Consider the following 115343-nt stretch of genomic DNA (forward strand, 5'->3'; position numbering starts at 1 on the left):
CGTGGGGATTCGCTTCAAGTTGTCTGATTTGATCTGGATTAAAGGTACGTCTGTTCATAAATAGTCCTCCCGTATGAATTGAATAGATACAGTATATCGATATCTCTGAACACAAAAAACCCCGAATGGGGTCTTTTATCAAGTGTCCACCATTTAGGGTTCAGTTCAGTTTCATCCGGAGTCATCGGCGTTTTCATGTCTATTCTTTTCATTCATAACGGCAGGAAGCGAAAGCTACCGTTACGCATATTTTTTTTCGGCGACCGGTTTGACGACCGATAATGTTTCCGATGGACGCTTTTTAATGAAGAACGAAAGGATTAAGGCGAACAAGGCGAGCAATGTCGCGATGAAGAACGTATCGTTAATCCCTTCGACCATTGCTTGTGTCATGATCGTTTTCGGTGCTGTCGTCGGTGTTGCGTTCGCAGCAAGATCCGTTGCGTAACTCGCTGTTCGTGATGTCATGACGGAAATGAGTAAGCCGGAACCGATTGCTCCTGATACTTGCGATAACGTATTGTTGAGTGCCGTACCATGTGGTGTCAAATGTTGTGGAATATGATTGAGACCGTTCGTCATGACGGGCATCATCACCATTGAGATTCCGAGGAAACGTAATGTGTACATGATGACGAGGAACGAATACGCTGTATCTGCCGTCAAACGACTGAAGAAGAACGTTGTTAAGACTGTCAACGACAATCCGATGATGGCAAGCACCCGGGCACCGAACCGGTCAAACAAACGACCTGTGATCGGAGACATAAACGCCATGACGAGTGCACCGGGTAACATCAAGAGTCCAGAGTGGAACGGGGAAATCCCGCGAATCGTTTGAACATAAATCGGCATCAAGATCATCGCCGAGAACATCGACATGTTAAGGACCATCGAAATCCCTTGTGATAAAGCAAACATCGGATATTTAAAAATCCGGAATTCAAGCATCGGTTCGTCGAGACGTAATTGTCGTATAATGAATGAGACGAGACTGATGACGCCGACTGTTAAGGAGCCGATGACAGCGAATGATCCCCAACCGGCTGAACCGGCTGAACTGAACCCATACAACAACCCACCGAATCCAAAACTGGACAACACGAGTGACAGGCGATCGATGCGTAAACTGCTTGTGACGACTTCTTTTTTTAGTAAGAAGAAACCAAGAACAAGAACAAGTGCAGCAATCGGTGTCACGATGTGGAACAGCATCGGCCATTCGTAATGCTCAAGGACCCAACCGGACAGAGTCGGACCGATTGCCGGTGCAAATGTGATGACGAGTCCGAAAATCCCCATCGCTTGTCCGCGTTTCTCGATTGGGAAGCCGGTGATCAAGACGTTCATTAATAAAGGCATCATGATAGCAGAACCAGATGCTTGTAACATCCGTGCACCGAGTAAGACGGGGAAGAGCTCCGTTTGACCCGCGACGATGGTTCCAATCGTAAATAAGCTCATCGCCGTTAGAAACAGCTGGCGGGTTGAGAACTTTTGGACGAGAAAGGCAGACGTCGGAATCATGATGCCGTTGACGAGCATATAGCCCGTTGTCAGCCACTGGGCCGTACTGGTTTGAATATCGAGCGAAACCATAATGGAAGGTAAGGCGATATTTAATAGCGTCGAGTTGAGGACGGCAACGAACGCGCCTGCCATGAGGACAGCTAAAATAAGATAAAGTCGAGATGATTGCTTGGTTGATTGCATTTCGTTATGCTCCTTTTATACTACGTGTCTAATTTGTTATACTTCAATTCTACAACTTAGCTATCTTACCGCCTGAAGCAAAACATTACAAATTATTTGCTTTATACACTAAAATAAAAAAGATTGAGGTAAAATCGAATGTACTCAAAAAGATCTTTTACTAGAAGAGGGATTAGAAAATGAACCCAAAAAAGAAACAACTCCTGGATGCTGCATATCGTCTGTTCGTCGAAAAGGGATACCAGTCCACATCGATTCAAGATATTCTCGAGCATAGTAATGTCTCGAAAGGGACGTTCTATAACTACTTTTCATCGAAAAACGAATTGTTCATCGACGTATTTAACGTCGTCTTTGAAAAAATGCGTAATGTTCGAAAAGACATTTTGGTCGGACGCGACGTGTCGGATTATGAGACATTCATCCAACAAGGTAACTGTTACCTTGAACTGATGCAAAAATATAAGCTCTATACCTTGTTTGAAGAAGCTGTCGCTTCGAACGAAAAAGAACTGAAGGCGTTCATGGAAAAGAACCGATTACTTGAAATCGAATGGACCTATCACCGGATGCGTGATTTGTTTGGCGAGGAAAAAGCACCATACTTGCTTGACTTCGCCGTCCTTTATACAGGGATGCTCCAATACGCGATGTATTTTTTCCGTCAATCGGAAAAAAATACACAACCGGAGCGGGTCGTCCGTTACGTCTTTAATCGGTTGACACATTTCGTCGACGACGTCAGTCGAACGGAAGAACAATTGATTCCACCACGTTTCCTCTCCGTTTGGCTCGATCGTCCGCAAGATGAGGTCGTCATCCGGAAAGAACTGTTCGTAAAAACAAATGAACACATGAAACGGTTGATTGGCTTGTCGGCGATTTCAGACGCTTCAAGGGAAGCACATAACGAAGTGCTTGATTTTGTCTATGAAGAACTGCTCGAACGAAAAAAACCAAAAATTCATCTCCTCCGTCGTGCCCTCGATACGCTCGACGAGGATCCAATCTTCTGTGGACAGGACATCATGGCGACGTATAAAGAAATGGTCGATGAAATCGTGATGATCCGGACAAAATCACAATGAGTCTTGTTTGCGTCCCAAAAAGGTACTATGATAGGAAATAGACAAAAAAAGAAATGAGGAATTATATGTTTTCACAATGGAGAAAGGAATGGCTGCTGCAACCTAAAACAGACATTCTATCTGGAATCGTCGTCGCCTTGGCACTCGTTCCGGAAGCGATCGCCTTTTCCTTGATTGCTGGCGTTAACCCGATGGTCGGGCTGTATGCTTCCGTCATTATTGCGATCATCATCTCAATCGCCGGTGGTCGACCGGGAATGATTTCAGCTGCGACAGGTGCGATGGCACTCGTCGTCGTCCAACTCGTCAAAGATCATGGCGTCGACTATTTACTCGCTGCCGGGATTCTCGCCGGGGTCATTCAAATCGTGCTCGGTTTTTTAGGCGTTGCGAAATTACTTCGCTTCATTCCGCGTTCCGTCATGGTTGGTTTCGTTAACGCGTTAGCAATTTTAATTTTTTCGGCACAACTGCCGCAGTTCGAAGGACAAAACTGGATCATGTACGCAATGGTCGCAGCGTCGCTCGCCATCATCTTAATTTTCCCGCGCTTTACAAAAGTACTGCCGGCACCACTCGTCGCGATCACGATTATGACGATTTTGACGGTCGTCTTTTCACTTGATACGCGCGTCATCGGTGATATGGGACAAATTTCTGCGTCACTACCGAGCTTTTTCTTACCGAACGTTCCGTTTTCACTCGAGACGTTACAAATCATTTTCCCGTATGCCTTATCACTCGCTTTCGTTGGTTTGATCGAGTCACTCTTGACGGCACGAATCGTTGATGAGATGACGGATACGACATCAAACAAGGCGACGGAATCACGTGGACAAGGAATCGCAAACATCGTTGCTGGATTCTTTGGCGGGATGCCGGGCTGTGCGATGATCGGTCAATCGGTCATCAATGTCACATCAGGTGGACGTGGTCGTCTATCGACCTTTACAGCAGGAGCATTCTTGATGCTGCTGATGGTCACGATGAATGACTTATTAATGACGATTCCGATGGGGGCACTCGTCGGTGTCATGTTCTTTGTATCGTATGCGACCTTTGATTGGGGTTCATTCAAAATGTTGAAGAATTCACCGAAAAGTGACTCTGCTGTCATGCTCGCGACAGTCATCGTGACGGTCTTGACGGATGATTTATCGATGGGGGTACTCGTCGGAATCTTGCTTGCAGCGATTCTCTTTGCGTCAAAAATTTCGCGCATCAACATGACACGTCGTGTTGAAAACGATCAAGTCACGTATCAAATCAATGGACCGATTTTCTTTGCCTCGACGACGACATTTACTGAACAGTTTGATATCGTAGCCGATGCACAAATGAAACAAGTCGTCATTGACTTTACGAACGCCCATTTATTTGATGATTCCGCGACGGAAGCAATTGAAACGGTTGTCTTGAAATATCAGGCAGCAGGGACGAAAGTAGAACTCGTTGCATTAAATGAAGAATCACAAGCATTAATCGATCGGTTAGCGCACCGGATTGCATAATGAAGGACCGTCAGGATGAAAATCTTGACGGTTTTTTTGTATACATGACCGGGTGAACGGTATACTAAGAAAAAAGGGGGAGTTTTCATGAAATGGTTTCGATTTGAACAAGAAGGACGGGAACGGATTGGTGTGGAGTCGGACGGACACCGGTATGACGTGACGACACAAGCCTATACGGATTCATTGCTCGAAGTCATCACACGGGGGTTTGAGATGGATGTTGATTTAGACATCGCACCATTGATTACAGAAGATGTCCGCTTGCTCGCGCCGTACGTTCCGATGCGTAACGTCATTTGTGTCGGTAAAAATTATGCCGACCATATTAAAGAAATGGATACGGCAGGGGCAGGGAAATTTGTATTGTTCACGAAGGCGCCGAGTGCAATCGTCGGGCCGTTCGATTCCATTGAACGCCATGCTGATTTAACGGATCAGCTGGACTATGAAGGCGAACTCGCCATCATCATCGGGACGACGGGGCGTGATTTGACACCTGAAAATGCACTGGACCACGTTTTTGGCTACAGCATCGTCAATGATGTGACGGCGCGTGACCTTCAAAAAGAACACGTCCAGTTTTTCCGCGGGAAGTCGCTTGATGGTTTTTGTCCATTCGGTCCCGTTATCGTCACGAAGGATACGTTTGATCCGACTGACGTCCTGGTCGAGACGCGTGTCAACGGGCAAGTGCGTCAATCCGGTTCGACGAAGTTGATGATTCGTGACATCGTGACGATTTTGACGGAAGTCTCGCGCGGGATGACACTCGAAGCAGGAGATATCATTGCGACAGGGACACCAGCTGGCGTCGGTCATGGGATGAAACCACCAGTATACTTACAGACAGGGGATATCGTCGATGTTTCGATTGAAGGAATCGGTCACCTTCGCAATGAAGTAAAGGCATAAAGCACAAACCTAACTGAAGTTGAAAGGCTGATTTACCTGTCTTTATAAACCGTTCACTCGTTGAACGGTTTTTTTTTATAAACCGTCATATTGTGACCGTTTTTGATGTATAATTAGTATGAAATCGACATTACTGTCGAATAAAGTCGTAAAATGAATGTTTTTTAGAGAAATAAATAAAAAAATGAACGTTTTTGGTTGATTTTTAAATGTAAACGCTTTATATTAAAGATGCGGAGGGAAACCAATGTTAACGAAAAAACGTCATCAGCTGATTCTTGAGCTACTCGCTCGAGAAGAAGTCGTCAAAATGCAGACGATTGTCGAACGGACGGGAGCTAGTGAATCGACCATCCGTCGCGATTTATCACAACTGGAAACTGCTGGTCACTTACGCCGTGTTCACGGGGGAGCGACGGCAAACCATCTGCAGATTGATGAGCCGAGTTATGTCGAGAAAACAGATCGTTTCGTCGATGAGAAAAATCAAATTGCCCGAGCGGCGGCTGATTTAATCGAAGACGGCATGTATGTCTATCTCGATGCTGGAACGACGACGCTTGCCATCGTTCCTTATCTCGAACAGAAGGCGATTACGGTCGTGACGAACAGTCTTCCTCTTGCGAATACGTTACTCTACCACCGTATCCCGACGTTCGTCGTCGGAGGGCAACTCAAGCATTCGACGCAAGCACTGGTCGGCTACAATGCACGTGAAGGAATGTTGATTTACCACTTTGATGTCGCATTTCTTGGGATGAACGGCGTTCATCCGACGCAAGGGTTTACGACACCAGATCCGGAAGAGGCACTCGTAAAGAAGACAGCGATTGAGTTAGCGAAAAAATCGTATGTGTTGGTCGACGAAACCAAGTTGGATGAAATCAGTTTTAGTCGCGTTGCACCACTTCGTGCGGCGACGATTATCACGATGGCATCGAACGAACAAACAGCGAAATACAGTCAATATACAGAGGTGGTGAACGCGAAATGATTTATACACTGACACTCAACCCATCAATCGATTATTACGTATCGTTACCGGTATTTGAGGCAGGACAAGTCAATCGTGTCGAACAAGCAGAAAAAGTAGCAGGTGGAAAAGGAATCAACGTTTCACTCGTCTTAAAAAATTATGACGTCGAGACAGAAGCACTCGGTTTTTTAGGCGGAAGTACGGGACAATTCATTCGAAGTGAACTTGAAAAACAAGGCGTACTGACAGCTTTCACACCAATTGCTGACGAAACCCGGATTAACGTTAAAATTCGTGCCGATCAAGAATCGGAACTAAATGCAGCAGGTCCAGTTATTCAGGATGCAGAACTAGAGACGCTGCTCGCAACATTCGAAACAATGCAGTCAGGTGACATCGTCGTCTTCGCCGGAAGTATCCCAAGCAGTCTTCCACATGATTTATACAAAAAAATTGCACTCTTATTAAATGAACGCGGTGTTAAATTTGCCGTCGATACAACTAAAGAAGCAATGCTCGAAGTGCTGCCGCTCGGTCCATTCATGATTAAACCGAATCATCACGAACTCGGGGAAATCTTTGATGTCGATATCACATCAAAAGAAATGGCCGTCCCGTACGCCCAACAGCTTGTCGAACGAGGAGCGGAAAACGTCATTATTTCCTTTGCAGGTGACGGGGCATTGCTCGTCAACAAGCAAGGGGCTTACACGGCGAATACGCCAAAAGGAAAACTCGTCAACTCGGTCGGAGCAGGGGATTCACTCGTCGCAGGGTTCGTTGCGAGTCATGCACTCGGACGTCCGCCGGAAGAAGCATTCCGGTACGCCGTGACGACAGGAAGTGCTTCCGCGTATTCGTTCGGATTATGTACAAAAGCAGACATCGAACGGTTATTGACCGATGTCGAAGTCGTTGAACTCATTCAATCATAATAAAGGAGTGTGACTACTCATGAAAATTACAGATCTGTTAACACGCGATACGATTAAACTGGATTTACGTTCTGATACAAAAGCAAGCGTCATCGATGAGCTTGTTGAAGTACTTGATCGTGCTGGTAAACTAAACGACCGGGATGCTTACCGTGAGGCGATTTTAGCACGTGAAGCACAAAGTACGACAGGGCTTGGTGAAGGGATTGCGATTCCTCACGCAAAAACGGCTGCCGTTAAATCACCGGCAATCGCGTTCGGTCGTTCGACAGGACTTGATTATGAAGCACTGGACGGACAACCAAGTCGCTTGTTCTTCATGATTGCAGCTGGAGAAAATGCGGACAATGCCCACCTTGAAACACTCTCGAAACTATCAGTCTACTTGATGGACAACAACTTCCGTGACACGATTCTCTCGGCTCGTTCGGAAGATGAAGTCATCGCGGCCATTGAAGCGAAGGAACGGGAAGAAGAAGGTCCTGTTGATGTGACACCGGAAACGGTCGATCAAAACGCACCTTACATCCTCGCTGTAACCGCTTGTCCGACAGGAATCGCCCACACGTATATGGCAGCAGATGCTCTCCGTCAAAAAGCGGAAGAGATGGGTGTCCGGATTAAAGTGGAAACGAACGGTTCGACAGGTGTTAAAAACGGTCTGACGGATGCTGACATCCAAGAAGCGACAGCAATCATCGTCGCTGCAGATAAAGCAGTCGAAATGGACCGCTTCAATGGCAAGCACGTCGTTGAAGTACCAGTCGCACAAGGAATCCGTAAACCAAAGGAACTGATTGATCGCGCCGTCAAACAGGACGCTCCTGTCTATAAAGGCAGCGGGTCAGGAAACAGCGGTACACCAGCACGTGGTGGATTCTACAAACACTTAATGAGTGGGGTTTCAGCGATGTTACCGCTCGTCGTCGCAGGTGGACTCTTAATCGCAATCAGCTTCTTCTGGGGAATCAACTCGTCAAACCCGGATGACCCGACGTATAACCAATTTGCAGGTCAATTGATGTCGATTGGTCAAGCCGCATTCGGTCTTTTAATTCCTGTCCTTGCTGGATTCATCGCGATGTCAATCGCTGATAAACCAGGTCTCGCACCAGGTTTGATTGCCGGTTTCCTCGCAAGCCAAGGGAATGCAGGTTTCCTCGGTGGTCTGATTGCCGGTTTCCTTGCAGGTTACGTAGTTCTAGTTCTTGTTAAAGCTTTGAAAGGTCTTCCGAAAGCTCTTGAAGGAATTAAACCAGTCCTGCTTTATCCATTGTTCGGTTCATTCATTACCGGTATGATCATGTTGCTCGTCATCAACGAACCGGTTGCAGCCTTCATGACATGGTTGACAGATTCACTTAACGGACTTAGTGGCGGTAACGCAATCCTCCTCGGTATGCTCGTCGCAGCGATGATGGCAATCGATATGGGTGGTCCAATCAACAAAACAGCATACGTCTTCGGTACGGCAGCACTTACAGCAGGGAACACGGAAGTCATGGCTGCGGTCATGGCAGGCGGTATGGTACCACCACTTCTCGTCGCGTTCTCATCAACATTGTTTGCACGTAAGAAATTTACACCGCAGGAACGTGAAGCGGGTATCGCAGCTTACGCAATGGGTGCATCATTCGTTACGGAAGGTGCGATTCCATTCGCGGCAGCAGATCCACTTCGTGTCATCCCGTCAAGTGTCATCGGTTCAGCAATCGCTGGTGCACTTACAATCGTCTTCGGCGTCTTACTTCCGGCACCACACGGCGGCGTATTCGTCTTCCCGTTACTCGACGGCCCTTCAGGCACATTGATGGCAGCACTCAGCTACGCAGGTGCTATCTTAATCGGTGCACTTGTCGGAGCGGCAATTCTCTCACTTTGGAAGAAACCGCTCGTCGATCAAGAACTCGCGAAAAAAGAAATGACATCTGGAACAGCTACAAAAGCATCGTAATCAAAACGAAATCACCCTCAGTCCGCTGGGGGTGATTTTTTTATTGCGTTTTCATGATATTAAAGGAAGAATAGAGGGCATACTTACATTATGAAGGAGGGATCAACTATGGGGGGTCAATCCTTACAAATTGGACCACGTACCATCAAAACAGGACTAGCCGTTATTTTGGCATTAGTTATTAGCAATCTCTTTAACTTAAGCCCGATTTTACCAGGGATTTCGGCAGCAACGACATTGTTGCCTTCTGTTTATCAAACATGGAAACAATTTTTAGAAGAGGCGGAGGCCAACTTGATCGGTGCCTTTTTAACGTTACTCGCCTTATGGATTCTCGGAGCGAATCCTGCGAACCCACTTGCGATCGGCATTGTCATCATGGCAGCCATTTCCATCCTGCTGGCGTTCGGATTCGGTCGGACGATTCCTCACGTCGTCTTGATGATCATCGTTATCTTGGAGAGTGTCGAAGGGGCGACAGAGCCGTTATGGCAAATCGTTTTGATACGGTATTTACTCGTGATGCTCGGGATTGCGTGTGCCCTCGGTGTCAATGCATTGATTTTCCCGCCACGGTACGGGAACGTTTATTATCAAAAAGCCTCAAAACTATTTGAGAAGCTGCTCGTCGTCACGCGGGCAATCGCTTTTGAAGGGAAGGTCGCTCCGTATCGCCCGGCAATCGATAAAATGAGTAAATCCCTACGCGAGACACAACAATTATTTAACTTGCACCGGGAGGAAGTACGAGGGACACGCCAAAAACATGTCCCGTTGCTTCGTAACATCATCATCTTACAACACATGCAGTCGTGCTTGGAACGGAGTGTCGCGACAGCGGAACGTTTCCGTGAGCGGGAACAGGCCCTGTCGAACATCGCCGATGACTTACGCAGTGAATTGTTCTACCACGTCATGCATATCGCCCAGCGGCAGGAGAAAGTCCTGTTGACGTATGATTTATTGTTGACGGAAGAACCGCTCGCGATGGAAGACTTAGTGAAAGAAAATATCGCCTTCGTTAAACATTCTTTTCTCGATCGTGATGAGCTCGAAGAAGAAGAAATCATGGAAATTTTACCGATTGTCGTCGCGATGAATGAATGGATTCAAGAACTTGAAGCTTTTGAAAAACGCCTTCATGGCGCGTTAAAACGGCATGCGACGTCATTATCGATTGAACAGAAATCAGTCCGGGACAAAACATTTAATCGGTTTAAACGTAAAAAAGCGATTGACGAAAGCCAAAAGTAAGCGTATAGTCCTTCTTAACAGCACTTTAGTTGCTAAAAGCGTAACAGCATAACAGAACGAAAGACGTAGACGAGGACGAAACCGAAGTAGAAACAATCTCCCTGTTTCAGAGAGCACGTGGCGCTGCGAACGTGTACACAGATTGAATCGAATTACAGTTTCTGAGTCTCTTGCGAAGCAAGCGGAGAAAACCGTTATCCCGTAATGAAGTGATTCGTGCGAAGCATGGATTATCAGGGTGGTACCGCGGCTTTCGTCGTCCCTGTCGGACTTGATGTCCGACAGGGACTTTTTGTTGTTTAATTTAATCCAAGGGGGAACTTCATATGTCTACACCAATCATTCCAAGTCACTTACAACCACACGTCGCACCACAGCATTACGAAGATTACACACCAACGGATCATGCGGTCTGGCGCTACGTCATGCGCTTGAATTTAAATACATTGCAACATACGGCACACCCGGCGTACCTCGAAGGGCTTGCTGCTTCAGGAATCAGCCCGGAACGTATTCCTGATGTCCGCGAAATGACGGCGAACCTCAGTCGCGGTGGTTGGGGAACGGTCGCCGTCGACGGTTTGATTCCGGGTGTCGCCTTTTTCGACTTCCAAGGACACGGTCTCCTGCCGATCGCAACCGACATTCGGAAGGTCGATAACATTCTTTACACGCCGGCACCGGACATTCTGCATGAAGCGGCAGGACACGCACCAATTTTGATGAATCCGACGTACGCTGAATTTGTCCGCCGGTTCGGTGAAATCGGAGCACATGCCTTCAATCATAAAGCAGAACATGATGTCTTTAAGGCGCTGAAAAAATTAACGATTGTCAAAGAAAGTCCATTTTCAACACCGGAAGACATCGAGCAAGCTGAAATCGCACTCGCGGAAACACGGACCCATGTCACAGGGATTTCGGAAGCCAATGAAATTTCACGCCTTTTTTGGTGGACGGTCGAGTTTGGTTTAATCGGTGATCTTAACGACCCGCAAATTTACGGGGCAGGTCTTCTGTCCTCAGTCGGGGAAAGCCGCCACTGCTTGACGGATGCCGTCAAGAAACATCCGTTTTCACTCGAAAAGGCACTCGCAACAAAACATGACGTCACGAGCATGCAAAAAGAATTGTTCGTCTGTGAGTCCTTTGAACAACTGCGTGACGCGTTAGAAGAGTTTGCACAGACGATGTCTTACGTCCGTGGTGGACGCCACGGTCTCATCAAGGCGGTCGAGTCCGGTAACCTGTCGACGCTCGTCTTTGCATCCGGTCTTTCGCTCGTCGGTGTTCCGGCAGCACAAGAAACATTCGAAACACTTGATCTCGTTCGATTTACTGGGCCGACGGCACTCGCTGCGAATGGCGAAGTGTTAGACGGCCAATCCCAGACGGAGCACCCGAACGGATTTACACTCTTGCATGGAGAAGAATTGAACGCGGTTCTCGAGCAAGTCGAAGTCGGCGAGCAACTCGAGTGGATGGAAGGGACGTTACAATTGACGGGGCATATCGCAGCAATCGAGCAAGTGAATGGAAAACGTGCCATCGCTGTCCTGAAAGACGTTCGACTAACGAAAGACGGTGTGACGGAGCAATTCGATCAACTGGATCTCGTGATCGGTGCGATTACGTCAACCTTCCCGGGAACAGAAGTCGAAGCCTTGAAACCGATTCCGGAAACCGTTGAATTTGAACGGATCGAACGTCCATTGACGGCAGCTGATCCGATTTTCGAAGCCGTCCGGTCCATTCGTGAAGGTCAGGCGAGTCAGTCGCGCCTGTCACAGCTGATTGATCAGACACTTGTCCAGTTACCGGATGCCTGGTTACTCCGGCTTGAACTGCTTGAACTGGCAGATGAAGTCGACCAACCGCGTCTCCTTGACGATCTCGAGCGCCTGAAGCAGACGTCACCGGAACGCGACGAGTTGATCACGCGTGGCATCAAGATGCTTGATCTCGTTCATGCATGAAGCGGACGTTCGAGAAATCTGTCCAAACCTGTTAAAATGAATACGGTTCATGGATGAAACGTAAACATAGGGGAGTGGACAGTGTGAAACAACCAAATTATTTTCAAGACGTGAAACAGTTCCATCAAACATTTAATCACCCGGGAGCGGAACGACCAACCCCGCTCGAACTTGAGCGTGGCATCAAACGGGCAACTTGGACGACAGAAGAAGCAGCAGTCGAGTTTCTGCATCAATCGTCTCGGGATGAAGCGGAATTTTTAGCAGCAATCGATTCCCTCAAAGCAGGGATTGACCGGGCTGTTGAAAAATCATTAAAAGAAACCTATCCGACGACTTCCGTCGAACGCCTCGTAGGTCAAGGTGATGCATTGACGGACGCACTTTACTTCATCATGGGTAGCTTTGTCGAAGCAGGGCTCGAACCGGGACCTCTCTTTGAAATCGTTCAACGCGCGAACATGGCGAAACTCGGGCCAGACGGTCAACCGATCTTCCGAGAATCCGATCAAAAAGTCATGAAACCGGACGGTTGGTTGCCACCGGAACCGCAACTCGAGGCCGAAGTGTTACGGCAGATGGATGAAAAAGCATAAGGATGGACTACGATCGAACAAAAAGAACCACTTCCGCTTAGTTAGGGAAGTGGTTCTAGTGTATAGACGAAGTGATAGCGGGAGATAAACGCGTCTTTTTTCGTTGCTTTCCTCGGGCGAGGCGCAAGCCGTTGCTCCTTGCTCCTAGCGGACAACGAGCAGGGTCTTGCATGCCTCTGACAGCGCAAGGACCTTGCACTTTTTCCCGTAGGAGTCAACGAAACGTGACGCTTTTTAGCGGGATCGTGAGAATGCAGACAGTGTAGCGCGCGTTCCGTCTTGAATCGTTTTAAACTTCATAAGTGTAACTTCAGACTGAAACCACTTCCGCTTAGTCAGGGAAGTGGTTCTTTTTTTGAAAGTGAGTAAATATCCGTCCTCTACAATCAGCTTACATTTGATAATCCGGCAGCACGAGCTTGCCGTCCGATTGAAAGACGATTCCTTCCGCTTCGAGGGCCAATTGCTGTTCAATCCCTTGCGAAATTTCACCTTTGGCGTTGACGACGCGATGCCATGGTAAACGTTCCGCCTGACTCATACTATGCAGAATCCGGACGACTTGGCGAGCGGCCCGTGGGTTTCCAGCGAGGCGGGCGATTTGACCGTATGTTGCGACACGTCCTGCAGGAATCGCACGGATGATCGTCACGACGTCCTGCGTGAAGGGGGTCATCGTTCTTCGTTTGTCGAGACGATGTATTGCTGGACTTGATCGTCCTCATCGAAGCCGATCGTGACGTCGGTGATGTCTTGTTGGATCCGGAGTTGCAGTTCGAGTCGGTCTTTAATATCGTCCGCTTGCGCTACGGTCATCGCCGGATCGATTTCAATCTCGACTTCGACGTGGAAGTGGTCACCTTCTTTGATGACTTCAAGTTTACTGATATCACGGACGTCCGGATCTTGCATGATTAAACCACCGAGCCGTGCCGCCATCGTTTCATCGGCTTCACCGAGCGCTCCGGCAGCGTTTTGCAAGAAGACGTTACCGACGACATAAAACATCATCAGACCGATGAGGACAGAGGCGATTCCTTCCGCTTGATGATAAGGTGTCACATGTGAGATGACGACGGCGATCATCGCGACGATGCCACCAGCCGTCGCGACTAAATCTTCTAAGAAGACGAGTCGTGTCGCAGGCTTCGCTTGTTTTAATGATCGAAAACTTTCGAGAATGAGACGTGGTCCTTTTGCTGTCAGTTTTGCATCGTGGGCAATTTCTTTCATCGCCTTAAAGAAGACAGCACTTTCAAGGACGACACCGGCAAATAAGACAGATAGGGTGATCCAGAATCCCGTTGACTCCGTTGGGTCGATAATATGTCCAATCCCTTCATGAATCGTTTCGTAAGCCATGATGCCGACGAATAAAATTGCGCCGAGCAGAACGAGGTTGACGAGTCGACCAAAGCCATTCGGAAAGCGTTTTGTCGGTGCTTTTTTACTGAGCGCTGAACCGATGAAGACAAAGAACTGGTTCGCGGCGTCGCCAAGTGAGTGCATCATTTCGGCGAACATCGCAACGTTTCCGGTTAAGGTGTAGGCAATGGTCTTGATGATGGCAATGATGGAGTTGACGATTCCGGCTGTTAATGCCGAACGATTTCCTCGTCGTAATAACGTAATGAATTCTCCCATGAGTGTGCTCCTTTTGTTAACAAACTATAGTAATAGTAGTAGTCTACACTAAATTGATAGGAGAGACTAGAAAAAAACCGCTCCGCACAAGGCGGAACGGCTGGATATCGAGCTATTACGTCAAATCAACGGTTTTGTTGATTTCGTTCGAGTCGTCATTTCCTGTGACTTTCTTCAGGACTTGTTTGACAGACTTAGTCGTGTTTCCCGTTTCCCAGTACTCGGCAGCTTCCGTATCAATCTTGATTAAGACGACTTTCGGATCTTCGTAGCTTGTCCCGAGATACGCTTCGTAACGGGGGCTCCATAGTTCTTTTTTGCGGGCGACATCTTCGACGATTTCTGCTTTTCCGCGAATCGAGACGTATGATTTGTCGACATAGGCGACGTTGACGCTCGGATTTTTTAAGATTTCATTGTATTTCCCGGTTTCTTTAGAAGTGAGGAACCAGAGATCGCCATCGAACTCGATATCCTGTGTTTGCATCGGACGCGAGACAAGACCTTCATCTGACACTGTCGTCAGCATCGCCGTTTCGATTTTATCGACTAATTTTTTGACCGTTTCGACTGCTTCTTGATTCGTTGACATGTACAACACCCCATCTGTTCATTTTTTTTGCTCACTTTAAGAATGTTCCCTGAATTTAAAATTGAAAACGTCATCAATGAATCAAGAAGCAGTTTTATTGCATTCCGTCGTTTCCGAGGCGTACAGTCTAAGTATGAATTTCACTTCAAAGGAGCGTTTTACACGATGAAATTAAGTATATTGGATCAATCTCCTGTCTCAAAAGGGCAAACCCCATCCGAAGCATTACAAGAAACAGTCGATCTTGCGAAAACAGCAGATGAACTTGGCTACACACGCCTGTGGGTTTCGGAACACCACTTCGCGAAGACACTGGCCGGGTCGAGTCCGGAAGTCTTGATTGCCTACATGGCAGCGGTGACGAAACAAATCCGTCTTGGTTCAGGCGGCGTCATGTTACCTCATTATAGTCCTTACAAAGTTGCGGAAAACTTCCGTGTCCTCGAAGGGCTTGCACCGAACCGGATTGACCTTGGGCTTGGCCGGGCACCGGGCGGCATGCCGCTAGCGACACGTGCCTTACAAGAAGGTTCGTCGCCACGCTTCGGCGGCGCGGACTATGGCGCACAGCTTGACGATCTCGTCGATTACCTAAAAGACGGCGCACCGGCCGATCACCGTTTCGCAGGACTCGTCGCAACACCGGAAGTCGACACGACACCGGAAGCGTGGTTGCTCGGATCAAGTGGCGGTAGTGCGTTAAATGCAGCACAACGCGGATTCGGTTTTGCATTCGCCCACTTCATCAACGGACAGGGCGGACAAGACGTGATGGATTATTACCGTCATAACTTCATGGCGACATCATTCAACGCGACACCGCAGACACTCGTCTCGATTTTTGTGACGTGTGCCGAAACGACGGAAGAAGCAGAACGGTTGGCATCCAGTCTTGATCTGTCATTGCTCTTACTCGAAAAAGGGGTTTCATCAACAGGCACACCGACACCGGAAGAAGCAGCGGCATACCAGTATTCGTTCCAGGATCAATTCCGGATTGCCGAAAACCGGAAACGGATGATCGTCGGAAATCCGGAAGACGTCGCCCGTCAATTGCAAGACCTCGCCGATTCATATGGAACGGACGAAGTCATGATTGCTTCGATGATTGCCGATAAAGAAGCGAAACAACAATCACTCCGTCTCATTATGGACGCGGTCAAAGCAACGGTTTAAATCAATCCGGACGTTCATCTCAGCTTGCTGAGGTGGACGTTTTTTCAGTTTCGGGAATCTGATCTTTTGCAAGACGTTCTGCCCGGACGTCATGCCGTAAGTGGAAAAATCCGATTCCGACCGTCACGAGTAAGCCGGATGAACTGATTGCGAGGATCAGATTGAGCGAGACGTAATCACTTAACAGGCCGAATAACAGCATCCCGATTGGTGTAATGCCCATTGCGAGTGATTCGAGGACACCGATGACACGCCCTAAGTAAGCCGGATCGGTTTGCCGTTGGACGAGCAGTTGAATCGGAATGTTTGACCGGAGAATAATGAACCCTACCGTGAAGGAGAAGATGAGAAAATAAGCAAATGTCCAGTTCGGCGGAACGATACCGAGTAACGGTAATAAAGGGGAAAGGAATAGAAACCCGACCAAAGCAACCGACTGGAACAACGTCATCAATGGACGCTTAATCGTAAAGCGGGGGAGCGCAAGCAACAGCGAACTAAGCAAAAGACCCACACCTAAAGCGGCTTCAATCGTTCCGAACTGAAATGATGTAACGTTGAGACGATCGAGCAAAATGATGGGATAGATGACTTCTAAGGCGATGAAAAAGAAATTCAACACAAGTGCCATCAAGATGAGTGTCGTCAGGACCCGTTGTTTGAATAAATAACGGTAGCCGGATTGAAAGTCTGCCCACATCGAAGGCGGGCTTTCTTCATGAACAGCGGGGATGACGCGGAACGTCAGGCGCATGTTCCACAGCGCAGCGAGAGAAAACAAGCTGAGCGGTAAGAGGGTGAAAAGGTGGATTGGTGCAAAGGCTAACAGGAAACCGGCCAGCATCGGAGCAACGATCGACGAAAGGGAACTGATACTTGAAATCAGGGAATTACCACGCTGTAATTCCGTATCGTCAAGCAAGCGGGGCAGGGAACTCATCAAGGTAACGGAGAGGAATGTCGAAAGAGCCGTTAAAAGGGCACTGACGATCATGTAATGAATCGTATGGACCGGGAAAAAGGTAGCGAAACCTGCAAATATGGCGAGTATGACGGCACTCGTCGCCTCGGTCGTGACGATGATTTTTTTTCGGTTCCAGCGGTCGGACAGCACTCCGGCAATGGGCGACAACAGAATCCGTGGCAGTGTCCCGGCGAGTAAGACGAGCGCGAATTGCAGCCCGGATGACGTTTCCCGTAATACGGTCAAACCCGCGACGAACGTAAAGAGACTCGCTGCGAACAACGAACAAAACTTACCGAACAGGAGCCGTTGTAAATTTTTCGACATCATGATTCCTCCTTTTTGTTCAATTAAATTGAACTTTCCTTTATACTAGAGGAACAGGAGATATTTGTAAATATAAAAGTTAAATTTAATTTAACTTAATCAGTAGAATGAGGTGCCGGCCATGCTTGGACAACGAATTAAAAGTTTACGGAAAGCGAAAAAAATGACGCAGTCGGATGTCGCAGACGGCATCATGACGAAATCGATGCTCAGTATGATTGAGAACGATAAGGCGACGCCGTCCTTACCGGCGTTACAAGCAATTGCGCGTCGTCTGCATGTCTCGATCGATGAGTTGTTGATTGATCCCCGGGCGATCGAAATGAAGCAGCTGATTGAAAAAATCAATGCACGAACAAACGACTATTATGCGGAAGAACAGATCGCCGACATGCTTGCACCCTATTTAGAACCGGCGATTGATTCTTACTGGCAAGGTCGAATCTATGAGATGCATGGAAACGCATTACGTTTTTCGAACACGGAACAGGGCTTACATTATTTCGATTTAGCGGAGGAAATTTACAAGCGGCTTGAATTACGGGATGAACAGATGAATGTACAAATCTCGAAAGTCTATTTCTTATTTTTCCTGCGCCGTTATGAAGAGGCGTACCGAAAGGTGGATGCGATGATGATTCATCAGGACGTCCCACTTGCACATGAAACGTTTCTTGACTATCAAATGTTACAGGCTCTCCGCGTCAGTGTGAACGAAGACAACTGGAGCCAGTCGATTGACTTTTTACGGGAAGGCATCCGTTATATGCGGGAAAAAGGCGTCTACAGTGACGTCAGTAACTATCACCGGTTGCTGGCGTTATTCTTAAGTCTAGACGGAGACTTTGAGGCAGCCGACCATGAACTGGAATTACTGGAACATTTCTTTTTATTCACGGAAGCAACAGCATTCGAGCGGATTCTTGTCGAGTTGACGAAGGGGACGATTGCCGTCCACCGAGAGGACTATGAAGGCGTCCGGTATGCGCGGGAACGACTTGTTGAAGTCAACATTGAAGCGTGTATTCATTACATCGGATACTTCGAGATCTATCTGTGTTTATGGAATGACTCAAAAGAGACACTCCCGTTTGATCTCCAAAGTGGAGTCGCTAACATTTGGCGTGGTGCACATTTATGGCAAGTTGGCGGTGAATACGATCACGCGATGATGTTATATGCGCTCGCATTAGCGATGCGCGCCGGGGTAGGGGTGGACCGTCAGGCAGAAGTGGAAGAAATGACGAAACAACTGTCACCGGGACGATTCAAACAAGAAATCGAGCAAATCTTAGCGGAATTATCGTAAAAAACAGGGCTGACGCAAAAGTCGCTCCAGACGATTTTTGAGTCCGCGCTTTCCATGGGCGGAAGACCCGGCAGGAAGCGAGGATTGCGCTTCCTTTTCCCATAGGAGTCGAGGATGAACACTCGGCACATCTAAGATACCTATCGAAAAGAAAAAAAGGAGGCGCTTGCTTCACGCGACGCCTGCAGAAAAAAACGCAAAACTTACGCTGTCAGAGACAAAGAGACCCGACCTCCTGTCCACTAAGGGCAGGAAATCGGATCTTATGTCTCGACTGAAAAAAGGGGGAAAGTGCACTTTTTTAGTCAATCCTGTTGCATCAGAGGGCTTTAAAGCCCAGTAATTTTTGAGTCCAGTACTTTTCCGACAGGCGACTGATGCCGAGTGACGGTGTATTGGCATGGATGAATTGGTCATTGTTCAACATGATTCCGATGTGGGTCGGACCTGCGGCATACGTATTCTCGAAGAAGATGATATCTCCCCGGACCGGCTGACGTAATTTCGACAGCTTCTGACCGAGGTACAGGTCGTTGTTCCAGTAGCCATTGACGTTCGTCCGCCCGACTTTGTAACCGGCCGTATTCAACGTGTAGTTGATAAAACCCGAGCAATCGAATCCGCCGTTGATCGGGCTACTCGACCCCCAGACGTACGGTGTCCCGAGATACTGTTGACCGATTGAAATCGCCCGTTCCATGACACCGGAAGTAGGGACAGTCGAGACAGGAGGCGGTGTTACGGGCGGAGTCGTCGCAACAGTCCCGGTCGTAATGTAGCTTTTCGCGACATAATAGTAACCTGTCCCGATTTTGATTTGGTACCATCCGGCAGCGGAACCCGTCGTTTCACCCATCACCTGAACGCTCGAACCGTGGGCAACTTGGGTGAAGACTTGTGAGGAGGTTGTTGGTGCCGTCCGGACATTCAAACCTGACGGCGCATTGACGGTATACGTTTTGGCTTGGTCGACCGGATTGATCGAGACGCCATTCGTTGCAGGCGGTGTTTCTTTTGCTGATGCAGCAACATAACTCGCGGCGACGTAGAGGACTTTTCCGTCGAGCTTAATTTGATACCAGGCGTCAATCGTACCCGTGACCGTCAAGAGCGTTTTATTCGGAATCGTTTTGTAGATTTGTGCCGACGCCGATGCTGCTAAGCGGGCATTCAGTCCGCCACTTGCGTTGACTGTATATTGTTTGGTCGTATCGACGGCTTTAACGGCTGTTGCGACAGGTGTCGTCACTGGTGGTTTCGATGTCGTTTTGACGGTTGATTTTTTCGCAGTGATGAGACTGGCATGGACGTATGCCGTCTTTTTCTTGTAGACGATTTGGTACCAAGAACCGGTTTTCTTTTTGACGGACACGGCTGCATTTTTAGTAAGTTGTCCGACTTTTTTGGAAGCCGTACTCGCTTTCTCACGAACATTGACACCAGCTGTATTCGTTATGTAAGTCGTTGTTGTCGTCGTTTTAGCTGTCGTCGTTTTTGCAGCAGTAGCTGCTTTCACATAACTCGAAGTGATGAATGCTTTTTTCGATTGATAACGAATTTCGTACCAAGAACCTGACTTTTTAACAGCGGTTACCGTTGTACCCTTTTTTAAGGTCGTAATGATGGGTGCGGAAGTAGTGGCAGCAGTTCGGATGTTGACATTTTCGGTTAACGTTAACTGTGTGGAGGCGGCTTCGGCCGCGGTCGCTGAACTGACCAACGCGAGCGTCGTCAAAGCGAGAAGTGTCTTTTTCAAGTTGCGTAACTCCCTTCCAAAATGGTTCGAATAGAATCGTTGTTACCATTTTGTCATATGAGATGTTAATTCCCCTGTTTTTAAAATATATTTTTTATGAAAAAACTTACTTTGATTTTCAAAAATAATGATCTGTGTTTTGAGGCGCGATTAATCTAGAGTCTTCTTGTACACTAGTATTAGCTAGGAGGGGAGTTTACAAATGTTAAAACGATTTTATCAATACTACATACCGCATAAACGCTTGTTTTGGCTCGATTTTTCGTCAGCCTTATTCGTCGGTATACTCGAGCTCGCGTTTCCGCTTGCCGTCCAGTGGTTCATCGATTCTTTGTTGCCAGAAGGCGAGCTGAACTGGATCATCTTAGTCAGTGTCGGTCTACTGTTGCTTTATGTCATCAGTACGATGATGCAGTTCGTCGTCAATTACTTCGGACATAAGCTCGGTATCAACATCGAGACCGACATGCGGCGCCAATTATTCGGACACGTTCAAAAACAGTCGTTCCGCTTTTTTGATAACACGAAAACAGGGCACATCATGAGCCGGATCACAAATGACTTGTTCGATATCGGGGAACTGGCTCACCACGGACCGGAAGATGCCTTCATTGCCGTGATGACGTTACTCGGTGCCTTCTCAATCATGCTGACGATTAATGCGCCGCTTGCACTCGTTACCGTCATTGCTGTTCCGTTCCTGATTTGGTTGATTAGTTTCGCCAACGTCCGGATGAATCGTTCGTGGGACAAGATGTACGGCAATATCGCCGAAGTCAACTCCCGTGTCGAAGATAGCGTCTCAGGCATTCGTGTCGTCCAGTCGTTTACGAACGAAGCCCATGAAGTTGCACGGTTCGAGCAAGACAATGCAACGTTCCGTCAATCGAAGATTAATGCCTATAAAGTTATGAGTACGAGTCTGTCCGGTATTTACTTGACGACGCGGCTGATGACGCTCGCCGTTCTTGTGTACGGTGCCTATTTAAGTTACAACGGCCGCCTTAGTTACGGCGAACTTGTCGGGTTCATTCTCTACATGAACATTTTGCTGAAACCGATTGACAAAATCACGGCACTTCTCGAACTTTATCCGAAAGGGATGGCAGGTTTTAAGCGATTCGCTGAAATGATTGATCAGGATGATGAGCTGAAGGATGCGCCAGACGCAATCACGGTCGATCGTCTGCATGGTGCAATCGAGTTCGATGATGTTAGTTTCGGCTACGAAGCCGATCGATTGATTTTAAAAAATATCAACCTGTCCGTTGAACCCGGTCAGACAATTGCCTTCGTCGGAACGTCGGGTGCCGGGAAAACGACGATTTGTTCCTTAATCCCTCGCTTTTACGATGTTTTAGAAGGTGCGATTACGATTGACGGCATCGATGTCCGGCAGATGACAAAAGCTTCGCTCCGCCAACAAATCGGTATCGTTCAACAAGATGTCTTTCTCTTTTCGGGGACGGTTGCCGAAAACATTGCCTATGGCGATTTGACAGCGACGCGGGCAGACATCATCGTAGCTGCCGAGCGCGCCCATCTCGGACAGATGATCGCTGATTTACCGGAGGGGTATGATACGCAGATTGGGGAGCGGGGCTTGAAATTATCCGGGGGACAAAAGCAACGGCTGGCGATTGCCCGGATGTTCTTGAAGAATCCGCCGCTATTGATTCTAGATGAAGCGACATCTGCTCTTGATACGGAGACGGAAGCGATCATTCAAGAATCGCTCGCGGAACTCTCGAAAAACCGGACGACTTTAATCATTGCCCATCGTCTCGGAACGATTCGAAATGCGGACCGGATTCTTGTCGTCACGAAAGAGGGCATCATTGAAGACGGTACACATGACGAATTGATTAAAAATGGTGGTTATTTCTCCCGGTTACTTGAAAAACAACGGGTCTGACATGCCTTTAAAAACCGGGTACCGGCTGTCTTTTCATTTGAAAGACGAGGTGAACCCGGTTTTTTCTTTTGAGGAACTTCGACGCGCATAGTCAGATTCGGGAATGATTTGTCAGGAAAAGGGGAAAACAGAACCGAAGGGAGGGCGCTTTGATGTACGGATTATTTTGTGAAAACTACAATAAGACCTATGCCATTCTCCGCGAGGAAACGTCCCACGACTTCCGCCGTTTTTTTGCCTTATCGTATACGATTCAAGACGTCGTGTTCGACCGGGCGGCCTACGATCGCTTAGCGCATGCCATTAAACGGAAGACAACACGCTTTTCAGCACTTCAAAGTCGTTATACGCCACTGCTGATTTCGCAACTTCAACTTTATAGCGACCGACCGGAACAGTTAGTCGAGCAAGTGATTGAAGCTGAAAAGCATATTAAACGGCGCTTCATCAAAGACAAAGCCGTCCGCCCGTTTTTTGCCCTTGGAGAGCTCTTGAATCGACAGCGCGGTACGGACGCTTTGCCGGTCGTCGAACACTTTCGAGCAGAACGCCCGGGGTTGAATGTGACGAAACAATACGTCGTCACGGCAGCATTGATGGACCAAAAACAATTGCTCGCATCCTTCGTCGAGGATGTCAAGACGAGTGAAGAATGGCTCAGTAAATGGATGGGACCGTCAAGCGAACGATTGATTGCCGCTCAAATCCTTGCTACGTCAAACAATCAAGCAGAACAAAAACAACGGATTGAAAATTGGGTGGACATGCTTGAAAAACGGGAAGTTCGCATGTTTGAACGCCTATTCCCGCTACTCGCCCTGTTACGTTCGACTGATCGTGTCGACTTGATATACGTGACACGGGTCGTCGACCGGGAACGGTCGCGGAATCGGTTTTCCGAAGAAGTCAACTGGTTGCTTGCGTTTCATCTATTACTCGCTAAAGCGGGGCATAGCCGGTTGCAGTCAACCTTACTTGTACTCGAAACGCTTGAATTGACGAAAAAACGCTAAAAAGTAGCTCGCCATATATTTGGCGAGCTACTTTTTTGTCAGTCGAACGTCGTAAACGTTGCATGCTGTTCGACAGGATACAACTCTTTCCCGGCGACATCATTTAAAATCAATTGATTTCGCGAGACCGACATACCTAGATTGTCGGCGGCAGGACCGTGCGAAAGCTCTAAGTTCGTCGTCGCGTACAACTGATGATTTGTTGCGATGGAACGAACGACCCGGTAATTCGCATCGACTTTCCAAGCCTGTTCACCTTCGAACTCGATGTTCAATCGGTCAATGAAGCGCGGTAATGCCGGGACGAAACCGGTTGCTGCGACAACGGCATCCGTGTTCGATGTCCGGACTTGGTTGAGTTCTGTATGACGCATTTTGATTGCAAATGACGTATCGTGCGTAATTTGTTCGACCTCAAGATTTGCGCGAATCTGGACGCGGTCTTTTTGATCCGTCGTCAAATCATAGAGGTGTTCGTAAATGGCCTGTAAGGTTTCCGGACTGATCCCGTTTTGCGACCGCGTGAATTTCGAAACGGCCTCTTGCCGGGTTTCAAGTGGTAATTGATTAAAATACGTGACATAACTCGGTGAAAAGATTTCTTCGCCGAGTTTTCCGGTCTCAAGTGTTTCAAAAATCGTCGAACGTGAAATCCACTCGAGTTCGAGATCCGGCGAGCGGTCGCTCGTCAATAGATCAAGGAAAATTTCTGCTGCACTTTGACCCGATCCGACGATGGAAATTTTATTTTTCGACAGGAGCTGTTCTTTTTCCATGACATATTGCGTGTTGTGAATGACGTTTGAATCAAACGTATCGGGAATTGAAGGTTTAGACCCTGTTCCGATGACGACGTTACGTGTTTCATATGTCTTCCGTTCACCCGTCTTGACGTCTTCGACAAGCACCTCATAGCTATCACCCGTGTCCTGAACATCGATGACGCGGGTCGAAAAACATAAGTCATCGAGTTGGGTCGCGACCCATTTCAAATACGAATTGTATTCTTGGCGCGAAATCAATAATTTTTCATAAAAATAAAACGTATGCAAACGATTGATGGAACGCAAGTAGTTTAAATAAGTAAAAGAAGACGTCGGATCAGCAAGTGTAACTAAGTCAGAGATGAAACTCGTTTGCATCATCGAGTCCTTAATCATCATCCCGGGATGCCATGAAAATTGTTCGCTTTCATCAAAAAAAAGTGTCCGTAATGGTGTTGGATGAGCGAGTGCGCTCAACCCTAAATTCATCGGTCCAATCCCGATGCCGATCAAATCATACATAAAGAGAGCCCCCCAAAGATATTGTTCTAAAACAATACCCGATATGGGAGGCAATTGAAACGTCTTGATGTGGAAGATTATAACTGATCGGTTGTCGTCGTCGTTGTTTTAACGGTTGATGTTTTACCATCGCGGATAATCGTCAACGTGATGTCACCGTCCGATTTAATCAGCGCCGTCTTGATGTCGACAAAACTCTCAATCGCCGATCCGTTGATTTTCGTGATGACGTCACCTGTTTTCAGCTTCGCGGAGGCAGCCGGACTGTTCGGTTCAACTGACATGATGACGACACCGGTTTTTTGGGATTCAGGCAACTTGACTTGATCAAGCAAATAACCGGCCGGGAAGGCGGAAACGTCCTGCAAGGCGACACCAAGCGTCGGATGTTTGACTTCACCGGTCGTTTCAAGCTGTTTTAGGATGGGCAGCGCATCGTCGATCGGAATGCTGAAACCAACGCCTTCGACGCCCGTTTCAGCAATCTTCATCGAGTTGATTCCGACGAGCTGACCTTGTTCGTTGATTAAGGCACCACCAGAGTTACCGGGGTTGATGGCTGCATCGGTCTGAATGACGGTCGTATTGAAGTCATCTTGCCCATCGCTGTTCGTATCGACAGGGACCGTCCGGTCATTTGAACTGACGATTCCACGTGTGACGGAGTTTTGGAATTCACCGAGCGGGTTTCCGATGGCGAGCACGGTTTGACCGGCTTTTAAGTCAGCCGATTTTCCGACCGTGATGACAGCGGGAACGTCTTTTGCGTCGACCTCGAGGACGGCAAGATCGTATGTTGCGTCGCTACCGAGTAACTTTGCACTCAAAGTGTTACCGTCGTTTAATGTCACTTCGAGTTTCGAGGCACCGTCGACGACGTGGTGGTTCGTAATGATGTAGGCCTTTCCGTCTGCTTTTTTATAGATGACACCGGAACCAGATCCGCTCGCCGCTTCTTCTTGCGTCATGCTGTTACCGGTTTGGTAGTTCGTGACGGTAACGACCGATTTTTGGGCGGATGCGACGGCGTTCGTCACAGGGTCATTTGACGTCGTTGAAACTTGTTTCGGCATCCCGTTTGAAAGAGGTGTGTCGGCAACTTGTTGTTCTTGATCCATCAAAAGTGGAAAGGCGATCGTTGCCGTCAAAACGGCACCGATGATGCCTCCTGTCAGTCCGGGTAAAAGTTGTTTTGTTTTTCCTGCCATATCGACCATTCCTTCCGTATCAATTTCTATTTTTACTGTATCAGATATCCAAACTGAAAATGAAATTGCGGACGTTTTTCCAAAATGACTCATCATTCCCCACAATTGATCGACAGTTTCTTATAGTTGAGCGAAAAGGGTTCGTCCGTTACACTGAGTTTGGTTCTTACTTATATCAACGGGGAGATGGAAGTCATGAAGTATGTTTTACGTTTGTTGTACGGTGGAGGATTATTATTTGCTGGGGTCGGTCATTTTCGAAACGAAAGAGGATTTGTCAGCATCATGCCGTCCTTTATTCCGTTTAAGCGGTTTTTCGTTCAAGTGACGGGTATCATCGAAGTTTTGTACGGCTTCATGTTGTTGACAGGTAAAGGTGTCGATATCGTTCGCAAGACACTACCTGGCTTTTTATATGCCGTCTTACCGGCGAACGTCAACATGGCCGTCAATCCACAACCCATCAACGGTAAAAAATTGCCGGCCTGGGCGTTATGGACACGGTTGCCGCTGCAATGGGTCTTAATCGCCTTAGCCAAACGTCTGAAATGAAATGAAGCCGCCGAGTCGATGTGATTCGGCGGCTTTCTTTGAATTAAAAACGTTTATTTACAGCGAGCAGGGAAGCTTTCGCAATTTGTTCGTACGTTGAATCATTCGGGTGGAACTGATCACTTGAGAGATCGCGTTTGACGTCACGGACTAGGTTGAAAGTATCGATGACTTCAATATCATATTCGAGTCCGAGTTGACGCGACTCGGCATTCCAATTTTGGACGATTGCGTCAAATGCCTCCCCATTTTCACTGGCACGGAAAGGATTATACAGTCCGACGTAGAAGATGACGGCATCCGGATTTTCATCTCGGAGGATTTTAAAGGTCTTCTCCAAGTTGGTTTGAGCTGATTTAATCGTATCAGCAGTCTTTTTTGCATCAAAGTTTGCGACACCTTCACCACGGTTGAACAAATCATTCCCGCCAATCGTCACCGAAATGACTTTTGCCTGGCTAAGGGAGCGAAGGACTTCTTTTTGTTCAAGTTGCTTCAGTAGATCTTCCGTCCGGGCTCCGCTGACGGCGAGATTTTGGAAACGTTCGACGGTGTTGTCTTTTGTAAGTTCTTGACCGACGATTGCTGCATAACTGTTTCCGTTCGAAGCACCGACGCCGCGTGTCAACGAGTCACCTAAAGCGACGTAAGTCCCGCCATTTGCAACGGGTTCTTCTTTCGTTGGTGTCAAGACCGCCCGTTTTGGTGGATTAACGACGTCGTTATAGGCGCTTGCAAATCCGTACCCGAAAAGTGCGGTCAAGATGAGCGAAACGCTTAAAAATAAAGGCCAAGCATATCGTTTCATGAATCGTTCCTCCTTTTACTGTTACGATGATTGTAGCAAAACTTTAGAAAATGTGCGGTTTTGAAGTGCTTAGACGAGTCAAATCATTCATTATTCCGCTAGAATAGACCATAAGAGGTGAGAAACGTGAATCCAACTGTAAAATTAGAATCGGTCACGAAGGTGATTGGAAAGAAAACGATTATCGATAACATTTCGTTTGAAATCTTCCCAGGTGAAGTCTTTGGATTTCTCGGTCCGAACGGGGCAGGGAAAACAACGACGATCCGGATGCTCGTCGGATTGATTAAACCGACGTCGGGTAAAATCACGGTCTGTGATTTTGACGTCCGCAAACAATTTGTTCAAGCGATGGAGCGGATTGGCTCGATCGTTGAAAACCCAGAGCTTTACAAATATTTGAGTGGGCGCGAAAACTTGCGTGTCTTCGCCCGGATGTTACCGAATGTCGATGAAGCTCGGATTCAAGAAGTAATTGACTTGGTCGACTTGACGGCGCGGGTCGACGATCAAGTCCGGACGTATTCCCTCGGGATGCGTCAACGCCTTGGAATCGCCCAAGCCTTGCTCGGTCGTCCAAGTGTTTTGATACTCGATGAACCAACAAACGGACTCGATCCGATGGGGATTCGTGATTTACGGCAATTCATTCGGAAGCTCGTTGATGAGACAGGATTATCAGTTTTAGTCTCGAGCCACATCCTGGCTGAGATTGAGATGCTCGCTGACCGGGTCGCCATCATGAGTTACGGCAAAATCGTTCAAGTCGGGACGGTCAAGGAGCTCGTCGAGTCGCTTGCTCCAGGTGTCGACTGGCGGGTCGATGATGCCTTCAAAGCAAATGAAATTTTATCCGCGTCTGAAGACGTCCAGGTCTCTGAAGTCGTTGACGCGAATACCGTCCATACATTGATGGATTCAAGTAAGACACCGGCACTCAATAAACAGCTGTTTGAAGCCGGCGTCGAAGTCTGGACGATTGAACGAAAAGTCCAAACGCTCGAAGATCTCTTCATCACCTTGACGGGGGGAGATCATATTGCGTAATCCGAACATGCTTGGTCTCGTCCGCAATGAAGTGACGAAAATTGCTTCGAAAAAGCGCTTCGCCGTCGTCGCGATCATTTTAGTCGTTCTTGTGTCGATGTTTACGTATGCACAGTATCGTGACATCCAAGAACAAATTAAGAAACAAGGTACGCTCGATTGGCGTGTCGAACTGCAACAAGACATCGTCGATACACAGAATCGCCTGGCCTCGAGCAGTATTCAAGACGAGTTCCGCCAGTTTTTAGAATTTGATTTAAAACAGAATCAATACTACCTCGATAATGATATCAATCCGAACTATCCGGGTGCGCCGACGTTCATCCGCATTTTCTTCTCACAAGGATTAACGTTAATCTTACCGCTCTTCATCATCGTCATCATGGCGGACATCGTCAGCGGGGAGCAAAACGACGGAACGATCAAGACGCTTCTGTCGCGACCGGTCCGGCGCTGGAAAATTTTGATGGCGAAATGGATCACGGTTTTACTCTATACCTCGATGCTGATGGCATTGACCGCGTTCGTCTGTTACGCGATTTCCGGCATCGTCCTCGGGTATGACGGCTGGACCGCCCCGATTTTGACCGGGTTCCAAGCATCGCCGAGCGGGACGTTCTCGACCGAATTCGTGCATACGATTCCGATGTGGGAATACCTCCTGATGGCAATCGGTCTCGCCTGGATCGTCACAGCCGTCGTCGGAACGATTGCGTTGATGGTCTCTGTCCTCGTCAAGAATACGGCGACCGGGATTGGCATCATGATGGCAGTCTTGATTTCCGGAACATTGTTGACGACACTCGGTTCGAGCTGGACAAGTTCGAAATACCTCGTTAACGTCAACTTTGGACTAATCAATTATCTGGATGGTCAAGCACCACCGATTGAAGGCATGACGTTGCCATTCTCGCTTGCCGTCCTTGGCTGTTGGACAGTCGCGACACTTGGAATCGCCTTTTGGAACTTTACGCAAAAAGATATGTATTAATAAAAAACCCCCTGTCCCGAACTCGGAACAGGGGGTTTTCGCAACGGGCAAGCCCGTCACTTGGAATCGAGAGGCAGAGCCTCTAATGGAAAGCCGATGCAGGTCAACTTCCGCGCTACGTACCAATCGTATCTTAATCATAGCGATTCCATTAATTGGTGTCAAACATGCTCGAATGGGTTTACAGTTGTCGCAAATTGTAAAAAGGTAGATAACAGATAAAAGAGGAGGGGCTATGATGGCAGATTGGGGTATTATGTTGACAGGGTTAGTGATTTGCGGATGGTGTGTATTCAGCGCAATTTATGACGACTTCATTCGTCGTGTCTAATATTTTTTTCGTAACAAATAGGGTACATGTCCTTTTTCTTCAGGATAGGTGCTCTTTTTTTGTCTTAAAACGGCTACGGCAGAATTGTGAATTATGGTACACTGACATCAAAAATGATCAGTGTAGGAATGGTGATGCATAGTGAAACAACCAGTCATCGTCATCGTCGGTCCGACTGCGGTCGGAAAAACGAAGACAGGTATAGAATTAGCGAAGCGCTTGAATGGTGAAATCATCTCCGGTGACTCCGTTCAGGTCTATCAAGGAATGGACATCGGTTCAGCGAAAGTGACAGAAGAAGAAATGGACGGTGTAGCGCATCATATGCTCGACCTTGTCAATCCGGATGATGAGATGAGTGTTGCTCGTTTTCAGACGCTGGCACGTCAGGCGATTGCGGACATTGCAGGTCGAGGGAAATTGCCAATCATCGTCGGCGGGACCGGGTTATACATCCGGGCGATTTTGTATGACTATCAATTTACAGCACAAGCGGAAAATAAAGAATTGCGGCAGGAGCTGGAACAATTTGCAGCGGAGCAAGGCGTAGTCGCACTCCATGAACGCTTGCGTCAACTCGATCCGAATCGGGCAGAGGAAATTCATCCGAACAATGTGCAACGGGTCGTCCGGGCGATTGAAGTCGCCGAGAGTGGACAGACACAAACGTCCGGTAGTGAACCGAGCTTATATGAGAGCTTGCTGTTCGTCTTACATATGGACGACCGGGATCGCTTATATGACCGAATCAATGAGCGGGTCGATTTGATGGTGGGGCAGGGACTCGTCGAGGAAGTCCGGCAGCTTGTTGACGCCGGCTTCGCCGATACGAAAGCGATGCAAGCAATCGGCTACAAGGAAATCGTCCCTGTTTTGAGTGGCGCGCCACTTGAACCGGCGGTCGAACAGCTCAAACGTAACACGCGACGCTTCGCAAAACGGCAGTTAACCTGGTTCCGTCATCAATTTGATGGCGTTTGGGTAGAAATGGGAACGATTTCATTTGAACAAAACTTCAAAATTATCTATGATAGAACAGTAGGGTTTCTGAAAGCGGTTAACTCGGACTGGCCTGAAGACAGAAACAGATAAAATAGAGGGGGCACGGGGTCTTATGAAAGCGACATACAACATTCAAGACTATTTTTTAAATCAATTACGAAAAGATGCGGTTCCAACAACCGTCTTCTTAATCAGTGGGTATCAATTACGGGGATTAATCAAATCATTCGATAACTTCACGGTAATCCTAGAATCAGAAGGAAAACAACAACTGATTTATAAGCATGCCATTTCGACGTTCGCGCCGGCACGTAACGTGACGTTGTACGAACAAGAGGAAACGGAAGAAGTATCGCGTTAAACAAGACGGCCGCGGGGGCCATCTTGTAAGAAATGCAATCCATTTAGATGAAAGGTCACTGCGAAGTGACTCTTCATCTTTTTTTGTGGAGGATGACGAATGGTACAAGAAAAAGATGCCGGCGTCTTGTACCATTTGCCTTTACAGCACATTCATCATAATAACTCTTTTAATTCTTCAAATGCTTCCGCGTATCGTCTTAACGAGACGTCTTTATAGAGACATGTCTTCGTCAGGCGGTCTTCTGTCGTCATCTCGTCGACATACGTTTTCAAGATGAAGCTGTTACGGAGCATCGACGGGGTGATCAATCGTTTGTTATCCGACCGTTCATTGAGTTGCCGCATCATTTTCGTGATCATGACGATCGAGAGCTGCTTCGGCGCATTTTTACTATAGAGCCAGCGGAACGTCATCCGGGCGAAGTCGAAGGCGACGAAAAACGGGTCCGTTGTATGATAACGTGGACGGACGGGTTCCGGAACGGTCTTCAAGTAACGGAGCATGACGTCCTGATCCTCACGCTCGATATGCAATTTGTACGTGTTCCCGAGCCGGTCGTGGACGAGCATCTCTTGCTGGGCAAAATTGAGGTCTTGCATCTTCAGCCCGATGATGTGGTGAACGCGTAGTCCGTACCGGTAGAACAACCGTAAAATCAATTCATTGCGGTCGATCAAGTACGGGCGGGCGACGAGCTGATGATCGGTCAAACCGCGGTCGGACTGATTCGTCCGGATCAACTGGTCATATTCTTTCTGCGACGCGACATGGTGTGGACCGAGCTCATGGGTCGGCTGGGCATACTCAATTAGTTTTGCTTTTGATTGTCGGATTTGATAGTTCAATTGATTGATGACGGTGACGATCCGGGCGACCGTCGCTTGTTTATAGAGTTTTTCTTCGATCAAGTATTCGTTGATGAATGTCTTCCAGGCATCGAGCGAAATTGCTTTGAAATCATCAATCGTCTCGAGCGGTTGGTCGACTTCCGTCATGTACCGGTGAACCTCGATTAAATCATAACGGTAGCGTCGGACGGTCGAGTCCTGTCGACCGCTGACCGTTAAATAGAGGAGATACCGTTCGATGAACTCGGGCAACGTATAATCCAGTCGTTCGCGTGCCATGTTCCGCCTCCTTCAACCTTGTTATTCTTATCATAAACCGAACGAATGTTTCCTGTCCAAAAAAGTTCAGACGGATAGCGGCGTGTGGTATGATTAGGGACGCAGAATGTCTTTATCTTGAAAGGAATGATTTTATGTCAGAACGCGTTATTGTCGTCGGTTGTCAGCTCCCCGATGTGGCAGACCATATTTATGCAGAATCGGTCGCGGAGCTTGAAGCACTCGTCACGACTGCGCACGGGGTCGTCGTTGGACGACTCGATCAAAAACGGCAGGCAGTCGATCGGCGTACATTTATCGGAAAAGGGAAGGTCGAGGAACTGGTCGCGCTAGCGGAAGAACTCGAACCGGATTTAATTATTTTTAATGCAGAAGTCACACCCGGTCAGATGAAGAACATCCGGATTGCACTTGAAGACCCGGAATCGATCAAATTGATTGACCGGACCCAATTGATTCTCGATATCTTCGCCGGGCGTGCTCAGTCACGGGAAGGGAAACTTCAAGTCGAGCTCGCGCAAATGAGTTATTTGTTACCGCGTCTCAGTGGACAAGGAACGCAACTATCACGTCTTGGTGGCGGAATCGGGACACGTGGTCCGGGTGAATCGAAACTTGAGACGGACCGTCGACACATCCGTCGCCGTGTCGATGAAATCAAGAAACAGCTCGAAACATCGGTCGCACACCGAGCGCGTTACCGGGAACGCCGTAAAGAAAATCAGACGTTCCAAATCGCGCTCGTCGGGTATACGAATGCCGGGAAGTCGACGATTTTCAATCGCTTGACGCATGCTGACACGTATGAAAAAAATGAATTGTTCGCGACGCTCGATCCATTGACACGTCAGTTCGATTTACCGGAAGGCGGACAAATCCTGTTGACGGATACGGTTGGTTTCATCCAGGACCTTCCGACGAAACTGATTGCTGCCTTCCGTTCGACGCTGGAAGAAGTGCTTGAAGCCGATTTAATCCTCCATGTCATTGATGCTTCGAGTGAACATTATCTCAACCAAATGCAGACGACGAACGATGTCCTCGATGAGCTCGGAGCGGGTGATATTCCGCAACTCGAAGTCTTCAATAAAAAAGACCAGTTGACAGACTTGTTCGCCGGCGGAAAATTGCTGATTTCAGCACTCAATCCGACTGATATCGAACGGTTAACGCTCGAAATCGAAAAGTCGATCAGTGAGATTTTGGAATATCTCGAAATCCGGATTCCGGTCGAGGCGTTTGCCCACTACAACCCGGCAAAAGAAGTCATGATGAATTTAAAAGAACAATATGAAGAGGATGGATCGGTCACGCTCAAAGGGTACTTGCGTAAAGACACGCGTCTCTACTCGACATTGAAACAATACGAGGTGTAAGCATGTTTACAGAATTAACGCATTATGAAACGATTCGTCCCTTCATCGAGACGGCGGAGACGCGAATCGCTCCCGGGATCAAACGGACGCAAGAAATCGCGGAATACAATCAGTTTCGCGTCTTGAACGCGTTCCGGAAACACAAAGTCAGCGATTTTCACTTCATGCCGTCGACAGGTTACGGCTATAACGATGAAGGGCGCGATACGCTCGAACGGATTTATGCCGACGTCTTCGGTGCAGAAGCCGGACTTTGCCGTGCGCAAATTATCAGTGGGACCCATGCGATCGGGATTGCGTTGTTCGGGTTACTCTTGCCGGGAGACGAATTACTGTATATCACAGGCAAACCGTACGACACGCTCGAAGAAATCGTCGGCATCCGGGGTGACGGGCGGGGCTCGCTAAAAGAACTCGGTGTCACCTATGATGTCGTCGAGATGAAACAGGCGGAGACGATTGATATCGATGCCGTTCTCGCCCGGATCACAAGCAAGACGAAAGTCGTCGGGATTCAACGGTCGAAAGGTTATGCGACACGGCGCAGCTTACCGGTCGAAGAAATCGGTCACGCGATTGCGACGATTAAAGCCGTCCATCCGGACGTCATCGTCTTTGTTGACAACTGTTACGGCGAGTTCGTCGAGACGATGGAACCGACCCACGTCGGGGCTGACTTGATGGCAGGCTCACTGATTAAAAATCCGGGTGGGGGTCTCGCGAAAACTGGCGGCTACCTCGTCGGACGGACGGACTTGATCGAACGGGCATCGTTCCGAATGACGACTCCGGGCATCGGCGCGGAAGCGGGACCGTCGCTCTACTCGCTCCAAGACATGTATCAAGGCTTCTATATGGCGCCGCACACGGTCAGCCAGGCATTGATGGGGGCAATGTTCACGTCGAGCATGATGGAGCAGTTCGGTTTCGATACGGCACCGCATTACGCAGCAGAGCGGACGGATTTGATTCAATCGGTCTCGTTCCATGCCCCGGAACCGATGATTGCCTTTTGTCAGGCGATTCAAGCGGCGTCACCGGTCAATGCTCATGCTTTACCGATTCCGGACTATATGCCCGGATATGCGGATGATGTCATCATGGCAGCAGGGACATTCATCCAAGGGTCGTCGATCGAATTGTCGGCAGACGGACCGATTCGTGCGCCCTATACGGCTTACGTCCAAGGCGGGTTGACATTTAGTCACGTCAAAATCGCCATCATTTCTGCCGTCGACCATTTGATGGAAAAACAATTGCTTCCGCAAACGCGGGTTTAAAATAATTACAAACTGTGAAAAGACCTTTGATGACAGGTTGTCTGACTTGTGGGAAAGTTGTGTTAACTTTCCTGACATAGCTTGACAACTTGCCTCACAGAGGTTTATTCTCATGGAGTAAGGAAAAAGGAGGAACGACATGGCAGACGTAACACGACAGTCCAAGCCACTGTTTCCGATCGGAGTCGTTCAAGAGTTGACCGCGTTATCTGCCCGGCAGATCCGTTACTATGAAGAACAGGGACTGATCAAACCGGAACGGACAGAGACGAAACGCCGCCTCTACTCGTTCAACGATGTGGATCGTTTACTGTCGATCAAGGAATATTTGGATCAGGGACTGAATATCGCAGGGATTAAAATGATTTTTGACAATGATCTCATCAAACGAGAACGCGTTGCGGAGACGGTCGTCAAGACACGTCCGGAACTATCCGATGGAGAGTTGTATAAACTCCTGAAAAATCAACTGAAGGAAGCAGGTCAACCTGGAAAAACGTCGCTCATCCAAGGTGAGCTCGGGCGTTTCTTCAAGTAAGTACCTGTTACCATATATGAAAAACAGAATCGGAGAGGGGAACTGTTACATGACACGCCGCAACATTACACGAGAAGACATTATGAAAATCGCTAAAGCTGAGGACGTACGGTTTATTCGTCTACAATTCACAGATATCCTCGGTACAATCAAGAACGTTGAAATTCCAGTAAGTCAATTGGAGAAGGCACTTGATAATAAGATGATGTTCGATGGTTCGTCGATTGAAGGATTCGTCCGGATCGAAGAATCAGATATGTATCTCTTCCCAGACTTAAATACATGGGTTGTCTTCCCATGGACTGAAGATGGAACAGGTAAAGTCGCACGTCTCATTTGTGACATTCACAATCCAGATGGCACATCGTTCTCAGGTGATCCACGTGGTCAATTGAAACGCGTACTTAAAGAAATGGAAGAGCTTGGTTTCTCTTCATTCAACGTCGGACCAGAACCGGAATTCTTCCTCTTCAAAAAGGATGAAAACGGTCGCCCGACACTTGAATTAAACGACCAAGGTGGATACTTCGACCTCGCACCTGTCGATCTCGGTGAGAACTGCCGTAAAGAAATCGTCATCGAGCTCGAAAACATGGGCTTTGAAATCGAAGCGTCACACCACGAAGTCGCACCGGGTCAACACGAAATCGACTTTAAATATGCGGATGCGATCACGACTGCCGATAACATCCAAACGTTTAAACTCGTCGTTAAGACGATTGCTGCGAAACATAACTTGCACGCGACATTCATGCCGAAACCGCTCTTCGGTGTCAACGGTTCAGGTATGCATGCGAACATGTCCCTCTTCAAAGGAAACGAAAACGTCTTCTTCGACGAAGAGAACAGCAACATGCAACTCTCTGACGATGCACGCGCCTTCACAGCAGGTATCCTGAAGCACGCTCGTGCCTTCACAGCTGTCTGTAACCCGACAGTCAACTCGTACAAACGTCTTGTTCCTGGTTATGAAGCACCTTGCTACGTCGCATGGTCAGCCCGTAACCGTTCACCGCTCGTCCGAGTTCCTGCTGCACGTGGTCTTTCAACTCGAATCGAAGTTCGTTCAGTTGACCCGGCGGCTAACCCGTACCTTGCACTTGCGACATTGCTTGCGTCAGGTCTTGACGGAATCAAAAACAACTTGCAAGCACCTGCACCAATCGACCGTAACATCTACGTCATGGACAAACCAGAACGTGTTGCGAACGGCATCGATGATTTACCATCAACACTCAGCCATGCACTCGAAGTACTCAAAGCAGATGACGTCGTCATGCACGCACTCGGCGATCACATCGCGGAACACTTCGTTGAGCTCAAAGAAATCGAGTGGGATATGTTCCGGACACAAGTCACGGAATGGGAACGCGATCAGTACATGGTCTTGTTCTAAGTCTACTGGAAACGCCCGAATTTATTTCGGGCGTTTTTTAGCGTGTGGACAAAGCAACATAAAGTGATAAAAGCATCTCTCTTTTCCGTTGCTTCCTCGGGCGAGGCGCAAGCCGTTGCTCCTTTATCCTCTCGGACAATGAGCAGGGTCTTGCCTGCCTCTGACAGTGCGTTAAAAACGCACTTTTTCCCGTAGGAGTCAACGGAAGAGAGATGCTTTTTAGACCGTCGTGCAGCCGTTTTGAAGATGAGACGAGACAGGAAAGTGCAACACGCAAGCATATCGGTATAAACCTTTCATTAGAGTTTATCTACAGCCTGGAACGTCTGAATTTATTTCGGGCGTTTTTTGTGAGAATTCAATTGATGGATGCTTACATTTTTGTGATTTTATTAATTTTTTGATTTTCGAAAGGTGCATGCGTCTATTTAGGGAATAGAAAAATATACTAAGGAGGCGTTCCATATGAAGAAAGGCTATGAGGGAAAAGACGTGACTGTCTACTTTGATCCAGAAGTGTGCATTCATTCCGGTCACTGCGTCAAGAGCCTGCCTAACGTGTTCGATGTCAAAAAATGACTATGGATTGAAGCGAACCGTGCGGAAGCAGAAGAAGTCATGCGTGTGATTGATGGCTGTCCAAGTGGTGCTTTATCTTATGAACGGAGGGAAGCAAATGGAACTGAAACGAGCAGAACGTAAAATCGAAGCCCATCAGGAAGGTGCAGTGATTGGAGAAATCACCTACAGCGACACGAACAACGGCATGTGGATCATCGATCATACATATGTCGATCCCGCGCACCGGAACCAGCAAATCGGCGAACAACTCGTTGCCGAAATCGTCAACTGGGCACGGGAAGTTAACGTCAAGCTACTGCCGTTATGTCCGTTTGCGAAAAAAGAGTTTGAACATCAATCGGATTATCAGGACGTACAAGCAAATACGTGAACACAAAAATCTCCTCCAGTCTCTCAAGACCAGAGGAGATTTTTTCGAGTCATTGTTTGTGAGCCCTGACTTTCATTTTGCGAGAAACAACCATCGCGCCGAAATAGGCGACGACGTACAACGCGACCAGTCCTTGTTTTAGCATATAGGGGATATCCATTTGACTCGCGATCAGAAAAATCGCGCACAGCAATATTAAATAGGATACAAACTGCTTATTCGGCACATCAGGACCTCCTTCACTATCCATTAATTTCTATTTTAAAGATAACACAAAGGATGCATCGAAACATGTTAAAGATGAATGAAGTGCTTACAGATACAATCGTAGAAATGCCATGGTGACGACACCGGTCACGACCGTCCAGGATAGACTTTTGCTGAAAATTGCCACCGCCATCGTCGGTAGTGCTGCGAAGACATGAAGCGTCGAAATCGTCGGAAACGCGTCGTCTTGCGCGATGAGTAGATTTTGAAAAAAGAGGGCACCAAGCAGGCAGACCGGAATGAAGGAGAGCCATTCCGTTACGAGGCGTGGTAACGTCAGTCCATGAAGGACAAGAAACGGTAAGACGCGTGGAATCCAAGTGACGAGTCCACAAGCTAAAAAAAGAGCGATTAATTCTGGACGGATTTCCATCGTGTGATCACGACTCCTATACTTGCACCACCGAGCGTCGCGCAAAGAACGGCGACTTCTGGAGAAAAGTAGCGCATGGTTATGTAAAGCAATAGTAAGACGATCAGTAAGAGGCAACTGTTCACGGCAATGCGGGAACGTTCTCCTTCGAACTGTAAGTACAATAAGCCGATGAACATCGCCGTCAGGGCAAAGTCGAGACCGAAGCGCTCCGGATCAGGGAACCAACTGCCGACGAGTGCTCCGAGAACAGTTGCGACGATCCAGCTGAGATACGCAGTCAGGTTCAAGCCGTGCATGAAAGACGGGGAAAGCGTTCCTTTTTGCGCAGTATTCATCGCGACAGCGAACGACTCATCTGTCAGTAATGTCCCGACGCCGATCCGATCACGGATATGCCGGGTCTCAACATGCGGTGCAAGCGTCAGACTCATCAATAAGTGCCTGAGATTGACGATGAACGTCGTCAGGATGATGGCAGAAGCGGGACTATTCAATAATAAAAGACTTGTGATGATGAACTGGGCGGCACCGGCGTAAATGAAGACGGACATGAATCCGACTTCAAGAGGGGATAAACCGGAGGCACGACCGACGATGCCGGCAGAAAAGCCGATTCCGAGATAACCGAGAACAGTTGGTAAACAGGCTTTGATTCCTGCTTGGAATGAAGAAGACACGATACAATTCCTCCTTTTTTGACATGTAAGATGAGCATAGCATCCGTACTCAAAAATGGACACTAAGTGGTCAATATTTTCATATGTTTTCTTGACATAAGTTTGCTTGAATTGTGGTAAAGACTAAGTGGTAGTGCAAAAATTCGTTAGACGAAGGAGCGTTCAAGATGGATAAATTAATGCAAGATGCCAACCGATTCGTATCAGATATGGTGGAAGGTCTCGTTTTAGCTCATCCGGATTTATATGCGAAAGTCGACGGCGTCAATGTCGTAAAACGAAAAGAACCACTGAACGGAAAAGTTGCCCTCGTTTCGGGTGGCGGCAGTGGGCATGAGCCAGCCCATGCTGGTTTCATTGGTGACGGGATGTTAGCTGCAGCAGTTTGTGGAGAGGTCTTCACCTCGCCGACACCAGATATGGTCCTTGAAGGGATCAAGGCAGCAGACGCTGGTAAAGGCGTACTTCTCGTCGTTAAAAACTATTCCGGGGACGTCATGAACTTTGATATGGCGAAGGAACTGGCAGAACTTGAAGATATCGAAGTCGAGACGGTTGTCGTAAAGGATGACATCGCCATCAAAAAAGAAGAAGATCGCCGCGGTGTCGCGGGTACAGTCTTTGTCCATAAAATTGCTGGTGCGGCAGCGGCGGAAGGCAAGTCGCTTGCTGAAGTCAAAGCAATTGCCGAGAAAGTCATCGGAAGCGTGCGTTCGATTGGGATGGCACTTTCACCGTGTTACATGCCGGAAAGCGGAAAACCTGGTTTCGACTTACATGAAGATGAGATGGAAATCGGAATTGGAATCCATGGTGAAAAAGGAATCGACCGGAAACCGGTTGCGTCCGTTGAAGCAATCGTCACGGAACTGCTCGACCGACTGACAGCAGAAGTAACAGACAAAAAAGTCGCTGTCATGGTCAATGGTATGGGTGGAACGCCGGAATCGGAACTCTACATCACCTACAAGTATGTCGCGGAACAATTACAAGCAAAAGGCTACGACATCGTCCGTCCATACGTTGGAAACTATATGACATCGCTTGAGATGCACGGTTTCTCGATTACGTTACTTCCGGTCGACGACGAGCTCGTCGGTTACCTTGACGCAAAAACGAATGCAATCGGTTTTTAATCAAACTAAAAATTTTTAAAAGAAATAGAAGAGGTGGATTGAAATGAAGTTAACGACAGAACAGTTTCGTGAAAGCTTACTGAAGGCAGCAGCACAGATTGAAGCCCATAAAGATGAACTGACCGATCTTGATCGTGAAATCGGCGACGGTGATCACGGGATTAACATGTCACGTGGTTTTCAAGCCGTCCAAAAAGAACTAGAAGCACATGGTGAGTATGAAGATTTAGGTGATTTGTCAAAACAAGTTGGGATGACGTTAATCAAGACGGTCGGTGGGGCGTCTGGTCCGTTATACGGAACAGCGTTCGTCAAGTTCGCCGGAGCCTTTAAAGGGAAAAAAGAAGTGGAAGGGCAAGAACTGGCACAAGCTTTTGTTGAAGCGACGGAAGGCATCAAGATGCGTGGAAAGTCTGAATTCGGTCAGAAAACAATGGTCGACATTTGGACACCTTTCCATGAGGCCTTGAGCAAAGAGGCGGATTTAAACGCTGCACTCGAACAAGCGCTCCGTGATACAAAAGAACGTGTCGCGACGAAAGGGCGGGCTTCCTACTTTGGACACGCGACAGTCGGCGTGCAAGATCCAGGTTCTTTATCGAGTGCACTCTTGTTACAAGAAATTGTGGAGGTGCTACATGGTTAATGTAATTCTCGTTTCACACAGTGAAAAACTGGCGACTGGTCTAAAGGAACTGCTTGCCGAAATGGCACCGGATACACCAATCCTGCTAGCGGCCGGTTTAGCGGATGGAAGCATCGGGACAGATGCTTCGCGCATTGAAGAGACGTTGAATGCGCTCGACGATGACGGTGTCATCTTGACGGATATCGGTTCTGCAACAATGAATACGGAGTTGGCCCTTGAACTGTATAGCGGTGATAAAACGGTCCAATTTGTCGAGGCGCCGCTCGTCGAAGGGGCATTCCTCGCGGCTGTTTTAAGTGGTCAATCGAAGTCACTGACTGAAGTCGTTGACGGATTGAAAAATGAATTCGCCTAAATGATTCGCGTAAGACCGATCTCCCTTCTAAGTCAGGTATCTGCCTGTTCGCTTAGAGGGGAGTTCTTTGGTGTGGATTGAGAAGTTGTATGAATTAAGAGGTCAAAGACAAAAAAAGAAGCGATTTCGAGTGATATCGAAATCGCTTCTTTTTAATAGAGTGGTGCAAAAGTCATCGTTATTCGATTAGACGTTTGCGTTGGCTTCTTTTTTATTCGGTGTGAATGCCATTGTCGCTTCGACCGCTTTTTGCCATCCGGCATAACGTTTTTCGCGATCGTCTTCTTTCATTTCAGGTGTGAATTGATGGTTGAGTTTCCACTGCTTTTTGATTTCAGCTTTATCTTTCCAATAGCCGACAGCGAGTCCAGCGAGGTAGGCTGCACCGAGTGCCGTCGTCTCATTGATTTCCGGGCGGTCAACTGGAACACCGAGAATATCCGATTGGAATTGCATCAAGAAGTCGTTGGCAACGGCACCACCGTCGACGCGTAACGTTTTCAGTTCGATGCCGGAATCTTGCTGCATCGCTGTCAAGACGTCGCGAGTTTGGTAAGCGAGTGACTCGAGTGTTGCGCGGACAAAGTGCTCTTTTTCCGTCCCGCGTGTCAATCCGAAGATGGCACCGCGAACGTCGCTATCCCAGTACGGTGCACCAAGACCAACGAAAGCAGGAACGACGTAGACGCCGTCTGTTGAATCGACTTTCAAAGCGTAACCTTCTGAGTCTTTTGCATTTTTCAACATTCGGAGACCGTCACGCAACCACTGGATTGCAGAACCGGCAACGAAGATGGAACCTTCGAGTGCGTATTCCACTTTGCCGTCGACGCCCCAAGCGATCGTCGTCAAGAGTCCGTGGTCTGAAGAAACGGCTTTTTCGCCCGTATTCATCAACATGAAGCAACCTGTACCGTATGTGTTTTTCCCTTCGCCCGGTTCAAAGCACGTTTGACCGAACAAGGCAGCTTGTTGGTCACCGGCGATGCCGGCGATTGGAACTTCGAAGCCGAAGAAGTGATACGGGACTGTGTTGTCGTAGACTTCACTTGATTGACGGACTTCTGGCAACATCGATTTAGGGACTGTCAGGATTTCAAGTAACTCGTCATCCCATTGTTGTTCGTAAATGTTGTACATGAGTGTCCGTGAGGCATTCGTGTAGTCTGTGATATGTGTTTTTCCACCTGAGAGCTTCCAGACGAGCCACGTATCGATTGTACCGAAGAGCAGTTCCCCGTTCTCTGCTTGCTCACGTGCACCATCGACGTTATCTAGAATCCATTTGACTTTTGTTCCTGAGAAGTAGGCATCGATGAGTAAGCCAGTTTTATCGCGGAATTTTTGATTGAGTCCTTGTTCTTTTAGCTCATCACAAATGTCGGCCGTTTGACGCGATTGCCAGACAAGGGCATGATAAACTGGTTTTCCCGTTTCCTTGTTCCAGACGACTGTCGTTTCACGTTGGTTCGTGATTCCGATGCTCGCGATTTGACTCGGTTTGATGTCAGCCGTTCCGAGTGCATCCGCCATGACTGCTAAAATCGAACCCCAGATTTCATTTGCATCATGCTCGACCCAGCCTGGTTGTGGGAAGTATTGTTTGAATTCACGTTGAGCAGAGTTGACGATTTGACCATCATGATCGAAAATGATGGCGCGTGAGCTTGTCGTTCCTTGGTCGAGTGCTAAAATATACTTGTTTTCCATCTGTGAGTCCCCCTTGAATAGTTAAGATACCTAATGCTCAATCAAAATAGCAGTTGATAGATGAAGACGGCGATTGCGCCTCCGATGATTGGTCCGACAATCGGAATCCATGAGTAACCCCAGTCTGATGATCCCTTACCCGGAATCGGTAAGATCGCGTGGGCGATACGTGGACCAAGGTCACGGGCAGGGTTGATTGCATAACCCGTCGTACCACCGAGCGAAAGACCGATGACGACTACGAGGAGACCGACGATCAATGGATTGAGTCCGTCTGCAAACGTATTCGCTCCAAGCGCCAAGATACCAAAGACGAGAACGAATGTCCCGATGATCTCAGATACTAAGTTTGATCCCGTATGACGGATTGCTGGACCTGTCGCGAAGACACCGAGTTTTGCGGCTTGATCTTCTGTCGCTTCAAAATGTTTCATGTAATGAAGCCAAACGAGTACTGCGCCAAGGAATGCTCCGACAAGTTGAGCAGCGATATAGATAGGTACATCTGCCCACGGTAAGTCAGAATTGAGCGCGAGCGACAAAGTAACCGCTGGGTTCAAGTGGGCACCACTGGATGCCGCGACGTAAACACCGGTCATAACGGCGAGACCCCAAGCGAGCGTGATGACAATCCAGCCACCATTTTCAGACTTGGTTTTCTTCAGAACGACACCGGCGACGACGCCATCCCCGAGTAGGACGAGAATCAATGTTCCCATCATCTCACTAATAAAATTACTCATGCAAAAACCCTCCCTTTGGATTAAAGCGAATAATGCCTTTCTATTTAAACCTAACCCGAATTGATAACGTTTTCAATACAAATAATTGAAATATAGGAATCGAAATTTTCAATATTTAGGTTTAAAAAAATTAGAATTGGATAATAAAAAGACTTTTTCCATGATTGAATGGAAAAAGTCAGGATCGACGTTTTTTTCGTTTCTTTTTAGGGCGGAACCAACTACTCGTATGATCAAGGATGATATGAATCGTACTTGCGGTCATCACACCGATAATAAAAGCAGGCATGACGTCAATCAATGAGTCGACCGTGCTTGCTTGGATGATTTCACTATAGAAGGCTAAAAAGAGTAGCGGAATCAATAAAGCGGCACTGTAGAGTAGGCGGATGACATCTCCGATGATTAAGCCATGCGACCAGATGGAGCGGTGCGGCATAATTTTAACGTATGGCATCCAAAGGACACGCAAAGGGCCAAAACGATAGTAAGGTTCCGATTTTAAGTCTAAGTCGGGCGAAAGCCATAAGGTCCCGACGGCGATTCCGACAGCGGTCGGGAGCCAATCCGTTTGGTTCGTTGCGACCGAATAAACAACATATCCCGTTAGGGCAACGGAGTTGACCGTATCATGTACATTTCCAGAAGGCATGAAAAAAGACCAGCTTAGCTGGTCCCTCTCTTAGTGAATCGTCCGGTAAACGCCGATGACCTTGCCAAGAATCGACACGTTATCGAAATACATCGGGTCCATCGAGTCATTTTCTGGTTGAAGACGTACCTGTTGATCTTCTAAGAAGAACCGTTTGACTGTCGCTTCACTATCTTCGGTCATCGCAACGACAATCTCCCCGTTTTCTGCTGTGTTTTGTTGACGCACGATAACACGATCGCCATCAAGAATACCTGCATTAATCATCGATTCGCCATCAATCGTCAACATAAAGACGGTTTCATTTCCTACATAATGTGCAGGGAGTGGGAAATGCTCTTCTATGTTTTCAATCGCAGTGATCGGAAGTCCGGCAGTTACCTTGCCGATAACGGGGACATGGACGATCGCTTCGTTGATTTCTTCAGGTTTATCAAGCAATATTTCAATCGCGCGTGGTTTCGTCGGGTCACGGCGAATCAGTCCACGTTTTTCTAGACGATCCAAATGACCGTGTACCGTTGAGCTTGAAGCAAGACCAACAGCTTCACCAATTTCGCGAACTGAAGGTGGATAGCCCTTTAACTTCACTTCAGCGATGATGTAGTCAAGGATTTCTTGTTGACGTTTAGACATTTTCCGCATACGAATTGCCACCTCTTTCCGGATTGGTTTTTTTAGGATTTAGGAATATATGTTTCTAGAATTACTATAACATAGAACAAATGAGCGCACAAACAATTGTTCGATGTTTTTGTATTGACCGAACACTGGTTCTGTGTTTATTATAGATTATGCGAACAATTGTTCCGAGAACATTTATTCTAATAACCTATTTGGAGGGATTCATGATGATTCATTCTATTCGTACTCATGCCTTTTCAATTCTGTTTTATACGCTCAGTTTTGCTTTCATTCTTTTTCTTTTAACACCACGACCGGATGAAAAGGTCCACCGATTACTTACGGCGTCAGTCACGGTCGATGAGAACGTAACGGTCGAACAAGTTGCTGAAGTCTACAATGATGGTTCGATGACGAATCAAGAATACATCGACTGGCTGATCAAGAACAATGAACTCGAAACAAAACATGTCATTTCGAAAGACAAAATCGTTGTACCAATCGCACAACAATGACAGAATATAAAAGTTGTTGAATGAACGAACAGGGGTGTGAGGTACGATGAAAGTAGTAATCTACTGTCGCGTCTCGACGGAAAAAGAAGCACAAGAGAGCTCACTGGAGCGGCAAAGAGCAGAACTGTCGGGACTCGCTTTAACAAAAGGATTTGAAATCATAGATATCATCGTCGAAAAAGAAAGTGGCTATGATGTAGAGCGAGAAGGGATGTTGACCGTTCTTGATTATGTAACGCGTCATCTGGTGGAAGCGGTGCTCGTGACGGACGATACACGAATCGGAAGAGGAAACGCCAAAATCGCGATTTTGCATACGCTCAAAAAACATGATGTCCAGTTGATGACGATGGAGTCAGACGGTGAATACCAACTGGCGGATGCGGAAGCAATGGTCCTCGAAATCGTTTCACTCGTTGAGGAATACCAGCGTAAGCTCCACAATGCAAAAATTGCACGCGGCATGAGACGGGCTGTCGATAATGGTTTTAGACCCGAACAAAATCTCAATCGCCAAGGCGAGAATGCCGGCCGCAGTCGAAAGGAAGTCCCGATTGAAGAAATCGTTCGATTACGTGAACTTGGTTTGACGTTTGCTGACATCGCGACGACCTTACGCGGCATGGGGCATGATATTTCGAAAGCGACGGTCAACCGGCGTTATCTTGAATATAAAGAAGTTGTCCAGTCTTATGAATGAAAGCAGGTGTTGTGTCATCTTGACGCGACAAACTTGCTTTTTTTTTTCGGGTCTTTTACAGTAAGGTTACTATTAAAGTGCTCCGCGTTGAGTCAAAGAGAAAGAGGGATATTATGTTATCACAAGAACAACTCGATCGAATTAATGAACTTGCCAATAAATCAAAAGTCGAACCGTTAACGGAAGCTGAGACGGCGGAACAAAAAGAATTAAGAACGGCCTATTTAGAAGCATTTCGTGGTTCGTTCAAAAATCAAATGATGGGCATCAAAATCGTTGATGAAGAAGGAACGGATGTTACGCCTGAAAAATTGAAGCAAGCACAAGAAGAAGAACGCAATAAACAGTAAGCAAGTTTTGTATGAACGAAAGCTGCGTCGCTCAATCCGTGAGCGAGGTAGCTTTTTTAATGGGAAAATCAGTAATGTGTATCATGAAAGTTGCTTGAAAAGGGCAATAGAGAGCGCATTCATTTTAATGTGACATACTATTTAGAAAAGTTGTATCACATTTCTGTGTGTGCTAAAATGATATAGAATTTGTGAAAAAGAGAGAGGATGATTGTTTTGACGAACATGACAACAGTAGAATTACTAGCAGTAAATACGATTCGTACCTTATCAATTGATGCAGTACAAAAAGCGAACTCGGGCCACCCGGGAATGCCGATGGGTGCAGCACCGATGGCATTTACATTATGGGCGGATCATATGAACCACAACCCTAAAAATCCAGAATGGTTTAACCGTGACCGTTTTGTACTTTCAGCAGGACACGGTTCAATGCTTCTCTACTCACTCCTCCATTTATCAGGATACGACCTCGCGATGGATGACTTGAAGTCATTCCGTCAATGGAACTCAAAAACACCGGGTCACCCGGAATACCGTCACACAGCAGGTGTCGATGCGACGACTGGTCCACTCGGACAAGGCATCGCGATGGCTGTCGGGATGGCGATGGCAGAACGTCACCTCGAAGCGAAATACAACCGTGACGACTTAAACGTCGTCGATCACTTCACATACGGCATTTGCGGAGACGGCGACTTAATGGAAGGTGTCTCTGCAGAAGCGGCTTCACTCGCAGGACATTTAGGTCTTGGTAAACTCGTGGTCCTGTATGATTCAAACGACATCTCGTTAGATGGTGACTTGGACAAGTCATTCTCTGAAAACGTCCAACAACGTTTTGAAGCATACAACTGGCAAGTCATCCGTGTTGAAGATGGAACGGATATCGATTCGATTTCAAAAGCACTCGACGCGGCGAAAGCGGAAACAACAAAACCGACATTGATCGAAGTCAAAACGGTTATCGGATTCGGTTCGCCGAACAAATCAGGGAAATCGGCTTCACACGGTGCACCACTCGGCGATGCGGAAATCAAGTTGACGAAAGCAAGCTACGTTTGGGATCATGAAGAATTCTATGTACCGGAAGAAGTCAAAGACTTGTTCGAGGAGCGCATCGAAAAACGTGGCGCTGATACAGAAGCAGCATGGACGGAAAAAATGGAGCAATACAAAGCAGCACATCCGGAATTGCACGCTGAGCTTGTTCAAGCGATCAACAATGAATTGCCGAGCAACTGGGAAGCAGATCTTCCGACATATGATCTGACATCGAAAAAAGCAACACGTCAGACGAGTGGAGAAGTCTTAAACGCTCTTGCGAAAAACATCCCATCAATCTTCGGGGGATCAGCTGACTTAGCTGGTTCGAACAACACGATGCTAAAAGGCGAAGCTGACTTCGATATCGATCCAAGTGGCCGTAACATTTGGTTCGGTGTCCGTGAGTTCGCGATGGCAGCAGCTGTTAACGGAATGGCACTTCACGGTGGCGTCATCCCTTACGGTGCGACATTCTTCGTCTTCTCAGACTACTTGCGCCCGGCAGTCCGTCTTGCAGCATTGATGGGGATTCAATCAATCTTCGTCTTGACGCATGACTCGATCGCAGTGGGAGAAGATGGTCCGACACACGAGCCGGTCGAACACTTGATGAGTTTCCGTGCGATGCCGAACTTGACGGTCTATCGTCCGGCAGACGGAAAAGAAACGATTGCCGCTTGGAAAACAGCTGTTCAATCGAAAAACAAACCGACGTTGCTCGTTATGACACGTCAAGGTTTACCTGAACTGGAAGGCACGACAGTCGAAGGTGCTGAAAAGGGTGGTTATGTCATCGCAGGTGACGTAAACACAGCAGATACAATCTTGATGGGAACGGGTTCAGAAGTTCACTTGCTCGTCGAAGCACAAAAACAACTGGGCGAAAAGGTTGCGGTCGTTTCACTTCCATCATGGGAGTTGTTCGAAGCACAAACAGCTGAGTACAAAGAATCTGTCTTACCAAAACGGATCACGAAACGTCTTGCGATCGAAGCAGGCGCGTCACTCGGTTGGTACAAGTACGTGGGAACAGAAGGACAAGTCATCGGAATCGATCGTTTCGGCGCATCGGCTCCAGGAGACCTTCTATTAAAAGAGTACGGCATGTCTGTCGAAAATATCTTGGAAACAGTCAAGCAACTCGGATAAGTGGAACAGGTGCGCGTTCATGCGCACCTTTTTCATGCATTATCTATGCAAACGGTTAGAATTATAGTATAGTAAAAAGCGACGTTTTAAGTTAGAGGAGGAAGCAACTTGGCTACATGGATTTGGATTTTAATTGCCCTTCTTTGCTTGGTAGCAGGTGTCGCCCTTGGTTTCTATATCGCTCGTCGATACATGATGAACTATTTGGAGCAAAACCCGCCAATCAACGAAGATATGATTAAGACATTGATGATGCAAATGGGTCAAAAGCCATCACAAAAGAAAGTCAACCAAGTGATGCGTTCAATGAGTGGTTCGATGAAATCACCTAAAAAATAAGCAGTTTCAAAAGGAGGCCCTTGTGGTCTCCTTTTTGTTTGCTATTTACTGGAAAGATGGCTAATCTAAAATGTGAGACTATTTAAAATACTCAATTGATTTGAAAAAGGGGGGGAGACTTGAATGGGAGTCTTCAAGAAATTGAGTTGGTTTTTTCGACTCGAATGGAAAGCATATAGCATCGGCATCATTTGTTTGATTTTTGTCGCAGGTCTCGAAGTGATTCCACCAAAAGTCATCGGGACGACGGTCAATGGATTAAGTGACGGTACATTGACGAAAGAGCGATTGTTTACACTCGCCGGGGTGCTCGTGTTGATCGGAGTCTCGACCTACGTTATCCGTTACTTTTGGCGTTTTCACATCTTCGGCGCATCGATCCGGCTGGGCCGGTTGTTGCGGAGTCAGCTTTATGGTCACTTTTCAGATTTAGACCAATCGTTTTATAAGAAATATCGAAGTGGAGACTTAATGGCGCATGCGACGAATGATGTCCAAGCGGTTTCAATGACGGCAGGGGCAGGGATTTTGACGCTCGTCGATTCTGTGACAATGGGAGGTTTTGTCGTTGTCATGATGGTGACGACAATCAGTTGGAAACTGACGCTCGTTTCCCTTCTGCCGATGCCGTTGATGGTCTACTTGACATCGCGTTACGGAAAGATGCTGCATTCCCGTTTTCATGATGCACAGGAAGCCTTTTCTGACTTGAATGACAAAGTAGCAGAAAGTATCAGTGGCGTCCGTGTTTTAAAAGCGACGGGTGAAGTCGAGTCGGACGTGACGACATTCACGTCGTTATCGGACGATGTCGTTCAAAAAAACCGTCGTGTCGCGAAAATTGATGCGTTGTTTGATCCAACGATCTTTGGACTCGTCGGTTTATCGTATATCATCGCCGTCGGGTACGGAGCATATTTGTTACAACAAGGGGAAATCCGGATCGGTGACATCGTCGCCTTCACTACATACTTAGGTCTCTTGACGTGGCCGATGCTTGCATTCGGCTGGTTATTCAATATCGTCGAACGAGGACGTGCTTCGTATGATCGAATCGAACGGATGCTTGCCGTGGAGCCGGAAATTAAAGATGCGAAGGAAGCGGTGACGACCGTCGATTCACCACGACTCGATATCGCGATTGACCGTTTTATCTATGACACACAGCCGGTTCTCGAACAGATTGATGTCACACTCGAGCCTGGAAAGTCGCTCGGAATCGTCGGGCGGACAGGTGCTGGGAAGTCGACGTTTGTCCGGTTATTAACCCGCGAATATGATGTCAAACAAGGGGCTATTCGAATGGGAGGGCAAGATATTAAACAACTCCTCCGCGAAACGGTCCGGAAGCAGATCGCCGTCGTCCCGCAAGACCATTTCTTGTTCTCAGCATCGATTGCGGACAATATCGCTTTTGCGAAACCGGACGCTTCGATGGAACAAATCATGGAAGCAGCTCGTGTTGCTGCTGTCCATGACGATATTCTTGGTTTTAAAGAAGGTTACGCGACGATGGTTGGAGAACGCGGCGTGACGTTATCCGGTGGACAAAAACAACGGATTTCGATTGCCCGGGCGTTACTCGCCGACTGTCCGATTTTAGTGCTCGATGACGCGTTATCGGCCGTCGATGCGAAGACAGAAGAGGCGATCATCGATCATTTCCGGACAGCTGATAACGAACAGTCGCAAATCATCGTCGCCCATCGTTTGTCGGCCGTTTCCCATACGGACGAAATCATCGTTCTCGACGCGGGACGGATTATCGAACGGGGGACACATGAACAATTGTTGCGGCGAAAAGGCTGGTATAAAGAAACGTATGACCATCAACAACTCGAATCATTAGTTGAACAAGGGGGTGGACCGTTTGAATCATGATATCAATGAAAAAGACGTCTTGAAGCGTCTGCTTCGGTTTGTCGGTCCCTTTAAGAAACAAGTTTTTCTGGCATTCCTTCTCTTATTGGTCACGACGGGTGCGAAACTCGGAGGACCTTATTTAGTTAAAATCTTCATTGACAACTATGTCACGACTGGCAATTATCCAGTCCAGGAAGTCGCCTTATTATTTAGTGCCTACCTCATCTTGCATACGACAGGGATTATCGTCGATTATTTGCAAGCATTTGAATTTCAAAAAATCGCGTTAAAAGTCATTCAGCGCTTACGGATTGATGTGTTTCGTCACGTCATGCACCTGCGACTCGCTTACTTTGACCGGACACCGGCTGGGGTTTTAGTCTCGCGGATCACGAATGATACGGAAGCGATCAAGGAACTCTACATCGGCGTCCTCTCGACGTTTGTCCAAAGTGGTGTCCAATTAATCGGAACTTATATCTTCCTCTATTTCTTGGACCCGACGCTTGCGACAATCGCACTTGTCCTACTGCCTGTATTTTATTTCGTCATCTGGATCTACCGCAAGTACTCGACGAAATATTATGCAGAAGTCCGCGATTTGTTATCGAAAATCAATGCGCAGTTAAATGAATCAATCAACGGGATGGCGATCATTCAGCAATTCCGCCAAGAAAAACGATTGATGGCGGAATTTGAAGAGACGAACGTCGCCCACCAAAATGGTCGTTATAAAAACTTAAAGCTCGACAGTTGGTTACTTCGTCCAATCATTGAACTGATGCTGGCGCTTTCAATCGCGACACTCGTCACGTACTTTGGGTTCTTATCATTTACGGAGACGGTTCAAGTCGGTGTCGTCTATGCCTTCATCAGTTATCTTGAACGCATTTTCCAACCCGTTCAACAAATCATGCAACGGTTGTCTGAATTTCAACAGGCGATTGTTTCGGCCGACCGTGTGTTTAAGGTTCTCGATACGGATGAGCCGGAACCGACGAAAGGGTTGCCTGGTGCAGCGAGCGTCACGGATGGACATATCGTCTTTGAAGACGTGCGGTTCAGTTATGATGGAGAGACGGAAGTCTTGAAAGGGATTACCTTTGAAGCGAAAAAAGGACAGACGATTGCCCTTGTCGGTCAGACGGGAAGCGGGAAAAGTTCAATCATCAACATCTTAATGCGGTTTTATGCCTATCAGTCGGGACGAATTTTAATTGATGGAAAGCCGCTCGAACAGTTACCGGAAGATGAATTACGGCGTCACGTCGGACTTGTCCTGCAGGATTCGTTCCTCTTTACGGGAAGTGTCGCTGATAACATTCGGTTGTTTGACGATCGGATTTCGTTCGGAACCGTTGAAGAGGCGGCCCGTTTCGTTCAGGCGGATGGTTTCATTCACCAACTTGACGAGGGATACGATAGCCCGGTCGCCGAGCGCGGGGCAACGTTTTCAGCCGGGGAACGGCAATTGATTTCATTTGCAAGAACGATGGCGCGTGATCCGAAAATCTTAATCTTGGATGAAGCGACAAGTTCAATCGATACGGAGACGGAAGAGAAAGTCCAGACGGCATTGAAACGAATGCGGGAAGGGCGGACGACGATTGCAATCGCTCACCGGTTATCGACGATTCAGGACGCCGACTTGATTCTTGTGTTACATCAAGGGGAAGTCGTCGAACAAGGAAATCACCAAACGTTGATTGCGAAAGACGGACTCTATAAAAAAATGTATCAATTACAGTCGGGTCATGTGACTTCGATTACGTAAATGCACACAAAAAGGCCTGCCAGGCGATCTCGCCCGGCAGGTTTTGCTGTTACTTTTTTTTATTAGTAGACAGTTACTGTGACGTTTTGGCGTCCCCAGTTGATGGCTTCTTGTTGTGAACCAACGAGAAGGTCAAGTTTGTTACCTTGAATTGCGCCACCACGGTCAAGAACGATTGCTTCACCGATACCTGAAATGTGCATCCGTGTGCCGATCGGGTATTGTGAAGAAGCTGCTACGATACGCATACCATTGTACGTGATCGTGTTTGTTACATCATAACCGCTAGCAGTCAATGCACGACCGTTGTAAAGCTGGCTACCGTTGCTTGATGGATCGTTCGTGTATGCACTTACGTTCATCGTCACTTTAGTACCAGACTTCGCTGAAGTCGTTTGTTTAGTTGCAGTAGCCGGTTTAGCCGCTGGTTTTGGTGCTGGCTTAGCTGCAGGTTTTGCTTCTGCTTTAGGAGCTGGAGCTGCTGAAGTCGAAGCAGTAGAACCAGAAAGTGTAGTGTAAGCACTATGCACATAGCGCGTTTTACCATCGATTGTTGTTTTAATCCAAGAACCGACTTTACTTTCTACGTTTACTGTTTCACCTTTATACAAGTTACCTACATCTTTCGAGTTCGTAGTAGGTTGTGTCCGAACGTTTAATACTGCCGTAGTGACTGTAGCTTTTTTAAAGTCGAATGATGAGGCAGCAGTAGTATATGCGCCATGTACATAACGTTTTTGGCCATTGATGCTTGTTTTGATCCATGCACCAGAACGTCCTTCGACATTTAATGTTTGCCCTTTATATACGTTACCTACGTCTGCTGATGCTGTTGTAGGTGCTGTGCGAACGTTGAGTACTGCTGTGTCTACTTTTACCGTCTCTGAGGCAGCCTCTGTCTCTTGGGCGAATCCTACTGATAGAGCCGTTGCTGCAAGTCCTGCAGCGAAAACTGCTTTTTTCATTATTGATGTCCTCCTGACATATGCTGTGTTTACTGTTCCTACTCTACACCCCGAAACCGGGTAGTGCGTTTACAGGTCAATGTCATTAAAGTTACAAAAGAGGTCAGTGTGACAAACAGATTGCAAAAAGCGTGTTTTTGTCATTAGTAGGTCATAAAGCACGGTTTTTAAGTGGGTTCATAAGTCTTTATGCCTATGTAAAGAATAAACGGAAGCAATTGTAATGTACAAAAGTCATGAATCAATCCCTTGTCTAAAAATAAGTTGAACCATCTTCTAATCAAACCGGAGGCGAAGTTTGAGAGAAGAAGGGGGGCATGACAATGAAAAAGCGATTGAACAAAAACAAACCCTCTGAATGGAAAGAGGGTTTGCTTAAAAAGGATTAGTGATCAAACAAGTACACTTAATGGAAGGTGCCACGAAATGACTGCATTGAATTTTCGTTTTATGTGAGGAGCCGCTCATTTGAAGAGCCAACGGCATAAGTTTGCATAATCCGTGTGTACTCGACTAATAACAGATCGAGTTCATGACTGAGCTTCAATACATGTGGGGAGGTGAAACTAGACCGATCTGCTTGAAGATACAGTTCGCTTCGTTTTGCTTCAATTGCTAAGGTCAGTAATTGTTGGCTTGTCATAGCAGTCTCCCTTACATTGGTGTCGTATCCATATTCTAGCAAGTGATTATTCGGAGTGCAACGAAATTTTAGTAAGATAAAGTAAATGTAATTTTTTTGTAATTTGAGAAGTCACGAATCTTTCTTATCTTTTGTGAGATAATAGGTGCTAAATGATGCGGAGTTTGGCAAAATAGAGAAGAACTTCTTCTTATAGAAAGGAGCTGCTGAAATGGAGCTCTCGCTGTGGTTAGCATTTGGGGCAGGGTTACTGTCATTCGTGTCTCCCTGTACGCTACCGTTGTATCCGGTATTTCTTTCGTACATTACTGGAGTATCTGTAACGGATTTAAAAGAAAAAGGTGTCCGGGAAAGACGTTCACTTTTCCATACACTCGCCTTTTTAGTCGGGTTCGCACTCGTATTCGTCGTCCTTGGATTATCGACGTCACTCTTTGCGGACGTCTTCATCACGTATCGCGATACATTACGGATGGTTGGGGCCCTCGTAATTTTCGTCTTCGGGATCGTCTTAGTCGGTTTATGGCAGCCGACGTTCTTGATGCGTGAAAAAAAATTGAATCTTGGTGAACGCAAGGGCGGTTACATCGGTACAGTCCTCGTCGGAATCGGATTTGCGGCAGGCTGGACACCATGTACAGGTCCAATCCTTGCTGGTGTCATCGGTCTAGCGGCGACGAATCCGAGCCAAGGTATGCTCTACATGCTGTTTTATGTCCTTGGATTTTCGATTCCCTTCTTATTAATGGCCTTTTTTGTTGGACGTTCGAAACTCCTTGTCCAGTACAGTCTCAAGATGACGAAATTCGGTGGCGCCTTGATGATGGTCTTCGGGGTCATGTTGTATTTCAATGGCTTGAGTAAATTTGCGGCCTGGATGAGTGATATCGTTGGATTTACAGGATTTTAATCGAGGAAGTGATGAGATGATTTGGATATCAACAGGGGGCGCGCTCGTGATGGGGTTACTCATCAGCTTCATACGGGTGAAGGCGTCGGCGAAACCGACAAATGCCAAAAAGATTTTAATCCCTCCGTTCGCGATGTCGACCGGGATGTTGCAATTTTTATACCCGGCATCTCGTCTGACATGGACGGAGGTCGCAGAAGCATTGATTGTCGGGATGATTTTCAGTGTCTTCTTGATTAAGACGTCAAATTTTTATGAAGCAGAAGGTCAAATTTATTTGCAACGTTCAAAAGCATTTTTTATCGTCTTATTCGGAATCTTACTCGTACGGACGGTCGCAAAATTTATGATCGGGGGTCAAATCGATATTTTTGAGACAGGTGGAATTTTCTATCTCGTCGCGTTCGGAATGATCGTCCCGTGGCGGATCGCCATGTATCTGAAGTACAAACAAGTTAAGTCGGGGATTGTTCCCGTCGAACATTTACCACAATCATGAAAAATGACCGCCTTGTCCGATTTACTGGACAAAGCGGTCATTTTTTGAATCCATCATATAGAATCTCGTTCACTCAAAGTGGATTGATTCTGCCATCATTAACGTTGGAAGTAGAGTTCGTATTCACGCCAATCGATTGCGTGTTCTTTTAAGGCTTTTTTCAAAAAATTATGATCACGTTTTGGAGTCGCTGAAATATATCCTTTGACGACAAGCTCTGACGTCATGACCGATGCACGTTCTTCAAGTGCGAACTGACCGATCCGTCCGGCAATTTTCCGCCGTGCGACGTCACGAAACGCCGCCGGAACAGGCATGACGAGGGCATTCAATAACTCCATTGTCTCGTCCGTCCACAAGTGTCGTGTTTGGTCGATGTACTCATCTTCCCAATCCATCATCGATTTGCCGTCTTCTTTCGGGAGTTTTTTTAAGAACTTCCGGAACATGAAGAAGCCGCCAATCGCCATTAGTGTAATCATGATAAAGCCCCAGAGCAAAATTCCGTTCATGAACCATGCCATCCGTGACTCATCCCCCTTTCAACATCATTTATAGATTAGCATAAATGGTTTTCTCATGCTATGATGAATGACGGAGAAAGTGAGGAGAAGAGATGTTACAGCCATATGTACAATTAGATGAATCCGGACGACCGCAAAAGGGGAACTTACCCGAGACAGCAGACGGTCGCGTCGTCGAGTTTTATTATGATACGAGTGGAACGGAAATCACGGTCGTATTCGTGACAATTCCTGCTTTTGATGCCAGTCGCAAGCGGGCATTTACCGTCGGGAAGACGTTTAAGACGATCTCGACTCTTGAAGATTTTACATTAGTGAAATATGACTTTATAGATCATCAGATCCTCGCGACACTTGAAATGTTCGCCGATGGATCGAAGCGCCAAATCGACGCTTCGAGATTGCTCGACTATTAAAAAAAGAAGGAGACGCGGATTGCCGCGACTCCTTCTTTTTATTTCGCGTTCAGCGTGATTTGATCATGGTCAAGCTCGGCGATCCCGCCAATCGGGAACGTAAATAAAGGTTCCGTGTGACCGAAATCCGCATTCGCGATGACGGGGATTGTTTTAAGTTGCGGGTAGAGACTGACGAGATAACGTAAATGTTCTTCCGTCATCTTCGTCGTCAGTTGGAACCGGCCGAAGACGATCCCGCGGATTTCGTCAGCGCCCGGTTGTGCCAGTAACGAAGCAAAGTCACGGGCGAACGTCGCCGGATGGACTTCGTAGTCGTCCTCTAAGAAGAGGACGGCTTGACGCAAATCGGGGAAAAACGGCGTTCCTTGTAATAAGTTCAACGTACAAAGGTTTCCCCCGAGAATCCGGCCGCTCGCTTTTCCGCTCGCTAAAACGAGATGACCGTCGTTCAAGGACGTGACGGTCCGGCCGTCAAACCAGTCATGCCAGTTGACGCTCGGACGAACGGAGATCGCTTGGACGCCGAAGAACATCTTCTTGAAGTAGTCGAGCGTGTAGGCGTCACGCGAACTGAGTGCCCGTAACATCGGTCCTGAGTAGGTGACGAGACCTGTTTTTGTGAAAATCGCATTACTGAGCGCCGTAATGTCAGAGAAACCGCAAAGAATCTTCGGGTGGGTCCGAATTAAATCGTAATCGAGTCCCGCAAGCAATTCGTTTGAACTGAAGCCACCGCGTACGCAAAGAATCGCGTTGACGTCGCTGTCGGCGAAAGCGGCATGTAAATCGTCGATTCGGCAAGCCGGGTCGCTCGAACCGAACGGATTGACGGCGCGGGCATGTTGACTGATTGAGACGCGGAGTCCGAGCGTTTCTAACAGTTCGATGGCGTCATTGATGATTTTTTCATCGACACTCGCTAAGCTCGAAGCAGGCGCAAGGAGACGGACATGCGACCCTGCCTTTAGTTTATCCGGAGTAATCGGCGTCAACTGGCTTTCGATACATTCGATTCGGTTTCCGAATGGATCTTCCGTAAACAATCGCCGGCGCGGTGCAAGCCGATCGTCAAACGTGACCGGGTGACCGGCTTTATTCAAGCGCTCGGCGACACCATCCAAGTCGGGAAACGTGAGGCCGGGATGTGCTTTTTTAGCCGGCTGAAAATTTTGTTCGATGCCAACGTGAATCGCTGCAGCGTGACTTGTAAACCAAACGCCACCCGTCGCACGGACACCGACGGGCTTTTCGACTTCTTTCATATGTAATAGCCCGGCATAAAAAGCCCGGGTCGCATCTTCTGAAGCAGGTGGCGCAGCTAACTGAACATGATCAAGCATGACGACACTTCCTTTCGTGGTGCATCAACCGACAAATTGTGTGACCCGTTTAAGTTCACGTTCGACAAAGTCTAGATAGAAGGAACCGTCAATGCGGTGGTCAAGACTTTGGGCAATTTCATAAATATTCGAACGGAGCAATCCGAGATAGCCGGCTTCTTCTTTACGGGCTGATCGGTAAGAGGCTGCGTAATGAGCGAGTAAGAACTGAAGGTAGCCGCGATCTGTCAAAAGCGGAATCAATTGTTTTTTCTCTTCCATCGACCAGACGTAATTCGGGTTGTAATACATTTCGGCATAAAGGTGATACGGTTCGTCACCACCTGTGAAGAGCGGCTTGACGCGGCGTACTTCTTGTGTGAGTTTCTCCATCCAATCGAATCGGTCCTGTTTACGACTGATGAACAATGGCAAGATGTACGGATGTGCCTGGTCCGGCATCCGTGAACAACCGCGCTCGTGTCGGATTGCTGCATACAATAGAAGTGCCCGGTCTTCGAAACCACGTTCAATCGCGTACGTCATCCGGCTGAATCCTTCACACGACGGACAATCACTCAGTTCATCGGAAGGGGCATCAATCCATTCTTCCAAGTATTGATCCGCTTGTTCTTCGTCACCAAGTTTACTGTAAATCATGAAACCGATATAATCACGGGTCCGCGCAAATCCGTTGGCGTCACAAAAGTCGCTAAAACGTTCATAATCCGCCTCTAACAAAGCGATTGAGACGTCTTCTTGTTCAGCGGCATAAATCAAATACGATTTATAGTTCCAGTACAGGTCAAGCTCCTGTTTATGTGTCAGTGTCAGTTCGTCCTTACGAATCCAGTCCATCAATAATGAAAACGAGACGAGGAACGAGCGGAAATGTCCGAGATCAAACTGGTTTTGAGAAAAGGTCCATAATGCTAAGGGGCGAAGTGAATCGTCGGTCGTATCTTCAAAAATCGTCCAAAGTGATTCGCCACGTTCGAGTGACGGATTTTCCTCTTTCAATCGAAGATATAGGCTATTGAGTTCTTCATGAGGGTTCATCTGTACCCCTCCTTTCTTATATGAGTATACCACGCAGCGGATGAGAAATCGTTGATGATGCGGGCGCAACAAAAAATGATTCCGCTACGCATCAATTGCGCCTCGGAATCATTTCAAGAATTTGTGGATGCAGTTCATTTGCCGGATGCAATAAATCCTGGATCGTATAACTATTAAGTACCTGATGGAACGCTTCAATCGCTTCATCAAAGGCAGTTCGTGCAGGGTCAAGAGATGGATGTTCCACCATTCCCTCTTGCGGGTCCAAAAAATGAGTTGTTGGTTCGAACAATTGTACGACGTCACCGAGATAAATTTCATCCGGAGGACTTGCTAAGCGAAATCCACCACCACGACCACGGACAGAATGAATCAGACCATTTTGTCCTAAACGATAGACGACTTTCATCAGATGATTTTTAGAAATGTCGTAACAATCCGCTACTTCCTGGATTCGGACAAGTCGATCCGCATGTGTGCCTGCAAATAAAAGCGACCGGATCGCATAGTCCGTATAACGTGTCATGCGCATATATATCACCTACTTATCCTAGATTCTAAAATGGATAGGAAGGAAGAACAAGTTTAAATATGTTGTATAAAACAAGTATTTTTTATACCTTTTTTGAAGATTGTTTTTATCTAGGGGTTCGGGCATAATGAGGGGGGAAAGGTAGGTCATGGTATGCATTTTGATCAAGCATTACACCTCTTACAAAAGATGGGTCCGGAAGTGGATAAACGCGGTTTCCGCATCGCGAGCCGGTTTTATGATCAGTTAGAAAAAAATCATAGCCGACAGCTTGAACAAATGGGACAGCAGGACATGCGTTTACAAAATCGTGAACTTCGGATTTTACGCCTCAGTCGCCTGTTGCATCACGTGACGAACCAACAAGAACCGAGTGAGTTGTTTAAACTCATTTTACTCGAAGAAATCAATCAAACGAAATCGTTCATTCTGTCTTACCCAGAAATCGTCAGTGAGGAGATCCTGCTCGCCGTGCAATGGGAATTTGAGCTTGAAGCGACAGACCCATTGCTCGAGGCATGGTCTGTTGTCCATCACCAACTCGTTGATACGTGTCGTCACTTTTGCAAATATTCATCAAACGCAAACTGGAGACAACTCGAAGTGTTGTTGATTGCAGAAACACATCATTTAGGTGCTGTCATTGACGAAGCAAGGTATGCTTTGACGAATCATCGGAAAACGACGCTTGTCCATTTTAACGACATGAAGGCGCTCTCGGCTAAGTTGATGATGACACTCGAAGGACTTATTCAAAAGGGACTTGTTTTCCATACTATGCACCAAAATAGTACGGATGAAGGGGCGGTTGAATTTTTAGAGATGATTGCAAGCGACGACCCGATCGTATTCGTCAGTGGATCGAGTCGGTTCATCGCGGATGTGCAAAGGACGCTGGAACCGCTACCGGTTATCTTTGGTCCATTTGTCGCAGATAATGCGTTGCCGTCTTAATGAAGGATTGCCTGAATCGAGTTATTTCAGGTACGAGAGCGGATACCCCGATGTTTTCGAGGGATGTCCGCTTTTTTTGTCGAATTAGCGTTGCTCGTGCGTAAGCTGGTTGGAACAGCGGACTTTTTCAGCTGAAAGAGGAGAACTGATCGTTTTTCTTGAAAGGTATTAAAAGTATCAATGCCGGAGTATTCTTTCAAACTTTCAGGAGGGGTGACATGATTAACATCGAGAATCTGACGCAACAGTTTTCAAACGGAAAAGGAATTTTTGATGTCACGATCAATGTGGAGAAAGGCGAAGTATTCGGTTTTCTCGGACCGAACGGTAGCGGAAAATCAACGACGATTCGTCATTTGATGGGATATATGAAGCCGCAACGCGGGCGGGCGACGATAAAAGGGCTCGATACGTGGGCAAATCAGGCGCAAGCGCGAAGTCACGTCGGTTATTTACCCGGCGAAATGGCGTTCCTTGACGGAATGACAGGGCTTGCATTCCTCAACATGATGGCCGGTATGCAAGGATCAGACAATCCGGACAGACGTGACGAGTTGATTAAAAAGCTCCAATTCAACCCGAACACACCGATTCGCAAGATGTCAAAAGGAATGAAGCAAAAGATTGGGATCGTCGCGACATTCATGCATGACCCGGAAATCTATATCCTCGACGAACCGACGTCGGGACTCGATCCATTGATGCAGAACTTGTTCATCGAACTCGTCCTTGAAGAAAAAGCACGTGGCAAGACCTTCTTGATGTCGTCTCATAGTTTTGCTGAAATCGAGCGGACATGCGACCGGGCAGCGATTATTCGTGACGGCAAAATCGTTGCGACAAAAAATATTCATGAGTTGCAGACGATGCAACGAAAATCATTTAACGTCACGCTCGATGAAGAAGTGGCTGTAGCCGCTCTGCTTGCTTCCGCCTTGACGACGGAGCGAATCGACGTGCGGACGGTCCGGGTCGAACTCCGTGGGAATTATGATTTACTCATCCAAACGCTCGCCCCGTATCACGTCAAGAACATCAGTGCCGATGACCAAAGCTTGGAACAAATTTTTATGGATTATTATAATCAAAAGGAGTTGGGGGAATGAATCTCGCCCTTTATCGTCATATGATGCAGCTCCATCTGAAGATGTTTTTTGGTTTCGGGGTTGGCTCAGCCATGTATGTCACGTTGATTACCTCCCTTTATCCGTTGCTCGACGACAACATGGAACAGATTGACGACATGATGCAGATCTTACCGGAGGGAATGATGCGGGCATTCGGAATGGAGTCGATCAGCAACTACGGTCAATTCATCTCGGCCGAATACTATGGTCTATTTTATCTTTTAATCCTGGGTGTCTTTAGCGTGATGGTCGCGATTCAACTCGTCGCACGGCTCGTCGACCGCGGTTCGATGGCCTATCTTTTATCGACGCAGGTCTCACGAACGAAAGTCATCGTCACACAAATGCTCGTCTTAATCAGTGGTTTAATTGTGATTCATGTTTTGACATTCGCAGGCGGGGCGCTCGCAGCACGGTTCTTAATCGATACGGACCGAATCGCACTCACTGAGTTTTTCCAAATCAACTACGTCGGGTTTTGCTTATTTTTAGCCGTCAGCGGTTATTCGTTCTTGATTTCCTGTTTGTTCAACGATGAAAAAAATGCTTTTGCGGTCGCGGGTGGGATAACTTTTCTATTTTACGGGATGAACATGATGGGGAAAATTGTCACGAAAATCGACTGGATTCGGCATTTTACGCCGTTTTCGCTTTATGAACCCGGAAAAATCGCCAGTGGGGAAGGAGAGGTCCTCGTCTCAGTAATCATTTTAATCCTGATTGGTCTGCTGAGCTATGGTCTTGCCATCGTCCTTTTCCGGAAACGAAACTTGCCGTTGTGACTTTTTCTTGGGTGAGACACAAGGTGATGTCCCTTGCTCCTAACAGAGAACGAGCAAGAAACGGGAGAGAAACACCATTCAATGCAACTAAAAAGACAAGCGATTGATTTGATTAAAATCTAAATCGCTTGTCTTTTAGTTTTTTAGCAGGAACAGGTTAAAGCAACTATTTAGTATTTTTTTAAGTTTACTACCAACTTCTTCTTTAAGACCATTCACCTTACGCCGACTCGGACAACCGTTTCGCACGGCGAATCGAACGATCGAGTGCCAAGTAGACGAGTCCAGATAAACAACACGCGACCCCGATGGCGCCAAGCGCATAGTCGCCGTGACCGGATTCGAGGAACAACGACCCGAGGAGCGGTGCCGTTACGCCACCAATCAACCACTGCACGCTCGCGGCACCATTATACGTTCCCCGTAAGTGAACCGGCGCAATTAAAGCGATGAACGTCATTTGGACCGGTGACATGATCATTTCGCCGATGGTATAAAGGGCATAAATGACGAGTAAGAGAATGACGATGACGATATAATCCGTTCCGAGCGAGAAGAAGTGGGACGGGACGAAGGCGAGTAAAATCATGCCGAGTCCGAAGACGCTTGCGCCGAGTAACATGACTTTCCCGAACGATTTTCCGGATAGCTTCGCAGCAATCGGAAATTGGAACAAGACGACCATGATGCCGTTCAGTCCCATCAAGTACGGGAAAGGATTTTTTTCGTCCGGTAATCCCGGTAAGGCTTCTTTTAAGAAGACGGGTAACATGTTTTCGACGAGCGTGAAGCCCATCGAGATGAAGACACCAGCCGCAATGAAGATTAAAAAGACATGGTCCTTTCGTAAGACAGTCAGTGAAGAAAGTTGTGGCGTATCCACCGGATGCTCGATTTTTTCAGGTTTCGTCTCACCGATGAACAGCAGGAGGACGAGGGCATAAAGTACATAAACAATAGCTGCTCCATAGAAAATTAAGGACCGATCGATGAAGAGGACGGCACTGCCGATCAATGGACCAAACGCGGCCCCGATGTTATGTCCCATCCGTAAGAGACCAAACGATTCATTCAACCGTTCCGGTGGTGTGACATCGGCGACCATTGCGCTCGCTGCCGGGTGGAACAGAGAATTCGTCAGGCCGAGCGTCGCATTTAAGATAAGCAACGGCCAAAATGTATCGGCAAACGTAAAACCGATTAGGGCGAGCGCATCCCCGACGATGGCGATGACCATCAACGGTTTGCGGCCGTAAATGTCGGCGAGGTGCCCTCCGAGGAAAGAGCCGAATAAAGCGGCAATCGGCCCGATTGCCATGATGACGCCGACGAGGAGGTACGAATCGAGTTGATCGGCGTAATAGAGTACAAGAAATGGTGCAATCATGAACATCATGATGCCGGTTAACGTTTCCCCGACGAACCGGATCCAGATGTTACGGTCGAGCAGTTTTAATGAGTTGAACATAAATAAAACCCCTTATTATTCCGTTTTTAGACAATAGAAAAGACGGATACGCACAAATATGGGCATACCCGTCCTGATATAAGGGGGCAGCATGTACGTATACGCATACGCACACCCTGCTTAATTTTTAAAAAATTAAACGATTGGGTGACGTACAATGATCGCAGATGAGTTTGATACCTGAATCTGTCGCTGTGCTTGTGGCTGTTTCATGTGTACGTCTCCTCCTTCTAGTTAGTTAACTTCCTCGTCATCTTATAGAACATCAGGACGAGTTGTCAACTAAAAATCTGAAAATTGAGTCAATCGTGTGAAATAGACGAATAGCTGAAAATTCGGTATGATAGATTAGTTGCGAAAAATGAGCTGGTTACAAGTATTGAATTTATCGTGAAGGGACTTATTATACATGACAAAATTACAAACTGAAGTCGAGAAACGCCGGATTTTCGGTATCATCTCCCACCCGGATGCCGGGAAAACGACATTAACAGAAAAATTCTTACTCCACGGAGGGGCAATCCGGGAAGCAGGGTCGGTCAAAGCCCGGAAAAATTCAAAATTTGCTAAATCCGACTGGATGGAAATCGAGAAACAACGTGGAATCTCGGTCACCTCATCGGTCATGCAATTCGAATACGATAAAAAAATCGTTTCCATCATGGATACACCGGGTCACTCGGACTTCGGTGAAGATACGTACCGGATTTTGACGGCCGTCGACTCGGCAATCATGGTCATCGATGCGGCGAAAGGGATCGAGTCACAAACGAAAAAACTTTTTCAAGTCTGTCGGATGCGCGGTATTCCGATCTTTACATTCATCAACAAGATGGACCGTCAAGCACGCGATCCGCTCGAACTGATGGAAGAGCTTGAAGAAGTCCTCGGGATCCCGTCGGTTGCTGTCACGTGGCCGGCAGGTTCAGGACAACAGTTCGAAGGGGTCTACGACCGGGTCAACGAGAAGTTCCACTGCTTCAAACAAGACCGGAAGACGATTGAGCTTGGGGAAGAGGGGCTCGCAAGCGACGAACTCGCTAACTCAATCAACAATGAAATGTACGACACGCTCGTCGATGAAGTTGATTTACTCGACGGTGCCGGCAATGCCTATGACGAGGAATTGATTGCGAAAGGTGAACTGACACCGGTCTTCTTCGGTTCAGCACTCGTCGACTTTGGTGTCACGCCACTGCTCGAGCACTATCTCAACTTGTCCCCGTCACCGACACCACGGGAATCGAACAAAGGGAAGATCGAACCGGCACAAGAATTCTTCAGCGGATTCGTCTTTAAAATCCAGGCGAACATGAACCCGAATCACCGGGACCGGATTGCGTTCATCCGCATCTGTACCGGCAAATTCGACCGTGGGATGGATGTCGTCCTGACGCGGACAGGTAAGAAAATGAAATTGTCGCAATCGACGCAGTTCATGGCAGATGAGCGGGAAACGGTCAACGAAGCCTTTGCTGGAGACGTCATCGGTCTCTATGATTCGGGCAACTATCAAATTGGCGATACAATCACGAATGGTGATCCGTCACTCCAATACGAAGCCTTGCCGACATTCGCACCGGAATTATTCTTGAAGGTCTTTACGAAAAATGCCCTGAAGTCCAAACAATTCCAAAAAGGGATTGAACAATTGGCGCAAGAAGGGGCAATTCAAGTCTATAAGACGGAATACAACGAGGTCATCCTCGGTGCGATCGGTCAACTTCAGTTCGAAGTCTTCGAACACCGCCTTAAAGGCGAGTACGGCGTCGATATCTTAAAAGATGCGGCGAACTTCCAGGTCGCGAAGTGGGTCAAGGTGACAGAAATCAATGAAGTGAAGAAATTGACGGATTCACGGACGGTCCTCGTCTATGACCGTTGGGAAAACCCGGTTCTCCTCTTTGCGAATGATTTCGTCTACGAACGCTTCGTCCAAAAAAATGAAGGTACGATTACATTAGTCGATTCGCCGCAACAGCTGAACGATTAATCGAATCTTGAGAGAGCTTTTCCGCGTCAGCGGAGGAGTTCTTTTTTTACTGCACTGTTTTGCTTCAGAAGAACATGGGTAAAAAAGGGAAGTAGTCCGATTCATACATTTTGTGAGAGGGATGGTGGTAACGATGGCGAAAAAATTCGTAGGCGTTTTTCATGATCAATCCAGCTTGGAGCAAAAGATGCATGCTTTAAAAGAACACGGACATAAGGACTCTGATTTTTCAGTTGTCGGACGGGATGAAGCGGCCGAAGAGACATCGGGTGCGTCTTGGGTCGATGAAATGAAAGCGAAGTTCAGCAAGGAACCACCGTTACGTGAGACACTGAAACGCGTCGGTCATTCGGACGACGAAGCGGCAAAACATTACGAAGAAGTCGAGCGTGGCGGCATCGCCTTGTTCGTCAAGGAACGGGACGATCACGACCACAATCATGACCATGACCATGATGAAGGACATCGACATGAGGGAAAAGTCGAAAATCCCGGCGTCAATGACTATGAGGCGGAGCAGGATGCGAATCACGAAAAAAGTACGCGGACGAAATGGGACGCAGACGATTTAAATAAATAAGGGACGAACACGGATTGCTTTTTCTAAAAGTAACCCGTGTTTTTTGTTGGAGAAGTGTCTTCGCTACCGCCAGGAAAAAGGCGAGTGCTATACTGGAAGCACTTATTGAAGAGGTGAAAACATGAAAAAAACAGTCGCAACACTTACAGGGCTCGGTTTACTCGGAACGGTCTTTATGACGCGTTATCCATTATTCGGTCGCCGACCGTCTAAAGCCGATCAACAGGATTACAGACGATCCGCCCAGTTCAAAAATGGAAAGTTTCAAAATGAACTGCCGTTTCAACTGAAGATGGAATGGGAGACAACAAAAAGTATCTTAAAAGATTATGGGCGGAAATTGCCGTCTTTAAAACCGGTCAAACCGTTACCGGTCAAACCGTTTGAACAGCGGACGGACGGGACAGAACCGCGTGTGACCTGGTTCGGGCATTCGGCATTCCTGCTCGAACTCGATCACCAGACGATTTTCTTTGATCCGATGCTCGGTCGTGCGCCGTCACCGTTCCCGAAACTCGGAGGCGGACGGTTCCAGACGACGGCACCGGTCGACCTCGATGCTTTGCCGGCAATCGATCTCGTCATTTATTCGCATGACCATTATGACCACTTGGATTACCATTCGGTCCTGGCATTAAAAGACCGGGTCGGACAATTCATCGTTCCGCTTGGTGTCGCGAGCCGCCTGAAAGGCTGGGGCGTCGACGCAAGCCGGATCACGGAACTCGATTGGCACGAATCGATTGAGACGAATGGCCTCCGTCTGACGGCGACGCCGGCCCGGCACTATTCGGGACGAAACGGGCTTGATCAATTTTCGACGCTTTGGGCATCATGGGTGATTGAGGGATCGAAGAAAGTCTTTTTCAGCGGCGACAGCGGCTACGGTCCCCACTTTGAGGCAATCGGTGACCAGTATGGTCCGTTTGACTTGACGATCATGGAGTGCGGTCAATACGATACCCGTTGGTCCAGTTCGCACATGTTACCGGAACAGACACTCGCGGCACATCTTGATGTCAAAGGAGACGTGATGATTCCTGTCCATTGGTCGGCGTTTACACTGGCGTTTCATCCGTGGTACGAACCGGTCGAACGGCTGTTGAAGGAAGCGGCGAAACACGACGTACCGGTCGTGACACCGATGATCGGCGAAAGCGTGACGGTTGCAAGTCAGACCCGTAAATGGTGGCGCGAAGTCCGGTGAAGTTAGGTTAAGTTAAGTGAAACTCGTCGTCCTTTCCTGTGCTTTCCTGTAGGAGTCACGGGAAGAAGCCGAGTTTGATGGACTGCTTTCATCTGATTTCAAACACAAAATCCCCACTTTGTCGTGTTTTACGACAGAGTGGGGATTTTACTTTGACATATAAATTAACTGGCAAGCCGTTCTGATTGAGCATCACGTCGCACGCGCAAACGTTCGATGACTTCAAAACCGAGGACGAGCATCGTCCCGATCAATAAGCCGTTACTGAAGAACGGACGTAACGTCAGTGGCAGAATTTCTGCCAGGACCGTCGATTGCAACAGAATGCTGATCCCGATGACGGCACAAATCGCAAAGGCATGTTTCCGGCGGCTTGTCGTCATGCTGCTTTCAGCCGACTGCCAGGCAATCAGGAACATGTGCGGTAACGTCGCGAGTAACGCTGCACTGGCGACACTACGCGGCAATGTCGCGATGATGCCGATGATGCTCGGGAAAAAACCGACCAAGGCAATGACGAGTGAGGCAATCAAAAACGGTCGGCGGTCCTTACTGCCTGTCTGGGCGATGAAACCACTTGTAATCGGTAACGGGACCGGAACGAGCGTCGAGAACGTCGCCGCGATCAAGTGAATGATCCCTTCGATCGTCAGTCCTTGATGCAAGGCGCCTTGTTTCTGAATCGTCGCTTCGACGGCGCTGAGCGCAGCAATCAAGTTGACGATTAAAAGAATTGCAAACGGAATCGCGACGAGAAACGCACTGCCGTCAAATTGCGGCATCCCGAACGGTAAAGCGGTCGGGACGGAAAAGACACCGGATGCTTCCGGCAGTGACGGGCGACTGACCAACCAGCCGACGACAATGCCGATCATCAAAGCGAACGGACGGAGCCGTGCCGGACCAAACTGGCTCAGTCCGAGGACAAGCAGGAATGTCAGAACACCGGCAAGACGTGTCGCTTCGACGGCGAGAACGGCACCCAGCATGACGCCGGTCAGTTGAATACATAATAAAAGCAAAAACGTGCCGCTGACGAGCGGGGTGAAGACCGGTAATAAAAAGCGGGTCCATCCTGTCAACCCGAGGAAAATCAGGACAACACCGGCAATGACGACCGCGGCCATCGCAATCGTGAAGGCCGTCTTTGAATCGACCGGCAGAGCGGCGATGACAACAAAGATACTGACCCATGAACCGGCAGGGCCGGACACGATCGGTAACCGGTGACCGAACACACCATGAAGAAAACAGGCAATCCCGCCGACAAAAAAGGATCGCTGGACAAGCGCGGCCGTTTCGACACTTGAGAGGTCGAACAGACTCGCGACGACGATCGGCAAGGCAATCGTATTGGCTAATAAGAAAATAATCCACTGGACTGTGGACGTCGTACGTTTCACAAAAATCGTCTCCTTTAAAAATCGCTGATTTCAGCATCGTATCATATGATTGATGTTATGATTCATACATATTTATGACTGAAAACATATGAGAGAGATGATGAATATGGATTTACGGCAATATCGCTATTTTTGTGCAGTCGTCGAAGAACAATCGGTCACGCGGGCAGCAGAACGCCTGCGGATGGCTCAGCCTGCCTTGACGCAACAAATTCGGAAGATGGAAGAGTTGCTTGGCGTACGGCTGATTGAACGGGCGGGACGCGGCATCCGGATTACAGCGAGCGGTGAGCGGCTCTATGAACGGGCCGTCTCACTATTGCGCTATGAAGCGGAAACGCGGATCGAAGTCAGTGACATCAAGGAAGGGCGGACCGGCATCTTACGGATCGGCGTCAATACGTTGTCCGCCGGCCGCTTGACAGGCTGGGTGAGAGAAATGAAACGACGGCATCCGCGGATTACGTTACAGATTCATCAGGGCGAGTCTGCTGCTTTGATTGATCGTTTGAAGGATCATGCGATCGACGTGGCACTCGTCCGGCTGCCGATTGAGGCGCAAGGTGTCACGATCGAGTGGATGGAAGAGGAACCGTTTTACCGAATCCATCATCCTGATTTTCCGGATGCCGATATGATTATTCCGAGTCAGGAAGGACTGGGTGTCTTTCAGACGCTCAGCCAACAGTTCGGGGTCGTCTCACAGGAAACGTGTTCCGACGTCTTGACCTTGATTGGCCTCGTCCGGTGTGGACAAGCGGTGACGCTGTTACCGGAAAGTACGCTCCGCGAACTCGACATGACGGGACTGGTGCGGGAACGGTTACCGGACGCGACGAGTACGACGGCTCTTGTCTGGTTGACGGAGGACGGTCAATCGGCGCTGACCCAACAATGGGTCTCGATTGTCCACGAGTAAGAACGAATTGTTAAAAAAGGGATTTTATAGGATACTTGAACAAGAGACAGGAAGGTAAGGGGGAGGATGAAATGAAGACGATTCGCGGAAAGTACGGCGAAGCGAAGATTTTTACACACAATGTCGATGACACGACGATTGAACAGGTGACGGGGATGCTGAACGAAAACATTGCTGTCGACGGCAATGTCCGAATCATGCCCGATTGTCACGCCGGCAAGGGCTCGGTCATCGGCACGACGATGCGGATTCACGATAAAGTGGTTCCAAATCTCGTCGGTGTCGACATTGGCTGCGGCATGTTATGTACACAAATCAACCGTGAAGGAACAGCCGGCGTCGATTATGAGAAGTTGGATGCTGCGATTCAGGCACTGGTTCCGAGCGGCATGTCGGTTCGCAATCAGCCGCACCGGTTGTCGGAACAGATTCCGTTTGAGCAGGTGTTGGCACCGTTTAACGAAACACGGGCCCGGTTATCAATCGGCACGTTAGGCGGCGGGAATCACTTTATCGAGCTGAACGCGGACGACGAGGACAATCTCTATCTCGTGATTCATTCCGGCAGCCGGAACCTCGGGAAAACGATTGCCGAGCATTATCAAAAGCTGGCGGAAAGCTCACAATTCACCGTCGATACGGCGTCGGTCGTCGCCTCACTGAAAGATCAGGGACGGGAGCAGGACATCCAATCGACGTTGGTCGAGCTGAAGAGTCAGTTCAATGAAACGAATAAAGATTTAGCGTACGTGTCCGGTTCCGATATGGACAACTACTTACATGACTTAAAAATCGCTCAAACGTACGCAGCGCTGAACCGTCAAGCAATGACCGACGTCATTGTTGAAGCGATGGGCTGGTCGGTCACGGAACAGTTCGATACGATTCATAACTACATCGATCTCGAGCGGATGATTCTCCGCAAAGGTGCGATTTCAGCGCAAGCCGGTGAAGTCGCCATCATTCCGATGAACATGCGTGACGGTTCACTGATCGTTAAAGGAAAAGGCAATCCGGACTGGAACTATTCGGCGCCACACGGAGCAGGACGGATCATGTCCCGTTCGAAAGCCTTTAAATCCGTTGATCTGAGAGAATTTGAAGCGACGATGCAGGACGTCTGGTCGAGTTCGGTCGTCGAATCGACACGTGATGAGTCGCCATTCGTCTATAAACCGATGGAGGAAATCATCCGGAACACAGAAGATACGGTCGAATTACTCAAAGTCATCAAGCCGCTCTATAACTTTAAGGCGAAGTGAGCCGGTAGGTGTCTGCGACTTTGAACCAGACCAAATCCCCCGACCTTCTGATTGGAAATGAATCAGTGGTGAGGGGATCGGTTACATAATATTTACTCGTTGTCAGTCTTTACTACTGCCGTACCAAAGTCGGCGTTGAAGGCACGGCACCAAATCACGACGGTATTGTACTTCGTGAAATCGACATCTGGAGGGACAGCATAATTTTGATTGCCGGTATTGCCTTTTAATGCCCCTAAGTTGATGCCTTCTTTTGGCTCCATACCCGGTTGAATGAGATAGACGAATAAATCTGGACCATTCGTCGTCTTGAAATCTTCAAACCGGAGATACTGACCGTCATCTGCTTGAATCGTTTTGAGTGTTCCTGAGGTTTTGTAGTTTTTTTCTCCATCGACGAATTTACCGGAGAACGTAAGCTCTTCCTCCTGCGTGCCAGGTGTCGTAGTTTCCGTTTCATCTTCAGTATCCGGTGTCTGTTCTTCCGTTTTGACATCAGAGGAAGTCGGGGGAAGTCCTTCGTCAACTGCTTTATCAAAAAGAAGCGGCGAGACTAACCACCAACTGATTGCCAGGATACCGACGATGACGACGCCAAGGAGAATCTTCGTGATTGTTTTCATGTGCATCACTCCACTTCAGAGGTTTTTCAGTGCAGCGTTCGGACATCTGCGTCTTGGTTAAATTTTATCATATGTGGAAGATATCCGTTCATCAGAAGACGCTAGTTACTTAGATATTTGTAAGTCTCCCCATCATCAGCGCTGCGGAGAAAGCCTGCTTTTACAAGTACGGATTGGGAGGCACGATTTTCATGTTCTGTATACGCGCAGACTTGTAAAACTTTCATCTCCTGCAGTCCAAACTCGGTAACGGTCTTGACGGCTTCTGTCATATAGCCGTGACCGCGGAAGTCCGGTTTCAGGACATAGCCGATCTCAGCAATGTTGTTTTGGTAGCCGCGGCAAAAACAGCAGTTCCCGATAAATTCGCCGGTCGACTTTAAGTACAGTCCCCACGTAATCCCGTCCCCATTGAAATAATCGCGGGCAATCTGACTCAAGATGTTGACTACGTCAAGGCTGTTTTTTGCCTGTTGCCCATCATAGACCGTAATCTCAATCATTTGATTCGCTTCACTTAATCGAATTTCTTTTAATAACAGCTGTTCGCTCGTCAGTTCAGGAAAGACGTCAAAATAGTATTTTTCTTTCATGGGGCATTCCTCCTTGAATTTGCTTCTTACCTCAAGTGTACGTTATCCGATACGAATCGGAAGCATAACATCATCAAAACTAAAAATCCGTTCATTGATCAGGAGGAATTTACATGCAAAAGAAAGCGTTAGTCGTTATTGATATTCAAAATGACATGACAAAAAATTATAAGGAAGTCATCGGTACGATCAATCAGTCAATTGATTGGGCAGTTGAACAGGACATGCATGTGGTCTATATCCGGCACGAAAATTTATCAGCCGGGACAAGAACGTTTAAAACCGGGACACGTGGTGCCGAGTTAGCACCCGATTTAAATATCGTTTCAGATCATGTATTCACAAAATATAAGGGGAATGCTTTAACAAGCGAAGCGTTCGCGGCGTTTATTGAGCAGCACGAGATCACCGCCTTTTATCTGACCGGTGGAGACGCGACAGCTTGTGTCAAATCGACCTGCTTCAACTTACGTAAACTGGATTATGACGTGACAGTGATTACGGACGGGATTACCAGCTATGACAAAAAGAAGCTTCCGGAGATGATTGAATACTATGAGAAAAAAGGCAGCAGCATCATCCAGTTCAAGGATTTACTTTCGGTTGATTAACGCTGTTGAAGGAGGGGGGTAACATGAAAAATGTAATTAAAGTACTGATTGTTTTGTCCGTCTCAATAGGTCTGATGTTGACAGGTTTTCCGTCAAACGAAGCCGTGGCGAAAAACAAAAAAGAAACACAACATGACACCTTTAAAAAGTTAAAAATGAATGCCTCGATGACCAGTGTTGCGAAAGTCATGTATGGCAAGAACTATAAAAAACATCTGTGTGACCGCTCAGAAGATGAGGTGAAAGTTAATCTTTTATGCAGTGGAGAGGTATACGATTCCAATACATACGATAAAAGCGGGAAGCTAAAATATTTGAAGTATGAGTTTTATTTGTATCCGAATCCAAAGGTGCCGAATGAATCGGACAATACGGATGAAGTGACGTTCCAAACCGTCCGGATGTTGCTCGTATTTAAGTCGAAAGAGCACAGCAAGCAGTTAAAGCTTGTCGAAAAACATTGGTTTGACGTATCCGTCGAAAATTCGAAACGTGTCTACAACAATCAAAAAATTGAAAAAGGCATGACGAAAAAGCAGTTGGATGACGTGCTGACTGGAACAGGGCTCGGGAGATACGAAGCCGTCTCGTATATCGACTATTCAAAAGTCGGAAAGCAAGCCGGTAAACAACAGCCTGTTTTTTTAAAGGCGTACAAGACGTATTCGTATTCTGTCTTGAATCAGAAAGAGAATATTCTGTACTTCTTCGAGATGAAGTACAGTCGGACGAAAAAAGAGTATGTCGTTTCGTATGTGGAGTCCTGGAGGGAGAACATTAAATGAAATGGAGAAAAAAATACTTGATTTTGTTATCCAGTGTTTTTTTGATTGCGGGATGCACAGACGATGCTGTGACATCTAAGCCTAAATCAGAAAAGAAAAAAGTCACTGTTTCGAATCAAAAAACAGATGAAAATCAAATCATGAATCATGACCAGTTTGAACAGCTGTTTGCACACATGAACGAACACTTGAAGATTGATCATTTTCAGCTAAAAGCAAGTACGCGGCGTTCAGATTTCACAATCATCGACAAGGAATTAAGCTTTGGTAAAAGAAATTGGTTAACCGTTGATGGAAGTAGTGATAGTGCCTCAACACAAGAAAGCCTATATTTCGAAGATAAAAAACAGACGACGCAGTTGTCGGTCCACTTTGCCTACACCGACCACTACATAGGCGAAGATATGATCCAGTATCCCAGCAGCTCGGGCTATGACAAATTGAATCAAAAACTCGCGAATCAATCTGATTTAATACTTATCAGCTACAAGAATTTAGTGATTTCCGTCCAACAAAATAAATTAAGTAAAGTAGACCCGGAAACGACAAAACTTGCAGTTGAGCGAGTCATCAAGGAGTTAGGACAATTAAACATACATTGAATCCCCTGACCGAAAGGGAGAACAGAAATGACAAACAGAATATATTTCATATCAGGTCCAGCAGGAGTAGGGAAATCAACGACGTCAACCATTTTAGCTGAAAGAATTAAGAGAAGTGCTTATATTTCGGGTGATCTTATAAGCCACCTCCCAGTTTCGGGACATGAAAAACCTTGGGAATCAGTTCAAGCAAAAAAACTCGTGTGGGAGAACCTGATTGCACTGACAAAAAACTTTATTAAGTCTGATTTCGATGTGATTATTGATTGGATAATTTCGTTAGAAGATATCCGTATCTATGCCCCTGAATTGTTCTCTTTAGATGTTGAGATGAAATTCGTCATTTTGTGGACGGATGAGAAAGTCAATGTAAATCGCGACAAAACGCGTTCTGAAAATGAACAAATGGGGGAGCGGGTAAAAATATTGAGAACTGATTTTCTCTCAGAAAAAAATCAACATCCTTACTTTTTGGATACTACCCATTTAGAGCCTAAGGATGTTGTCACCTCCATCATGGAGGAAGAAAGTTATCTTATTGAACTTTAAAACAAATCAAATGAAGGATGAAATACGATGAAGATAGCCACTTTTAATATTTGGAACAAACAGGTTGAGTGGGAAAAGAGGATAGAGGTTATTTGCGGTGAAATCCAAAGAATAAATCCAGACATAATTGCTCTTCAAGAAGTGAAAACTTTTATTAGTGCAGAAAGTAATATGAACGTAGCTCACTATATAAGTGAAAAACTAGAATCATTTCACTGTATTTTTAAAGAATATCCTGATTCACCAGACGAGGGATTGGCTTTTTTAAGCAAATTTCCAATAACATCAACGGATATGATTTGGAATACGGATACAGATGAGTCTAATTACTGTGCGATTAGAATAACAGTTAAACATGATGACTTAGACTATGGAATTACTAATGTTCACTTAAATTGGAGGACGGAAGAAATTCGTCAAGAGCAAATCATGACCGTCAACCAGTGGATTTCCGACAATCAAAAATCCTACGAAATACTTTGCGGTGACTTTAACGACGTGCCTGATTCTAATACACATAGATATTTAATCTATAATGATTGGTCTGATGTGGCATTAAATTATGAGAAAAGAGGATTTAAAGCTCAACCAACCTTAGACTACACTAACAATACATACCTAAAGAACGAAGGAACCTCACAAAAAACGTTACGGTACGATTGGATTCTTCTAAAAAGTAAGACATCTTTAAAAAGTTGGCAAATAGATTCTGTAGAAATATTTGGCGATAAGTTGCTGGGCAAATATGCTGTTCTTCCAAGCGATCATTACGGCGTGATAGCAGAAATTAATTAATCTCTTTTTGCTTTGTCACCATAAAAGGTAGTTGGTACATTAAGTCCGTCAGATGTTGGAACGGACATCGAAAAAAGTGACTCCCACAAGACCAATTTCTTTTAAACGAATTTACGTTATTCAGTTTTCACTTCGTAATCAGCTAAAATTTTATTTCCAAAAGTAGTAAGCATTTCTGAGCTGACGAAAGATTTCACTATGAAAAGTAAGTTATCTTTGCTGAAAACAGGATTAATCAGTAGTGCTTTTTGTTCAAAAGCAAAGCGGTTATGATCATAATTGATAATCAGGTCTTTCAGCCCGCGTAGATCACTTTTTGAAAGATCGAATAAGATGACAGCTTCATGTATCGTTGTGTTTTCCATTGCATCCGGTTGTAAATTTCCGAGTAGAGTCAGTAACGTTTGATTGTGAAATTTCAGCTTTTCGATTTCCTCTATCAAATAGGTATAATTTTTATCTGACATATTTGAACTCTCCCTCTTTTTGGCTCCATCTGATAATATTGTATCAATTTACCAATGGTTACCGTAGGCGATGTTTAAATTTCTCGAATAGAATTGATTTGGAGGTGTCGATGACATGCAGTTGCCTACACGACTTGGCACCGATGAGGCCGGCTATATTATGAATCAAACGAGTGTCGTGCGTACTCAAGCGATGTTTCGACCTGTCATTGAAGAAGTGATGGGTCTGTTGAAAAAACAGTTTGGTGAAGTACTTCACAGCGTTTACGTATACGGCAGTATCGGTCGCGGTACAGCCGTCCCTGGAAAATCAGATTTAGATTTGACGGTGATTTTAAGAGAAGACGTTCAAATGGGTTCTTTAAGAGAAGTGACACAAAATTTGTTAGAGCGGCATGCTGAAATCATAAAAGTTGATTACGACATAGGCACACTTGATACAGTGCTCAGTCCTGAAAATCTGTATGAATGGGGCTTTTGGATACGTCATGTCTGTTCCTGCATCGAGGGTTGCGACTTATCTGATCAGTTTCCGAATATGAAACCGGACGTGCGGATCAGTCGTGCTCTAAATCGGGAGCTAGCTGCCCAGTTGCGTAAAGCTCATGAAAAACTAGAGGCAGGCGACATGGCTCAAACGGAAAAACGATCTCTCGTTAAGCGGATGATCCGTGGTGCTTACTTAAACATCAATGTAAAAGATCAAAGTTTTGTATCAACCATTGAGGACAGCCTGTCGATACTGCAGCTATATTTTTCTGAAGATAAACTGATTGAGGATTTAGCGATAATGGCGGACAAGATAGTACTGTCAGACGAAGAATTATACGGTGTGTTGCTTCGATTTGAAGCAGCGTTTACTTAAAGATCGTAATTTGTCACACAGAGTAACATGGCTAAAAAAAGCCCCCGAAAAAACGGGGGCGAAGCATATACTTTATCTTTTCAGTTCACACCGTCTCATCCGTAAACGTTTCACCGGTCCGGCGCACGGTCGCTCCGAGTTCAGCCGCAATCGCATTGATCGCTTCTGAATCTTCATTGACTTCACTGATGATGATGACACCGTAGTGATCGGCACTGATTTGGTTCAGCGTCCGGTTAAATAAATCAAACGAATCGCGTTCGTTTTTTTCGTCCCGGTTTGCGCCGATCAAGTATCCGGCAACAGAACCGACGAGCATCCCGAATGGTCCACCGACGACACCGACTGCCATCCCGATCATTGAGCCTTTGAACGATTGATCCTGCTGCGTAAAGTCAATTGCATCGATGAACGAAAACCCGTCCGTCTCATCGCGTTTCGCTAAAACCATCTGTTCCATCTCGATTTCTTTAATCGCTTCGAGGTCCTTGATCATCTCAAAGCCAGTTTTGGCTTTTTCTAAATCGTTGAAAATAATCGTCGTAACGACGTGGGTTGCATCATTTTTATATTCTGCCATAATTTCCGCCTCCAGAAAGTTCTGATGTCGTTCTACAGTTTAGTAGTACCCGGAACGGAAGTATCGAAAACTAGAAACGTGAACTCCGCCTAAGCATATGATTGATATAACTTCTCAATTAGGCGATAAGGAAAACTTATCAAAAGTCTTTTGTTCTTTCAAATTGTAACGAGACCCATATTATACTATGATAGAGCTGTACAAGTAAGCGGTATCAGGGGCTTGATGTCGTCAACACTTAAAGGGGGAATCAGCATGAAACAAACGCAACCAACGCAAGACGTGTTTGGTGCACGCCGTTCGTTTGAAGCGAACGGTAAAAATTACAACTATTACAGCCTGGAAAAATTAGAAGAACTCGGACTAACGGAAGTCAAACGTCTTCCATATTCCATCCGTGTCCTGCTTGAATCGGTTCTTCGTCAACAAGATGGTCGCTCAATCACGAAAGAACACGTCGAAAACTTGGCGAAATGGGGAACTGCCCAAGTTTCGAACGATATCGACGTCCCGTTCAAACCGTCACGCGTCATCTTGCAAGATTTCACAGGTGTTCCGACTGTCGTTGATCTCGCGTCACTCCGTAAAGCGATGCAGGACCTCGGTGGTGATCCATCGGTCATCAACCCGGAAGTTCCAGTTGACCTCGTCGTCGACCACTCGGTTCAAGTCGATGCCTACGGTTTCGCTGGCGCACTCGCTGAAAACATGGATTTAGAGTTTGAACGCAACGAAGAACGTTACAAATTATTACGCTGGGCAACGACGGCATTCGACAACTACCGTGCCGTTCCACCGGCAACAGGAATCGTCCACCAAGTCAACCTCGAGTACTTGGCATCAGTCGTCCTTGAAAAAGAAACGGCAGACGGCACAGTCGACGTCTATCCGGATACACTCGTTGGAACAGACTCACATACGACGATGATCAACGGTCTTGGTGTCCTCGGATGGGGCGTCGGTGGAATCGAAGCGGAAGCCGGCATGCTCGGACAACCGTCATTCTTCCCAGTTCCTGAAGTCATCGGTGTCCGCATCACAGGTGAAATGCACCCGGGAACAACAGCAACGGACGTTGCCCTTCGCGTGACGGAAATGCTCCGTCAACAAAACGTTGTCGGTAAATTCGTTGAGTTCTTCGGTCCATCACTTCACTTGATGTCATTATCTGACCGTGCGACGATCGCCAACATGGCACCAGAATACGGTGCGACATGCGGATTCTTCCCAGTCGATACAGAAACGTTGACGTACCTTCGCTTGACAGGTCGTGAAGAAGAGTTGATCGAGAAAGTTGAAAACTACTCGAAAGCAAACGGCTTGTTCTACACACCACAAAACGAAGATCCAACGTTCACGAAAACAGTTGAACTTGATCTTTCAACGATCGTTCCTGCGCTTGCTGGACCAAAACGTCCACAAGACCGGATTGACTTGACAGACGTCCACACGTCATTCGAAAAAGCGTTGACAGCGCCGCAAGGCAATGCTGGATTCGGTCTTTCTGAAGATGAAAAAGATAAAGTCGCAGTTATCCAGTATGAAGACGAAGCGGTCGAGATGCGTACAGGGGACCTCGCGATCGCCGCCATCACAAGCTGTACGAACACATCAAACCCTTACGTCATGATCGGTGCCGGACTCGTTGCGAAAAAAGCAATCGAGCTTGGCTTGACGGTTCCAAAATACGTCAAGACGTCACTTGCTCCGGGATCAAAAGTCGTAACGGATTACCTTGAGAAATCAGGACTTCAACCGTACCTCGATGAGCTCGGGTTCAACACGGTCGGTTACGGCTGTACGACATGTATCGGGAACTCGGGTCCACTCGACCGTGCTGTCGAAGATGCAATTCTCGGTTCAGACCTGCTTGTCTCATCTGTCCTCTCGGGTAACCGTAACTTTGAAGGTCGGGTTCACCCGCTCGTCAAAGCCAACTACTTGGCATCACCACCGCTCGTCGTTGCATACGCAATCGCGGGAACAGTTGATGTTGATATCATGAACGCATCACTCGGAACAGGTAAAGACGGACAAGAAGTTTTCTTCGCGGACATCTGGCCGTCACGTGACGAAATTCAGACGATCATCAACACAGTCGTCACACCACAAAGCTTCCGTGCTGAATATGATTCAGTCTTCACAGGAAACGAACGTTGGAACAACCTCGACGTCCCGACAGGCGATCAATATGACTTCGACGAAGCGTCGACATATATCCAAAACCCGCCGTTCTTCGAGAACTTGGCGAAGGAAGCTGGACATGTTGAAGCATTGAATGATCTCCGTGTGTTCGGTAAATTTGCGGATTCTGTTACGACAGACCACATTTCACCAGCCGGATCATTCTCGAAAACGACACCAGCCGGTCAATACCTCGTCAATAAAGGCGTTGCACCAAAAGACTTCAACTCGTACGGTTCACGTCGTGGTAACCACGAAATCATGATGCGCGGGACATTCGCGAACATCCGGATCCGTAACCAAGTCGCACCGGGAACAGAAGGCGGATTCACGACGTACTGGCCAACTGGTGAAACGATGGCGATGTACGATGCTGCGATGAAATATAAAGAAGATGGCACAGGTCTCGTCATCCTCGCTGGTAAAGACTATGGTATGGGCTCGTCGCGTGACTGGGCAGCAAAAGGAACGAACTTGCTCGGCGTTAAAGCCGTCATCGCCGAGAGTTTCGAGCGGATTCACCGTTCGAACCTTGTCATGATGGGTGTCTTACCACTTCAATACGTCGCAGGTACGTCTGCTGAGTCACTTGGTCTAACAGGTGAGGAAGCGATCAGTATCGCAATCGACGAATCGGTCCGTCCGCGTGACATCATCCAAGTCACAGCGACAGCTGCAGACGGAAAAGTCACGAAGTTTGAAGCGATTGCCCGCTTTGACTCGGAGGTCGACATCGATTACTACCGCCACGGTGGAATCTTACCGATGGTCCTTCGCGAACGTCTTCAAAAATAAGGGATTGTCGTTGATTGAAAAGGTGGGGGGAACCCCGCCTTTTTCTATAGGAGGGAGGCCAGCCGATGAGTCGGTTCAAAAAGTGGTTTCAGCCGAAAGAGGAAGAACCTTTACCGATTCGTGATGTTACGCTCGATGAAGTCAAACAAGCGACCCACGAATTTGAGTTGACGTTACCGAAAGGGACGAACCGGACGGTCTTACTCGACGAAGCACAGAAAATTGATTTAGACCGCCTGGCTGTCCACCTCGGTGTTCGGTCGACACAAAGCTTTTACATGTCGCGGGAGACGTTCGCGATCATGGAAGCAAAAGACCGGGACATCGTCTATGAGATGGATCACGTCCAGCTCGCCGTTGATCGCTATTTTGATAAAGAAGGCAAGTTACCATTGAAAAAGTACACGAAGACATTTCAAGTCGATTGTGCGATGTTGTTTGCGACAGGCTATTTACGCGAATTGCCACAGCATTCGTATTACCTCGTCGACGAATCGATGATCATCGCACGTGAACCAAAAGAAAATTAACCGAAGACGGGATGAATCGCGCGCACGTGATTCATTTCGTCTTTTTTTGTCAATTTGTATGTTCGATGAACGGAATCGTTCAAAAGTCTGCCGTATTTCCTCAGAAATCAGTTGAACTTAGACAAACCCTTTGTATTCTAGGCGTAAAACCGATACCATTAACTATGAATCGAGACTGATTAGGATGGTGTACATGGCATGACGAAACGAACGAGTACATGGATTGCTGTAGCAATCGTGGCAATGGCGATACTCCTTGCCTATAATTTTTATTTACTGAATACGACACAGACCTCTAAAGAGGATGAAGCGACTCCCGTCAAACCGTTCTATACGATGTCCCGCATCCAGTATGTCGAAAAGAAATTATCGACGAAGGAAGATGCACTCGAAGCTCGGACGTACGAAGTCGTATTTGACGATCAGGGTCATTTCCGAACGGAAGTCATTGAAGGACCTTCGACAGGCACGACGGCGATTTGGGACGGTGAAATGTTCCGGGAATACGACGCTGACGGCAAGCTAGTCAATGAGACGGAAGCATCGAAAAGTGTCAGTGCGCCGCGCCCATTCTTATCGCGTGGCTTCAATGAACAAATCCTCGACTTCATCGATAAAGGTGACTTTGGTCAAATCGAGGGCGAGGCGGATATTGCCGGCAATGCAGCAGACGTCTACGTCAAAAAAGAACCGGCAAGCACGGTTCCGGATGAGTGGATTAAACAGTATCCATCGTTCTTCGATAAAGAGGACAATCAAGAAGAAGCGACATATTATGTCGCATCCGACCGTTCGAAAGTCTTAGGGGCGGAGTCACGGAATAACGGTAAGTTATTCTATTCCGTCAAAATGAAAAAAATCGAGTCGTTGGATGAATTTGATCCAGCTTGGTTAAAAATGAAGTAATCGAAAAACCGACTTGAACGTCGCACATCGTGGCGACAAAAGTCGGTTTTTTCGAGAAGTAGGAGGGACTAAAGCGATGGAAGCATTCTCGAAAGAGGAGATGTTCAAACAAATTGAAGCCTGGGAACAGGGTGAAAAAGTCGAGGAGGTCCGCGCCTTACGCTACGCACAAAGTAGTCGGCTGTTAAAAGAGACGGAAGCACTCGTCCGGATTCTCGCGCTACTCGTCGAACACCGGTACATCATGACGGGACGGATTGATGCGCTGGCAGAAAGCTGGATTCAAGAAATCAAACAACACGGTCGCTTACCGGAACGCTTGGAGCAATTGATGATTGAACAACAATTACAAGGCAGTTATCAACTGCTCGTCGCGAACACGTTCCCGACGATCCGTGAGACGGATAATGCCAATGCGAAACGATCGGCGACAAAAGATATGATTCAGCAGGCGAGTCAAATCGTACAAGAAACAGAACAAGTCGTCGAATTGACGGAACGGCTGCGGCGGATCGATGCGGCGCGCTGGACGGAATTGTTCGAGGCGGCAAAAGCGCTCCTCTTGTCGAGTGCCCGACTCGAACAGACGGCGACGGACTTTGTCAACAGTTTACAGGAACGGTTTTATTCACGCGAAGCCTTTCGGGAGATGACAGAGCTGAAGGTGACGGCGACGGAAGAATTACGCCGTGTCGTCTCACTGCTCCCGATTGAGATCAAACAAGTCGAACGCTCGGCACTCGAGGAACTCGATGCGATGATTGGACTCGAAGACATCAAGTTACGTGTCCATCAAATGTACCGTTTCTTGAAGTACCAGCAAAAACGGACGGAAGACGGTTACCGGTCGAGTGACCAGCCGTCACTGCACATGATTTTCATGGGTAACCCCGGTACCGGAAAAACGACGCTCGCTCGTCTGATGGCGAAAATCTATCATGAACTCGGATTGCTTGAACGGGCGGAAGTCGTCGAGACGGACCGGTCGTCGCTCGTCGGTGCATTCGTCGGTCAGACAGAAGAACAGGTCATGAGTAAAGTCCGGGAGGCGGTCGGTGGTGTCCTCTTCATCGATGAGGCCTATGCCTTGAAACGGTCCGGTCAAAGCGGGAATGATTACGGACAGGCGGCAATCGATACGCTCGTTGCGGCGATGACGAGCGGGGAATACGCGGGACGTTTCGCCGTTGTCCTCGCCGGTTATCCGGAAGAGATGCGTGACTTCCTAAAAGCGAATCCGGGACTCCGGAGCCGTTTTCCGGAATCGAACCATTATCTGCTCGCCGACTATACGGATCAGGAATTGCTTGAAATCGGTCGGTCGATTGCGACGTCTAACGATTATGTCCTGACGGATCAAGCGGAGCGGACGCTACTTGCGCGACTCGAGCGCGAACGGGTCGACTCGAGTTTCGGAAACGGGCGTGCCGTCCGTAACATCGTCCTCGATGCAATCTTCAAAAAGGGTGCGAGTCTCGGCGAAAGTGCGAGTCATGAAGACTTTGCCCTGCTCGAACAAGCGGATTTCGAACTCGCGGCACCGGAAGACGAGTCGATCGATGCAAGGTTAGCGTCACTCGTCGGTCTGACGGAACTCAAGGCAGAACTCAAACAAATCCAGGCACTGCTCTCGATGCAACAGCGTCGCCAGGAAGCAGGCTTTAAAGTCTTACCGGTCGAACTGCATGCCGTCTTTAGCGGCAACAGCGGAACGGGTAAAACGACGGTCGCCGCCCTTTATGCTGACGTGTTGCGTCAAGCGGGATATTTGAAACGTGGACATTTGAAAGTCGTCAGTCGCGCCGACCTCGTCTCCGGTTATGTCGGACAGACGGCGCAACAGACACGGGACGTCATCCGTGACGCACTCGGTGGTGTCCTCTTCATCGATGAAGCCTATTCGTTGAACGGCGGGGCGAATGATTTCGGCAAGGAAGCAATCGATACGCTCGTCGATGAGATGACGAAGCATAACGATAACCTCGTCGTCGTTCTCGCCGGTTACGAGCAACCGATGCAGGCACTGCTTGCAAGCAATCCCGGTCTGAAGTCACGCTTTAAGCGGGAACTTCACTTCCCGAACTACGCGAAAGACGAGTTGATTGAAATCATCGTCAATTACGCGGAACGCTACGGGTATGTCTTGACGGAAGAAGCGCGTCTGGCCTTAGATGAACAGATTCAGGTCGTGCCGAACGGAAACGCCCGTGCCGCGATTACGATTGTCGAACGGGCAATCGCGAAACAGTCCGTCCGATTGATTGACAAAGCGAGTGTCAGCGGTTCAGAATGGTCCTATCTTGAAAAAGAGGATTTTTAAGGGGGAAGTTACATGCACACGATTGAAATACCGGTTCGCTATGCGGAAACGGACATGATGGGGATCGTCTATCACTCGAACTATCTCGTTTATCTTGAAATCGCCCGGACGGAGTTGATTAAGTCGCTCGGTCTTGATTATAAGGAAATGGAAGAGGCAGGCTACGTCTCACCGGTAACGAACGTCAATCTCGACTACAAACGGTCATTGACGTATGGCGATACGGCGACGGTCTCGGTCTGGATCAGCCATTACGACGGACTTCGGACGATTTACGGCTATGAAGTCAAAAATGCGGATGGTCAACTTGCCGTCGCTGGAAAAACGACGCATGTCGTCGTCAAAAAAGAAAATTTCCGACCGATTCGTTTACCAAAGGTCTTTCCGAACTGGCATGCCATCTATGAACAGATGAGTGCTGAGGATGCACGACTCGTTTCGAACTAAGCCTAAGCCCTCAGCAGGATTTCTTGCTGGAGGGCTTTTCTATTGCGTCAATTAGAGGTAACATAGAATAGCACGAAGGAAGAGGGGAATACACGATGAAGAAAATCGTAGCAGTCAGCACGTTAGCGCTCCTCCTTGCAGGATGTAATCCTGGGGATCAAGGCGCAGAAGATGCCACTAAAACAGAAGATGCGACAAAAGAAAAAACGGATGACAACGTCGCCCAAGAAGATAAGAAGACAGACGCAGAAGTAGCGAAAGAAAAAGAAGCAGAAGAAGCGGACGCGAAAGCAGCTGCTGACAAGAAGGCTGCGGAAGAAAAAGCAGCAGAAGATAAGGCAGCAGCAGACAAGAAGGCAGCAGAAGAGAAAGCCGCTGCTGATAAAAAAGCCGCAGACGATAAAGCGACGGAAGATAAAGCAACTGAGGATAAAAAGGATGATGGTAAAACAACATCGTCGCAAGATCCTGAGCCGGATAAAAAGTCTGAACCGGAATCAGAGACACCGGACGTCGATAAATCGGATACGAAGGCCGATTTAGGACTCAATGAACTCGTCGTCGTCAACAAGAAATACAGTCTGCCAATCGACTACAAACCGTCTGATCTCGTCGTTCCAGACATCAGCTTCTCTTACTCGGGTGTGCTCGAACAAAGTTACATGCGCGCACCTGCCGCAAAACAAATTGAGAAGATGTTCGCAGCCGCTAAAGCAGACGGCGTGACATTGAATGCGGTCAGTGGTTTCCGGTCCGGTCAACGCCAGACGGTCCTCTACAATAACTATGTCGCACGAGACGGGAAAGCAGCAGCCGATCAATATTCGGCACGTCCTGGTCACAGTGAACACCAGACAGGGCTCGTCTTCGATATTTCAGCCCCGAGCGTCGGAAACGGCTTGACAGCTGAACTCGGCAACACAAAAGAAGGTAAGTGGATTGCGAACAATGCGGCGAAGTATGGTTTCATCGTTCGTTATGACAAAGGGTTCCAAGCGCGGACAGGGTATACGTATGAACCATGGCATATTCGTTACGTCGGTGTCGGTCCTGCAACACAAATCAAAAATAATGGACAGACTCTCGAAGAATATATGAAGGTCGGTCATTAATACTTTGGAGGTTGACCATGATTGAAATCATTGGGATTTTGATTCTCGGCTATCTGCTTGGATCGATACCATTTGCGTTACTTGTCGGAAAATGGGGACACGGGATAGATATCCGCCAACACGGGAGCGGTAACTTAGGAACGACGAATACGTTTCGTGTCTTAGGTAAAAAAGCCGGGATCATCGTCTTGATTGGGGATCTCGGTAAGGGGGCGGTCGCGAGTCTCGTCCCAATTCTGCTCGCGTCAGAACTCCATCCACTCTTTGCCGGTATTGCGGCAGTCATCGGACATATTTATCCGATCTTCGCAAAGTTCAAAGGTGGAAAAGCTGTCGCGACATCAGGTGGGATGTTGCTCGTGACGAGTCCACTCTTATTCTTGATTTTGCTCGTCTCGTTCTTAACGACGCTTCGTTTCAGTCGAATGGTGTCGCTCAGCTCGATTGTCGCGGCAAGCATCGGAATCGTCGCTGCCGTGTCGATCGGCATCGTACAACACGACTGGATCGTTCCGACGTTCTTTACCGTACTTGCTTTGTTCGTCATCTTCAAACACCGCGATAACATCGGTCGGATTCGTCAAGGGACCGAGTCGAAGATTCCGTTGTTCGATAAAGAAAAGCAATAACAGTCTGACTTTAGTCCACCTTTATTCATGTCATCCGTGAATAAAGGTGGACTTTTTTTGTCTGAGGGACGTGTTAATTCTGAAAAAATGAGGAATTCAACAACAATTCATAGGAAGCACACGTTTTTTTACACCGGATTTACAAGACCTTTACAGACGTTCGGTACACTAGAACTAGTACTCGTTAATGAAGGGGGAAGGTCGTGTGTCGTTACTCGGAGAAGAACGAAAAGGACAAATCATGAAATGGCTTGAAGAAGAAGGGAAAGTCATGACGAAAGATTTAATTGATCGATTGGATGTTTCAGGGGAGACCGTCCGTCGCTACCTGGAGGAACTCGAGCGGGACCGCCAACTCAAACGTGTTTATGGGGGAGCCATCTATCAAGGCGGAAAACCGGAATCGCCGATTTCCCGTCGGACGGATCAATTGTCGCGTCGTCTCGCGCGTTACGCGAAAGGCTGGCTCAGTGAATACTCCTGTATCTTTTTAGGAAAAGGGGAACCCGTCGAGCACTTATTGCCGTACTTAACGGGAGCGGCGACGATTGTGACGAACTCGCTCTCGATCGCAAACCATCTGGAACAATGTCGTAAGAATGGACCGTTCAACGGTGAAATCCGCTTACTTGGCGGAACTGTCGACACCTATGGTCAAACGGTCGGTGTCGAAGTGTTGCAAGCACTTGATTCCTATGCGTTTGATGCCTGTTTCCTTGCATTTGACGGCGCAGAAATCGAACGAGGCTTCGTTAGTGACGACATCGAGTCATCCTTGATTCAAAAAGCCGTCATCGGTTGTACGAAAGACGTCTATGCCTTTTTAGCATGTGACGAGTTTGAGGGGAACCGCAAGTATAAAGTCGCCGAGTTCCGACGGGCTAAAATCGTCCTCAGTCCTTCGACCTATCCACCATCATGGGAGATGAAGTTGTTTAACGAACGGGTGAACTGGACCGTCGTCTCGTGATACACTGATGCGGGAGGGATGTACATGTTAGAAGTAATCGCAGCAACCGTCGAAGAGGCGACGGCTGCAGAACAAGCAGGCGCAGATCGACTCGAGCTCGTATCTGCCTTATCGGAAGGTGGACTGACACCAAGTTACGGATTGATTCGTCAAGTTCTTTCGGCAGTCGAAATCCCGGTCCATGTCCTTGTCCGGCCACATAGTAAGTCATTTGTTTATTCAGAAGCGGATCAAGAAACGATCATCACCGATATCGACTTGATTCGTGAATTAGGGGCTGCCGGCATCGTCGTCGGTTCGTTGACAGCGGATGGACGGATTGATGAAGGATTCCTCGGTCGCGTCATCAAACACAAAGGGGAGCTGTCGCTGACGTTCCACCGGGCCATCGATAGCAGCCGTGATATCCACGAAGCAGCCGAGGTCTTAGCCGACTTCCCGGAAGTCGACCGCATTTTGACGTCAGGTGCTAAAGCAACGGCGCTCGAAGGACAAGTGGTCATCGCGGAACTCGTTGAACGACACGAGGAATTGACGATTTTACCGGGCTCCGGGATCACCGTCGAAGCAGCAAAAGAGTTGTTGGAAACGACGAAAGCGACCGAACTCCACGTCGGTTCAGCAGTTCTCGTTAACGGAAAAGTCGATGCATCAAGAGTATCGGCCTTGAAATCACTTCTTTAAAAAAGCATCGGTAACGAGAGGTGCATCTTCCCTGAGTGGGAGGGTGTGCCTCTCCTTTTGTTTGCTGCTGTCGTCCGTCCATCTTTCAGTAGTTTGTCACAACTTTCTCTGAAATCGAAGCACGTCCCTATTTTTTCAAGCGGGACTACGTTAAAATCAAATGGGAAAGTGAAGTGAGAAGGGGTTTATGATGACAAATTCAGCGTACAAAAAAACAGCACTCGCGACATTAAAAGGCAACTGGTTTGTTGGGCTAAGCATTTCAATCGTCTATTTTGCGATTTTTGCCTTAGCGGCCAGTCGAATGTCGTTTGATCAAGAAGACATTGGAAGTATGATGAAGTTCGTTGGCTTGAACATCGTCGTCACGATTATTTTGGCACCGGTCACGGTCGGACGGACGATTTCCTACTTACGGTTCGTTCGAGGTGAAAAAGCCGGCATCGGAACGTTGTTCGAAGGATTCGCTTCGTTGAAATCATATGTCCGGACGATTCTTTCGTACACGGTCGTCACACTGCTCGTCTATGCAGGATCATTTTTGATTTTACCGGCGATCTATTTCTATCTTGTTTACCGACTCGTCCCGTATATTCTCGTCGATCGTCCGGAACTGTCGTTTATTCAAGTATTAGGAGAGAGCCGACGGATGATGCGTGGACAGAAACGACGTTTGATCAAACTCTACATCAGCTTCATCGGTTGGGGAATTCTCGCCTTGTTGAGTACGGTCGGTGTCATCTTCCTGACGCCGTATTTCGATACGACGATGGCGCATTTTTATGAGAAATTAAAAGCAGAACAACCAACAACGGTCGAATGATTGGCACGGATGGGTCCTCTGAGAAATCGGAGGACCTTTTGAGTTGGACTGGATTCGAAGTAAACCGACCGTTCGTGCCTTCCTGCCTTGCCTCGTCTCCCAAGCGGCAGTGAATTTGTGCCGCTTCGCTGCGCTGCAGGGTCACAAACGCACTGCTATTCGCCAGGGAGCGATTCAAGACGGACGGCTCGGTCGAATCATTTTGTTTTCAAGAAGGCAAAGATAATATGCTCAGAGGTATGTTGTTTGTGAGTCATGTAATGGTAAATTCGGAGTAAACTGACCGTTCGTGCCTTCCTGCCTTGCCTCGTCTCCCAAGCGGCAGTGATTTGTGCCGCTTCGCTGCGCTGCAGGGTCACAAATGCACTGCTATTCGCTAGGGAGCGATTCAAGACGGACGGCTCGGTTGAATTGTTCTATTTTCAAGAAGCCAAAGATAATATGTTCAGAATCGCTTCGCTTTTCGTGACTCCTACGGGAAAAAGCGCAAGGTCACCTTGCGCTGGCAGAGCCAGGCGAGACCCTGCTCCTTGTTCGTCAGAAGCAAGGAGCAACGGCTTGCGGCTCGCCCGAGGAAAGCACGGGAAGCAAGAAGCGGTTGCCGCAACAAACGGACTTTGCCCTTTATGATTTCCCTTTATGATTTCTATGTGGAAAGCACGGGAAGCAAGAAGCGGTTGCCACAACGAAGGCACTCTCTTCTTATGATTCCTGCATGAAAAGCACGAGAAGCAAGAAGTAGTTGCCACATACGATTTCTCATTAATCGATATCAAGTAATCAAAAAAGGTCCACCCAACTGAATCGGGCGAACCTTTTTGTTACGGTTATTGTTGCGGTGACTTTTCAGCGAGTAATAAATAGAGTGCTTGTGTACCGGACTCACCGTGCCCCATCGCTGCGAGCTCGTCATACAGTGATTTGACGAGCGCGAGACCCGGTGTCGAAATTCCCATCTCATCCGCCCGTTCAAGTGCCAGACGCATGTCTTTGATGAAATGTTTGACAAAAAATCCTGGTGAATAATTCTCCGCGATGACACGCGGAATCAAGTTCTCGAGTGACCAGCTGCCGGCAGAACCACTTTTAATCGTCTCGACGAACTGGGTCGGGTCGATGCCGGAGCGCGTGACGAACAATAACATCTCAGCTGTCCCGATCATCGAACCGGCAATTGCAATCTGATTTGCGAGTTTCGCCGATTGTCCTTTTCCGGGACCACCGAATAATGAAATCGAGCGTCCCATCGCCTCAAACAATGGTTTGACGTCAGCGAAAGCCTGTTCTTGACCACCGACAAGAATCGCGAGTGTCCCGTTTTTCGCACCAAGGTCTCCACCTGTGACAGGTGCATCGAGTGAAACGAGCCCGTTTGCTTGTGCCTGCTCCGCGATTTTGACGGCGAGCGCCGGGCTTGATGTCGTCATGTCGATGACGATCGTCCCGGGCGCAGCATTCGCTAAAATTCCGTCTTCACTGAAGTAAATCTGTTCGACGTCTTCCGGGTACCCGACGATTGAAATGACGACGTCTGCGCCGGTGACGGCTTCTTTAATCGTGTCGACGATCGTCGCCCCGTCCTGTTCGAGCGGTAAGCCTTTTTCTTTTGTCCGGTTATAGCCTTTGACGGCAAAACCGGATTTCAGTAAGTTCCGCACCATTCCTTGCCCCATGACACCGAGTCCAATAAATCCTACCGTTTTCGTCATCCGTGATTCCCCCTGATTGCATCGGTCTGACCGATGAATTGTTGCGTTACGAGTTTATTATACAAAACATTCGTCTCGACGAGGGTGTCGTGTGTCCCGATGCCGGAAACCCGTCCGTCCTCAAGAACGATAATTTGATCCGCGTGACGGACTGTCGCCAGGCGGTGAGCGATGACGAACGTCGTCCGTCCGCGCATCAGACGTTCAAGTGCTTCTTGGACGACACGTTCCGATTCTGAGTCAAGGCTTGACGTCGCTTCGTCGAGCAGTAAGAGTTCCGGATCACGCAGCAAGGCACGGGCGATCGCAATTCGTTGCCGTTGTCCACCCGACAGTTTGACCCCGCGTTCGCCGATTTCCGTCATGTAGCCGTGCGGGAACGACTCGATGAAGGCATCGGCATTCGCCATTTCTGCAGCATCGCGGATTTCCTGTTCCGTCACGTCACGGACGAGTCCGTACAGTAAATTATCACGAATCGTTCCCGACAAGACGGGTGAATCCTGGGCGACGTAGCCGATTGCCCGGCGCCAGCTTTCAAGTCGGAACGTCTCGATGCCGTCCGGTCCGAGTGAAATATCTCCTGACGTCGGTTGATAAAACCGTTCGAGCAACGCAAACAACGTCGATTTTCCAGAACCGCTTGGTCCGACGATCGCCGTCGTCTGGCCGTGCGGCAAAGAAAAGGACACGTCATGCAGTAACGTCGTCTCATCATAGCCGAACGAGAGCTGATTGAACTGAACCGCGCCGAACGGACGGGTGACGTCACGCGTTCCTTGTTGCTCCGGCTGTTCTTCGAGCAGTTCCGAAATTCGTTCTGTCGCCCCGCGTGCTTTCTGGAGCTTCGAAATGAATTCTGTCATCGTCACGAGCGGGGTCATGATTTGGAACAAGTAGAGTGAAAAGGCGACGAGCTCACCGGCAGAAATTTGGTTCGTCGAGACCCGGTAAGCACCGAAGCCGATGATGATGATCAGCATCGATGTCAGCGTCACGTTGAACAGCGGTAACAGAATCGCTTGAATCCGACCTTCTTTGACGCCGAAGCCGAAGAGATTCTCAATCTTTTCGTTTCCACGGTCCATTTCGTAAGACTCGGTCGCTTGCGATTTGATGAGCCGGACTTCGCTCAACATCTCGGCGAAGAAGCCGGATAATCCGGCGAGTTCTTTTTGTGTCGCCCGGGAAATCTCATGCAGTTTCCGGACGAGCGGGATGATGATCAGTAACGTCAACGGAACGGCAATCACCATGACAAGCGTCATCTGCCAATCGAGGAAAAATAAAATCGTGATGGCCCCGATGATGGAAACGACGGATGTCAACAGGCGGACGAGCTGCTCCGACAACAACTGTTGTAACGTCGTCGCGTCATTGTTGAGACGGGAGACGAGCTCCCCTGATTTTGTTTCATCATAAAATGGAACCGGTAGACCGAGGAGATGTTTCCACAGTAATGTCCGCAAGTTGGCGACGATGCGTTGCCCGGCAATCTGGAGCCAGTAAATCGAAAAGGCGTTACTGACGAGTTGGACGAGAAAAACGACGATGAATAAGGAAATCAGTCCGGGTGTCAGCCGATCGACCGAGAAATTATCAATCAGTGATTTCAGAAACCACGGAATCATCAGTGCTGCTAATGCCTGGATGACCGATACGGCGACGGCTGCTGATAGCAGACCGACCGGGGGATTACTTTTTTTGAGAAGATGTAAAAATGATTTGAATGTAGCTTGCTCCATACGGGCACTTCCTTTCCTATCTATTGTCTTGCGAAAACGGACTCGGGTCAACTTATAGCGATTCGCTTGACAGTGTTTCTGTTTCTCGCGGACACTGAAGACAGATAGGTAAACAGAGAGGAAGAGGGAAATGAAAGTATTAGTCGATGCCGATGGGTGTCCAGTCGTTGATTTGACAATCCGGTTAAGCGCCGGGGTGGACGTGTTTTTAGTCTGTGATACAGCGCATGAATTTAACCGGGCGGGGGCGACAACGATTACAATTGGACAAGGTCCGGATGCGGTCGATTATGCAATCGTCAACCGGATTTCACCGGGTGATATCATCGTCACACAAGATTATGGACTGGCGGCACTTGCCTTAGCGCGTAAAGGACGGCCGATTGACCAAAATGGACGAATCTTTACAGATGACAATATTGATTTTCTCTTGCATACGCGGCATGTCGGCCAACAAATTCGTCGGGCCGGCGGACGGACGAAGGGACCGAAAAAGCGGACGCGCCTAGAAAACGAGCAATTTGAAGTGTCCTTCCGCTCCTTACTGAAGCAAGAAGAATTCAAATGATGTATGCCCGCCTTCTCATACGCGTGGTATAATTTTAGAAACGATTTTTCAGCTAGGAGGAAGAAATTCATTGAAAAAAGTCATGCGGTACCGTCCAACTAAAAAAACACGACCATATCGTTTGAAGAGTGGATCGTTTCCTTCGATCGAGCAAAGTGCGGACGTCACGACGGATCAGCAACAAATCGGTCAGCTGAAACACGACTTGCTCGCAGCCGAAGATAAATTAAGACACCGAAATGAAATCATGGAAACACTCGCGACACAAAACGTCGAATCTGCGTGCGAGACGCTTCTGTTGAAGCTGCTTCCGCTCATCGGATTGACGCGTGGTGCAATCATTCTCTACCGGCGCGAACAACTCAGTCATGTCGTGACAGAGGCGGTGGAAGAGATGGAGTTGATTGAAAAGGACTTAGATCAATATTCCGTTTTGCGCCGTGCATTCGTGATGCGAAAGTCCGTCCAACTGCCGATTGAAACAGGAGGATATGAGTCCGCGATTCCAATCCAGTCACCGAGTAACAACAGTGTCGTCGGGTTGATTTATTTAAAGCATGAGTTCGAGCAATTTAATTTAGAACAAGTCGGAGACATCTTAGACTTGTCACGCAAGCTCGGGATGACGTTAGAGCGACACCTCTTGTTCCATCAGATGGAGCATGAAAAAATCAAGACGTACCAGTTACTCGATTCGATTCGCGAAGCAGTCCTCTACATCGAGAGTAGTGGCGAACAAATCTATGCCAACCAAGCGTTGCTCGATATGTTCCCGCCAAAACTGTTGAATCAAGCACAAGGATTTCGGCATGCCTACGAGCGGGCGACATCGCTGTTTGAGCACGTCGACCAACCGGATGCGTTGCACGATTATATTGGTCAGCTGATGAACGGTGATATACCGGGTGAAACGATTGAACTGTCAGCCTTTCGAGGCAATCTCTTGCTCAGTGCCTATGCGGAGCGGATTGCGATTGCGAACGTCGAGTGGGGCATGATGCTCGTCTTGCGCGATGTGACGAAAGATAAAGAACTCGACTTGAAGCAAGCTGAATTCGTGTCCATCGTCTCTCACGAACTGCGGACGCCGCTCTCTTCAATCATGGGATTCACAGAATTGTTGATGAAGCGTTCCCTCGACGGACCCCGTCAAAAGAAATACCTTGAGACGATTTATTCCGAGACCGTCCGTTTGTCTGAGCTGATCCACGACATCCTCGAAATTCAAAAGGGTGAAGATTTGACGCAAGGGGCAACGAAAAGAACGATTGATTTAAAGAAACTGCTGATTGAAATGAAAACGATGTTCGAGTTAGCGAGCAGTGAACATACAGTTCGGATGGCGTTCGGTTCAGGGGCGCATCTCTTGATGGCAAGCGAAGAAAAAATGAAGCAATTGTTTACGAACTTAATCATGAATGCGATCAAATACTCACCGAATGGTGGAAACATCGAGATACGTACTGAAGTGACAGCACAAGACGTCCGGATTGAAGTCGAAGATGAAGGGATCGGTATTCCGGATAAGGCGTTACCGTTCATTTTTGATAAATTCTACCGGGCCGATAACTCGGATACCCGGAAAATTGGCGGGACAGGTCTCGGACTTGCGATTTGTAAAATGATCGTCATGGACCATGGGGGGGCGATTTCTGTTCAGTCAGAAGTTGGTGTCGGAAGTCGCTTCATCGTTGAGTTCCCGATTCATCCGATGTCATGATACGAAAGGAGGCAGCACAATGGATAATTCTCAAAGCCGCTACGAAGCCTTACATCCGCTCGTCGAAGAAATTTTAGAGAAACTCAGTGAAAAAATTGGCGTCAATTCGTTATTTTTCGCACTGAATGATTCAAGTAGCAACTTCATCGTCAAAGCAATCAATCAAGATCAAGAATTGATTGAAGAAGGATCGACGCATGTGTTCAACCACGTCCTTTGTAAACTGGTCATCGATGAGAATGCAGGAAAAATTCAAATCAATGAGTTATTGACGAGTCCATTGACGGTCGACCATCCCGTCACAAAGGCATTAGGAAACGGGAGCTTTCTTGGCGTCGCAATCAAAAACGCCGACAATGAGAAAATCGGAACGCTTTGTGCTTTTGACGATCGACCATATGACTTCTCAGCGAGCGATTTAGCATTGATTGAACATTACGCTGATATCATCAGCAAATCGATCAGTGTCGAAACATACGTCATTAAAGATGCCTTGACGGATGTGTACAATGAACGGTACATGAACCGTTTGATTTCAAGTGTGACGATTCATCCGGCATTTTTAATGGTCTTGAACCTGGATAACTTTCACGCTGTCAATGCCAAATTCGGATACCGTGTCGGCAACCGGGTTTTACAAGTCCTCGCCGACCGGCTGAAATATGTTCCGATTCCGAATCATGTCGTCGGACGGAAGGACGGCAATGAATTTATCATTCTTGCGCCGCTTGATGAACGAGAGTTTGAACAAACGGGTGCGATGTATGCCGATTACATCATGGCAGCAATCGAGGCGCCGATCGCGGACATCGGATTTGAACCAATTCATTTGACGGCGTCGTCCGGTGTCAGTTTGTTGACGGGGGATTATACGAACCGACAGACGCAAGTCTATGCGGCAGAGGCCTTGATGCAACAAGTGAAGCTCGATGGGAAAAATGGAATGCTGTTCGTCAATCAACAGCGGGAGTTCGAACAGCATCCGTTCGCTTCCGTTCTTGAAGAAGAGTTGACGCATGCGTTAGAACGCGGGCAATTCGAACTGTATTACCAGCGGATTCTTGATATGAAGCGAGGGGTGACCGTTGCGGTCGAGGCCTTATTACGCTGGAATCATCCTGTGCTCGGATTCGTCAGCCCGACTGACTTCATTCCAATTGCAGAACGTATGGGGGTCTTTGGCGACATCGGTCGATTTACGATTCGCCAAGCGATTGCCGATCGCGAACGGTTCGAAGCAGAATTCGACTTACCGGTTTCGGTTGCGGTCAATCTTTCCGCGAGTCAATTCCAGTCGAATCAACTGTTAGAAGAACTCTTGTCCTTTTCGAAGCAAGCAAACTTTAAACAAGATCGTGTCGTCCTCGAGATTCGGGAAGAAGTATTGCAGACGGGACGGAAAAAAGCAATTGAGCGCCTTCAACTGTTACGAAGCGCGGGATACCGCTTGACGGTCGATCATTTCGGTAGCCATTATGCATCGCTCAATTCATTGCTTCATCTACCGGTCCAGGCGGTCAAACTCGATCCCATCTTCACCCGACGTTTGGCTCAAAATCAGCTCGAACAGTCGATGATCCGGTCGGTCTATGCCTTGACGGAGGCGCTCGGTGTTTCGCTCGTCATTCAAGAGGTCGAGACATTATCGCAATACAAGCAGGTAGAAATGCTAGGCGAACGTTTATATGTCCAGGGGCACTATCTGCATCATCCGCAACCGCTCGATAAGTTGATTACGGACTTTGCGAAGAAAATGCAACCTCTTGATGTTTAACGGAAATCGTTCAGGGAATACTCTTAACTGTAGCTTAATTCAGTTAAGGGGGATTTCTCATGAATGAACAACACGATAAAGAAACAGATCCGATTACATCAGGTAATCAGATGACGAACGATGAAATTGCGGGACGTGATAAAGACGCGGCACCGGATACTCGCGATAAGCACGATCAAGCAAAAAACCAAAAAGCGGATGCTGAGAAATCAGACGATGCGTCCGAACAACCGGATCTTTCGCATGAAGCAGACGATGACTCTGACGTCGAAGCGAACGAGGAAACGAATCAAGATAACTAAGTGAGCGAACCGTATTCGTTCCACGCACCTAAAAGGCATCCACTCTTTCAGATGAGTCGATGCCTTTTTGAATGCAAATAAAGAGGTAGTCTGGCAAAGACTTCTTTCCGTTCAATCGGGCGGAACGGGACCTCGCTTTTTTACGGCGAGCAGATGGAATGTTGCATTTGCTTCTGCATATTCGGTATATGTGTCAGCGAGCGTTTCCCATTCATAAGGAGAATCAGAAAGAATATTTTTTAATACCTGTTCGCGGTTTGTCCCTTGCAACATGCAATTGACGAAGACTGCGCCTTCGCGCAACTGGTTCAAGATGTTGTTTACGAACGTTGTTTCGTTCTTTAAATCAATTTTATGGAAATGCAGCATCGAGTCTAACAACACGACATCGATCTGTTCGGAAATCGGAAAGGCATAAGCGTTGCCGACAATGCCTTCGACAGCATAGTCCTTTACTGAAGCGTGTTGGTTGAGCTGGGTGATACCGACGACGGAATGATCGACACCCGTCACGGTATAACCCAACTGTCCGAGTAACAAGGCGTCCCGTCCTTGACCACATCCTAAATCAAGCACGTGTCCCTTCGGTTGATATTCACTGAAAAAAGAGACGAGTCCCGGATAAGGCTGTCCGAAATAATTTTCATCTAAATAATACGTATCGTACGCAACTTTTTTCATGGGAAACCTCCTGTAGGATCATCGTCAAGCATCGCTACTGCTACTCCCCGCATCGCCGTCAAATCGGCCGTCGACCATTCCGCCATCTGTCGCATGCGACGTGTCAGTAATATCGATTGGAAACAGTAAAAAGGGAACTGTTTCCGTCGCAATGTCGTCGATCGTCGGAGCGAGTTGAGCAAATAGTTGTTGCAGTGTCGGATGATTTGCGAGATAGAGCCGGACAGCCGTTAAAAAAAGTAAGTCCTTTCGATGCTTGAAGTGGACATCCGAGCGGAGTTGCTCGACGATTTGATCGAGTTTTGAAGCATGTTCGGCAGGATCACCGAGTAAGGCGAGCAGACCGTGGAATGCAAGTGGGATGTGAGATTTACGATAACGTGCGCGCGACGCCCGTAATTGGTCGACATACGCCTCGAAATCGTCTTCAGGTAAAAGTGAAAATAGGAGAGCGACGATATAGGTCTGTTGGGCGCGACCAAACCGTTTCTTCAACAGATCGTAAGCATCTTCCACTCGTGCAAGAAGATGCTCGACCTCACCGCGCTTGTAACATTGGAAAAAGAAGAATGAGCCGAGTAAAGGGGAGACGATAAAACGGTGTTGTTGTTTGGCGAGTCGGTAAAGGGATAACGTCCGATGTAAGTGAGCGTCTGATGGATTAAGCCGGCTGATCAGCAGAGCGGTCGAGAAGGCATTTGCAGGATGCGTCATGCGATGCGTCGCAAAAAAACTTTGAATCGACATCATTTCCGTGATGCGCTCAAACGGAGACGCATCAAAGGCGTGGATTTTCGACGCGAGGAGCAGTGCCTGGGTCTGGTGCGAATGTAAGTGAAGTTCGATGTAATCAGCAGTCTGTTCGAGCGTCGAAAATTCTGTCGTATAATGACCAATCGTTTGATCAAAAGCGAGTTCGATCAAGATATTGTCTTGGTAGCTAACAAAATACTGTCCTACGTCTTCGAGCTGATGCAAAAAGCGTGTGCTTTCCTCCATCACAGCCCACCCCCAACTTCATTTTCCCTATTTTACCATGAGCACCCGGTAGAAGTTAACCGTCGAGTTGATCAATCATCCGTTCGGCGGCACGTCGATAGAGATTGCTCATATGTGCAAGTGAAAGGATCTGTTGCAGCTGATCGATTGGTTCGTTTTCATCAGCCGACGCTTGCTCAGCTTCGAATGTCTCGAGATTTTGTACCGTGTTTTCCAGGTAGCTTGCATAAAAGGCTTCTAGATTGAGCGTCTCGTTTGCGACACCTTGATTCAATTCAGTCAATGTTGTTTTGATGTCATTGATTGAGACGGTTCCTTTCAGTTGATAAATCAAGCTGATCAAAATGAGATGATTCTTCGTATACTTTTTATTCGTGACGGGGAAAAAGAGTTTCTTTTTCGCGTAATTGTTAATCATCGTCTTCGTCAAAATCGTTTCGCCTTCTGTCCGCGTCGTTGCTTCAAATGTCCGTTCGAACAATTGAATGACTTGATCCATATATAAGTCGATGTTCGGAATATCGTCTAACTGGAGTTGGCGATCGAGCGGTCGCGATTTGTCGTCATCGTGTGTCATTAAAAAAACCTCCATGAAATTTACAGGTAATGCTTTCTATTTCTCTACTATATGATAAGATATCTATATAACGCCATGTAGTATTGAAAACTACATAACTTTTGGAGGGTAACTTATGAAAACGTATATGCGCGAACCGATTAATGGATTGACTCATCTCGGGGGAGCCGTCTTTGCCTTTGTCGGACTTCTTGCTCTAGTCATCAAGGCCTCACTTGAACGGGGCGCGACCATCGCCATTATCGCAGCCATCATTTTCGGAGTCAGTATGATCGCCCTGTATTCCGTCTCGGCAACTTATCATATGGTACTTGCAAGTGACCGGGCGATCGCGATTTGGCGTCGCCTTGATCACTCGATGATTTATTTATTGATTGCCGGATCCTACGCACCGTTTTGTCTCATCAGTTTGAACGGACCGACCGGTTGGGTATTGTTCTCGATCGTCATGTTGATTGCCGTCTTCGGAATCACATTTAAGTTAGTCTGGTTCAACAGTCCGCGTTGGTTATCGACGACGCTTTATATCGGAATGGGCTGGATCATGGTCTTCGCGATCACGCCGCTTGCCGCAGTTCTGTCGCCAGTCGGAATCGGCTTACTGTTCCTCGGCGGAATCTTTTATACTGTCGGTGGAGTCATTTACGGATTGAAACCAAGCGCATTATCGTTCAAGCACCTTGGTTTCCACGAAATTTTCCACGTCTTTGTCTTACTTGGAAGTCTCGCGCACTTCTGTTGCGTCTATTTCTTCGTCATTTAACGTTCATGAACCGGGTACGACGGAGACGTCGCACCCGGTTTTTTGATTAAAAGACGCAGGATTCGGGAAAACTATCAGTGAACTGGAATTAGAGAATGGAGGGTGAACGATGCAAGAACAGGATAAAGCATTGATTGCGCAAGCTGCACTCGCATATGTAAAACCCGGTATGACACTCGGGCTCGGTACGGGTTCGACGACACGCTATTTTATTGATGCTGTAGGAAAAGCAGTGGACGAAGGATTAAAAATCGAAGCGATCGCGACGTCGATTGAGACGGAAGAACAGGGCAAGCGGCTCGGAATACCGATGCGTCAGTTACGTGATGTCGAACAGCTTGATCTCGTCATCGACGGGATTGACCAGATTGATGAACAGTTCCAAGTCATTAAAGGTGGCGGCGGCGCATTGTTCCGGGAAAAGCTCGTCGCGCTGCAAGCACGCGAAGTGTTGTATCTCGCAGACAGCTCGAAGTTCGTCCGCCAGTTGACGGGACCTTTACCGGTCGAAGTCGAACCGTTCGGACAGACACACGTCGAACGACTTCTTGCGGACAAAGGAATTTCCTATACACACCGCGAAACGGCGGGAGAAGCATTCATGACGGATGGTGGCCATTTGATTTTGGATGTCGCCCTGGATCGTGTCCCGGACGTTGCCCATTTCGTACGGGAATTGAAGTCATGGAGCGGTGTCATCGAAACCGGTTATTTTGAGCGGCAACCGGATCATGTGTTGACTCTAGAACACGGAAATATCAAACTGCTTGCCCACCCAACGCTGCGGAGCGGTGGCGGAATCGTTTGAACTTGACTCAACGTAGTCGGGATAGATAAGTAGTGCATCATTACTCGTTTTTTTTAAGGAGGAACAGTCATGAAGCTACGGAAGCGATTTTTATTTGGAGCCGGTGTATTGGCAGGTACAGGACTTGTCATGAAAAAAATGAAATCACGCCGCCCGCCGAGTCATTTGAAGGAGTATTTGGACCACCTCGATCAAGATGAGAGTCAAGATGCGGATAAAGACGAGGATGAAGTAGGATTGACGAAGCTTGATTCGATGTACCGGTCAGAGTGGCAAGCGAACGGATTCCCGCGTTCGCAACAAGAACTCGATGAATTAGATAAATAAAAAAATGACAGAAGTCCGCTTCCCGGATTTCTGTCATTTTTTTTAGTATGTAAGAGACCCGGCGATGATTAAGCCGATTGATAACGAGAGGAACAATAACAATAAACCAACGGCTTCGTTGTTGGCATCGATTTCCTTCGTCATGCTGAGACGCGGAATGAGCAGATCGGCAAGATAAAACAGGACGATTTGGAAAACAATCGCGAGAGCCCCCCACAAAACCATGTCGAGGATGCTGACAGAGTTTGCGATACTTGAATAAAGCACGATCGCAAGTCCGAGGATCCGTCCGCCGAACGCATAGACGGCTGCTTTTTTACCTTGACGAATCAATTCCATTTCCTTTGATTTCGTCGTCACTTCAAACAGGACAACACCGATTGCGAGCAAGAGCGTCGCTACACCGATATAGGCGAGTGTTGATAAAAACAAGTCACTGAATGCCATACCATTTCCCCCTTAAGAACGTTTCTTGTTGTTGCGGTCTTTTTTTTGCTGAATCGCGACATAGAGCTCAAGTAAGGCACCTACTAAAATCCCGGCGGATACATACAGATAAAAATTATCTCCGATAAATCCAAACAATAAACCGAGGAGAAGACCAATGAAAATGTACGGTCCTTTTGTTAACTTCATATTCTTCACCTGCCTTACTATCAAACGTAGCTGATTTTTTTGATTACGTCCATCCTTAATTGAATCACGTCGTCGTCGCGATCTCTTCTTTTACGGAATGGAGCGTGACTTGGTTTCGACCGGATTGTTTAGAAGCATACAGTGCTTGATCGGCATGGCGGACTAAATGATCAATATTTGCAGTCGTCTCTTCAAAGCTTGCGACACCAAAGGATGCCGTCACATGGAGGGTTTGACCGGTCTGTGTCGTGAAAGGAGCAGTTTCAATGCGCTCACGCAATTCTTCAGCGAGGGTCAAGACGCGCGTTAACGCAAGATTTGTGATGATGAGTGAAAATTCTTCACCGCCGTTACGTGACAGGTAGCCAGTGTCTCCGACTCCGTCACGTAACCGTTTTGAGAATTGACGTAACACGTCGTCACCAGCCTCATGCCCGTACGTATCATTGACCGACTTAAAGTGATCGATGTCAATCATGACGAGGGCGACCTGCTGCTCATTGAAGATACTTTGCCGTTTAATGTCCGTTAAGTAATCTGAAAAAGCACGCGAATTGTGAAGACCCGTCAAAAAGTCGATTTGCGCTTTATGTTGGAACGTCCGTAACGCAAGCTTCGTCATCCGGATGTCTTGGATGATGAGTAAAGTCAACCAGCTACTGACGAAAGACGCAGGGGTGATGACTGACAGGATTTCGACGATTTGACCGGTATCGCGTAAGACGATGCCTAAAATGACAGCGTGCAGAAGTGTCGCATAAAGCGTCACCGTCATGAAGGTCTTTTTTGAATACAAAGGCATCAGTTTGACAATCAGGGAGATACCGACAGCGAGACTGATGATGAAAAAACATGCCGCATAAGCTGCAAAATTCGTACTGATGGTAAAGCGGTAAACGATGATGGCGACAGTCACGATGAACGTCGGCAATGGGCCAGCGAAATAGGCGGCGACAATGACCGGGATATGCCGTAAGTCGACTAAAATTCCAGGGGCCGGTTCAATCGTCATCTGCATCAACACAATCGCGAGGACACTCAAACATAGACCATATAAAATACGCAGTGACTGTTTAGAATCCTGTGTAATCGGTTGAGAAGATAATTTTCCGAGTAAGTAAAAACCACTCATTAAAAAAGTGATATTGTGAAGAACATCATAGATGATTGTTTTCATATGTCGCGGACTCCTTTTAAACCAATTATGTCTATTGTACTATAATGCCGACATCGATTTTCAAAAAAATATCATTAGTGCTTTGTCTGATCGTTAAGAAGTGGGCATATTCTCTCATGACTTCAAAAAATACAGGTGTCCTCAACGGTGAACATGAGATGTATGTGTTTATTTGACTAAATGGTTTATTTAATTAGTGAGATAACGCGGGAAAGAAAAAAAGCATTCAGCATGACAAGGAATGGGAGCTTACGATAGAATGGAAAATGGTAAAAGGGGGAGGGCACATGATTACATTACATACGGTCAGTAAAGCATTTTCCAAACAACCCGTCATTCAATCAGTATCCTTAATGATTGAACAGGGTGAGATTCATGGCATCATCGGTGCGAGCGGAGCAGGTAAATCGACACTGCTTCGGCTGATGAACCTGCTCGAACGACCGGATGAAGGCGACATTGAGTTTGATGGCATCAATTTGCTTGCTTTACCGCACCATAAATTGCGGGGTGTTCGCCAAGACATCGGGATGATTTTTCAAAACTTTAATCTGGTCGCGAATAAGACGGTCGAACAGAATATTTTGGTATCCCTCGAACTCGCGCGCGTGCAGAAGCAGGAGCGTTCCGCGCGGGTTCAGGACTGCCTCCGGTTCGTCGGATTGGAATCCTTTTCTGACAAGTACCCAGCCGAATTGAGCGGCGGTCAGATGCAACGTGTTGCAATTGCCCGTGCGCTTGCCAATCGGCCACGTGTACTTTTATGTGACGAACCAACGTCCTCCCTCGATCCAAGTACGACGTCGGAGATCTTACGGGTTCTTCAAAACATTAATCGGACGCTTGGTGTCACCATCGTGCTCGTCAGCCACGAAATGAACGTGATTCAGAGTATTTGCAATCGCGTCACGATTATGGAGAACGGTCAGATTCGCGATACGGTCGCGACTGAACCTGCAGGTGTTGCCGAAATCACGAGTGATGCGGGTTGGTTCTTAACGCAGTTGACCGAACGGGGGAACGCGGATGCCTGACATATTAATCGAGTACGCAGGGGAAATCAGACTTGCCATCGGACAAACGTTCGTGATGGTAGGGGTCTCGATTTTTGCTGCAGTGCTGATCGGACTGCCGGTCGGAACGTTGCTGTTTGTATCGCGGAAAAATCAGTTACTCGAAAATCGCTTCCTGTTCTCCGGTTTGAATCTGCTAGTCAACACGGTCCGCTCCTTTCCGTTTTTGTTACTTGTCGTCTTTTTGATTCCGTTTACACGGTTGATTATCGGTACAGCCATCGGGACGGCAGCAGCGACCGTTCCACTTGCGATTATCGCGATCGCCCATTATTCCCGGCTCGTCGAACAATCGTTACTTGATGTACCAAAAGGCGTCATCGAAGCAGCGATCTCAATGGGCGCGTCGACACGAGAAGTTGTCGTGAAATTTTTATTCGTTGAGGCCCGGTCCGGACTCGTTCTCGGTCTGACGACATCGATCGTCAGTTTTATCTCCTACTCGACGATCATGGGAGTGGTCGGTGGAGGGGGCATCGGAGATTTTGCCGTACGGTACGGGTATCAGCAATTCCAGACTGAGTTGATGATGTACATGATCCTGATTATGGTCATCCTCGTCCAATTGATTCAATTCATAGGTACGACAGTAGCGCGATTGATTGACAAACGTTAAAAGAAAGTAGGAAATGAAATGAAAAAACTGATGATGATGTTGACAATAGTTGTCCTGGCCTTAGCAGGTTGCGGAAATAGTGATGACAGCGATACCGGTTCTACGGAAGAGACAAAAACCTTGAAGGTCGCGTCACTGATTAAACCGATGACGGAAATTCTTGATCTCGTGAAACCACAGTTAAAAGAAGAAGGGATTAACCTGGAAGTCGTCGTTCTGAGCGATAACGTTCAGCCAAACAGTGCGCTGGCAGCGAAAGAGGTCGATGCAAACTTCTTCCAACACGTTCCGTATATGGAGGAATTCAATCGGAATAACGATGCGAACCTCGTTCCGATCGAACCAATCTATTTTGCCAATTACGGTGTCTACTCGAAAGAATATAAATCAATCGATCAACTACCGAAGGGGGCCGTCATCGCGATGGCGAACGACGTCTCGAACATCGACCGTTCGCTGTCGTTACTCGCCCAGCATGACGCGATTAAATTGAAAAAGAAGACAGGATCTTACTATACGATGAAGGACGTCGTTGAGAATAAACAAGATTACAAGTTCAAGGAAGTGGACTTATTGATGCTCGCGCGTCTTTATGATGATGCTGACGCGGTCGTCATGACACCGGCTTATGCAGCACCGCTCGGTCTGACGCCGAAACAGGATGCACTCGTCACGGAAGGCATCGAGAATGACTTTGCGATTACCCTCGTTGCCCGGAAGGACAATCAGGATGCGAAAGCGATTCAGAAGCTTGCGAAAGCGATGACGAGTCCGGAAGTCAAAAAGTTCTTAGAAGAAAATTATGATGAAACGGCGATACCGGCTTTCAACTGATACTCAAACAAAAGTGACTTGTCGACAATCGCTAGAACTCAGTTTAAAAAATCACCCGCTTCACACGTCTGCTCGGCGTCGTGTAAAGCGGGTGATTTTTTTAAACGATTGTTGATTAAAGCAAAGTGGACGGTCTCCCTGATCAACTCAAAACCGCTTCATTGTGCCGTCAATTGTTTTGCATAACCGCTTTGCTCTAAAATATCGCCTGTCGGTAGATGCGTCCATTTTTCAACGGAAGTGTCGGGATTTCTCTGAATGAAGTCGGTCATAATCGTATTTCCGATTGCATAATTCGACCAACCGGGGATCTGCAAATCAGAATTGCCGTTCTGTAAGTCTGAGAATTTGGCGTGATACGAATTTATTTCATGCAGAACATGCTTAAAGGAATGGTCGAGCAGCGGTTCTGTCCAAGGTGGATTGACATCTGGATAAAGACCTTTCGCAAATAAGTCCGCTTTTCCTTCCGAAATGATATTATCGGCAATCGATGAAATTCCAAGCTTTTCGAGTAAAACGGTGTGATGGTATTCATGGGCAACTGTATAGGCAAGCATCGATTGATCGACATCACGATCGATGTAAAGCACTAACAGGTTTTTGGCGAGTGCAATTCCTGTCACACCACCCATCCGTTTGTTATTCACGGGATTATCTGAATTAATTGGAGCGACTAGTATGACTAAATCGTTTTGGCGGGGTAACTGTTTCAATGCTTGTTGTAACGATTGTTTAATTTGTTGCTGTATCTCGGTTTGATGCTGCTGTAAGTAGGTGACATTTTCTTTTAAGTGTTTGAGATTGTTCATCGGTCGGTCGAGCGGATTATAGACGCCAAGCTGTTCCGAAACCTGCTCCTGCTCACGGATACGATCGTTTTCTTTTAAAACGTATTTTTCGAACAGCGCTCCATTTTCAGTCGGAACTTTCAGTGCTGCATCGACATATGACTGATAGGCATCATACAGTGGGATGATCTTAATTGTTTTATCATCTTGCGTGAAGGTAATACCCGTCGGCTTGGTTTTTTGTGCTTGCGGTTCCTCGGAGCACCCGGCGAGTAAGCTGGCCAAGGCGGCACTCACGATCAATCGTTTCATTCCGATCACATCCTTTCTTTTGGACTGTGGGAGAACGTTCGAAGAAACCATTTTTTTGAAACATTTCTTCTTTTGTTAGCGTATAGTAAGATAATGTAAGAGTCAAATTGATTATGGATTTTATTGGATTACACACTAGGAGGGAACCGTGTGCGGAAAAGTTATGAATTCTTTTTGCTTTACAACAAAGAAATGTTCTTCAATAAGTTTGCTTACCTCTATACGCTCGCCGTACCCCTCGTCATCATTCTCCTCAATCACTTCGACTGGTTCAAGGATTCCCCGACGTGGACGGTCTTTCAGTCGGCGATGATCCAATTCTTTGCAATCATGATTGTGTTGACTGCAATCAATGGAATTGGCATATCATTACTCAACCAACGGGAGAGCGGCTTTTTGAAGATGTATACGTTTTTGTCCGGGCAAAAATTCCCGGTCATCTTCGGGCGTCTCATGTCGCAATGGTTTTTCCTCACGTTGAACATGTTCGCTGCCAGCCTGATGATGGCGGTTTTGTTTCATCAACCGTTGCTGAAGACTATGCTGATGACCGGATTGCTTGCGCTCATCATCCCGTTACCGGTCTTTGCCTGTAGCCTGCTGATTGCAGCACTCCCATTGAAGCCGGAGACGATGACACCGCTCGGGACGATTTTAATTTTTGCCGTCTTCATTTTCATCGATGTATTTGAACTGACGGATAATCGATTGCTTGCGTATTTTTCATTCCTGAATCCGGCGAATTTAATCTTGAATGAAGCCCGCTTCCTGACAGGCAGTGTCAGTGACGGGATGATGGGCTTGTCGATTCTGACAGGTATCATGGTTTATTTAGTAGTCGGCTACGTTGCCTATCAGCGGTTGTCGATCACGTCAAAAACAAATCGTTAACGGAAGGGGACGGACGGATGCAACTCGGGAAGATTGATTACAGTTATGATGAAAAACGGATGATTTTAGATAAAGCGGATCTTGAGCTCGATCCGGAACGGTTGAACGTCGTGATTGGTTTAAACGGTTCAGGTAAATCGACGTTGTTTGACGTCGTCGCCGGGGCGCTCCCGGCTGACGGATTTCAACCACCGTTTGAACGGGCGGAGATTCTTTATCAATTGCAGCAGGCACCGCTTCCGCCGATGCTGAAAGGAAAAGATTTGGTCCGGTTGATTTTGAAAAGTGACCGGACGGAGCCGTTCCGTACGTTATGGGATACATATGTCGCCTCGTTACGCGAACAGGAGCGAAGCCGGTTAGAGCGTCTGCAAGACTTACGGCTCGGTCAGATGTCAGCCGGTGAAAAACGGTGGCTGGTCATCCGGACGGTCTGTCATCTCGATCGCAGGCTCTACATCTTTGACGAGCCGACGGTCGGGCTTGACCCGGAGTCACGGCGTTTCGTCGTCGAGGCGATCGGTGCGTTACTCGACCGTCAAAAAATCGTATTATTGTCGACGCACATACTGCATGAAGTCGCCCACCTGCCGTGCAAGATGCATTTTCTCCATCACGGAAAAATCGTCTACAGCGGTTCCTATCATGCCTTCGTCGCGCGTTATGAGACCGATAATCCAGACATCGCGTTTGAGCGTTTCTTGTCGGAGCAACCAACCGCCTAAACTAACCTGTTCAAGATGCATTCGAACGCGAGTGTATCTTTTTTTTGCGTTGAATTACTCGAATTTCAAAAAAATGAAATAAATTTTAGTACGGGATTGACAAATTTAAGGAGTATAATGCTATATTGATAATGAAAATGAGATTCATTATCAATTGAGGAGAGTGAGACATATGTTTATCCAACTGAAAACCATTCGTGTTGAGCACGGCTACGCGGAGACAATGATTGAACGATTTGCAGGAGAAGGCATCATCGAACAGCAGCCAGGATTTGTTGATTTGAGCGTTTTGAAAAAAAAGCGGACACGCGGCGATGAGGAAGTCGTGATTTTAATCCGCTGGGAATCCGAAAAGGACTGGAAAGCCTGGGAAACAAGCGATGTCCATCTCGCAGGTCATCGGGAGCGCCGTGGTCAGCCGGCACCGTCCTATATACTCGATAGCAGTCAAGTATATTATGAGATGCTCGGTCAAAAAACGAAAAGTGTGTAACATGTGACCGATTCGTTAAAGCCTTGACGAATCGGTCACACTTCATTTACGAAAAAGCAATACGATAAAGTACGGTGCACCGAGAACGGCGATGACGATCCCGACCGGAATATCGGCCGGGGCCAACAGATTTTTTCCGATTAAATCAGCTAACAATACGAGCAGACTACCGACAAGCGCGGCAACCGGAATCAGACTGTAATGGTTCGGACCGACGAGTCGTCTCGCGATATGAGGGGCGAGCAGACCGATAAATGAAATCCCTCCGCCAGCCGCCACGCAGGCTCCAGCAAGAGCCGCAGCCACGAACAGAATACGTTTACGGGTACGTTCAACCTGAAGTCCTAAGGTTTGTGGCAGTGAACCGCTCAATTGCAATAAGTTCAACGAACGGCTCTGCATAAATGCGAGTGGGATGAAAAGGACGATCCAGGGCGTAAGCATGAAGACGGACGACCAATCTGCCTGCCAGATGCTTCCGGTCAGCCAGACGGTTGCTTGCTGGAAATCTCTTGGATCCATCTTCAACTGAAAAATGATTAAAAGGGCACCGCATAAAGCATTGATTCCGACGCCGACCAACAACAGGCGGGCAGGCTGTAGTGAAGTCGCTCCTGCCAGCCGATAAATCGTCCAGGCGACGAGTATTGCACCGAAAAAAGCGACGAATGGCAAAAGCGGGAGCTGATGTAAAGCGGAGCGAAAATAAAACAGGGTCATGACGACAAACAGCCCGGCCCCTGCATTAATCCCGAGAATACCCGGGTCGGCCAAAGCATTGCGTGACATGCCCTGAAGCAGTGTCCCGGAAACAGCAAGACCTGATCCGATCAAGAGAGCCAGCAGCATCCGGGGCAGTCGCAGGTCAATCAAGACTAACCGTTCTGCATCCGTTCCTTGCCCGATTATGGTCCGGCTGATTGAACTGAACGAAACGGGAAGAATGCCGGTTGAGAGGCTGTATAAAAATGTAACGATAAGAAGAACACATAAGCTAAGAAACGTAAAACGTGATTTTTGAAAAGCGCTCCACATATCCATCAGATCGCCAACTCCTTCCGTCGTGCAAGGTAAAGAAAATAAGGAACCCCGATTACGGCCGTAATGGCTCCAAGTGGTGTTTCAAACGGGGGATTGACCATTCGTGCGAGTAAATCGGAGACAATGAGAAGTGTCATCCCGAATAATGCACTGACCGGCAGGAGAAGATAATAATTCGTTCCGACAAGAAAACGACTGATATGTGGAATGACAAGACCGACGAAACCTATGACACCAGCGATGGATACGGCACTCCCGGCAAGCAGGACGATACTGCAAAATCCGAGAACCCGGACTTTCGTTAACGACGATCCAAGACCTGCCGCGACCTCTTCTCCAAGCGAGAGAACGGTCATGCTTCTCGCGATATGTAAGGAAATCGCCGTACCGATTAAGACGATGGGAAGAAGAACATGGACATGTTCCCACTTAGAGCCGGATAACCCGCCAGCATACCAGAAACTTAAATCTTGGGCAACTTGATGGAACAAAGTGATGCCTGTTGAAAGCGCACCGAACAATGCACTGAGTGCGGCTCCGGCGACGGTCAACGTGACAGGTGAAAAACGGCCACGTGCAAAAACCGTAATTAGAACGATGAGCCCTGTACCAAGGGCTGCACCGCCAAAAGAGAACATCAGCGAACTGAAGAAGGAATGGGCAGAAACAAAAGCCAGGGAAATCGCGACCCCAAGACCAGCCCCGTGGGTAATGCCGAGCAGGGACGGGTCGGCCAATGCGTTACGGGTCAATCCCTGCATCATCGTTCCTGACAAAGCCAGGGCAATTCCGACAAGTCCTGCGCAGATTAAACGCGGCAGGCGGACTTCTTGAATCAATTGGTGCTGCAGGTTATTGGCATCAAACGAATGGAACGATGCGAGGACTGTATCCGAAGAAACCGGAAAAGCTCCGTAAAAGAGTGATAATCCGCTACATAAGAAAAACAGAAAAAGCGTAATCAAAAGAACGATAGCTGTAGGGTGAGGGCGTGCAGATGCATCCATAATCGTCTCTCCTTTTTAAATGAGAATTATATTCATTATCAACGCGATTAAACTTACATCGAATAGCAAATTTTTGTCAAATGTTTTTTTAGGGAGCAAACACTATGGAAGTGAATTTAAAGCCATTAATCATCCAAAAATACTGGTTGCTGGAAGGGGACCGGCAACCGGTCAATTCGGGCATCATCATTGTTGTTGTCGGCAAGGTGTTTTTATATGACGGCCGCCAACGGCTACAACCGGGTGAAAGCGCCTGGGTCGATCAAACGCAGGAGGTACTGGCAGCTACGAAAGAGAGCAGTCTTGTTTATCATCTTGCCGTAACTGGAGACCGTTGCCCACTTTACCGGCAGGATCCAGAACAACTTCACGCACAGTTGCGAAGAATGAGTACGAGTCCGACGACCGTCAAGGGGATGCTACGCCAACAGCGTCTCGTTTATGAGTTGCTTGAGACATTAAGCCACGAACAGGAAAAACATGTATTCGAACAAGTGACGAAAGAATGGCTAGAACAACTAGGCGATAACCGTCCCGTCAACGAACTGGCAGTGGAGCTCGGGATGTCTGTACCGACATTTAATCGGCTGTTTAAGGAGCGATATGCCGAAACACCTAAAGCGTACTTAAATCAACTCCGCATTCGAACGGCGAAAGAGTGGATGCTGACGTCGCCGGACATGACGTTGGCACAAATCGCTCAAAAGGTTGGTTTGCAAGATGAATTTTATTTTAGCCGTTTATTCAAAAAGCGGACAGGTTCGTCTCCCACCCATTTTTTGAAGCGTGCTTCACCCCGCATCGGTATCGCCAGCCGTCTTTTATTGCAGGACCACTTGCTGGCGCTTGGTCTGCAACCGATTCTTGCACCAAGTTATCCGACGGAATACGGTGCGAGTGGCCTACCTGTATTTTTAACCGATTTGGAAGGTACCCAGTTTTATGACGCCAATCGCCCCGCACCGCGGGAAGTGTTTGAATCGATGCAACTGGATTTGATCATCAAGACACCAGATCTCGATAAACAGCATGATGTCAGCTGGTCGCCGCCAGAACACGTCCTCGAATTGCCCCGCCAGACGTGTTGGAGCGAGTATCTGCGTCTGCTGGCAATCGCAACAGATCGGGAAGAGCGCCTGGAACCGATTATGGAAGAGGTCGACCGGTTGGAACAAACCGTTCGGGAACGGATAGCGTGGCACCGGACGGGGACGTGGGCGGTAGTTTGGGTTCGCCCGGACGAGGTGCGGCTTTATGGAACGGGTCAGCATACGATGCTTGATTTTTTGTTTCACGATGTAGGGATGACAAGTGCGACCGGTTTACCGAAGACGGTTTACCAATCTGTCACATTATCAGAACTGAAAATAATTGAACCGGACAATCTATTGATTTTATGGAGCCAACAGACGGATATCGAACGGATTCAACATGATGCCGCCTGGCAAACGCTCAAAGCAGTCAGCACGCATCGCGTCTTTTGTCCGGACAGTGTTGACTGGGATCCATGGGGACCGCTCGGACGGATTCATATGTTACGCCAATTCCTGATTTACATCGAACAGGACAAACGATTGATTTGTCCATGAAAGTTGACGGGTTCGTCCATGTCGTTTTTAAGTGATAATGATTATCATTACTAATGAAGAACGAGTTTGAGAGGAGAAAAGAAAATAATGAAAAAAATCATAGGGGTAACATCAGTCCTTGCGACATGTGCAGTTTTAGCTGCATGTGGAGGGGAAGTAAGCGAACAGCCGGCTAAGCAGACAACAGCCGTCCATACGGTCGAACATATTTTCGGGAAAACAGAAGTTCCGGATAATCCGAAGAAGGTCGTCGTCTTATCGCACGTCTCATGGGAAGGCTCACTTGTTTCAGTCGGCGTTAAACCGTATGCGGTCATGGCGTATGACAATGAGTTTCCGCCCCACTTGACGGAAGAACTGCAAGGAACGAAAGCCTTACCATATGCCGACGAAATTAATCCGGAAGAAATCGTTAAGCTCAATCCGGACTTACTGATCATCAGCGACCGTTACAAACCACTTTACGATAAACTGGCAAAAACGATTCCGACTGTCGCAGTCGAAGTCGGCGGGGACTGGAAAGAAGATCATTTGAAAGTTGCGGAAGCTGTCAACAAAAAAGCGGAAGGGCAGGCAGTCATCGATGACTTGTCGGAAGAAGCGAAGAGTATCGGACAACGCATCAAGGACAGTGTCAAAGACGAAACGTTTATGGCCGTATCGGTCAATAAAAAAGATATTCGTGTTTACGGTCTGACAAATCATGCGACAAACTCATTGTTGTTTGACGATATCGGATTAACACCGACGAAAGGTTTACCAAAAGATTTCGGGGAGAACATTTCCATCGAAGGGTTGGCGAAATACAATCCGGACCATATCATCGATCTGTCCTACTTCAGCAGCGGTCCTTACTACGATGAAGTAACAAACGGAAAGGTCTGGAAAGGATTAACGGCAGTAAAAAAAGATCAAGTTCATCAGCTATCAACGACATGGGGCTTCTGGGACCCGATTGAACGTGAAAAAGGGTTAAAAGAGCTGGAAGACGTCTTACTGAAATAATCAATTACAGAGCAGGAAGAGGAACGGGGAAACCCGTTTTTCTCTTTTCTTACAATGAGAATCGTTATCAATTGATGGAAGGATAGTGGCAGTCATGACAACACGACAAGAACGTATCGATGAGATTGCAACCCGGGCAACGCTCCAGGCATTTGCGAATAGTTATCTCCGTGAAGTCAAAACAGTTGATTGGTTCATTCCGAAAGAGGAGGAGAGAGAGAAGTGCGGTAAGAGTGGTTGCCGAATTGATGTGACAACAGTCTATATCCTCGAAATCCGTCATCGTTCACGCATTGGACGACATGAAATCGGGCGGATTTATCGCCAGACTCCGAGCGGATGGGTGGAAGAAGCACCTCTTGTCTTCATCATAGCGTGTTGCCAACATCTTCAACGGCTTGTACCGGGATTAACGGATTTACTATACCGGGTCCTCGATAGCCATCGGGTGATGTGTCAAGTCATCACACATCAGTTGGACGAGACGACGCGAGCTCAGACATTCCTTGAACATGAACAGACAGTTCGGTTCGGACATTGGTTTCACCCGACGCCGAAAAGTCGGGTAGGAATGCATGACTGGGAACAAATCGCATATGCTCCAGAATTTAAAAACGGTTTCCAACTCGATTATTTTGCCGTCGATCGGACTTTACTGATTGAGGAAAGTGCGACGGATCGGCTGATCAGTGAGCAGATGTGCAAGCAACTCGAATCAACGGTAAAACTTTCAGCTGGAGAAGCGCTTCTGCCGGCACACCCTCTGCAAACTCAGTTTTTGTTGACGCAAACGACTGTTAAAGCATTAGTGGCACAGGGACGGATTCGCCACCTCGGGCAGCTCGGTCCACTGTATTATGCGACATCTTCAATCCGGACGGTTTTACATACCGACGGCCTGCACATGTTGAAGTTTTCGATTCCCGTCCAGGTAACGAATTCACGACGAGTCAACAAACGACATGAACTAACGGCAGGGATAGTCATGAAACGTCTCGCCGGGCATTTGACGATGCCCCGAGGATTTTCAATTACGCATGATCCGGCATACGCCACACTTTGGACGGATACGGAAGAATCCGGTTTTGAAGTGATTTACCGGGAAGCACAAGCCGACGCGGTCAATGTCGCTGCACTCGTCCAGGAACCGCTGGAAAATGAACCTTCCGTTTTGATGTCGCTCGTCCTCGAAGCGAAACAAGCGGATCAGTCATTGGAAGAAGCTGCATGGGACTGGTTTGCAACGTATATTGAACTGACACTCGGGGCGTTGCTCGAGTTGTACGACAACTACGGCATCGCGCTTGAGGCACACCAACAAAACAGCCTGATTACTGTTGAACAGGGACGGCCTATCCGTTATCAGTTCCGCGATAACCAAGGGTATTATCTCGCCCTGTCCTGCGAAGAGAAATTATTGTCTTTGGAACCATCATTGGATCAGGCACGAGAACTGTTTTATGACGAGTCGACGATTGAGGAACGGTTAACGTATTACATGGTCTGGAACCATTTGGGCGGACTGCTTCACCGTTTTGACCGAGACGGACTCTTACGGGAACAGGACATGCTCGATTGGCTCGGAACTTGGCTTGATCAACGACAGCAAACATTGTCGGGTCCGGCTCAAGACTGGATTCACTATGTCCGCTCACGTCAGACGCTACCGTACAAGGCGAACTTGCTGACACGTCTGCATGCACTCGACGAGCTGGAAGTCAGCGGGGAGCGGGTCATCTTTATTGAAATCGCTAATCCATTACAACGGGAGGTCCCTCATGAGGCAAACGAGCGAACAACGTGTCTGCAAACAACTTCTTGAAGCACTTTTATTCGAACGGATCGAGCCGTTCAGTGAACATCCGCGACAAGACGGCAATGCGACGTTTCGATTCATCCGTCCCCCGTATGAACTGACGATTAACGGGAGGCGTGGGGCATTTGACC

General features: G+C 47.6%; 117 protein-coding genes, 1 pseudogene and 1 other annotated feature (1 of these 119 running past the window's edge). Of the genes and pseudogenes, 78 read left to right on the forward strand and 40 right to left on the reverse strand.

From position 1 onward, the window contains the following. Positions 1–240: 240 nt before the first annotated feature. Positions 241–1713 carry a DHA2 family efflux MFS transporter permease subunit gene (locus KNP98_RS07925; RefSeq protein WP_214767340.1) on the reverse strand — a complete coding sequence of 491 codons (1473 nt, stop codon included), beginning with the start codon at positions 1711–1713 and terminating at the stop codon, positions 241–243. Positions 1714–1892: 179 nt separating this feature from the next. On the opposite strand from KNP98_RS07925, the gene KNP98_RS07930 reads away from it, so the two are divergent. From KNP98_RS07930 to KNP98_RS07970, 9 genes are all read left to right on the forward strand, one after another. After that, a complete protein-coding gene (locus KNP98_RS07930) occupies positions 1893–2801 on the forward strand; it encodes a TetR/AcrR family transcriptional regulator (protein ID WP_088836727.1) in 909 nt (302 codons plus the stop codon). Between the two features lie 65 nt (positions 2802–2866). Further along, on the forward strand, positions 2867–4312 hold the full coding sequence (locus KNP98_RS07935) for a SulP family inorganic anion transporter (RefSeq protein WP_029333221.1): 1446 nt from the start codon (positions 2867–2869) through the stop codon (positions 4310–4312). Between the two features lie 87 nt (positions 4313–4399). Continuing rightward, the gene (locus KNP98_RS07940; RefSeq protein ID WP_088836728.1) at positions 4400–5227 is read left to right on the forward strand and encodes a fumarylacetoacetate hydrolase family protein; all 828 of its coding nucleotides are present in this window, start codon (positions 4400–4402) and stop codon (positions 5225–5227) included. A gap of 247 nt (positions 5228–5474) precedes the next feature. Beyond that, complete coding sequence (locus tag KNP98_RS07945) at positions 5475–6221, forward strand: DeoR/GlpR family DNA-binding transcription regulator (protein WP_029333224.1); 747 nt, start codon at positions 5475–5477, stop codon at positions 6219–6221. Next, complete coding sequence (gene pfkB, locus KNP98_RS07950) at positions 6218–7138, forward strand: 1-phosphofructokinase (RefSeq protein WP_088836729.1); 921 nt, start codon at positions 6218–6220, stop codon at positions 7136–7138. Before KNP98_RS07945 ends, pfkB begins: the two co-directional genes overlap by 4 nt. 19 nt (positions 7139–7157) lie before the next feature. After that, positions 7158–9092 (forward strand): PTS fructose transporter subunit IIABC, encoded by a 1935-nt coding sequence (locus KNP98_RS07955; protein ID WP_029333226.1) that lies wholly within the window; start codon positions 7158–7160, stop codon positions 9090–9092. Positions 9093–9200: 108 nt separating this feature from the next. Further along, complete coding sequence (locus KNP98_RS07960) at positions 9201–10346, forward strand: FUSC family protein (protein WP_088836731.1); 1146 nt, start codon at positions 9201–9203, stop codon at positions 10344–10346. A 63-nt stretch (positions 10347–10409) separates the two neighbouring features. After that, positions 10410–10613 (forward strand) — a binding site (T-box leader). 59 nt (positions 10614–10672) lie between these two features. Then, positions 10673–12322 carry an aromatic amino acid hydroxylase gene (locus KNP98_RS07965; RefSeq protein WP_214807743.1) on the forward strand — a complete coding sequence of 550 codons (1650 nt, stop codon included), beginning with the start codon at positions 10673–10675 and terminating at the stop codon, positions 12320–12322. An 83-nt stretch (positions 12323–12405) separates the two neighbouring features. Then, a complete protein-coding gene (locus KNP98_RS07970) occupies positions 12406–12918 on the forward strand; it encodes a pyrophosphohydrolase domain-containing protein (RefSeq protein WP_353048375.1) in 513 nt (170 codons plus the stop codon). 391 nt (positions 12919–13309) lie between these two features. On the opposite strand, the gene KNP98_RS07975 is transcribed toward KNP98_RS07970, so the two are convergent. The 3 genes from KNP98_RS07975 to KNP98_RS07985 all read right to left on the reverse strand — a co-directional run bounded on the left by KNP98_RS07975 (position 13310) and on the right by KNP98_RS07985 (position 15154). After that, on the reverse strand, positions 13310–13594 hold the full coding sequence (locus KNP98_RS07975) for an MGMT family protein (RefSeq protein ID WP_088836734.1): 285 nt from the start codon (positions 13592–13594) through the stop codon (positions 13310–13312). After that, on the reverse strand, positions 13591–14562 hold the full coding sequence (locus KNP98_RS07980) for a cation diffusion facilitator family transporter (protein WP_214801111.1): 972 nt from the start codon (positions 14560–14562) through the stop codon (positions 13591–13593). The genes KNP98_RS07975 and KNP98_RS07980 overlap by 4 nt, the downstream gene beginning before the upstream one ends. Positions 14563–14677: 115 nt before the next feature. Next, positions 14678–15154, reverse strand: coding sequence for a pyridoxamine 5'-phosphate oxidase family protein (locus KNP98_RS07985; RefSeq protein ID WP_088836736.1), 477 nt, complete (start codon positions 15152–15154; stop codon positions 14678–14680). 165 nt (positions 15155–15319) lie between these two features. Between KNP98_RS07985 and KNP98_RS07990 the strand changes: the two genes are divergently transcribed. Continuing rightward, positions 15320–16330: an LLM class flavin-dependent oxidoreductase gene (locus KNP98_RS07990; protein WP_088836737.1), complete on the forward strand. Its 1011-nt coding sequence runs from the start codon at positions 15320–15322 to the stop codon at positions 16328–16330. 19 nt (positions 16331–16349) lie between these two features. Here the strand turns inward: KNP98_RS07990 and KNP98_RS07995 are convergent, their stop codons facing one another. After that, positions 16350–17621 carry an MFS transporter gene (locus tag KNP98_RS07995; RefSeq protein ID WP_214771766.1) on the reverse strand — a complete coding sequence of 424 codons (1272 nt, stop codon included), beginning with the start codon at positions 17619–17621 and terminating at the stop codon, positions 16350–16352. A gap of 121 nt (positions 17622–17742) precedes the next feature. Between KNP98_RS07995 and KNP98_RS08000 the strand changes: the two genes are divergently transcribed. Next, on the forward strand, positions 17743–18930 hold the full coding sequence (locus tag KNP98_RS08000; RefSeq protein WP_214801116.1) for a helix-turn-helix domain-containing protein: 1188 nt from the start codon (positions 17743–17745) through the stop codon (positions 18928–18930). A 319-nt stretch (positions 18931–19249) separates the two neighbouring features. On the opposite strand, the gene KNP98_RS08005 is transcribed toward KNP98_RS08000, so the two are convergent. Then, positions 19250–20686 carry a C40 family peptidase gene (locus KNP98_RS08005; RefSeq protein WP_214811050.1) on the reverse strand — a complete coding sequence of 479 codons (1437 nt, stop codon included), beginning with the start codon at positions 20684–20686 and terminating at the stop codon, positions 19250–19252. Positions 20687–20888: 202 nt separating this feature from the next. Between KNP98_RS08005 and KNP98_RS08010 the strand changes: the two genes are divergently transcribed. After that, positions 20889–22601, forward strand: coding sequence for an ABC transporter ATP-binding protein (locus tag KNP98_RS08010; RefSeq protein WP_214801121.1), 1713 nt, complete (start codon positions 20889–20891; stop codon positions 22599–22601). 152 nt (positions 22602–22753) lie between these two features. Continuing rightward, positions 22754–23614 (forward strand): DUF4003 family protein, encoded by an 861-nt coding sequence (locus KNP98_RS08015; RefSeq protein ID WP_214767366.1) that lies wholly within the window; start codon positions 22754–22756, stop codon positions 23612–23614. Between the two features lie 38 nt (positions 23615–23652). Here KNP98_RS08015 and KNP98_RS08020 read toward each other — a convergent pair whose 3' ends face one another. Next, positions 23653–24900: a lysine N(6)-hydroxylase/L-ornithine N(5)-oxygenase family protein gene (locus tag KNP98_RS08020; RefSeq protein ID WP_214811052.1), complete on the reverse strand. Its 1248-nt coding sequence runs from the start codon at positions 24898–24900 to the stop codon at positions 23653–23655. 77 nt (positions 24901–24977) lie between these two features. Next, the gene (locus tag KNP98_RS08025; protein WP_029333256.1) at positions 24978–26108 is read right to left on the reverse strand and encodes a S1C family serine protease; all 1131 of its coding nucleotides are present in this window, start codon (positions 26106–26108) and stop codon (positions 24978–24980) included. Between the two features lie 195 nt (positions 26109–26303). Between KNP98_RS08025 and KNP98_RS08030 the strand changes: the two genes are divergently transcribed. Continuing rightward, the gene (locus tag KNP98_RS08030) at positions 26304–26660 is read left to right on the forward strand and encodes a DoxX family protein (protein ID WP_088836745.1); all 357 of its coding nucleotides are present in this window, start codon (positions 26304–26306) and stop codon (positions 26658–26660) included. A 43-nt stretch (positions 26661–26703) separates the two neighbouring features. Here KNP98_RS08030 and KNP98_RS08035 read toward each other — a convergent pair whose 3' ends face one another. Beyond that, complete coding sequence (locus KNP98_RS08035; protein WP_214811053.1) at positions 26704–27468, reverse strand: SGNH/GDSL hydrolase family protein; 765 nt, start codon at positions 27466–27468, stop codon at positions 26704–26706. Positions 27469–27594: 126 nt separating this feature from the next. On the opposite strand from KNP98_RS08035, the gene KNP98_RS08040 reads away from it, so the two are divergent. The 4 genes from KNP98_RS08040 (at position 27595) to hfq (ending at position 31200) form a co-directional block, all read left to right on the forward strand. Then, positions 27595–28515, forward strand: coding sequence for an ABC transporter ATP-binding protein (locus KNP98_RS08040; RefSeq protein WP_029333260.1), 921 nt, complete (start codon positions 27595–27597; stop codon positions 28513–28515). After that, entirely contained in the window at positions 28508–29506 is a 999-nt protein-coding gene (locus tag KNP98_RS08045; protein ID WP_034801277.1) for an ABC transporter permease, read from the forward strand. Before KNP98_RS08040 ends, KNP98_RS08045 begins: the two co-directional genes overlap by 8 nt. 469 nt (positions 29507–29975) lie before the next feature. Then, positions 29976–30929: a tRNA (adenosine(37)-N6)-dimethylallyltransferase MiaA gene (miaA, locus tag KNP98_RS08050; RefSeq protein ID WP_088836747.1), complete on the forward strand. Its 954-nt coding sequence runs from the start codon at positions 29976–29978 to the stop codon at positions 30927–30929. Positions 30930–30951: 22 nt separating this feature from the next. Then, complete coding sequence (hfq, locus tag KNP98_RS08055) at positions 30952–31200, forward strand: RNA chaperone Hfq (RefSeq protein ID WP_029333264.1); 249 nt, start codon at positions 30952–30954, stop codon at positions 31198–31200. A gap of 155 nt (positions 31201–31355) precedes the next feature. Here hfq and KNP98_RS08060 read toward each other — a convergent pair whose 3' ends face one another. Continuing rightward, positions 31356–32330: a tyrosine-type recombinase/integrase gene (locus tag KNP98_RS08060; protein WP_088836748.1), complete on the reverse strand. Its 975-nt coding sequence runs from the start codon at positions 32328–32330 to the stop codon at positions 31356–31358. 134 nt (positions 32331–32464) lie between these two features. Between KNP98_RS08060 and hflX the strand changes: the two genes are divergently transcribed. From hflX to KNP98_RS08090, 6 genes and pseudogenes are all read left to right on the forward strand, one after another. Continuing rightward, positions 32465–33706: a GTPase HflX gene (gene hflX / locus KNP98_RS08065; protein ID WP_214811054.1), complete on the forward strand. Its 1242-nt coding sequence runs from the start codon at positions 32465–32467 to the stop codon at positions 33704–33706. A gap of 2 nt (positions 33707–33708) precedes the next feature. Further along, entirely contained in the window at positions 33709–34986 is a 1278-nt protein-coding gene (locus tag KNP98_RS08070) for a methionine gamma-lyase family protein (RefSeq protein ID WP_088836750.1), read from the forward strand. Between the two features lie 139 nt (positions 34987–35125). After that, positions 35126–35524 carry a MerR family transcriptional regulator gene (locus KNP98_RS08075; protein ID WP_029333272.1) on the forward strand — a complete coding sequence of 133 codons (399 nt, stop codon included), beginning with the start codon at positions 35126–35128 and terminating at the stop codon, positions 35522–35524. 49 nt (positions 35525–35573) lie between these two features. Beyond that, entirely contained in the window at positions 35574–36920 is a 1347-nt protein-coding gene (gene glnA / locus KNP98_RS08080; RefSeq protein WP_088836751.1) for a type I glutamate--ammonia ligase, read from the forward strand. Positions 36921–37385: 465 nt separating this feature from the next. After that, positions 37386–37622: pseudogene (locus tag KNP98_RS08085) on the forward strand ((4Fe-4S)-binding protein). After that, complete coding sequence (locus KNP98_RS08090; RefSeq protein WP_088836754.1) at positions 37597–37872, forward strand: GNAT family N-acetyltransferase; 276 nt, start codon at positions 37597–37599, stop codon at positions 37870–37872. The pseudogene KNP98_RS08085 and the gene KNP98_RS08090 overlap by 26 nt, the downstream one beginning before the upstream one ends. Positions 37873–37921: 49 nt before the next feature. Here the strand turns inward: KNP98_RS08090 and KNP98_RS08095 are convergent, their stop codons facing one another. The 3 genes from KNP98_RS08095 to KNP98_RS08105 all read right to left on the reverse strand — a co-directional run bounded on the left by KNP98_RS08095 (position 37922) and on the right by KNP98_RS08105 (position 39192). Continuing rightward, entirely contained in the window at positions 37922–38098 is a 177-nt protein-coding gene (locus KNP98_RS08095; protein WP_157898466.1) for a hypothetical protein, read from the reverse strand. 87 nt (positions 38099–38185) lie between these two features. After that, positions 38186–38512 carry an AzlD domain-containing protein gene (locus KNP98_RS08100; protein ID WP_088836755.1) on the reverse strand — a complete coding sequence of 109 codons (327 nt, stop codon included), beginning with the start codon at positions 38510–38512 and terminating at the stop codon, positions 38186–38188. Next, entirely contained in the window at positions 38491–39192 is a 702-nt protein-coding gene (locus KNP98_RS08105; protein WP_088836756.1) for an AzlC family ABC transporter permease, read from the reverse strand. Before KNP98_RS08105 ends, KNP98_RS08100 begins: the two co-directional genes overlap by 22 nt. 167 nt (positions 39193–39359) lie before the next feature. Here KNP98_RS08105 and dhaK point away from each other — a divergent pair, with 167 nt between their 5' ends. From dhaK to dhaM, 3 genes are read left to right on the forward strand one after another with little or no spacing between them, the layout of a single operon-like run. Next, positions 39360–40328, forward strand: a complete 969-nt coding sequence (gene dhaK / locus KNP98_RS08110; protein ID WP_029333284.1) for a dihydroxyacetone kinase subunit DhaK — start codon at positions 39360–39362, stop codon at positions 40326–40328. Between the two features lie 43 nt (positions 40329–40371). After that, on the forward strand, positions 40372–40974 hold the full coding sequence (dhaL, locus tag KNP98_RS08115) for a dihydroxyacetone kinase subunit DhaL (RefSeq protein WP_214811056.1): 603 nt from the start codon (positions 40372–40374) through the stop codon (positions 40972–40974). Then, on the forward strand, positions 40967–41332 hold the full coding sequence (gene dhaM / locus KNP98_RS08120) for a dihydroxyacetone kinase phosphoryl donor subunit DhaM (RefSeq protein WP_088836757.1): 366 nt from the start codon (positions 40967–40969) through the stop codon (positions 41330–41332). The genes dhaL and dhaM overlap by 8 nt, the downstream gene beginning before the upstream one ends. 186 nt (positions 41333–41518) lie before the next feature. On the opposite strand, the gene glpK is transcribed toward dhaM, so the two are convergent. The 4 genes from glpK to lexA form a co-directional block, all read right to left on the reverse strand. Next, the gene (gene glpK / locus KNP98_RS08125) at positions 41519–43042 is read right to left on the reverse strand and encodes a glycerol kinase GlpK (RefSeq protein WP_214811057.1); all 1524 of its coding nucleotides are present in this window, start codon (positions 43040–43042) and stop codon (positions 41519–41521) included. A gap of 41 nt (positions 43043–43083) precedes the next feature. Further along, entirely contained in the window at positions 43084–43785 is a 702-nt protein-coding gene (locus KNP98_RS08130) for an MIP/aquaporin family protein (RefSeq protein WP_088836759.1), read from the reverse strand. A 178-nt stretch (positions 43786–43963) separates the two neighbouring features. After that, entirely contained in the window at positions 43964–44437 is a 474-nt protein-coding gene (locus KNP98_RS08135; RefSeq protein ID WP_088836760.1) for a metal-binding protein, read from the reverse strand. A 30-nt stretch (positions 44438–44467) separates the two neighbouring features. After that, a complete protein-coding gene (lexA, locus tag KNP98_RS08140; protein ID WP_029333297.1) occupies positions 44468–45082 on the reverse strand; it encodes a transcriptional repressor LexA in 615 nt (204 codons plus the stop codon). Positions 45083–45288: 206 nt separating this feature from the next. Between lexA and yneA the strand changes: the two genes are divergently transcribed. The 7 genes from yneA to KNP98_RS08175 all read left to right on the forward strand — a co-directional run bounded on the left by yneA (position 45289) and on the right by KNP98_RS08175 (position 52798). After that, on the forward strand, positions 45289–45576 hold the full coding sequence (yneA, locus tag KNP98_RS08145) for a cell division suppressor protein YneA (RefSeq protein ID WP_214767387.1): 288 nt from the start codon (positions 45289–45291) through the stop codon (positions 45574–45576). Positions 45577–45622: 46 nt separating this feature from the next. Further along, positions 45623–46276 carry a YneB family resolvase-like protein gene (locus tag KNP98_RS08150; RefSeq protein ID WP_214804969.1) on the forward strand — a complete coding sequence of 218 codons (654 nt, stop codon included), beginning with the start codon at positions 45623–45625 and terminating at the stop codon, positions 46274–46276. 113 nt (positions 46277–46389) lie between these two features. Continuing rightward, a complete protein-coding gene (locus KNP98_RS08155; protein ID WP_029333302.1) occupies positions 46390–46626 on the forward strand; it encodes a DUF896 domain-containing protein in 237 nt (78 codons plus the stop codon). A gap of 207 nt (positions 46627–46833) precedes the next feature. Next, a complete protein-coding gene (tkt, locus tag KNP98_RS08160; RefSeq protein WP_088836762.1) occupies positions 46834–48822 on the forward strand; it encodes a transketolase in 1989 nt (662 codons plus the stop codon). Between the two features lie 108 nt (positions 48823–48930). Then, on the forward strand, positions 48931–49161 hold the full coding sequence (locus KNP98_RS08165) for a YneF family protein (RefSeq protein WP_012370001.1): 231 nt from the start codon (positions 48931–48933) through the stop codon (positions 49159–49161). Between the two features lie 123 nt (positions 49162–49284). Next, complete coding sequence (locus tag KNP98_RS08170; RefSeq protein WP_214807762.1) at positions 49285–51042, forward strand: ABC transporter transmembrane domain-containing protein; 1758 nt, start codon at positions 49285–49287, stop codon at positions 51040–51042. Next, positions 51032–52798, forward strand: a complete 1767-nt coding sequence (locus KNP98_RS08175; RefSeq protein ID WP_214801143.1) for an ABC transporter ATP-binding protein — start codon at positions 51032–51034, stop codon at positions 52796–52798. The genes KNP98_RS08170 and KNP98_RS08175 overlap by 11 nt, the downstream gene beginning before the upstream one ends. Before the next feature lie 62 nt (positions 52799–52860). Here the strand turns inward: KNP98_RS08175 and KNP98_RS08180 are convergent, their stop codons facing one another. Continuing rightward, positions 52861–53763 carry an SH3 domain-containing protein gene (locus KNP98_RS08180; RefSeq protein WP_088836764.1) on the reverse strand — a complete coding sequence of 301 codons (903 nt, stop codon included), beginning with the start codon at positions 53761–53763 and terminating at the stop codon, positions 52861–52863. A gap of 448 nt (positions 53764–54211) precedes the next feature. Beyond that, on the reverse strand, positions 54212–54406 hold the full coding sequence (locus KNP98_RS08185) for an aspartyl-phosphate phosphatase Spo0E family protein (RefSeq protein WP_029333310.1): 195 nt from the start codon (positions 54404–54406) through the stop codon (positions 54212–54214). 211 nt (positions 54407–54617) lie between these two features. On the opposite strand from KNP98_RS08185, the gene KNP98_RS08190 reads away from it, so the two are divergent. Both KNP98_RS08190 and KNP98_RS08195 read left to right on the forward strand, forming a co-directional pair. Continuing rightward, complete coding sequence (locus tag KNP98_RS08190) at positions 54618–55316, forward strand: cytochrome c biogenesis CcdA family protein (RefSeq protein WP_214801146.1); 699 nt, start codon at positions 54618–54620, stop codon at positions 55314–55316. 16 nt (positions 55317–55332) lie between these two features. After that, entirely contained in the window at positions 55333–55815 is a 483-nt protein-coding gene (locus KNP98_RS08195; protein ID WP_214801149.1) for a CcdC family protein, read from the forward strand. A 98-nt stretch (positions 55816–55913) separates the two neighbouring features. On the opposite strand, the gene KNP98_RS08200 is transcribed toward KNP98_RS08195, so the two are convergent. After that, entirely contained in the window at positions 55914–56339 is a 426-nt protein-coding gene (locus KNP98_RS08200) for a DUF2621 family protein (protein ID WP_088836766.1), read from the reverse strand. A gap of 92 nt (positions 56340–56431) precedes the next feature. On the opposite strand from KNP98_RS08200, the gene KNP98_RS08205 reads away from it, so the two are divergent. Beyond that, on the forward strand, positions 56432–56755 hold the full coding sequence (locus tag KNP98_RS08205; protein ID WP_214811058.1) for a hypothetical protein: 324 nt from the start codon (positions 56432–56434) through the stop codon (positions 56753–56755). Positions 56756–56793: 38 nt separating this feature from the next. Here KNP98_RS08205 and KNP98_RS08210 read toward each other — a convergent pair whose 3' ends face one another. The 3 genes from KNP98_RS08210 to KNP98_RS08220 form a co-directional block, all read right to left on the reverse strand. Next, positions 56794–58098, reverse strand: coding sequence for a VOC family protein (locus KNP98_RS08210; protein WP_214804963.1), 1305 nt, complete (start codon positions 58096–58098; stop codon positions 56794–56796). Positions 58099–58122: 24 nt separating this feature from the next. Continuing rightward, entirely contained in the window at positions 58123–59136 is a 1014-nt protein-coding gene (locus KNP98_RS08215; RefSeq protein WP_029333318.1) for a hypothetical protein, read from the reverse strand. A 91-nt stretch (positions 59137–59227) separates the two neighbouring features. Further along, positions 59228–59668, reverse strand: coding sequence for an RrF2 family transcriptional regulator (locus tag KNP98_RS08220; protein ID WP_088836768.1), 441 nt, complete (start codon positions 59666–59668; stop codon positions 59228–59230). 153 nt (positions 59669–59821) lie between these two features. Between KNP98_RS08220 and KNP98_RS08225 the strand changes: the two genes are divergently transcribed. The 3 genes from KNP98_RS08225 (at position 59822) to KNP98_RS08235 (ending at position 62531) form a co-directional block, all read left to right on the forward strand. Further along, positions 59822–60622, forward strand: a complete 801-nt coding sequence (locus KNP98_RS08225; RefSeq protein ID WP_214811060.1) for a hypothetical protein — start codon at positions 59822–59824, stop codon at positions 60620–60622. Positions 60623–60840: 218 nt separating this feature from the next. Further along, complete coding sequence (locus KNP98_RS08230) at positions 60841–61728, forward strand: ABC transporter ATP-binding protein (RefSeq protein ID WP_214811062.1); 888 nt, start codon at positions 60841–60843, stop codon at positions 61726–61728. Then, positions 61725–62531 (forward strand): ABC transporter permease subunit, encoded by an 807-nt coding sequence (locus KNP98_RS08235; protein ID WP_088836771.1) that lies wholly within the window; start codon positions 61725–61727, stop codon positions 62529–62531. Before KNP98_RS08230 ends, KNP98_RS08235 begins: the two co-directional genes overlap by 4 nt. 220 nt (positions 62532–62751) lie before the next feature. Here the strand turns inward: KNP98_RS08235 and KNP98_RS08240 are convergent, their stop codons facing one another. Further along, positions 62752–63999 carry an MDR family MFS transporter gene (locus KNP98_RS08240; protein WP_214811064.1) on the reverse strand — a complete coding sequence of 416 codons (1248 nt, stop codon included), beginning with the start codon at positions 63997–63999 and terminating at the stop codon, positions 62752–62754. A 409-nt stretch (positions 64000–64408) separates the two neighbouring features. Between KNP98_RS08240 and KNP98_RS08245 the strand changes: the two genes are divergently transcribed. The 3 genes from KNP98_RS08245 to KNP98_RS08255 all read left to right on the forward strand — a co-directional run bounded on the left by KNP98_RS08245 (position 64409) and on the right by KNP98_RS08255 (position 67779). Then, positions 64409–65992 carry a peptide chain release factor 3 gene (locus KNP98_RS08245; RefSeq protein ID WP_214767409.1) on the forward strand — a complete coding sequence of 528 codons (1584 nt, stop codon included), beginning with the start codon at positions 64409–64411 and terminating at the stop codon, positions 65990–65992. A gap of 133 nt (positions 65993–66125) precedes the next feature. After that, on the forward strand, positions 66126–66572 hold the full coding sequence (locus tag KNP98_RS08250) for a general stress protein (RefSeq protein WP_239456864.1): 447 nt from the start codon (positions 66126–66128) through the stop codon (positions 66570–66572). A gap of 121 nt (positions 66573–66693) precedes the next feature. Beyond that, positions 66694–67779: an MBL fold metallo-hydrolase gene (locus KNP98_RS08255; protein ID WP_214807770.1), complete on the forward strand. Its 1086-nt coding sequence runs from the start codon at positions 66694–66696 to the stop codon at positions 67777–67779. 164 nt (positions 67780–67943) lie between these two features. On the opposite strand, the gene KNP98_RS08260 is transcribed toward KNP98_RS08255, so the two are convergent. Continuing rightward, entirely contained in the window at positions 67944–69182 is a 1239-nt protein-coding gene (locus KNP98_RS08260) for a purine/pyrimidine permease (RefSeq protein WP_214807773.1), read from the reverse strand. A 106-nt stretch (positions 69183–69288) separates the two neighbouring features. Between KNP98_RS08260 and KNP98_RS08265 the strand changes: the two genes are divergently transcribed. Beyond that, positions 69289–70101: a LysR family transcriptional regulator gene (locus tag KNP98_RS08265; protein ID WP_214769777.1), complete on the forward strand. Its 813-nt coding sequence runs from the start codon at positions 69289–69291 to the stop codon at positions 70099–70101. A 71-nt stretch (positions 70102–70172) separates the two neighbouring features. Further along, entirely contained in the window at positions 70173–71363 is a 1191-nt protein-coding gene (locus tag KNP98_RS08270; RefSeq protein WP_214807776.1) for an RtcB family protein, read from the forward strand. A gap of 92 nt (positions 71364–71455) precedes the next feature. Here the strand turns inward: KNP98_RS08270 and KNP98_RS08275 are convergent, their stop codons facing one another. After that, positions 71456–71986 (reverse strand): DM13 domain-containing protein, encoded by a 531-nt coding sequence (locus KNP98_RS08275; protein ID WP_214769771.1) that lies wholly within the window; start codon positions 71984–71986, stop codon positions 71456–71458. A 101-nt stretch (positions 71987–72087) separates the two neighbouring features. Continuing rightward, on the reverse strand, positions 72088–72579 hold the full coding sequence (locus KNP98_RS08280) for a GNAT family N-acetyltransferase (RefSeq protein ID WP_214811067.1): 492 nt from the start codon (positions 72577–72579) through the stop codon (positions 72088–72090). 113 nt (positions 72580–72692) lie between these two features. Here KNP98_RS08280 and KNP98_RS08285 point away from each other — a divergent pair, with 113 nt between their 5' ends. From KNP98_RS08285 to KNP98_RS08305, 5 genes are read left to right on the forward strand one after another with little or no spacing between them, the layout of a single operon-like run. Then, positions 72693–73190 carry a cysteine hydrolase family protein gene (locus KNP98_RS08285; protein WP_214801174.1) on the forward strand — a complete coding sequence of 166 codons (498 nt, stop codon included), beginning with the start codon at positions 72693–72695 and terminating at the stop codon, positions 73188–73190. Between the two features lie 23 nt (positions 73191–73213). Further along, a complete protein-coding gene (locus KNP98_RS08290; RefSeq protein WP_214807786.1) occupies positions 73214–73975 on the forward strand; it encodes a hypothetical protein in 762 nt (253 codons plus the stop codon). Next, positions 73972–74577 carry a hypothetical protein gene (locus KNP98_RS08295; protein WP_214811069.1) on the forward strand — a complete coding sequence of 202 codons (606 nt, stop codon included), beginning with the start codon at positions 73972–73974 and terminating at the stop codon, positions 74575–74577. The genes KNP98_RS08290 and KNP98_RS08295 overlap by 4 nt, the downstream gene beginning before the upstream one ends. Positions 74578–74604: 27 nt before the next feature. Continuing rightward, positions 74605–75126, forward strand: coding sequence for an AAA family ATPase (locus KNP98_RS08300; RefSeq protein ID WP_214801180.1), 522 nt, complete (start codon positions 74605–74607; stop codon positions 75124–75126). A gap of 27 nt (positions 75127–75153) precedes the next feature. After that, entirely contained in the window at positions 75154–75921 is a 768-nt protein-coding gene (locus tag KNP98_RS08305; protein WP_214807791.1) for an endonuclease/exonuclease/phosphatase family protein, read from the forward strand. A 116-nt stretch (positions 75922–76037) separates the two neighbouring features. On the opposite strand, the gene KNP98_RS08310 is transcribed toward KNP98_RS08305, so the two are convergent. After that, a complete protein-coding gene (locus tag KNP98_RS08310; RefSeq protein WP_214801185.1) occupies positions 76038–76388 on the reverse strand; it encodes a hypothetical protein in 351 nt (116 codons plus the stop codon). A gap of 115 nt (positions 76389–76503) precedes the next feature. On the opposite strand from KNP98_RS08310, the gene KNP98_RS08315 reads away from it, so the two are divergent. Beyond that, positions 76504–77253, forward strand: a complete 750-nt coding sequence (locus tag KNP98_RS08315; RefSeq protein WP_214811072.1) for a nucleotidyltransferase domain-containing protein — start codon at positions 76504–76506, stop codon at positions 77251–77253. A gap of 85 nt (positions 77254–77338) precedes the next feature. Here the strand turns inward: KNP98_RS08315 and KNP98_RS08320 are convergent, their stop codons facing one another. After that, positions 77339–77833, reverse strand: a complete 495-nt coding sequence (locus tag KNP98_RS08320; protein ID WP_159173715.1) for a hypothetical protein — start codon at positions 77831–77833, stop codon at positions 77339–77341. Positions 77834–78088: 255 nt separating this feature from the next. Here KNP98_RS08320 and acnA point away from each other — a divergent pair, with 255 nt between their 5' ends. The 10 genes from acnA to KNP98_RS08370 all read left to right on the forward strand — a co-directional run bounded on the left by acnA (position 78089) and on the right by KNP98_RS08370 (position 89233). Then, the gene (acnA, locus tag KNP98_RS08325) at positions 78089–80812 is read left to right on the forward strand and encodes an aconitate hydratase AcnA (RefSeq protein ID WP_214811075.1); all 2724 of its coding nucleotides are present in this window, start codon (positions 78089–78091) and stop codon (positions 80810–80812) included. A 65-nt stretch (positions 80813–80877) separates the two neighbouring features. Continuing rightward, the gene (locus KNP98_RS08330) at positions 80878–81342 is read left to right on the forward strand and encodes a DUF3939 domain-containing protein (protein ID WP_088836790.1); all 465 of its coding nucleotides are present in this window, start codon (positions 80878–80880) and stop codon (positions 81340–81342) included. Positions 81343–81540: 198 nt separating this feature from the next. Continuing rightward, positions 81541–82248 carry a hypothetical protein gene (locus KNP98_RS08335; RefSeq protein ID WP_088836791.1) on the forward strand — a complete coding sequence of 236 codons (708 nt, stop codon included), beginning with the start codon at positions 81541–81543 and terminating at the stop codon, positions 82246–82248. 76 nt (positions 82249–82324) lie between these two features. Next, positions 82325–84568, forward strand: coding sequence for an AAA family ATPase (locus tag KNP98_RS08340; protein WP_214811077.1), 2244 nt, complete (start codon positions 82325–82327; stop codon positions 84566–84568). A 12-nt stretch (positions 84569–84580) separates the two neighbouring features. Next, positions 84581–85015 carry an acyl-CoA thioesterase gene (locus tag KNP98_RS08345; protein ID WP_034801290.1) on the forward strand — a complete coding sequence of 145 codons (435 nt, stop codon included), beginning with the start codon at positions 84581–84583 and terminating at the stop codon, positions 85013–85015. A 95-nt stretch (positions 85016–85110) separates the two neighbouring features. Next, entirely contained in the window at positions 85111–86127 is a 1017-nt protein-coding gene (locus tag KNP98_RS08350; protein WP_214811079.1) for a M15 family metallopeptidase, read from the forward strand. 17 nt (positions 86128–86144) lie between these two features. Beyond that, entirely contained in the window at positions 86145–86756 is a 612-nt protein-coding gene (gene plsY / locus KNP98_RS08355; RefSeq protein WP_214767442.1) for a glycerol-3-phosphate 1-O-acyltransferase PlsY, read from the forward strand. Between the two features lie 205 nt (positions 86757–86961). Continuing rightward, positions 86962–87726, forward strand: a complete 765-nt coding sequence (locus KNP98_RS08360; RefSeq protein ID WP_214811081.1) for a DeoR/GlpR family DNA-binding transcription regulator — start codon at positions 86962–86964, stop codon at positions 87724–87726. A 24-nt stretch (positions 87727–87750) separates the two neighbouring features. Next, positions 87751–88410, forward strand: a complete 660-nt coding sequence (locus KNP98_RS08365) for a copper homeostasis protein CutC (RefSeq protein WP_214811083.1) — start codon at positions 87751–87753, stop codon at positions 88408–88410. 190 nt (positions 88411–88600) lie between these two features. Continuing rightward, on the forward strand, positions 88601–89233 hold the full coding sequence (locus KNP98_RS08370) for a DUF975 family protein (RefSeq protein WP_214811085.1): 633 nt from the start codon (positions 88601–88603) through the stop codon (positions 89231–89233). Between the two features lie 827 nt (positions 89234–90060). Here the strand turns inward: KNP98_RS08370 and KNP98_RS08375 are convergent. Both KNP98_RS08375 and KNP98_RS08380 read right to left on the reverse strand, forming a co-directional pair. Next, complete coding sequence (locus KNP98_RS08375) at positions 90061–90942, reverse strand: NAD(P)-dependent oxidoreductase (protein WP_214811087.1); 882 nt, start codon at positions 90940–90942, stop codon at positions 90061–90063. Then, positions 90939–92687, reverse strand: coding sequence for an ABC transporter ATP-binding protein (locus KNP98_RS08380; protein WP_088836798.1), 1749 nt, complete (start codon positions 92685–92687; stop codon positions 90939–90941). Before KNP98_RS08380 ends, KNP98_RS08375 begins: the two co-directional genes overlap by 4 nt. Before the next feature lie 130 nt (positions 92688–92817). Here KNP98_RS08380 and KNP98_RS08385 point away from each other — a divergent pair, with 130 nt between their 5' ends. The 4 genes from KNP98_RS08385 to KNP98_RS08400 all read left to right on the forward strand — a co-directional run bounded on the left by KNP98_RS08385 (position 92818) and on the right by KNP98_RS08400 (position 97051). After that, positions 92818–93255, forward strand: coding sequence for a YaiI/YqxD family protein (locus KNP98_RS08385; protein WP_088836799.1), 438 nt, complete (start codon positions 92818–92820; stop codon positions 93253–93255). A 70-nt stretch (positions 93256–93325) separates the two neighbouring features. Further along, on the forward strand, positions 93326–94975 hold the full coding sequence (locus tag KNP98_RS08390; RefSeq protein ID WP_239456866.1) for a sensor histidine kinase: 1650 nt from the start codon (positions 93326–93328) through the stop codon (positions 94973–94975). 19 nt (positions 94976–94994) lie between these two features. Then, complete coding sequence (locus tag KNP98_RS08395; protein ID WP_214811089.1) at positions 94995–96749, forward strand: EAL domain-containing protein; 1755 nt, start codon at positions 94995–94997, stop codon at positions 96747–96749. A gap of 59 nt (positions 96750–96808) precedes the next feature. Beyond that, positions 96809–97051, forward strand: a complete 243-nt coding sequence (locus tag KNP98_RS08400; protein WP_214801197.1) for a hypothetical protein — start codon at positions 96809–96811, stop codon at positions 97049–97051. A 111-nt stretch (positions 97052–97162) separates the two neighbouring features. On the opposite strand, the gene KNP98_RS08405 is transcribed toward KNP98_RS08400, so the two are convergent. From KNP98_RS08405 to KNP98_RS08415, 3 genes are read right to left on the reverse strand one after another with little or no spacing between them, the layout of a single operon-like run. Further along, positions 97163–97732: a class I SAM-dependent methyltransferase gene (locus KNP98_RS08405; RefSeq protein WP_214811092.1), complete on the reverse strand. Its 570-nt coding sequence runs from the start codon at positions 97730–97732 to the stop codon at positions 97163–97165. Between the two features lie 24 nt (positions 97733–97756). Then, the gene (locus KNP98_RS08410) at positions 97757–98731 is read right to left on the reverse strand and encodes a DUF4003 family protein (RefSeq protein WP_214811094.1); all 975 of its coding nucleotides are present in this window, start codon (positions 98729–98731) and stop codon (positions 97757–97759) included. Positions 98732–98786: 55 nt separating this feature from the next. Next, positions 98787–99308: a DUF1836 domain-containing protein gene (locus KNP98_RS08415; RefSeq protein WP_214811096.1), complete on the reverse strand. Its 522-nt coding sequence runs from the start codon at positions 99306–99308 to the stop codon at positions 98787–98789. Positions 99309–99423: 115 nt separating this feature from the next. Here KNP98_RS08415 and trhA point away from each other — a divergent pair, with 115 nt between their 5' ends. From trhA to KNP98_RS08430, 3 genes are all read left to right on the forward strand, one after another. Continuing rightward, the gene (gene trhA / locus KNP98_RS08420) at positions 99424–100071 is read left to right on the forward strand and encodes a PAQR family membrane homeostasis protein TrhA (protein WP_214811098.1); all 648 of its coding nucleotides are present in this window, start codon (positions 99424–99426) and stop codon (positions 100069–100071) included. A 109-nt stretch (positions 100072–100180) separates the two neighbouring features. Next, a complete protein-coding gene (gene rpiA, locus KNP98_RS08425; protein WP_214811100.1) occupies positions 100181–100879 on the forward strand; it encodes a ribose-5-phosphate isomerase RpiA in 699 nt (232 codons plus the stop codon). Between the two features lie 69 nt (positions 100880–100948). After that, complete coding sequence (locus KNP98_RS08430) at positions 100949–101206, forward strand: hypothetical protein (protein ID WP_159173701.1); 258 nt, start codon at positions 100949–100951, stop codon at positions 101204–101206. 42 nt (positions 101207–101248) lie between these two features. Here KNP98_RS08430 and KNP98_RS08435 read toward each other — a convergent pair whose 3' ends face one another. From KNP98_RS08435 to KNP98_RS08445, 3 genes are all read right to left on the reverse strand, one after another. Further along, positions 101249–101653: a DUF350 domain-containing protein gene (locus tag KNP98_RS08435; protein WP_029333388.1), complete on the reverse strand. Its 405-nt coding sequence runs from the start codon at positions 101651–101653 to the stop codon at positions 101249–101251. A 12-nt stretch (positions 101654–101665) separates the two neighbouring features. After that, the gene (locus tag KNP98_RS08440) at positions 101666–101842 is read right to left on the reverse strand and encodes a hypothetical protein (protein ID WP_167331096.1); all 177 of its coding nucleotides are present in this window, start codon (positions 101840–101842) and stop codon (positions 101666–101668) included. Positions 101843–101906: 64 nt separating this feature from the next. After that, positions 101907–103019 carry a GGDEF domain-containing protein gene (locus KNP98_RS08445; RefSeq protein ID WP_214767468.1) on the reverse strand — a complete coding sequence of 371 codons (1113 nt, stop codon included), beginning with the start codon at positions 103017–103019 and terminating at the stop codon, positions 101907–101909. Between the two features lie 287 nt (positions 103020–103306). On the opposite strand from KNP98_RS08445, the gene KNP98_RS08450 reads away from it, so the two are divergent. The 3 genes from KNP98_RS08450 to KNP98_RS08460 are packed head-to-tail and all read left to right on the forward strand — an operon-like array spanning position 103307 to position 105542. Further along, the gene (locus KNP98_RS08450) at positions 103307–104053 is read left to right on the forward strand and encodes a methionine ABC transporter ATP-binding protein (protein WP_214811102.1); all 747 of its coding nucleotides are present in this window, start codon (positions 103307–103309) and stop codon (positions 104051–104053) included. After that, positions 104046–104708 carry a methionine ABC transporter permease gene (locus tag KNP98_RS08455; RefSeq protein ID WP_214801227.1) on the forward strand — a complete coding sequence of 221 codons (663 nt, stop codon included), beginning with the start codon at positions 104046–104048 and terminating at the stop codon, positions 104706–104708. Before KNP98_RS08450 ends, KNP98_RS08455 begins: the two co-directional genes overlap by 8 nt. Positions 104709–104726: 18 nt before the next feature. Then, positions 104727–105542, forward strand: coding sequence for a MetQ/NlpA family ABC transporter substrate-binding protein (locus tag KNP98_RS08460; protein ID WP_214811104.1), 816 nt, complete (start codon positions 104727–104729; stop codon positions 105540–105542). 158 nt (positions 105543–105700) lie between these two features. On the opposite strand, the gene KNP98_RS08465 is transcribed toward KNP98_RS08460, so the two are convergent. Further along, the gene (locus tag KNP98_RS08465) at positions 105701–106645 is read right to left on the reverse strand and encodes a DUF2268 domain-containing putative Zn-dependent protease (RefSeq protein WP_214811107.1); all 945 of its coding nucleotides are present in this window, start codon (positions 106643–106645) and stop codon (positions 105701–105703) included. Positions 106646–106795: 150 nt separating this feature from the next. Between KNP98_RS08465 and KNP98_RS08470 the strand changes: the two genes are divergently transcribed. The 3 genes from KNP98_RS08470 (at position 106796) to KNP98_RS08480 (ending at position 108754) form a co-directional block, all read left to right on the forward strand. Further along, positions 106796–107536: a hypothetical protein gene (locus KNP98_RS08470; protein ID WP_214811109.1), complete on the forward strand. Its 741-nt coding sequence runs from the start codon at positions 106796–106798 to the stop codon at positions 107534–107536. Positions 107537–107553: 17 nt separating this feature from the next. Further along, complete coding sequence (locus tag KNP98_RS08475) at positions 107554–108261, forward strand: AAA family ATPase (RefSeq protein ID WP_214811110.1); 708 nt, start codon at positions 107554–107556, stop codon at positions 108259–108261. A 172-nt stretch (positions 108262–108433) separates the two neighbouring features. Further along, positions 108434–108754: an antibiotic biosynthesis monooxygenase gene (locus tag KNP98_RS08480; protein ID WP_214767482.1), complete on the forward strand. Its 321-nt coding sequence runs from the start codon at positions 108434–108436 to the stop codon at positions 108752–108754. Positions 108755–108796: 42 nt separating this feature from the next. On the opposite strand, the gene KNP98_RS08485 is transcribed toward KNP98_RS08480, so the two are convergent. Together KNP98_RS08485 and KNP98_RS08490 are read right to left on the reverse strand one after the other, a co-directional pair. Then, entirely contained in the window at positions 108797–109795 is a 999-nt protein-coding gene (locus KNP98_RS08485; RefSeq protein WP_088836816.1) for a FecCD family ABC transporter permease, read from the reverse strand. Further along, complete coding sequence (locus KNP98_RS08490; protein WP_214811111.1) at positions 109795–110802, reverse strand: FecCD family ABC transporter permease; 1008 nt, start codon at positions 110800–110802, stop codon at positions 109795–109797. The genes KNP98_RS08485 and KNP98_RS08490 overlap by 1 nt, the downstream gene beginning before the upstream one ends. Before the next feature lie 104 nt (positions 110803–110906). Between KNP98_RS08490 and KNP98_RS08495 the strand changes: the two genes are divergently transcribed. The 4 genes from KNP98_RS08495 to KNP98_RS08510 form a co-directional block, all read left to right on the forward strand. Continuing rightward, on the forward strand, positions 110907–112391 hold the full coding sequence (locus KNP98_RS08495; protein ID WP_214811112.1) for a helix-turn-helix domain-containing protein: 1485 nt from the start codon (positions 110907–110909) through the stop codon (positions 112389–112391). An 87-nt stretch (positions 112392–112478) separates the two neighbouring features. Continuing rightward, positions 112479–113396, forward strand: coding sequence for an ABC transporter substrate-binding protein (locus tag KNP98_RS08500; protein WP_214811113.1), 918 nt, complete (start codon positions 112479–112481; stop codon positions 113394–113396). Between the two features lie 94 nt (positions 113397–113490). Beyond that, positions 113491–115218 carry an IucA/IucC family protein gene (locus tag KNP98_RS08505; RefSeq protein ID WP_214811115.1) on the forward strand — a complete coding sequence of 576 codons (1728 nt, stop codon included), beginning with the start codon at positions 113491–113493 and terminating at the stop codon, positions 115216–115218. Then, positions 115175–115343, forward strand: the beginning of a protein-coding gene (locus tag KNP98_RS08510) for an IucA/IucC family protein (protein WP_214811117.1). 1481 nt of this gene lie beyond the right edge of the window; the window shows 169 of its 1650 coding nt (coding positions 1–169); it begins with the start codon at positions 115175–115177; its stop codon lies beyond the right edge, outside the window. The genes KNP98_RS08505 and KNP98_RS08510 overlap by 44 nt, the downstream gene beginning before the upstream one ends.

Origin of the sequence: Exiguobacterium sp. s127, from assembly GCF_018618695.1 — a bacterium.
Classification (GTDB): domain Bacteria; phylum Bacillota; class Bacilli; order Exiguobacteriales; family Exiguobacteriaceae; genus Exiguobacterium_A; species Exiguobacterium_A oxidotolerans.

Excerpts from the sequence above, each read along its gene's own strand:
- KNP98_RS08490 (WP_214811111.1), bottom strand. The coding sequence starts at position 110,802 with ATGGATGCATCTGCACGCCCTCACCCTACAGCTATCGTTCTTTTGATT.
- KNP98_RS08495 (WP_214811112.1), top strand. The coding sequence starts at position 110,907 with ATGGAAGTGAATTTAAAGCCATTAATCATCCAAAAATACTGGTTGCTG.
- dhaK (WP_029333284.1), top strand. The coding sequence starts at position 39,360 with ATGGATAAATTAATGCAAGATGCCAACCGATTCGTATCAGATATGGTG.
- KNP98_RS08430 (WP_159173701.1), top strand. The coding sequence starts at position 100,949 with ATGAAGCTACGGAAGCGATTTTTATTTGGAGCCGGTGTATTGGCAGGT.
- KNP98_RS08405 (WP_214811092.1), bottom strand. The coding sequence starts at position 97,732 with ATGAAAAAAGTTGCGTACGATACGTATTATTTAGATGAAAATTATTTC.
- KNP98_RS08505 (WP_214811115.1), top strand. The coding sequence starts at position 113,491 with ATGACAACACGACAAGAACGTATCGATGAGATTGCAACCCGGGCAACG.
- KNP98_RS08335 (WP_088836791.1), top strand. The coding sequence starts at position 81,541 with ATGACGAAACGAACGAGTACATGGATTGCTGTAGCAATCGTGGCAATG.
- KNP98_RS07955 (WP_029333226.1), top strand. The coding sequence starts at position 7,158 with ATGAAAATTACAGATCTGTTAACACGCGATACGATTAAACTGGATTTA.
- KNP98_RS08455 (WP_214801227.1), top strand. The coding sequence starts at position 104,046 with ATGCCTGACATATTAATCGAGTACGCAGGGGAAATCAGACTTGCCATC.
- KNP98_RS08460 (WP_214811104.1), top strand. The coding sequence starts at position 104,727 with ATGAAAAAACTGATGATGATGTTGACAATAGTTGTCCTGGCCTTAGCA.
- KNP98_RS08350 (WP_214811079.1), top strand. The coding sequence starts at position 85,111 with ATGAAGAAAATCGTAGCAGTCAGCACGTTAGCGCTCCTCCTTGCAGGA.
- trhA (WP_214811098.1), top strand. The coding sequence starts at position 99,424 with ATGAAAACGTATATGCGCGAACCGATTAATGGATTGACTCATCTCGGG.
- KNP98_RS08445 (WP_214767468.1), bottom strand. The coding sequence starts at position 103,019 with ATGAAAACAATCATCTATGATGTTCTTCACAATATCACTTTTTTAATG.
- KNP98_RS08300 (WP_214801180.1), top strand. The coding sequence starts at position 74,605 with ATGACAAACAGAATATATTTCATATCAGGTCCAGCAGGAGTAGGGAAA.
- KNP98_RS08285 (WP_214801174.1), top strand. The coding sequence starts at position 72,693 with ATGCAAAAGAAAGCGTTAGTCGTTATTGATATTCAAAATGACATGACA.
- plsY (WP_214767442.1), top strand. The coding sequence starts at position 86,145 with ATGATTGAAATCATTGGGATTTTGATTCTCGGCTATCTGCTTGGATCG.
- KNP98_RS08010 (WP_214801121.1), top strand. The coding sequence starts at position 20,889 with ATGTTAAAACGATTTTATCAATACTACATACCGCATAAACGCTTGTTT.
- KNP98_RS07995 (WP_214771766.1), bottom strand. The coding sequence starts at position 17,621 with ATGTCGAAAAATTTACAACGGCTCCTGTTCGGTAAGTTTTGTTCGTTG.
- KNP98_RS08265 (WP_214769777.1), top strand. The coding sequence starts at position 69,289 with ATGGATTTACGGCAATATCGCTATTTTTGTGCAGTCGTCGAAGAACAA.
- KNP98_RS08075 (WP_029333272.1), top strand. The coding sequence starts at position 35,126 with ATGGCAGACGTAACACGACAGTCCAAGCCACTGTTTCCGATCGGAGTC.
- KNP98_RS08190 (WP_214801146.1), top strand. The coding sequence starts at position 54,618 with ATGGAGCTCTCGCTGTGGTTAGCATTTGGGGCAGGGTTACTGTCATTC.
- KNP98_RS08340 (WP_214811077.1), top strand. The coding sequence starts at position 82,325 with ATGGAAGCATTCTCGAAAGAGGAGATGTTCAAACAAATTGAAGCCTGG.
- acnA (WP_214811075.1), top strand. The coding sequence starts at position 78,089 with ATGAAACAAACGCAACCAACGCAAGACGTGTTTGGTGCACGCCGTTCG.
- KNP98_RS08225 (WP_214811060.1), top strand. The coding sequence starts at position 59,822 with ATGCATTTTGATCAAGCATTACACCTCTTACAAAAGATGGGTCCGGAA.
- KNP98_RS07980 (WP_214801111.1), bottom strand. The coding sequence starts at position 14,562 with ATGGGAGAATTCATTACGTTATTACGACGAGGAAATCGTTCGGCATTA.
- glpK (WP_214811057.1), bottom strand. The coding sequence starts at position 43,042 with ATGGAAAACAAGTATATTTTAGCACTCGACCAAGGAACGACAAGCTCA.
- KNP98_RS08150 (WP_214804969.1), top strand. The coding sequence starts at position 45,623 with ATGAAAGTAGTAATCTACTGTCGCGTCTCGACGGAAAAAGAAGCACAA.
- KNP98_RS07940 (WP_088836728.1), top strand. The coding sequence starts at position 4,400 with ATGAAATGGTTTCGATTTGAACAAGAAGGACGGGAACGGATTGGTGTG.
- KNP98_RS08090 (WP_088836754.1), top strand. The coding sequence starts at position 37,597 with ATGGAACTGAAACGAGCAGAACGTAAAATCGAAGCCCATCAGGAAGGT.
- KNP98_RS08370 (WP_214811085.1), top strand. The coding sequence starts at position 88,601 with ATGACAAATTCAGCGTACAAAAAAACAGCACTCGCGACATTAAAAGGC.
- KNP98_RS08465 (WP_214811107.1), bottom strand. The coding sequence starts at position 106,645 with ATGAAACGATTGATCGTGAGTGCCGCCTTGGCCAGCTTACTCGCCGGG.
- KNP98_RS08475 (WP_214811110.1), top strand. The coding sequence starts at position 107,554 with ATGCAACTCGGGAAGATTGATTACAGTTATGATGAAAAACGGATGATT.
- KNP98_RS08230 (WP_214811062.1), top strand. The coding sequence starts at position 60,841 with ATGATTAACATCGAGAATCTGACGCAACAGTTTTCAAACGGAAAAGGA.
- KNP98_RS08220 (WP_088836768.1), bottom strand. The coding sequence starts at position 59,668 with ATGCGCATGACACGTTATACGGACTATGCGATCCGGTCGCTTTTATTT.
- KNP98_RS08380 (WP_088836798.1), bottom strand. The coding sequence starts at position 92,687 with ATGGAGCAAGCTACATTCAAATCATTTTTACATCTTCTCAAAAAAAGT.
- KNP98_RS08290 (WP_214807786.1), top strand. The coding sequence starts at position 73,214 with ATGAAAAATGTAATTAAAGTACTGATTGTTTTGTCCGTCTCAATAGGT.
- hfq (WP_029333264.1), top strand. The coding sequence starts at position 30,952 with ATGAAAGCGACATACAACATTCAAGACTATTTTTTAAATCAATTACGA.
- KNP98_RS08070 (WP_088836750.1), top strand. The coding sequence starts at position 33,709 with ATGTTTACAGAATTAACGCATTATGAAACGATTCGTCCCTTCATCGAG.
- KNP98_RS08195 (WP_214801149.1), top strand. The coding sequence starts at position 55,333 with ATGATTTGGATATCAACAGGGGGCGCGCTCGTGATGGGGTTACTCATC.
- KNP98_RS08415 (WP_214811096.1), bottom strand. The coding sequence starts at position 99,308 with ATGACACACGATGACGACAAATCGCGACCGCTCGATCGCCAACTCCAG.
- KNP98_RS08385 (WP_088836799.1), top strand. The coding sequence starts at position 92,818 with ATGAAAGTATTAGTCGATGCCGATGGGTGTCCAGTCGTTGATTTGACA.
- KNP98_RS08180 (WP_088836764.1), bottom strand. The coding sequence starts at position 53,763 with ATGAAAAAAGCAGTTTTCGCTGCAGGACTTGCAGCAACGGCTCTATCA.
- KNP98_RS08155 (WP_029333302.1), top strand. The coding sequence starts at position 46,390 with ATGTTATCACAAGAACAACTCGATCGAATTAATGAACTTGCCAATAAA.
- KNP98_RS08305 (WP_214807791.1), top strand. The coding sequence starts at position 75,154 with ATGAAGATAGCCACTTTTAATATTTGGAACAAACAGGTTGAGTGGGAA.
- KNP98_RS08320 (WP_159173715.1), bottom strand. The coding sequence starts at position 77,833 with ATGGCAGAATATAAAAATGATGCAACCCACGTCGTTACGACGATTATT.
- KNP98_RS07975 (WP_088836734.1), bottom strand. The coding sequence starts at position 13,594 with ATGACCCCCTTCACGCAGGACGTCGTGACGATCATCCGTGCGATTCCT.
- KNP98_RS08100 (WP_088836755.1), bottom strand. The coding sequence starts at position 38,512 with ATGGAAATCCGTCCAGAATTAATCGCTCTTTTTTTAGCTTGTGGACTC.
- KNP98_RS07965 (WP_214807743.1), top strand. The coding sequence starts at position 10,673 with ATGTCTACACCAATCATTCCAAGTCACTTACAACCACACGTCGCACCA.
- dhaM (WP_088836757.1), top strand. The coding sequence starts at position 40,967 with ATGGTTAATGTAATTCTCGTTTCACACAGTGAAAAACTGGCGACTGGT.
- dhaL (WP_214811056.1), top strand. The coding sequence starts at position 40,372 with ATGAAGTTAACGACAGAACAGTTTCGTGAAAGCTTACTGAAGGCAGCA.
- KNP98_RS08135 (WP_088836760.1), bottom strand. The coding sequence starts at position 44,437 with ATGCCTTCTGGAAATGTACATGATACGGTCAACTCCGTTGCCCTAACG.
- glnA (WP_088836751.1), top strand. The coding sequence starts at position 35,574 with ATGACACGCCGCAACATTACACGAGAAGACATTATGAAAATCGCTAAA.
- KNP98_RS08400 (WP_214801197.1), top strand. The coding sequence starts at position 96,809 with ATGAATGAACAACACGATAAAGAAACAGATCCGATTACATCAGGTAAT.
- KNP98_RS08440 (WP_167331096.1), bottom strand. The coding sequence starts at position 101,842 with ATGAAGTTAACAAAAGGACCGTACATTTTCATTGGTCTTCTCCTCGGT.
- KNP98_RS08000 (WP_214801116.1), top strand. The coding sequence starts at position 17,743 with ATGCTTGGACAACGAATTAAAAGTTTACGGAAAGCGAAAAAAATGACG.
- KNP98_RS08270 (WP_214807776.1), top strand. The coding sequence starts at position 70,173 with ATGAAGACGATTCGCGGAAAGTACGGCGAAGCGAAGATTTTTACACAC.
- KNP98_RS07985 (WP_088836736.1), bottom strand. The coding sequence starts at position 15,154 with ATGTCAACGAATCAAGAAGCAGTCGAAACGGTCAAAAAATTAGTCGAT.
- KNP98_RS08130 (WP_088836759.1), bottom strand. The coding sequence starts at position 43,785 with ATGAGTAATTTTATTAGTGAGATGATGGGAACATTGATTCTCGTCCTA.
- KNP98_RS08200 (WP_088836766.1), bottom strand. The coding sequence starts at position 56,339 with ATGGCATGGTTCATGAACGGAATTTTGCTCTGGGGCTTTATCATGATT.
- KNP98_RS08025 (WP_029333256.1), bottom strand. The coding sequence starts at position 26,108 with ATGGCAGGAAAAACAAAACAACTTTTACCCGGACTGACAGGAGGCATC.
- KNP98_RS08295 (WP_214811069.1), top strand. The coding sequence starts at position 73,972 with ATGAAATGGAGAAAAAAATACTTGATTTTGTTATCCAGTGTTTTTTTG.
- rpiA (WP_214811100.1), top strand. The coding sequence starts at position 100,181 with ATGCAAGAACAGGATAAAGCATTGATTGCGCAAGCTGCACTCGCATAT.
- KNP98_RS08240 (WP_214811064.1), bottom strand. The coding sequence starts at position 63,999 with ATGTTCAACTCATTAAAACTGCTCGACCGTAACATCTGGATCCGGTTC.
- KNP98_RS08310 (WP_214801185.1), bottom strand. The coding sequence starts at position 76,388 with ATGTCAGATAAAAATTATACCTATTTGATAGAGGAAATCGAAAAGCTG.
- KNP98_RS08315 (WP_214811072.1), top strand. The coding sequence starts at position 76,504 with ATGCAGTTGCCTACACGACTTGGCACCGATGAGGCCGGCTATATTATG.
- KNP98_RS08500 (WP_214811113.1), top strand. The coding sequence starts at position 112,479 with ATGAAAAAAATCATAGGGGTAACATCAGTCCTTGCGACATGTGCAGTT.
- KNP98_RS08020 (WP_214811052.1), bottom strand. The coding sequence starts at position 24,900 with ATGTATGATTTGATCGGCATCGGGATTGGACCGATGAATTTAGGGTTG.
- KNP98_RS07935 (WP_029333221.1), top strand. The coding sequence starts at position 2,867 with ATGTTTTCACAATGGAGAAAGGAATGGCTGCTGCAACCTAAAACAGAC.
- tkt (WP_088836762.1), top strand. The coding sequence starts at position 46,834 with ATGATTGTTTTGACGAACATGACAACAGTAGAATTACTAGCAGTAAAT.
- hflX (WP_214811054.1), top strand. The coding sequence starts at position 32,465 with ATGTCAGAACGCGTTATTGTCGTCGGTTGTCAGCTCCCCGATGTGGCA.
- KNP98_RS08185 (WP_029333310.1), bottom strand. The coding sequence starts at position 54,406 with ATGACAAGCCAACAATTACTGACCTTAGCAATTGAAGCAAAACGAAGC.
- KNP98_RS08170 (WP_214807762.1), top strand. The coding sequence starts at position 49,285 with ATGGGAGTCTTCAAGAAATTGAGTTGGTTTTTTCGACTCGAATGGAAA.
- KNP98_RS08245 (WP_214767409.1), top strand. The coding sequence starts at position 64,409 with ATGACAAAATTACAAACTGAAGTCGAGAAACGCCGGATTTTCGGTATC.
- KNP98_RS08365 (WP_214811083.1), top strand. The coding sequence starts at position 87,751 with ATGTTAGAAGTAATCGCAGCAACCGTCGAAGAGGCGACGGCTGCAGAA.
- KNP98_RS08330 (WP_088836790.1), top strand. The coding sequence starts at position 80,878 with ATGAGTCGGTTCAAAAAGTGGTTTCAGCCGAAAGAGGAAGAACCTTTA.
- KNP98_RS07925 (WP_214767340.1), bottom strand. The coding sequence starts at position 1,713 with ATGCAATCAACCAAGCAATCATCTCGACTTTATCTTATTTTAGCTGTC.
- yneA (WP_214767387.1), top strand. The coding sequence starts at position 45,289 with ATGATTCATTCTATTCGTACTCATGCCTTTTCAATTCTGTTTTATACG.
- KNP98_RS08450 (WP_214811102.1), top strand. The coding sequence starts at position 103,307 with ATGATTACATTACATACGGTCAGTAAAGCATTTTCCAAACAACCCGTC.
- KNP98_RS08435 (WP_029333388.1), bottom strand. The coding sequence starts at position 101,653 with ATGGCATTCAGTGACTTGTTTTTATCAACACTCGCCTATATCGGTGTA.
- lexA (WP_029333297.1), bottom strand. The coding sequence starts at position 45,082 with ATGCGGAAAATGTCTAAACGTCAACAAGAAATCCTTGACTACATCATC.
- KNP98_RS08345 (WP_034801290.1), top strand. The coding sequence starts at position 84,581 with ATGCACACGATTGAAATACCGGTTCGCTATGCGGAAACGGACATGATG.
- KNP98_RS08480 (WP_214767482.1), top strand. The coding sequence starts at position 108,434 with ATGTTTATCCAACTGAAAACCATTCGTGTTGAGCACGGCTACGCGGAG.
- KNP98_RS08215 (WP_029333318.1), bottom strand. The coding sequence starts at position 59,136 with ATGAACCCTCATGAAGAACTCAATAGCCTATATCTTCGATTGAAAGAG.
- KNP98_RS08060 (WP_088836748.1), bottom strand. The coding sequence starts at position 32,330 with ATGGCACGCGAACGACTGGATTATACGTTGCCCGAGTTCATCGAACGG.
- KNP98_RS08205 (WP_214811058.1), top strand. The coding sequence starts at position 56,432 with ATGTTACAGCCATATGTACAATTAGATGAATCCGGACGACCGCAAAAG.
- KNP98_RS08375 (WP_214811087.1), bottom strand. The coding sequence starts at position 90,942 with ATGACGAAAACGGTAGGATTTATTGGACTCGGTGTCATGGGGCAAGGA.
- KNP98_RS08015 (WP_214767366.1), top strand. The coding sequence starts at position 22,754 with ATGTACGGATTATTTTGTGAAAACTACAATAAGACCTATGCCATTCTC.
- KNP98_RS07960 (WP_088836731.1), top strand. The coding sequence starts at position 9,201 with ATGGGGGGTCAATCCTTACAAATTGGACCACGTACCATCAAAACAGGA.
- KNP98_RS08030 (WP_088836745.1), top strand. The coding sequence starts at position 26,304 with ATGAAGTATGTTTTACGTTTGTTGTACGGTGGAGGATTATTATTTGCT.
- KNP98_RS08395 (WP_214811089.1), top strand. The coding sequence starts at position 94,995 with ATGGATAATTCTCAAAGCCGCTACGAAGCCTTACATCCGCTCGTCGAA.
- KNP98_RS08210 (WP_214804963.1), bottom strand. The coding sequence starts at position 58,098 with ATGCTTGATCATGTTCAGTTAGCTGCGCCACCTGCTTCAGAAGATGCG.
- KNP98_RS08485 (WP_088836816.1), bottom strand. The coding sequence starts at position 109,795 with ATGGATATGTGGAGCGCTTTTCAAAAATCACGTTTTACGTTTCTTAGC.
- KNP98_RS08280 (WP_214811067.1), bottom strand. The coding sequence starts at position 72,579 with ATGAAAGAAAAATACTATTTTGACGTCTTTCCTGAACTGACGAGCGAA.
- KNP98_RS08255 (WP_214807770.1), top strand. The coding sequence starts at position 66,694 with ATGAAAAAAACAGTCGCAACACTTACAGGGCTCGGTTTACTCGGAACG.
- KNP98_RS07990 (WP_088836737.1), top strand. The coding sequence starts at position 15,320 with ATGAAATTAAGTATATTGGATCAATCTCCTGTCTCAAAAGGGCAAACC.
- KNP98_RS08250 (WP_239456864.1), top strand. The coding sequence starts at position 66,126 with ATGGCGAAAAAATTCGTAGGCGTTTTTCATGATCAATCCAGCTTGGAG.
- KNP98_RS08275 (WP_214769771.1), bottom strand. The coding sequence starts at position 71,986 with ATGAAAACAATCACGAAGATTCTCCTTGGCGTCGTCATCGTCGGTATC.
- KNP98_RS08035 (WP_214811053.1), bottom strand. The coding sequence starts at position 27,468 with ATGAAACGATATGCTTGGCCTTTATTTTTAAGCGTTTCGCTCATCTTG.
- KNP98_RS07945 (WP_029333224.1), top strand. The coding sequence starts at position 5,475 with ATGTTAACGAAAAAACGTCATCAGCTGATTCTTGAGCTACTCGCTCGA.
- KNP98_RS07930 (WP_088836727.1), top strand. The coding sequence starts at position 1,893 with ATGAACCCAAAAAAGAAACAACTCCTGGATGCTGCATATCGTCTGTTC.
- KNP98_RS08235 (WP_088836771.1), top strand. The coding sequence starts at position 61,725 with ATGAATCTCGCCCTTTATCGTCATATGATGCAGCTCCATCTGAAGATG.
- pfkB (WP_088836729.1), top strand. The coding sequence starts at position 6,218 with ATGATTTATACACTGACACTCAACCCATCAATCGATTATTACGTATCG.
- KNP98_RS08410 (WP_214811094.1), bottom strand. The coding sequence starts at position 98,731 with ATGGAGGAAAGCACACGCTTTTTGCATCAGCTCGAAGACGTAGGACAG.